The following is a 99,875-nucleotide window of genomic DNA, read 5'->3' on the forward strand; positions in this document are numbered from 1 at the left end:
GCTGAACGTACCTATGACCGTGCTACTGTTTGTACAGTTATCTACACTTACCTTTTCTGAAGCCCCAATTACTCCCACCACACTACCGACCAGAGCATTACGATTGCTGATATAGCTCTTTGCTACCGTAACATTCTTTATACTACCATCTTTGATTGCTCCGAACAGACCCACACCTCTTAAATGTGCTGCTCCGCTCCTCACGCCCATAGATAGCGCGTTATGATACATGCCGCTGATGGTGTGGTTGTCGCCATCAAAGGTTCCGGCAAATGCCTTTGCATATGTGTCTGTTAACGTATAACCATCTGCTTGGCCGATGGGCATCCAGCTGTTTAAGCCGGTGGTATTATCGTTCCAGCTTTCCCAGTCTGTTGTGTCATTGAGCACAATATCCGCCGTTAGCTTATAGTGGGCACATTGTAGATAGGCATAGGTTTGAGCATCTTGGTCTAGCGCTACCTTACGAATACCTTGGCCATAGGAAGGCGAATCCTTATCAATGAACACATATTGGTTGATAACAGCCGATAAGAAACGCAGCTGCTTCGCCGTGGCAATTTGATAAGGGTCATCTTGTGTACCGGTGCCGCCATCAAAAAATACTTCGGAGGTCACATCCCAGCTTCTAGCAGTGCCCCCAGATGTACCTGTAAGCGAGAGACTACCCGATGCTAGCTCCTTACTAAATGCCATGGATGTTCTTGTCCCAGTTCCACTTGTCGCACTGCCACTGCCACCACTTATGGTAATTGTACCTGTCCCTCTCACACCAATGCCACAGCTTTCTTGCGCATTACCGCTCTGGACTGTTAGGTTACCACCTTTAATAGTAATTGTACCGATTGTACTGCCAACTCCCTGAACTGCAATGCCATAGCTAGTACTTTTTGCATTGCCACCAGTTACTGTGATCGTACCACTATTAATGATAAGGTTCTCTGCGTGAATGCCATAGCTAGCGCCGTTACTTGCATTACCAGTAGTTGCCGTGATCGTACCACTATTAATGGTAAGGTTCTTTGCGTAAATGCCAAAGCTAGCGCCATTACTTGCATTGCCAGCAGTTGCCGTGATCGTACCACTATTAATGGTAAGGTTCTCTGCGTGAATGCCAAAGCTATAGCCATCACTTGCCATACCACCAGTAGTGTTAAGTGTACCTGTACCCTCTATACTCATCAAACCCCCTCTACAGGTAATGCCCCTGCTATAGTAGTTTCTACCGTCTGTACGTCCACTGATTACTGTGTTTGTTGTTCCATCCAAAAGTTTGATTGTTGCATCCGGTGGTAGTATGATTCCATAGCTTTCAACTGAACTATCCTGCCCAGTAATGTTTGCCCCCGAAAGAACGAGGGTATTAGCACTATAGCCATCTGCAGCGGTTTTATACCACGCCCAACCTTCAGCGCTGTCGGTGACATTGGTTGTGGTGAAGTTCACGTTTATCAGTTGGCCAGTCGTCGTCGCGCTCTCATAGCTACCGTTTGTACTTGTCAAGTCCAGCGTAGTCTTCCTTTCGATTGGTATAGGGTCGCTACCCCCTGGGGATGCAAATGCACGTACCGGCAACATGGACAGCATCGGGCCAGTCGTCGTCGCGCTCTCATTGCAACCGTTTGCACTTGTCAAGTCCAGCGTAGTCTTCCTTTCAATCGGTATGGGGTCGCTATCCCCTGGGGATGCAAATGCACCTACCGGCAACATGGACAGCACCATACATACCGTGAGCAAAATACTAAAAAGTCTTTTTTTCATATTCTTCCTCCTATTTTGTTATTTTTTTGGGCCAGTAACACACTCCCACCTCTAGGCAGCGCGGCTTATCTAAGTGAAAGTCAGCATATTTACAAAACCAACATTGCTTAAGCCCGTGTAATGTATCACCTCTTGGCTCATAGGCTGGGCAGACCTGCTTTGGCCAGACATTGCCATCAGCGTTGGGCGCTGTGAGGAATGCCTCCTCACGCCTGTATGCTTCCATATTCAAGATCTCCTTTATGGAATAAATTTTCGTTATATTACGTCAAAAGAATAGCATAAAAAAAGTGTAAAAAGACAAATTACACTTAATGTTGTCATTTTTACACTTAATGTTATCGTTTTTCTTATAAAATCATTCGCACTCTAAACATTTCACTCTCAATTTTGAAAATCAGCTCGCCTTCATACTTTTTAGTAAAGGCAATCACGCTTTTGGTGCCCATGCCGTGACCCTCCTCACAGGTTACAGGATAACCCTCTTTGTCAAGCATGGTATCCTCAGTGCAGGGATTTTCAAGTTCCAAAATCAGCCGTCCAACATTGTAGCAAATAAAGCGGAGGGATTTCTCCCTGCCTTGCGGTAGCTTACTACACCCCATAATGGCATTTTCCATTAGATTGGACACCACCACGGAGAGTTCTGCTCCATCTACCGTCAACTCAGCCGGAATATCCAGTTCAATATGGGTTTTTATACCTGCACCTTCTGCCATGGTGGCATAATGGCCCACCGCCGCGTTGACCATAGGATTTTCACAGTAAACACGACTAACTTTCGGTTCAACCTGTACTTGGCCTTGGAGCAGTGCTATTGCTTCAGCAGTGTTATTCTGAGACAGTAGCTCTAAAAGCATATTGTTAAAGTGCCGTCTATCGTGGGTAGCACGGCTGTTTTGCTGTGAAACCTCCTCCATGAGTTTAAGCCTTTGACTCATACTATTTGCCGCTAAGTGAAGATATTCCTGCTCGGCTTGGATTTTACGGTTTTCCTCATACATGTCATACTTTTCTGTGATGGTTTTTAGTGAGTGGATAATGGCAATATATATTGTAATACCAAGCACAATTAACACTATTAAAGAAATATCATTTTGGCTGAGCCTTTCTACAATATCCCCGCCAAAGAAGTAGCCTAAAAAACTGATTAGCAATACCAAAATGGGGAGCATATAGATGTACCAATAGTCCAGCACACGACGATAAAGCTCAGATACCCACTTGTAAAATACAATGATTACCACTGAAAATAGTACCAGTCGTAAAAAAGCGTTGCCATAGTAGGGATCGGGGAAGATATCTGAAAGTATATAGCTTAAGAATACCACAGCAACATAGATGTTTAGCATGGTGATATAACTAAAGCACCACTGCATAATTTTATCGGTGAACAATGGCTTGAGGGCGATGCCGATGATAATAAGCATAACAAGGTCAAGGTGGAACACGGCGGTGTAGTTGTTGGCCCTATAAAAGTAGGCGTTGCCACTGATGTTGAAAAGCAAAATGAATGCCGTTGTAATGATGTAGATCCATTTGCTTTTGTACTTAGGGATTGCCATGGTGCAAAGGAGTAGCACCAGCATAACATCGGTAATAACCCCACGGAGCAGGTCAGGAAAAATTTCACTCATTTTTGTCTCTCCTTTGCCATAAGGTAGTCGGTGTAGCTATCACGTACTGCTATGTATTGCTTTGCAGAAATCGGTACAATTTTACCACCACGTAGGGTAAAGCTGTCCTTGGCAAACTCTTCTATGTATCGCATATTGACTACAAATGCCTTATGACATGTCAGGAAATAAGGTTTTTCCAAAAGCGGTTTTATATAATCGGCAAAGCTTTCCCGAATGGTGCGACTTACAAGTTCCTCCCCACCCGTTAGGATGTACAGAGCAACGTGATTTTTGTATTCACAAAAAAGAATATCCGACGGCTTCAGTACACGAATGCTATCGGCTGTTTTGACGGCAAGGGTCTGTTCCTCCGATAGATCTATTTTAGAGATTGCAAGGGTTAAGGTGTCAAAAAGCTGATGCTTATCCACCGGCTTTATGAGATAGTTGATAGGGTTTACACTGTAGGCTTGCAAGGCATACTGGGGCTCGGTTGTGATATAGATGATTTGCGCTTCGCGGTCAAAACAGCGAATTTCCTTGCCCAGCTCTAGGCCATTTACCATGGGCATCACAATGTCCAATAGGTAAAGGTGAAAACAATCTGCCTGCAGCTGATGCAATAGGTCGTCTGGGTGAGTGTACTGCTTTACCTCTGCTGACAAACCGTATGCAGTAAGGTATTCGGTTATATAGCTTTGCATCATCGTAAGCTCTTTTGGCTGGTCATCACAAATAGCTATTTTAAGCATAGGGTCACCTTCTTCACAAATATCTAAATATTGATAATATTATTATATCATGTAGCCTGTTTAGAGTCTATTGTTGCTTCTACGTCTCGTGTGATTTGAGTAAGGGACTATTAAACTAAGCAAGGCTCTGAGAATTCATCTTCCCAGAGCCTTGCTTTTGACGTATTCCGTTTGCGTTTCTTATTTCACTACAAGGTTAACAATACGCCCTTTGACATAAATCTCTTTCACGATTATTTTACCTTCTAATTTAGCAGCGACTAGCTCTTTCGCTTTTGCAATTACCTCTGCCTCTGGGGCTTCTGGGGAAACTGTCATTCTGCCTGTAATTTTACCTGTGATTTGAATAGCTATTTCAATTTCATCTTCTTTCATTTTTTCTTCATCATAAGTCGGCCATGTATTAGCAAAAACACTCCCTTTTTCCCCTACTGCTTCCCAAAGCTCTTCACTGATGTGAGGTGTAAATGGAGCAAGCAGTACAATAAGAGTTTTGATGGTTTCACTATCTAGCCCTCCTTCTTTCTTCTGAAGGTCAGCCAGCTTGTTGGTATATTCCATAAAGCCACTTACTACTGTATTGAGATTAAAACCTTCCATACGAATAGTAATATCTCTTATTAACTTATGGCGAAGTCTCTCCATTTCTCTTGTTTCTGCTACAGGTTTGTTTTCATCCACTAAGCGCCATACTTTATTGAGGAAACGGTTAACACCTTCAATTCCTCTATCATCCCATTCCGAATCTAATTCTGGTGGTCCAATGAAAAGTTCATACATGCGAAGCGAATCACAGCCATATTTTTCAACAAGCTCATCAGGAGAAATCACATTCCCCTTTGATTTACTCATCTTAGCACCGTTTTTAGTCACCATTCCTTGATTAAAGAGACGTGTAAAAGGTTCTTCAAAATCAACTACACCGATATCATATAAAAATTTAGTGTAGAAACGTGCATAAAGTAGGTGAAGAACAGCATGTTCAATCCCTCCTACATACATGTCCACAGGTAGCCATTTTTTCATATCTTCTTTACTAACAAGCTCTTTGTCATTGTGTGGATTTGGATAGCGTAAGAAGTACCAAGAAGAGCCTGCCCATTGTGGCATGGTATTGGTTTCTCTCTTGGCTGGTCCACCACATTTAGGACAAGTGGTGTTCACCCATTCATCGATTGCTGCAAGTGGTGATTCACCTGTACCTGTTGGTTCATAACTCTCTACTTCTGGAAGACGAATAGGAAGCTCTTCTTCCTTAACACCTACGATGCCACAGCATTTGCAGTGGACCACTGGTATAGGCTCTCCCCAGTAACGTTGACGTGAAAATACCCAGTCACGAAGCTTATAATTAGTAGTTTTTTTACCAATATTTTTTGTTTCTAGGAATTCAGGAATGGCTTTTTTGGCTTCTTCTGAAGACATACCATTAAAATCACCAGAGTTAATCATAAGACCAGGTTCTGTATAAGCTTCTGTAAGTTCTTCTTCTTTACCTGTCTTAGAAATAACTTGAATAATAGGTAAGTCAAATTTCTTTGCAAAAGCAAAGTCTCTCTCATCATGAGCAGGTACACACATAATCGCACCTGTACCATAATCAGCAAGAACATAGTCTGAAATCCATACTGGGATTTTTACTCCATTAAGTGGATTAATGGCATAGCAACCTAAAAATACACCCGTTTTATCTTTATCTGCCATACGGTCTACAGAAGACTTTGTTGAGGCATCAAAGACATACTTTTCTACTTCTGCTCTTTGCTCCTTGGTTACAAGGTTTAATACCGCCTTGTGTTCAGGTGCTAACACCATGAAGCTTGCACCATAAAGCGTATCTGGACGTGTAGTAAAGACTTTCACCTTTTCATCACTGCCTTCAATCTCAAAGTCAATTTCTGCACCGTAGCTTTTACCAATCCAGTCTGCTTGCATTTTTTTTACTTTTTCTGGCCAATTCAAATTCTCAAGGTCATTTAAAAGTCTTTCTGCATAGTTGGTGATTTTAAGCATCCATTGACGAAGGTTTTTCTTAGTAACAGTTGATCCACAACGTTCACAGCAACCTTCCTTCACTTCTTCATTAGCAAGTCCTGTTTTACAAGATGGACACCAATTAATAGGCATTTCCTTTTCATAGGCTAAGCCATTTTCAAACATTTTAAGAAAAATCCATTGTGTCCATTTATAAAACTCTGGATCTGTTGTGTTGACTTCTTTATCCCAATCATAGATGGCACTAATATCATGTAATTGACGTTTAAAATTTGCTACATTTTCTGCTGTTGCAATGGCAGGATGAACTTTCTTTTGAATGGCATAGTTTTCTGCTGGAAGACCAAAGGCATCCCATCCCATTGGATGAAGCACATAATGTCCTCCCAAGATTTTATAACGACTCCACACATCAGAAAGCACATATCCTCTCCAATGTCCTACATGAAGCCCGTTTCCTGATGGATAAGGGAACATATCTAAACAATAATAAGGCTTTCTATCAGGTGTTTCTACATTAATAGGTGCCTTTTCCCAGTTTGCTCTCCATTTCTGCTCAATTTGCTTATGATCGTATTTCATACTTGTCTCCTCCTTTAAAATAAAACAAAAACCTTCCGCTCTTAATCATCATTAAGAGACGAAAGGTTGTATTTCCGCGTTACCACTCTCATTTGCATCCTCTAAGGCTGCACACTTCACTCTTCTATAACGGGAAGACCCGCTGCCACCTACTTTTATTTCAGTACAGAACTTAACGATGAGTTCATAAAATTTGCTTTACTATTTCACACCATCCAATAGCTCTCTGAAAAAGCGCCTCTTACTACTATTTCGTTTCATTGTCTTTAGCTTTTTTCATTTAAAAGTGTTTTCTTACACTATTTTCATAGCAAATTCTATCACATAAAATATTTAAAATCAACGCTATTTCTCTTGTTTTTCCGGCAAAACCTCTTCTTTTTTGTTTTTCTTTAACACTTTATTTTTAGTATGTCTATTCAAGCGGATAGTGAAAAAGGCAATAACGGCCACAAAGGGTACAAAAACAACTAAAAAAGGAATGCAAGCAACTACTGCCAATATAAAATTCTTTGCTAAATCAATGACATTTTCAACTGAACGATTAAAGGTTTTTACTAATCGATCTCCAAAAGTAATCACCGGCTTTACCTCTTGCACCTTTTGTACCTCCTGAATATGAATATTAATCGTACTCATATCCACTAGTTGATCATATTTCTGAAGGGTTCCCTCTGCTTTTTCAAGCTCATAGGTAACCTCTCCTAGCTCCTTCTCTATCTCAAAAAGCTCCTCTAAAGAACCTGATTGCTCGAGTAAACTTAAAAGCCTTTCATGGCGAGTCTTAAGACTTTTAAGACGAATTTCTGTATCTACATATTGGTTGGTAATATCCTCACTATTGGTACTGGTTCGCGTAACGCTCCCATACTCTTGTGGACTATTTAAAAAACTATCAAAATGCTTTTGAGGTATACGTACCTCTAAGTAGGCAGAGCGCATATTTTGATACTCCTCGTAGTAATTACCTCCTTCTACATTGGAGTTTTGAATATAGCCTTCTAAACTTTGGATTTTTTTTCCTAAAGCCTCTACACAAGCTTTAAACTCTTTTGTTTGAATTTCCATTTCTCCTGTCTTAATCATCTTACGATTGTAAGCCATATTCGTATCAATAACAGGATTCCCCTCACTTAGCTCTGCTTCTTCTATAGCTGTATCTGCCACTTGGCTTTCACTCTTCGTCTCTGAAGTAGCCGTCTCATATCGATTACTTTTAGATGATGCACTACACCCCGTACTTAAAATGATTAAACTCAGTATCCATACTCCAATTTGACCCTTTTTAAATTTCATCTACCTTCCTCCTACCTCATTTATAACTCATTATAAACTATTTTATACTCACTTAGACGTATTAATTGATTATTAGTTCCAATTTTTTGTATTATTCATTTATTCTTCCCTTTACTAGCCTTTTATAAAAAAAAGGCGATTACTCTTTACCACGCAGTAATCGCTTTATATCCAATGATTTCCTTTACTACTCGTTGTGTTTTAAACTCCTTACCTATTTAAAAAATAAATAGCCAAATTTAAATACCCTGCAAAAGTTACCCATAACAAATAAGGAATTTGAAGCCAAGCAGCTAATGGACTCACCTCATAAAATGCACGAATCATAAAAATGATAAGAATCCATAATATAACTAACACTCCAAAGGCCAATAAATATTCCCAAAATTAAAGAACACAATGGACCACAAAAAATTAAATAAGAGCTGAAACCCATAAATACTAAGTGCTTTTTCTTTAGTCCTCTGAGGCGCCTCGGCTTCATATACCAAATATGCTGATATCCCCATCAAACTATACAAGATCGTCCAAACAATAGGAAAAACAAGACCTGGTGGTGCTAAAGGCGGCTTCTTAAGTGCCTCAAAAACCTCCATGCTATTTTGGGTTAAAAAACCTGCAAAAAAACCAATCCCCAAACTAATTACTAAGCTAATTATCAAACTTTTCCAATTTATTTTCATCCTACATTCCCCCTAATGTATTCTATGCAGCCTGTCTCCCCTAAATACCTCTCCACTGAATACTCATTACCTTTTCATCATCCCTCTAGTAGTGGAATTCTAATGAGGCTTCACCAGACTTATTCCTCTAACCCTCCTTTTTCCAAGCAGTGTATCCATTTCATCCATCACCTGAGTGTAGGGATTTTTAGCATCCCCTTTCATAAGAATGTACTCTACTTGTTTTAATTGCTTCCCATATTGCTTCAAAAAGGTACGCATGGGTGTAGCCAAGGTACCTGCCCATACTGGCATACATAAAACTACATGGTCATATTGACTCAAATCTTTCTCAATAGGTGCTATAGGCGTTTCTAACTTTCTAACTGCTTGATAACCTGATTTAATAAAACCTAGAATCCCTTTACGCTTTACCAAATCTTGAATCTCTATTAAGTCACATACTTCTTCCTTAGCGTAATCCTCTGCTGCTTTTTTTACGTTACCATCTTTTGAATAGTATACAATTACCTTCATATAAATTTACCTCCTATTATATTCATAATTTATTATATATACACACTAATCAGTATTGTCAATATAATTTTATTTATATGTCTCAATGATTTTACAAAAAAAGGCAGAGACTTATTGTCTCTACCTTTTTACTAAATAACCTTTTATTTATTGAACTTGTTTATGACATGCTACATAATGCTTGTTTCCTGTTACATCTATAATTTCTGGACATTGTTTGTCACACGCCTCTAACTTACCTACATAGCAACGCGTACTGAAACGACAGCCTTGTGGCGGGTTAATAGGGCTAGGTACATCTCCTTTTAAAAGAATACGTTCCTTATTTCTCTTAAGTTTAGGATCTATAACAGGTGTAGAAGAAAGTAATGCTTTCGTATAGGGATGCAAAGGATGATCATATAACTCATGCTTTTCTGCAAGCTCTTGAAGCTTTCCTAAATACATTACCCCTACTCGGTCACTAATATGTTTTACCACGTTAAGCCCATGCGCAATAAATAAGTAGGTTAGACCAAACTCTTCTTTCAAATCTACAAGAAGATTAAGTACTTGTGCTTGAATCGATACGTCCAGTGCAGAAACAGGCTCATCACACACGATAAGCTTAGGTTCTACCGCTAAGGCCCTTGCTATTCCTACTCTTTGACGCTGCCCTCCTGAAAATTCATGAGGATAGCGATTACGTTGATGACTTGCAAGTCCTACACAGTTTAAAAGATAGAGCACCCGCTTTTCAATTTCATGAGCTGGCAAAAGCTTATTAATATGGATAGGTTCTGCGATAATATCTCCTATTGTCATACGTGGATTAAGGGAGGCATAAGGATCTTGAAAAACGAGTTGAATATCCTTACAGTAAGCTCGTCTTTCTTTTTGGCTTAGCTTACCTAAATCCACTCCATTATAAATAATCTCCCCACTTGTAGGTGCATAAACATTGGCTAACATCTTACCAATAGTTGTTTTGCCACAACCACTCTCACCTACAAGACCAAAGGCTTCTTGTTTATAAATTTTAAAAGAAACATCATCTACTGCTTTTAAAACCTTGGTAGGTTTCCCAAAGAAATTTTTCTCAACTGTAAAATGTTTCGAAAGGTGATTAATCTCTAATAATACTTCATTATTTACTGCCATTAATGAATCACCTCCAAATCATTTGTGTAAAGATGGCATCTTACTTTTCTACCATCCTTTTCTCTTATAGCTGGCTCTTGTTCTTTACAAATGGACATGCACTTTTCACAACGGTCAGAAAAAGCACAGCCTGCTGGCATATTCATAGGGTTAGGTACCATTCCTTTTATCATATAAAGTTTTTCTTTATCTTCATCTGCTCTAGGAATAGAAGCTAGTAGGCCCATCGTATAAGGGTGCAGTGGTTTTTCAAAAAGCTCTTCTACCTTGGCTTCTTCTACTACCTTACCACAATACATAACGACTACTCGGTCTGCCGCTTCTGCTACAACTCCTAAATCATGAGTGATAAGAAGGACTGCCATGCCTAGCTTCTCACGTAGGCGATAAATAATATCTAGTATTTGTGCTTGAATCGTTACATCAAGAGCTGTCGTTGGTTCATCTGCAATAAGGAGCTCTGGATTACAGGCTAGAGCCATAGCAATCATAACACGCTGCCTCATCCCACCAGACATTTGATGGGGGTAATCCTTTACACGTTGACTTGGTGAGGGAATCCCTACAAGTTCTAGCATCTCTACTGCTCTTTGCATCGCCTCTTGTTTAGAAAGTTTCATATGCAAAATAATACTTTCAGTAAGCTGATCCCCGATGCGAAGAACAGGATTAAGAGAGGTCATAGGTTCTTGAAAAATCATAGAAATTTGATTGCCACGTATGGCACGCATTTCACTTGCAGATTTATCTAGTAAATTTTCTCCTTTAAAGAGAATCTCTCCTTCTGTTACCTTTGCATTTCTCGCTAAAAGTCCCATGATAGAAAGAGAGGTTACACTTTTACCTGAACCACTTTCTCCTACAATAGCAAGGATTTCTCCTTTTTCACATTGAAAGCTTACATCATTAACAGCTTTTACCATTCCTTTTTTCATTTTAAATTCAGTTTTTACATTCTTTACTTCCAATAACATCGACTCACCTCTTTTCACATCAACTTCTTGCTTTAGGGTCAAAGGCATCTCGAAGGCCATCCCCTAATAAATTAAAGGCCATAACCGTAAGTGTAATAGCAATACCTGGAAAAATAAGCATATAAGGTGCTTCAAAAATAAATACTCTTGCACGTCCTAACATGTCACCCCATTCTGCATAAGGAGGCTGTACACCTAACCCTAAAAATCCAAGAGCAGCTGTCTCTAACACTGCTGTTGAAATCCCCAAAGTCGCACGTACAATAATCGGAGAAAGTACATTGGGTAAAATATGTTTAAAAATAATTTTGGTATCACTATTTCCAATCACCTTGGCAGCCTGTACATACTCACTATCTTTAATGGCCATAATACTACCTCGTACAATACGTGCATACTCTGGAGTCGTTACAAGACCAATGGCAATAACTGCTTTATCAATCCCTCTTCCTAAAGCTGCCATAAAAGTAATCGCTAAAAGGATATTAGGAATGGACATCATAATATCCATGAGTCGCATAATAAAAGTGTCTATTTTTCCACCTTTATAACCTGCTATTGCACCTAGCACTGTTCCTATACAAAGTGCAAAGCTTACTGCAGTGAGACCTACTACTAAAGAAACTCTTGTTCCGTCAATAACACGAGAAAAAATATCTCTTCCTTGTTCATCAGTTCCAAACCAATGAGCTACTGAAGGAGGTTGTTTGTTAACAGATAAATCTGCATAGTTCGGATCATAGGGCATAAGCCACTTACCAAAAAGTGCAATAAAGATAAGAAAACCAATAATGACCATCCCTACCACTGCTGCTTTATTTTGAATAAGTGCTGACCACATTTGCTTTATTTCGGATTCTGGTTTCTCTAATTTCCCTTGTTTGTTTTCATTCATTTGTGCTTCACTCATAGTTTCCCCTCCTTCTTAAGAATATTTAATACGTGGATCAAGAAAAGCATAGATAATATCTACTACAAGATTCATCATAACAAAAATAAAAGCAACTAATAATACAACTCCCTGTACAATAGGGAAGTCTGACTTCATAATAGCTTCTACTGTATATTTACCGATACCTGGCCATGCAAAAACCGTTTCAGTTAGTACAGCACCGCCCATTAAAGAGCCTAACTGTATCCCAATAACGGTTACAATAGGAATAAGTGCATTTGAAAGGGCATGTTTACGAATAACTTTTCTTTCTACGATTCCTTTTGCCCTTGCTGTACGTATGTAATCTTGCGAAAGAGTTTCCAACATAGTACTACGTGTCATTCGAGCAATAATAGCCATTGAATACATCGCTAAAGCAATAGATGGCAATACTAAATGCCTAACAGCCGAGCTAAAAGATTCCATATTGCCTTTGATGAGACTATCTATAAGGTAAAAACCTGTTACATTTTCAGGTCTTAATAAGGTTTCAATTCTACCTTGTGCAGGTAACCACCCTAATGTTCCTGAGAAGAAAATAATAAGTAAAATACCTAACCAAAAGATAGGCATCGATACCCCTACTAAAGAAAGTACCATGCTCATATTATCTATCCATGAGTTCTTTTTAACTGCCGAAAGAACTCCCAAACTCATTCCAAACACTGACGCAATAATAATGGCACAAAAAGCTAACTCTAAAGTAGCTGGAAAACGTGAGAAAATTTCTTTGGCTACTGGCTTTTTACTATAATAAGACGTTCCAAAATCTCCTTTAAATACGCCTTTCATATACTCCACATACTGAGTAACTACAGGCTGATCTAAACCATTGGCAGCTCGCCACTCTACCATTTTCTCCTCAGTCGCATGTTGCCCAAGTACGATACCCGCTGGGTCTGGAGAGAATACACGCATAATGGCAAAAATGATAATAGAAACACCTAATAATACAGGAATCAATAAGAGTAACCGCTTAATAATATATTTGATCATTCTTGTTTGCTCTCCTTTCAAAATCATTTTTTAGTTTTATATTAGTAGGACCATTTAAATAGAACAAAGGGCTGTGACAAAAGCTCCATTACTTTTTATCACAGCTCCTTTTCCCTATTTCAATTATTTCGTTATCTTATTTATACATTTCTCTAAAGAAAATGTTACCTGTTGGGTGGTAAGAGTAGTTTTGTACAGCTGGTGAGTAAGCTGAAAGGCTATTAGCATGGCTGATAGGTACCCATACACCAAGTTCTGCTATATATTGTTCTGCTTTAGTGTAAAGTGCGTCTCTTTCAGGACCTTTTTCTGTACTCGTTCCTTCTGTAATCATCTCTTTAAGTGTTTCATCATTTAAACGTGCTACGTTCATAGCTGCGTTTTGATCACATAAAAGATTTAAGAAATTATCTGGGTCACCATTATCTCCGATCCAACCATAGAAGCATACATCATAGTCACCTGCTATTACTTTATCTTTGTAAGTTGTCCAGTCATAATCTTCGATAACTACTTCCACTCCTACTTTACTCCAGTAAGATTGAATAGATTCAGCTAATGCTTTATTTCTTGCATTATAAGGTCTTGGGTTGTTATACACAATCATCTTAATAGGTTGATTAAAGCCAGCTGCTGCAAGCTCTGACTTAGCTGCTTCTGCATCATAAGCAATTTGTTTAATTTCTTCACTAAAACCTGGCATAAAGGAAGGTAAAATAGAAGTTGCAAGCTCTGCATAATCACCATAAAGTGCTTTTACAAGCTCTGGTACATTAATTGCTTTTGTAAGAGCTGTACGAACAGCTACATTATCAAAAGGTGCACGTGTCGTGTTATAAGCCATATAGTTGATATTCATGCCAGCTACATTATAAAGTTTATTACCATCTGCTTCAATTTGAGCCACACCTGTTGAATCAATACCATCAATCATATCTACATCGCCATTTTTAAGGGCTACGATACGTGCTGAGTTATCTGGGATAAATTTAAAAACAATATTTTTTGTTTTCGCTGGCTCTCTCCAGTACTCATCATTTCTTGTTAAAACGATATCCTCAGATGGATTCCATTCTACAAATTTATAAGGACCTGTTCCTACTGGACTTTCATTCACATTCCCGCCACTTGCTTCAAGAGCTGCTGGACTTACTATAGGTGCTGCAAGGCTCATTGCAAGATTGGCAAGAAATGCTGTATTTTTCTTTGTTAAGTTAATTTTCACACTGTATGTATCTACTACTTCTACATCTTTTACATCTGCAAAAACAAAGCTTGCATAAGGCATATCTTCTTGACGAAGTGGTGGTAATTGTCTATCAATGTTTATTTTTACTGCCTCTGCATTAAAGTCTGTACCATCGTGGAATTTAACACCCTCACGAAGCTTAAAGGTATAGCTTAAGCCATCTTCTGAAACTTCCCAGCTTTCTGCAAGACAAGGTTCAAGTTCTGTTGAATCTTTTGCATAAGCTAAAAGTCCTTCATAGATATTAACGATAACTTTTGAAGACTCACCATCATCTACAAATGCGGGGTCAAGTCCACGAGGTTCAGAACCTTGTCCAAAAACAAGGACATCACTTCCTGTTTGAGCTGTTGCTGTATCGGCGCTTTGTGCTTGATTCGTTGAATCTCCTTTTTGAGTTGTTGCTTTATTACCACCACAGCCTACTAGCATAGTAAGTGCAAGTAATGGTGCTACAACAAGTGCTAATTTCTTTTTCATATCTCCATCTCCTTTTTTATTCCTTATTCATTTCTAGCATTCTTATTAAGTCTACTCATTTAAATAATCGCATAAATCCTTGTATTATGTTTCCTTTTAACTGTAACTTATGTTATTAGTTTTTTGCTTATCCTTTTATAAAATGCCAAAAAATGACGGGAATAAGGCATTTAAATTCAATGCTACTTAAAATTTCTTAATCATTATAAGTGGCTATGAATTTTTATACTTTATTTAAGTCATTATACACACTTGTAACCTTGCTTGTCAACTGATTAACATAAATAATTCAATAAATATTAATATTATATTTTTATGTTAATTTTGATGTTTTATTTTGCAAATCCTTCAAATTTCAAATACTATCGTTAACACCTATTACTTATTATCTCTTATAAATTAAGGAAATAAAGAAGCATCCTCTTTCCATTAAAGGATGCTTCTTTATTTCCTCTTTCTATCTTTATTTAGCAAGTATTTCTACTCCTGTTTCTGTTACAAGCACTGTACATTCCCATTGAGCTGATAAACTATCATCTTCTGTATAAACTGTCCAACCATCTTCCTCATCGAAATAAACTTCATAGTCACCTTCATTAATCATAGGCTCTACCGTAAATACCATCCCTGGAACAAGTACCATACCTGTCCCTCTTTCACCTACATGTGGCACAAAAGGTTCTTCATGAAAAGCTTTACCAATACCATGTCCACCTAAATCCGTCACCACTGAATAGCCATTTTTTAAAGCATGCTCTTCTACAACTGCACCAATATCTCCTAAAAATCCCCAAGGTTTAATAGCAGCAATGCCCATTTCCATACACTCTTTAGCTACTTCTACAAGCTTCTTTGCCCGCTCACTTACCTCACCAATCATAAAAGTTCTAGAAGCATCTGCAAAATAACCATCTACAATGGTAGTCACATCTACATTGACAATGTCACCTTCTGCTAAAATAATATCTTCTGAAGGAATACCATGGCAAACCACATTATTAATAGATACACATGTGCTTTTAGGATAACCATTATAATGAAGAGGAGCAGGGATGCCACCCTGTTCAATCGTATAATGGTGAACTAACTGATTAACTTCTTCTGTACTCATTCCCGCCTTAATTCGGCTAGCAACAAGATCAAGAGCACCTTCATTTACAATGGCACTCCTTTTTATACCTGCTATATCAACCTCTGTTTTTATAAGATGTCGTTCTGGTACTTCATAACCTTGATGCTCGAGTGCCTTTAATTTCTCATCAAAGGCAAGATGACATTTTTTATATTTAAGACCGCTACCACACCAGCATTTTTCGTTACGATTATCTGACATTTATTTCATCCTTTCTATTTACAAACCTTATGTTTACTTTCTTCTATCATCAGTTTACGCTGATAATTGGCAACTAACTTCTTTGCCCACCTTCTAGGTATACATACAAATAAGCGCTGTATCACACTAGGAAAAATAACCTTCTTTCCTCTCACTAACCCTCGATATGCTTTTTTTGCTACTTCTTCAGCAGACATAGCAATACCTGCATCCTGCCGCCCTGCTCTTCGAGCAAATTCTGTCTTAGTGGCTCCAGGACAAAGGGCTGCTACCTCTATATGATAAGGAGCAAGTTCCATTTGCAAAGCTTCTGTAAAAGATAAAACATAAGCTTTTGCTGCATAATAACTAGCTATATAAGCTCCTGGATGATAAGCGCCTGTGGAAGCTACATTAAGGATTTTACCCCCACCTTGCTTTTTCATCTCCCTGGCAAAAAGCTTAGTTATTTGGGTTAGGCTAACTATATTAAGCTCCAAAAGCTCACGTTCTTTTTCTTCTGACTGTTCCAAAAACTCCCCAACATAGCCAGCACCTGCGTTGTTAATCAGAATTCTTACTCTTCCTTCTAATGCTGTTACCTTTTTAAACAGCCTATAGGGTGCCAGTTTCTCACTTAAGTCCTCTACTATAACATGTACCTCTATGTTTTCGGTTTCTAACTGTTTTTTAAGCTGTACTAATTGCTCTTCTCGTCTAGCTACTACAATCAAAGAATAACCATTAGAGGCAAATTCTTTAGCTAGTTCATAACCTATTCCACTAGATGCACCTGTAATTAAAACATATTCCTTCATCTTAGTATATCCCTTTTCTACTTTTGTTAATTCTTTTACCTATGCTTTTCCCAAATCGTTTTCTCTGTTCATCCTTTATCTTCTTCTCTCACAAAAATCTCCTATTTACTTATCCTTAGTATCCTATTCATGCTACTTTATTTCCTTTTAAGCATACTCCTTACCTCTAAGAGCGTCAATCTTTCTTCTTTTATTTCTTGACATATACTTTTGATTTTGTTATATATATTATATAACAAATAGTTCATATATAACTCGAAAGGAGCATCATTATGCTTATTGAACTTGATTTCAGTAGTCAAAAGCCTATTTATGAACAACTTTATGAGCAAATTATTTTTGCCCTCGCTAGAGGGAGCCTTAAGCCCGGTGAAGCTTTGCCTGCAGTAAGAACATTAGCAGAAGAAATTGGTATTAATTTACATACTGTTAACAAAGCTTATACCCTTTTAAAAGATGAAGGTTATGTCAGTATGGATCGTCGAAAAGGAACACTTATTAATAAGTTTCCTATTCATACTCTTCATCCACCTAGCCTACTCTTAAAGGAACCTCTCGAACTACTTGTGGCAAAATCCCGTCTCATGGGGATGAAGCAAGAAGACTTCTTAACACTTTGTCAAACTATTTATTCTGATTATAAGGAGGATTAACCATGACAGAATCTACATTTATTTTTATTATTTTACTTTTTGTATTCACCCTATGCTTTCTAACCTTTACTTTTTCACAAAAGTTTTCTAGACCTCATCAATGTTTTGGGGTTACTTTAAATGAAAACTATCAAAAAAATCCTTCTATTCTCAATATCACTCGTCAGTTCTTTAGGTATTCTACGTTTATTTTTATCTTCTCTCTTTTGCTTGCTTTGATAGGTTATGCCTTATTAAGCGAGGATACTTTCGGGCTAGCGATTCCTTTTCTAATCATTTTAACAATGATTGGTTACTTTGCAGTCTATATAATAACTCACAATAAAGTAAAAGCTTTCAAAAAAAACTTGAAAGAAAAACCTATCGTTCCTACTAAAATGGTAGTAGATACTACTTTTATACAAGAAAAATTACGCCTTAAAAACATTTTTAAAATTCTTTTTAGTGCGCCCTTACTTTTCAACCTATCAATAAGCCTCTATACCTTCTATCGTTATCCTTCTGTACCTGACCTAATTCCTATGCATTGGAATTTCATGGGGCAAATTGATGCTTGGACCCCAAAATCTTTTTTCACTTTGCTTATGCCTAGCATTTTCTCTGTCTTCCTAGTGATTATGCTCCTTTTTACAGTTACCAGTCTCTTTAATGCACGCGGAAAGCTTAATCCCAAAAAGCTTGAAGGAAGCAAAAAAGAACTACTCATCTATTTAAAATGTCAGGCTTTTAGTATTTATTTACTTACATTATCGATTTCCTTAATGTTTGCCAGCATCGCTTTTGCTACCTTTACTGCCTCAGCTATGAGCAAACCTATAATGCTTATCTTTGGTGCTCTCCTCTTAGCAGGAGTTCTCTTAATGCTCTATGGTACCTTTAAATACAATCGTAAACGTTCACCTAAAACGAGTGAAGAAGAAGACTTTAGCTATGCTCCTGAAGATGATGATAACTACTGGGTATGGGGTTCCTTTTATAATAATCCTAACGATCCTTCTCTCTTTGTGGAAAAAAGATATGGTGTAGGGTGGACTGTTAATATCGGAAACAAAAAAGGTAAATGGTTACTTGCCTTTCTTACCCTTTTTGTTCTCCTCTCCTTAAGTCTACCTCTTATATTATAGCAACTTTTTACTCACTATCTATTTATAGTACCTATAAGCAAAATCACTTTAAATAGCATCCTTATGTTATAAATATGCAACCAAAAAGACACCCCAAGCTATCACAATGTTGAGGTGTCTTTTCTCTTTCTTTTTATCTCTTCTCTTAAGCCATATCTTTGCGAGCTGCTATTACCTTTTGCTGCACATCTATAGGCGCTTCTTCATAACGTTCAAAATAATAATCAACGTCCCCTTTTCCTTGTGTCATAGAACGTACATCTGTTGCATAGGTATAAAGCTCTGCCATAGGTACCTCTGCTATGATGACTTGTTTTTTTCCTTTTAACTCCATACCAACCATACGTCCACGGCGCTTTTTCATATCTCCCATAATATCCCCTGTATATTCGTCTGGTACCGTAATTTCCACATGGGCAATTGGCTCTAATAACGTAGGTTGTGCTTTAGTTAAACCTTCTTTAAAAGCAATCGTAGTTGCCATTTTAAAAGCCATTTCCGATGAATCTACAGGGTGATAGGAACCATCTACTAAAATAGCTTTTACCCCTACAACAGGATAGCCTGCTAATACACCTCGCATCACACATTCTTCCAAGCCTTTTTCTACTGCTGGGAAGTACTGTTTTGGAACCGATCCACCAAATATTTTTTCCTCAAAAATATAAGGCATTTCTAAATCACCAGATGGCTCAAATTCCATCTGCACATCCCCATACTGCCCATGACCACCTGATTGCTTTTTGTGTTTACCACGTACATTTACCTTTGACTTAATGGTTTCACGATAACGTGTCGTTGGATTTTCCAAATAAACATCTACTTTAAATTTAGTCTTTAGCATGCTTACGATGATTTCTAGCTGTTGTTTGCCTATGCCATAAATAACTGTCTCCCGCGTTTCTTTATCATATTCTATATAAAATGTCTTATCCTCTGCCATAAGCTTAGCTAGGGAGGTAGACATCTTTTCTTCATCCCCTTTACCACTTGGAAAAATAGCCATCTTTACAAAAGGTTTAGGATAAACTATTTTTTCATAACTTATTGGAAAAGCTTTATCTGCTAAGGTATCGGAAGTTTGTGCCGTTTTAAGCTTTGCTACTGCTCCAATATCCCCTGCATAGAGCTTTTCTACTTCTTTTTGCTCTTTACCTGAGAGCACATAAAGATGACTTAGCTTTTCTGCTTCATTGGTACGGCTATTAATAAGGATATCATCTGTTCGCACAATACCGCTTCTCACTTTAAAAAGTGAAAACTTCCCGATAAATGGATCCACAATTGTTTTAAATATAAAAAGTGAGGGTTGCTTCGTACTATTACAAACAACTTCTATAGGCTCTTCGTTCATTCCTAAAACACCTAACGCTTTATTTCCCTCGTCAGGGGAAGGAAATAGATCAAGAATTGTATCCATAAGCACAGAGATGCCTGTACTATATAGGGAGCTACCACATAAAACAGGTACTATTTGTTTTTCCATAACTCCTTTTCTATAAGCTTCTTGGATCTCTTCTGGTGTCATTTCTTCCTCTGCAAAATATTTTTCCATTAGTATTTCATCGCTCTCTGCTACTGCTTCTAATATCATTGTTCGAACAGGTGCAATTTTTTCTTTTAAGCAATCTGGAATAGGGCAAGTAACAACCTTTGTCCCATCAAATCTCCTTCCCATCATCTTTAACACATGGACATACCCTACAAATTTACCTTCTTCATACCAAGGTACTTGAACTGGGGCTATACTACTTCCAAATTTTGCTTTACACTCTGTTAGGATAGCTTCCATGTCTACATTTTCTGCATCCATTTCTGTTACAAAAATCATTTTAGGAATATTAGCTTCTGTAGCATATTCCCATGCTTTTTCAGTACCTACTTCAAGACCTGCTGAGCCTTTCATGACAATAAGAGCACTATCTGCTACACTAAGAGCCTCTTTAATGCCACCTACAAGATCATAGTAACCAGGGGTGTCTAAAATGTTAATCTTATGCTCCTTCCATTCAATAGGTACAAGAGAAGTACGGATAGAAATTTTGCGTTTCACTTCTTCTGGGTCAAAATCACTTACGGTATTACCAGCTTCTACCCTGCCAAGCCTACTGGTCATACCTGCTGTATAAAGCATTGCTTCTGCTAAAGTAGTCTTTCCTGCCCCACCATGTCCCAGTAGGGCAATGTTCCGAATGCATTTGGTTTCATAACCTTTCATATAAACTACCTCCTCCAGATATTAAATTGCTAATCCCTTATATTATTATTTCTACACTATTTATAATAATTCCTTTTTTTATATAAAAATAATATATATTTTATATAATTTTAGTAATAAATTTTTCTGATAATTTTATTTAACAAAAAAAGATATTACCTACCAAGGTAATATCCTTTTAACTTCCTTATTATGCAACTATTCTAGTTATTTCTTGCGTTAAATCTTCTAATGTAAGCTTTATATCTACTTTTTTTGCAAATTCATAAAGTTCCTTTACTTTATCCTCTTCTAATTCTTTTACTTTTTTATCTTCTAAGTAATGAATCATGTAATTTGTAATAAGCACTTCAAAATTCCTCATGAAAATACCAATCAAGTAATCATTTAGGAAAAGCATCTGCATAATAGTTGAATCAATATCTAGTCTCATATATTCGAGTACTGCTTCATTAATAATACGTGAAATAACAGCTTCTAAAGAACCTTCTTTTTCTTGCCATAATTTACTTAGTATTTGCTCTTCATTTATATCTTTCAATTCATTTTTAGTTACTAATGGTAAATAAAGCTCTGTCAATTTTTTCACATCAATCCCCCCTACACTTACCCTATACTCTATTTTTTTTCCATTTTTCTCTTTATACACTGCTTTTTTATCTTCATTGGTAGATGATTTTATTATAGCATCTTTAAATAAGGTTATCATTATTTTTAAGTGCCAAATATCTCTTCTCTTTTAAATGTATTTTGCCTATAAAAAAAGAGAAACTACTTGTTTTCACAAGGTTTCTCTCTGTTTTTAACAAAATAAATTTAATTTTTTAGAAAGGATTAATAGAGTGGATATTTCGCAAGCAATGCGCTTACTTTCCCTTTGCATATCTCTTGATTTCCCTCAAAGTCCTTTAGAGTTAAGAAAATGATTTCTGCAATCTCGTCCATATCTATTTCTTTCATTCCTCTTGTTGTAACAGCTGGTGTGCCAAGTCTTACACCACTTGTCACAAATGGAGAGGCTGGATCAAAAGGAATGGTGTTTTTATTACAAGTAATACCAATCTCATCAAGCATATGCTCTGCTTCTTTACCTGTTACATTCATATTCCTTACATCTAAGCTCATAACATGGTTATCCGTACCACCTGAAACAATACGAAGGCCTCTGTTTGTTAAAGCAGCTGAAAGAGCCTGTGCATTTTTAATAATTTGCTCTTGATAAGCTTTAAACTCTTGACTCAAAGCTTCTTTAAAGCTTACTGCTTTTGCTGCAATTACATGCATAAGTGGTCCCCCTTGAATACCAGGGAAAATAGCCTTATCAATGATTTGAGCATATTCCTTGCTACAAAGAATCATACCACCTCTAGGACCTCTTAAGGTTTTATGAGTGGTCGTTGTCACAAAGTGTGCATAAGGCACTGGATTTGGATGAAGACCTGCTGCTACTAGACCAGCAATATGTGCCATATCTACCATAAGATAAGCTCCTACTTCATCTGCAATCTCTCTGAATTTCTTAAAGTCAATAATACGAGAGTAATTGCTTGCTCCTGCAATAATCATTTTAGGTTTTGCTTCTTTTGCCATTTCTCTTACTTTTTCATAATCAATACATTCTGTTTCAGCTGCTACCTCGTAAGAAACGATTTGATAATGTTTACCAGAAATATTTACTGGGCTACCATGAGTTAAATGCCCACCATGGCTTAAGTTCATACCCATTACGGTGTCTCCTGGTTTAAGTACTGCAAAGAAAACAGCTTGATTGGCTTGTGAACCTGAGTTAGGTTGTACATTGGCATGTTCCGCACCAAAAAGCTCCTTTGCTCTTTCTCTTGCTAAATCTTCAACCTTATCTACAACTTCGCAACCACCATAGTAACGTTTACCTGGGTATCCTTCTGCATATTTGTTCGTAAGCGGACTACCCATTGCTGCCATAACTGCTTCTGAAACAAAATTCTCAGATGCAATAAGTTCGATTTTATTTCTCTGTCTATTGGTTTCCTCTACAATTAGCTCTGCAATTTCTGGGTCTACATTCTTCACTTGCTCTAATGAATACATGATTTACCTCCCTTAGGATAGTTGTCAAATAACGAATCCTTCTTTTTAAAATGACTTTATAATATCATTCAAGAGAAGAACTTTATTTCTTTTAATATATCTTATTTCTTCTTATTTGTACACTACTTCATGAACATTATTTAAAATTACAAAAAAATTGTTCGTTATTTATTGAGATAGGCTTCATAACCTCTTCTAAGTGCTTCCTTATTCATTGCAACAGTGTGTGGAGGGACGGTTTTCTCAATAATATCTTTCCATTCTTCTAGACTATCCCCAATATATGCTGCATATGCACCAATCATAATCATATTAACTACTTTTACATTTCCAATTTCTTCTGCAATAGCTAAAGCATCAATGAGACATGTTTGCTCACAAGCTGCTTGAAGTTGTTCTAAGATAGCATCTGGATAAGTAGCTGCACCCATTACAACTGGCATAGGGTCAATACGCTGTGTATTTGCAATAACAACCCCATCTTTTTTAAGAAAAGGCATATAGCGTAGGGCTTCCAGCTTCTCAAAAGCAAAGATAATGTCTGCTTCACCAAGTTCTACAAGTGGTGAATATACCTTATCTCCATATTTTACTTGCATTACTACACTGCCTCCACGTTGTGCCATGCCATGTACTTCTGACATCTTCACATCATAATTTTTGCTCATTGCATAGTTACCAATGATACGTCCTGTTAAAAGGGTTCCTTGTCCACCTACACCTACAATCAGTATATTCTTTGTCATTTTATTTCCCCCCTCTATTAATAGCACCTTTGTGGCAAGTTGATGCGCAAAGCCCACAGCCTGCACAGAGGGCACGATTAATACTTGCATGTTTTTCACCTTTTTGAATAGCTGGGCAGCCCAATTTTAAACATAAACCACAATTGATACATTTCTCTTCTTCAATTTCAAAAACATCCCACTTTTCTTTGATGATGAGCTTACAAGGTGCTTGTGTAATGATAACGGATGGTTCTTCTTTTACTGTTTCTTCTTTTAAAGCCTTTTCTACAGCCTTCATATCATAAGCGTTAACAGCTACCACATTTGGAATACCTATTGCCTTACAAAGTGCTACTAAATCCACAGTATAAGTTGGTTCTCCTTTTAGTGTTTTGCCTGTGGTTGGATTGTGTTGATGACCTGTCATACCCGTAATGGAGTTATCTGCAATAATAAGGGTGGACATGCCTTTGTTATAAACCACATCAATAAGCCCTGTAATACCTGAGTGTATAAAGGTAGAATCACCAATAATTCCTACTACCTTTTTAGCAAATTCCTTGCCTCTTGCCTTTTCCATACCATGAGCCATACCTACACTGGCACCCATACAGACACAAGCGTCAATAGCATGATGAGGTGGCATAGAACCCAGCGTGTAACACCCAATATCTCCCATAACCGTTAAACCTAATTTCTTAATAACTGTATAGACGCCACGATGTGGACAACCTGGGCAAAGTACAGGTGGTCTACCTGGAAGAGGTTGAGGACTTCTTGCTTCTGGTACCTCTAAGCCAAAAGCTACTTTAATTTGGCGAACAGTAATTTCACCTTGTCTACCAAAAATTTCCTTACCTTTTGCCACTATTCCTAAAGCTTTTACCTGCTCCTCAATAACTGGTTCTAACTCTTCTACTATGTATACTTCTTTAAATCGACTAGCGAACTCTTTAATTGCTTCAAGTGGCAGTGGATTCACCATAGCTAATTTCATAATATTGGCTTTCACACCAGCTTCTTTTACATATTGATAGCTAATTCCACTGGTAATAATCCCTATCTCACTATCGTTTTCTTCTACTTTATAAAGACCTAATACTTTACTATCCTCAGCTAATTGGTTCATGCGCTTTTCTACAACGATATGACGAGGCTTTGCATTCCCCGGTGTCATAACGTATTTAGGAATATCTTTTTTATACTCTTTTAAAGCTATTTGTTCTTTCTCTGCAAGTTCTACTACACCTTGTGAGTGAGAAACACGTGTTGTTAGTCTTAAAATCACAGGTGTATCATATTTTTCACTGATTTCCATACCAAGCTTTACATATTCCTTACATTCTTGGCTATCTGAAGGCTCTAAAACAGGTACATTGGCAGCACGTGCAATCATACGTGTATCCTGTTCATTTTGTGAACTATGCATCCCTGGATCATCTGCCACAAAAGCAACAAGTCCAGCATTTACTCCTGTATAAGCTACTGTAAAAAGTGGGTCTGCTGCAACATTTAATCCAACATGTTTCATAGCTACAACACTTCTAGCTCCACCAAAAGAGCTACCAATAGCGACTTCCATGGCCACCTTTTCATTCGGAGCCCACTCAGCATATATATCATCATATTTAGCAATTAACTCTGTAATTTCAGTACTAGGCGTACCTGGATAAGCAGTTGCTACAGTTACTCCTGCCTCATAGACACCTCTAGCAATCGCTTCATTTCCCAGCATTAACTTTTTCATTACAATCCACCCTCTCTATCTCTTAATTCCAGTATTTTTGCAACTTATTATCATCATAACATCATTATTCTTTTATTTTCAAGCTTTTATCTATAATTTTAAATTGAATCGCTATTTTTTTATTTCTTCCTAGCTTTACACCCTAAATAAGAGAGAGTATACTTAAAAATATTATTGAGTAAAAGGAGTTATTATGGAGCCATTATCTTGTCATGAGCAACTTCTTAATTTCGCTGTAAAAGCAGGCGAATTAATGTTAAAAAGTGGAGCTGAAATTTATCGTGTAGAAGATACAATTACACGCCTTTTAAAGGCAAGTCATTTTGAGTCAGTAGATACCTTTGTCATCCCTACAGGTATTATGGTGACCATTGAAGACACCTCCTTTTCCATGTGTACTAAAATAGCACGTGTTAAAAATCGTGTTACCCGTCTAGATAGAGTTGAACTTATTAATCAGCTTTCCAGGGATTACGTATTAGGGCTCATCTCCTTTGAAGAAGCCTCTAGTCGTCTTCAATCCATCGAGCAGGCAAAAACCTACTCGTCTTTAACAGTTAATTTATGGATTGGTATAAGCTGTGCCTTTTTTTCTATTATGTTTAAGGGTAATAGTATTGACTTCTTTATTTCTTTTTGTATTGGACTTGTGGTGGGTTCTATGCATGCTCGTCTTATGCAAAAAGAAATTGTCAACTATTTTGTGCTGTTTATCTGTTCACTCTTTATTGGTGTGAGTGTCATATGTGCTCACTTCCTCTTAGGTAACCGTATGAATATGGAATCCATTGTGATTGGTTGTATTATGCCCCTTTTACCTGGAGTTGCATTTACCAATGCTGTACGTGATGCCATTGGTGATGAACTCTTATCGGGCATCTCTAGGGCTACAGAAGCACTGCTTATAGCTGTATCTTTAGCTGCTGGAGTAGGTATTGCTCTTAGTTTTGGTTTTTGGATTGGAGGCATCTTATGATCAATCATTTTATACTCAGTTTAATCAGTGCCTTTATTTCAACTATTGGCTTTTCTATTGTCTTTCATATTCAAAAAAAACATCTTTTAATTTGCGGTATTGTGGGCGCAGCAGGTTGGGCTGTTTATCTCATTGGTGAAGAGGTACATCTTTCCCCTGTAATCTCCACCTTTCTTGCTAGCCTCTTAGTAACACAGATTTCCTATTTTCTAGCTCGTACACGTAAAACACCTGTTACTGTTTTTTTAATTGCCGGTATTATTCCTCTTGTTCCTGGGTTAGGTCTTTACCGCACTATGTACTCACTCCTCACATCAGACTATTCAAAAGCTATAGAATACGCTATTCTCACTTTTGAGTTGGCAGGCGTTATTGCTGGTGCAATTGTCATCATTTCACTCCTTCCACTTATTTGGCGGCCTAAAAAATCTAGATAAATACACTAAAAAGAGGTTATTGAAACAGAAGACGTATATGCCTTCTATTTCAATAACCTCTTTTTAGAGCTTTTTACAACTAGCGCTTTTCTCCTTGGAAAAAGACAGCCACTGTACCTGGTCCTGCATGAGTGCCAACAACTGGTCCAATACAGTTCACAACAACGTCTTTTACACCTACTTCCTCTAAGAGTTGTTTTTTTAGCTCTTCAATGTCTTCCTCACAATCTCCATGACTTATGAAGACAACTTGTGCTTGTGGATTCACAATGTTTTTCTTAACTCGATCCAGTAGCTCTCTGAGGGACTTTTTTCGTCCCTTCACCTTTGAAACAGGTATGAGACGTCCTTCCACATCTACCTGCAAAATAGGTTTAATACTTAGGAGACTGCCCAGTGTAGCTGCTGTTTTAGAAACACGTCCTCCTCTATAAAGGTGGTTGAGATCTTCTACCGTAAACCAATGATTTATCTTAAGCTTGTTTGTTTCTATCCAATTAACAACAAATTCTTTATCTTTACCTTGCTTAATAAACTCACAAGCATAGTAAACAAGTAACCCTTGTCCAAGGGAGGCAGACTTGCTATCAATAATAGTAATATCAAAGTCTAGATTTTGTTGTTGAATTTCTTTAAGAGCTAAGCGTGCACTGTTTACACTTCCACTTAAAGCGGATGAAAAACCAATATAAATAATGCTTGTCTCAGTATCCGCATACCTTTTGAAATTCTCTTCATAGGTGTACTCATTCACTTGAGAAGTCGTTGGCATTTCTCCACTTCTCACTGCATTATAAAAATCCTTATAGGTTAAAGATCTCCCTAAATCATCTTCTCTATTCTCTCCTTGTAAATTAACTGTAAGAGGCAACACAATGATGTTGTTTTCTTTTACGTAACTATAAGGTAAATCACAGCATGAATCTGTCATCAATACTATTTTCACATTTCTTCCCCCTTAGTTCATAGTCTATTCCTTCTTTATATTATAATAAATATTTCCACTTTTTTATAGGCATTCTTTTTATTTTCTTCACATTTTATTTGAAATAACTTGTTATGCTTAGAGAAGATATATTTTTTATGAGAAGCAAACCTTTTATGCCTTGCTTCTTTATCGACTCACACTTAAGGGAGGATTTATGAAAAACAAGCTCTTTGCCTTATTAGGCGCACTACTTATTGTAGGGGTATTTGCTTATGTGCAACTACCTGTTTTAAAACCTGATTTTACTTCCTTGTATATGACAGTTATTTTATTCCTTGGACTTTTTGGGTGCTTTTGTATGGACCGCAGTGCATTATGGATGCTTTCTAAAACCTCTAAGGTATGTTTTGGTCTTGCTGGTATTTTGTTTGTCTATGTTTTAGTCATTCCACCCATTACTTCTATTCCTTTTTTACATGCAAATAGCTATAGAAATCTTATTGGAGAGGTTACTGAAAGTAACTTTTCAGAGGATGTTAGCCCTGTTAGCGTAGAGGATATTCGCCTTGTTGATGAGCAAACAGCTATTCGCTTAGGTGATAAAAAGCTAGGTGAAATCCCTGCCCTTGGAAGTATCTCTAAATTAGGTGAATTTCATATTCAGAAAATAAAAGATGATCTTTACTGGGTTGCTCCTCTTGTTCATCGGGATATTATTAAATGGGTAACAAATCTCAGTGGAACCACTGGTTATATTATGGTTTCTGCAACGAATCCCCAAGATGTACAATTCGTTCAAGAATTAGATGGTAAACCTGTGAAAATCGTTTACCAGCCTGACGCTTATTTGCACCAAGATTTAGCTCGTCACATGTATACCCATGGTTTTGCTAATGTTGGTCTTACAGATTTCACTTTAGAAATCAATGATGAAGGTCGGCCTTATTGGGTGGTTACCTTATACGAGCACAAAGTAGGCTATAGTGGTAGTGATGCCATTGGTGTAGCTACTGTAGATGCCCAAACTGGTGAAGTTGCAAGTTATACCCCTGAAAATGCACCTGAATGGGTAGACCGTATTCAACCTGAAAGTTTTATTGGAAAACAAATCAATGATTGGGGACTTTATATTAATGGCTTCCTTAACTCTCAAATTGCCGAAGAAGGTGTTCTTTTAGCTACTCCTGGCATGTCCCTTGTCTATGGTGAAGACGGTTCCTCTTACTGGTACACAGGTATTACTTCTTCTGGCGCAGATGAATCTACTATTGGTTTTATGCTTGTTAATACCCGTACGAAAGAAGCTAAACTTTATAAACAGCCTGGAGCAACGGAAACAGCTACTATGCGCTCAGCTGAAGGAAAGGTACAAGAAAAAGGCTACAATGCTACCTTCCCTGTGATGTATAACATTTTAGGTACACCAACCTATGTGATGTCTCTTAAAGACAATGCAGGACTTATTAAAATGATTTCTTTTGTTTCTGTAGAAGATTATAGCTTGGTTGGCATTGGTGAAACGAAGCAAGCAGCCCTTAGAAGTTACAAGGAAGCTCTTAAGGCTAAGGGAAATGATATTTCTATTGCCGGTCAAGGTTCATCTACTCAGACAGTAGAAGGCTTAATCACCCGAATCAACCAAGATGTACAAAGCGGCAATACCTATTATTACTTTATGGTTGATAAGCTTCCTCATATTATCTTTAATGGTTCTTCTTCTCTTTCTAACGAACTTCCTGTTAGCCAAGTAGGAGACCCTATTAAAATTAGCTATGATAGCTACGATGATATAACTATTGATTTAATTAGCTTTGACAATTTAAATATTATAGCTGACTAGACTCCTTATATTGTTATCTCTACCTCTTCTTATAGAAAAATAGTATTGCATTTGTCCTTTGTTTTTGTTATGATGATTTCGTATTTATATAAAGGGAATGAAGTGCTCCCTTGGGAAACCAAAACCGCTTATTAAGCTAATGACTTCTGTACATTCTTTGTTACAGGACTCATTGGCTTTTTTATGTTTATTATCTATTGAGGAGGCATTTTCATGTTAACTAGTTTAGCTCTTATCTTTTTACTTGGTCTTATTTTAGGAAGTATTTTCTCTAAATTAAAACTCCCTAGCCTTTTAGGCATGTTATTTACAGGTATTCTATTAGGCCCTTATGTGCTTAATAGATTAGATACTTCCATCCTATCTATTTCAGCTGATTTGAGACAACTAGCCTTAGTCATTATTTTAACTCGGGCAGGTTTAGCTCTTAATACCCATGACTTAAAAAAAGTGGGACGTCCTGCTATCCTCATGTGTTTTATTCCTGCAGTTTTTGAAATAATAGGCATCCTACTTCTTGCTCCCCCATTATTAGGAATCTCTTTACTTGATGCTGCCATCATGGGAACTGTTGTTGCTGCTGTCTCGCCAGCAGTCATTGTCCCCCGTATGTTAAAACTAATGGAAGAAGGGTACGGTGCTAAGAATAGTATACCCCAACTGATTATGGCCGGTGCCTCCGTGGATGATATTTTTGTGATTGTATTATTTACCTCTTTCACTGCTTTGGCTGCAGGTGGAAGTTTCACACTGGCAACAATCCTTCAAATTCCCATTTCTATTATTTTAGGGATCGTCGTAGGTATTCTCTCAGGACTCGGATTAGTGATACTATTTAAAAACTTTCATATGAGAGACTCCGCTAAAACACTCATCTTATTAAGTATTGCTTTCTTACTCATTGCTCTTGAAAAAGCACTTAAAGGAACCATTCCATTATCCGGATTATTGGCAGTTATGAGTATGGGGGCAACGCTTTTCCAAAAATATACTCCTCTTGCCAAACGTTTATCTAGTAAATTTTCTAAACTATGGGTAGGTGCTGAAATCTTACTCTTTGTGTTAGTTGGAGCAACCGTTGATCTGAAATATGCTGCCTCAGCAGGCATTATCGCTCTTTTTATTATATTAGGAGCTCTCCTCTTTAGGATGTTAGGCGTATTTCTCTGTCTCTTAAAAACAAATTTATCTTTAAAGGAAAGGATATTTTGTATGATTGCCTACTGTCCAAAAGCAACTGTTCAAGCAGCCATCGGTTCTATCCCCCTTGCTATGGGACTCGGTTGTGGTCAGATTGTTTTAACCGTGGCTGTCCTTTCTATCCTTATAACAGCACCTTTAGGCGCTTTAGGTATAGATATAAGTTATAAACACTTCTTAGAACACTAATATTACTTACACTTCCCCTATCTATTTTTTCAAATAACTAAATTTCAGTTTGTTGAGGTGTTTTACACATTAGACTACTAAAAAGAAAGGGATAGGGGTGTTCTCAGGGCCCGCAAGTAAGGGAGCTCTTCACCAGCTTCTCGGTCCTCGGATGGGTAAAATCTAAGTTCAGTCCAATAGGCTAACGGTCCTACCTATCACAAGAAAGGCACTTGTGATAACGTCCCTAAAAGCAGCCTATAGGACTTCTCTAAGATTTTACATCCATCCTGTGGAGGAAGCTTGCGAAGAGCTCCCTTACTTGCTAGCCAATGTTTTATCCTGTTCCTATTTTTTTATCTTTCTTATTCTTCTACTACAGTGATCATACTATAGTATGATATTCCATACCCTCAACATTTTAGAGGACTCTTACTAGTAAAACAAAGGTATTGACTTATCCATCATGTCTTTAGAAGGAATATGAAAAATTTAAACTTTCGTGATACAGTGCAGAGCAAGAAAGAAGGCTTTTCGCAGGTTTCCTCCACAGACTTTCGCAAAGTCTTGGTGAAGGCCTGTAGGCTGCTTTTAGGGACGTTATCGCAAGTGTTCTTCTTGCGATAGGTAGGACCGTTAGTCTACAGGACTGAGCCTAGAGTTTGCCAAGGCGAGGACCCAGAAATCGGAGAAAAGCCTTCTTTCTTGCGGCCGCGCCGACACCCCTTCTTTTTCTTGACTTCTAGGACGCCAAGAGTACTTCAACAAACTAAAATTTAAAAAATCTAAAGAGACTACTATCTCACACATTTTAATGTGCTTGATAATAGTCTCTTTCTATTTACCTAAGAACTAGAGCCCTTTTTCATCTCTTATTTGTTACAGCTACATCCTTTTGAACAGCTACATGGATTACAACTGCATCCTTTTTTGCAATGTTCTTCTTTTTCACCTAATGTCTTTGCGTCTGTTCCTACTTCTAAAGGCTGGATACTTGGTTCTAAAAGATCACCACATACGAAGTCTAAGCAACTATTTTCTTCACTTTCCTGAATAGGAGCAAGTTTTGGTGGTACAGTAAGTCCTGCATGTTGGAATTTGTATTGGATAAAGTAAATAACCTTAAAGTATAAAGTTAAGCCAATAGCAAAGCAACTATCTCCATAACCTACTACTTTTGCAAGTGCTTGAACAGAAATCCCTTGTTGTACAGTATTATTAGCATTAAAGCGTGTAAAAGCTTTCATATCTTGGCAGCCACATACACCATGTTGATTCGCTACAAAACCGATGAAATTAATAGTAGGTACTAACTTGTTGCATCCCATTGGATTCTCAGGTGCATAAGAAATACCATAAGGTGTATAGAGATCAAGAGATACACAAGATGGATTAGTACATGGATCAAAGCCTTCATCATGTTCGCTTCCTAAATAACGAACTGTCATCATTCCTTGGCTAACTACTTTGCAGTAGCTATCGATTAAGGTAACCGCAAAGGTTACTTCGATATCTTTTAAAGTTACTCTACTTAAGTTAGGATTGTTTTTTGCAGGTTTAATTTCAGAAAATCTACATCCACATGGATCTACAAAGTTAAAGTCAATGTCTACTACTTGAAGTTGAATTTTATCAGCATCTTCAAAATCTTTTTTGCATAAGCCAGAAAATAGAATATTTGTCTTTTTGTCACAGTCGCAAGAACCTACTTCTGTAAGCTCGTCAAGGCATACTGTACGGCAAAGGTTAAGACCACTTTCATCAAATACAACGGGAGCCATCATCGTTAGGAGTTTAGGTTCTCCAATAGGTGGGCACATAGCAACTTGTTGAAGAGGACTTTCTTTATTTTCAGCAGGATGACAAATGTCACAAATTCCTGCATTAGGTTTCGCAAAAAACTTCACGTCGTTATTACAACAACATTTATTCATAATTTAAAACCTCCTGTATGATTCTTAAAATAGGTGTGAATCATAATTTGTCGTTTCCAATACTATAATATGGAAATTAAGGTGCTTTGGTTACATTTATGTATAAATTAATTTTGGCTTCAATATATTTATATTGAAGCCTTTTTTCACCTTTTATAAATCATTTCTCTAACCAAGGAGGTTCCCTATGTCTTTTTTACTTCATTCGAATCATACATTTCTTTTAGTGAACCAAAATAACAAATACGGTCTTTTTTGTCAGCTTTTTACTGCTAGTGGTATCACGCGTCCACTTTCCTTACAGCCTTCAGCAACCAACTATTATCATGCTACTTTAGATGCTACTGGAAATCCACATATTGTTAATCTTCCTACCTCTTCTCGACTTACTTATTTTTGCTATGAAAATAATCATTTTACCAAAAAAAATATCCTTGAACTGTCACCTGATGATATGACTTTATCTTGGCCTCTTATTCATTATATGGATGGACAAATACACCTTTTTTACCTAACTTATAAAGTTGCTACCAGAACCTATGCCTTTGTTCACTCCCTTTTAGGTAGTCTTGCAACTGAAACTCTCTTTGAGAGCACCATTGTACCACAAGCTTTTAAAAGCACGATCGTAGCCGGCAAAATTTATATTTTTTATACACTTTTTCAAGAGGCTTATTGCATGCGTTGTATTGAGTTTACTCCTTCTACGTTGGAACAATATACCCTTCTAACCACTTCAATGCCTCTTATTGATTATAGCTTTTGTATCCATGAAGATACGATTCATTTGTGCTACGTTACACAAAATGTCTCTCAGTATACCCTATTCTATGCACAACCTCTTAAAAATCAAATAACTTCCATTGGTACCTATACTTCCTTACCCCTTCCTACTCTTTTTTGGTACTATCATCATCTTTGGTTAAATACGCTAGTTGATCATAAACTCTTTGTTCAGCTTTCTATCGATGGTGGTCAAAGCTTTAGTTTAGCTGTTCCTTCTAGTTTGCAAGGAGCTACTACCCGTCATACTTTTATTTCTAGTGAAGTGCATACCCTTGCCATCCATGAAGTTTATGCTTCCACTCAAAATGCTATTCGAATCAGTATACTTGCTGCATTAGATGTAGAACATATTCACTTTGATATTGAATTGCCTGTAGAACTAGAACTTTTATTAGAAGGATTACGCTTATCTAATGCTTCTCATGCACATGCTAGTACCTTAGCAGCAGAGAACATAGAGCTTAAAGCAAAACTTGCTTCCCTTGAAGCCAAGTATGCTGCTCTTCCTACTTCTCCATCCCTTACTTTACCTCAGAGAAAGCCTCTTTCTATTCAAGCAGCAGCTAATGCCTTTATGGAAGAGAGCCCTCAATGGGACGTTCCCCCTCTTATATAACTTTGTCTTATGTTTTTCACACGAAATGCCCCTTTACTTAAAAGGGGCATTTTTTAAATACTATTTATTTTTTCCCCTCCTAGGAGACGATAATAGTGAGGTACTTGATTTCCCTTACATAATGAACAACGTTTTTTGGCATAGCAACCACATTTGGGTCCTCCAGAGCTGTGATGCATCCTTTTCCATATCTCTTCTATAGACTCGCTTAATACATTACCATAGCTTTCGTAAATAAAATCGCAGGCTCTAAAATTCCCTTCATAGTCAATATAACTGTGCTGCACCCCTGCTCCACAGCCATATTGCTGAGCGGACTCTACATAGGAAAATACAGAAGTTTTAGGATATTCTTTATGTGCATTAAACAAGATATGTAGCTCAATTAATTGTTTTTGTTCTTCCTCTGTAAGAATAGCTTCCTGCTGACTTTCTAAACTTCCACACGGAATAGGTTCTACTATACGTAATTCATGGATACCTTGCTTCTTTAAAAACTTAGCAAGCTCATGTATTTCACCTGTTTCTAATAACTCCCTTGTACAAACCACTTGTCCCATCGTATAAAGCTGTGCCTTTCTTGCATTTTCAATAGCTTCTAATGCAATCTGATAGGCTCCTTTATACCCCCTTTTAGCATCATGTTTTTCTGGTATGATGCTATCTATACTAATAGCTACTCCAAATAACCCTGCTTGCTTAAGACTTATGGCTCTTTCCTTTGTTAAACCATACCCATTTGAAAAAAGCAAAGTCATACTTCGTTCATCTATAGCACTTAAAATGACTTCTAAATCTTGTCTAATAAGTGGTTCTCCTCCTGTAAAACCAATAATTCCTACTCCTAGATTTTGTAAATCTTTTACAATTCGAATAACATCTGAGGTCTTTAAATCTTCCTGTTTTTGTCCCATCATCTCACTTGCACTGCAATGCCAGCACTGATACATACATCGTTTAGTGACTGCAACATAGGTTGAAATAGGTGCTAATCTCATTCCCTTTACGTGGTTTGTATAAAATTCTTTTCCTTCTCCAGGTACATTTTTAGCAATAGAGAAAAACGCTTCACTATTAACAGGTGGTAAAAATGCATTAATCATATACTTGCCATCATGCTTAACAATACGCTCATGCTTAATGACATTTAATGAACAACGTATCAAATAGCTTAAGCGATAATCCCTGTTTTCTTTAAAACGTTGATGAAGATAAAAAAAGTTTTTTATAGCTCCTTTACTAAAAAACATAGGCATTGTTTTTACAATTTGTCTTAAATACATATTTCCCTCCTTATTTTTTTAAAATGGCCCATACGAAACGGTGAGTAACTGAATGTATCCTTTTCTTCATTAAACTGGCTTCTAAGCTCTTTTTTATTTCTTGATTTTGTAAATCAAGCATACAATCAAAGCCTGCTAGAGCTCCTGTATGTGTCACCCATTCTATAAGCTTTTCTTCATTTCTAAAATGAAACACTCTTTTTCCTTCCTCTGCTCTTAACACTTGAAATCTTGCTTTTTTAAACCATTTTAGAAAAACTAGCTTATTATTAGGATTAGGCAAGTTAAACATAATGCGTTGTATCGTCTCTGGATGTTTTAAAAGAAGACTTGGATAAATCTTTCGTATTTCAGGTAAAGTCTTTTTTGTATTGACTAGCACTCCAAAAATCCCCCCTGGCTTTAAGATTCGGTAAACCTCTTTTATAATTTGACGAGGTGGTTGATATTTAATAGCCCAACAACAAATGACTCCATCTAAACTCTCATCGGGTTGCTCCTTTAAAAAACCTAGCATATCCTTTTGAATAAAGCTTGCAGTTCTCATTTGCTTCTTTTTTGCTTCTTCCAACATCCCCTTTGAAATATCTACTAAGTAAAACTGAGCTTGCGTATAAACCCTTGCTAACACCTCACTATTATAACCTGTCCCACATGCTAAATCTAATAAACCTTTAGTATCAGTGGGCAATGCCTCTATAAAAGCGTTTAAAACCTCATCATTATAGACATGCATCTCCTTCAAAAATGTGTTTTCATAACAGTCACTTACAAAAGTATACGCCTTACCTATATCCTCTGCCCTTACTACTTTCCTTTGTATTCCCAGAAGGAATATTTTTTTAATAAGTTCTATTAACTTCATCCTTCCCCCTCTTTTCTCCTTTATAAAGCATTTCTGCTCCATAACTTAACTGTAATTCTTCCTCTCTAAAATAAGGTGTGCAAAGTAGCTGCAAGCTTTCCGGTGTAAAGAAATGACATCTCTCAAAGCATAATCTCTCAAAACAGTAGATTGTTTTTGCCTTTAATGTTCTACTATTAAATTCCCAAATTAGAATTTTACCCTTCTCTTTTAAATACCTATGGCTTAACTTTATGACTTCATCTACTCTCCTCATATGGTGAAGTGCATCTCTTATAATGATGTAATCAAAATACTCTTCCTGAAGCTCATCCTCTAGTTCCTCTAATACTTTTGCATAGATTCTTATATGTTTGTTTTTTTCCCTTGCTTTTTGTACCATTTGCAAAGAAGGGTCTATAAGCGTTACCTCTGCTCCCTTCAGCTGTAGTAAATTGGCTAGCGTTCCCGTTCCTCCTCCTATATCTAATATCTTTTTACCTTCTACATTGCCTAAGCTTTTTAATATTTCGTCATTTTTATCTAAGTTAAATTTTTTCATAAAGCCATCATACAGACCCGCATAATATTTGAATAAATAAGCCATTCGCATCTCCTATAAAAAAAGTCAGCAATTTCCCCAAGATTTTTTCTTGTTTACATTTGCTGACTTACTTTCGTATTTATAACTCCCTGATTTTAGTGATGTAAGGTAACATATTTTGATACTTTTTCTTTTTTTCATGCTTATAAATATAAAAGCATCCACCCACCATTCCAACCAAACCAGTTAAAATCATGATAAGCTCTTGCCAAGTATCTCCTAAGCCTTTAGCTAATAAGTACCCTATTCCCACTCCTCCTAAAAGCCCTACCAAAGGAATCCCATATAAAATATAGGTTGCCTTTAAAAAAGTAGTTGGATTCAGTTCTAAATCGACTTCATCGCCTTCTTCTGCCTTGCAGGCATTAACACATTTTAGGATACAGTTTTTACTTCCATGTACCATATCACAGGCATGGCAATCTCCACACATTTCTTGTCTTTCAATCACGACAATAGCATAATCACCTTCAATACTTTTCACTCTTCCATAGGGCATAACTAACCTCCTTATTCATCTTGATCCTCTAAATGCTGTTTAAATAAACTTCTAATAACAAAAACAACCCCTACTATAATAAGTATAATACACATACCTTGCAAAGCCATGTTCTTAACCAGAGGGCTTAAAGTCATAGCTATACTATAGACTCCAGAACCACCAAACACCAAAGCAGGGATGAGTGGCCAACTTTGTCTTTCTAAAATTAAAATAAGCAGAAAGGCAAGGGCTGTAAAAAGGAAGAGCGCACCTATTGATAAACTAAATCCTCTTATATACATGGGGTCTCTAAAAAAGAAATACAGTCCCCATAAAGTAAACAAAGAACCCATGATAGATAAAACTGACTTTTTCTTTGCTAAATAAGCTCCTAAAAGCATGCTACCTGGAATAAAGAAAAAACGTGCTAAATAAGTAGACGCACCTATCATACGTCCCACAATAAGCATTCCTCCATTAGCAGCAAAAAAGATACCTAATAAAAGAAGTATTAAATCACGACGTTTTATATAAATAATTAAAAATACAAATGCAAGAACAACATTTACAATTTCACTTAAATAAGCTGTTGGGAGCATCCCATTAAGCTGTAATAAGGCTACTGCACCTATAAGGATACATATTAATCCTATATATAATAAGGTATTTTTTTTATATGACATTTTAATCCTCCTCTATCTCTCTTCGATTCACCTCAATGTCACCTGATTGGGTTCGGAGCGTTAGCTTAGCTTTTGGATTCGTTCCAAAAGTTGCTTCTCCACTTTTACTTACCTGCTCCTTATTATTCAAACGCATATTTCCTTCCAAGTCCCCCGAGACAGTATACGCTTCAATTTGACCTTCGAAATCTGCTGCTAACCTTACCTCTATCTCTCCCGATTCTGTACTCAAATCTGCTTTGCCCATAAGCTCCTCGTAGGTAACGTATATGTCACCTGAACTAGACCACATTTCTCCAGCACCCTTTAATTTTCTTATTTCTATATCTCCTGAAGCTGTTTCCAAAGAACCTTCTCCCTCTAGCTTCCTAATATAAATATCCCCTGAAGAAGTTTTTACTTTATAATCTAACGCTTTTACTTCCCCCATTTCAACTGTTCCTGATTGGGTGATACATTCTAATTTTTTTATCTCATAGGTAGCATTTAAAGAAATATCTCCTGAAGAAGTCTTTACTTTTAAATTACCATCATAACTTCTAGGAAGTGCTATTTCTATATGATAATTAATAGGAAGGAAGTTAAAGCCTCCCCACTTTTGCCCTTCATCCCCTCCTTGAATAATTACCCTACCATTAGATTCTTTCATACTAAAAAGATAATGCTCATCAACTTTTTTATTATTAAACTGAATGATTTCTAAGTACTCCTTGTCACTTGGCACTAAAAGAATATCCGCTTGTTCAAAGTTTATCTCAATATCCTCAATAGCATGAAGTATTTGTTGTTCTCTTTTATTTTCTATTCGTGTCTTATTAAGTTTCCCTTTCCAACTCAAATCATTTCCATGCCACTTAAAAAGAATACTCTCTTTTTGCAAATGATTTTTTCCTATAAAAGTTAAGGCTATAATAAGAATAACTAATACAACAATCAAAAGAATTAGTTCGATCATTTGAATAATCCTAACCTTTTTCATTACTCTATTCCTTCCTATTTGACAAACTAAAGATTAAATGGATAATTTGTTGAAGCACTGCACCTATGATAAAAATAATCCACGAAAAAGCCCAAATACCAAATATGAAGCTTACTAGTAAATAAATAACTGTCACTAGTGTCCACATAATGGAGTTAATGGACTGATAAAGTTCTTTTTTATATTTACTGTTTTGATTCCATTCTTTAAACTCCTCTACTAAAGTATCCTCTTCCTTTTTATAGCTAGGTTGTGCCATAAAATGATAAATAAGAAGGCAAGTAGGGATTGTTATTGTAAAAAGAAATAATACGATTGAAAGTATATCATCTAACCTTAAAAGCTCTGTACATACTATCAGTACAATCACACTAAAAATATAAAGTCCTACTGAAGCTGAGACTACAAGTGCAGTTTTCTTTCGACTTATTAGTTCCTTCTCCTGATCGAAAGGACTACTGTGCTTAAGTCCTCTAATAAGTTCATCTATATCTCCTATTCCTGCAATAACGCTATTATATGCTTCTTCTGATGTACGTCCATTTGCTACTAGGTCATTGTACTTTTCTGTCAAATTACTTATAAGCTCCTCTTTTAATTCAGATGCCTTTTTTGTCTGTGGCGCCTCTTCAAAAAGAGCTTCTACTCTATCTCTTAATTTGTCATCCATACTATTTCCTCCCTTATCCCTCTTTTTACTTAGATCAATTTATCAATTAACCTCTTTGCCTCTTCCCAATCTCTTTTATTGTCTTCATAGGCTTTACGCCCTTGAGGTGTAATTGTATAATACCGTCTTCTTGCTCCTGTTGTTTCATCCCCCCAATAAGATAGAATATAACCGGATTGCTCTAAACGCCTAAACGCACTATACAAGGTTGCTTCTTTTAATTCATATTGATTATCGGTCTTGTCTTGTATGGATTTATTAATTTCATAACCATAGCTATCTTTTGTCATTAGGTGAGCCAATATAATCGTCTCTGTATGTCCTCGTATTAAATCAGATGTTATAGACATAACTCCCCTCTCTTTCCTTTGTATAATACTTAGTTATATACTATCACCAGATACCTCATGTGATGAAGTATTATACGCCTATAATAATAAAATATACCTCACCTGTCAAGGTATATTTTATAACGCTTTTCAAATACTTCCTTATTAATAATATCAATATCTCTAAGGTTATCCTTTATAACAATCAAATAATCTCCTGGCTTACCATAGATATAGCGCTGTCTATCCCACCAGGTAAAGAGTTTTGCACCTTTTGTAAGTGCTTTCGCAAAAACATAGCTCTCTCCCTTTGTTCTACACTTATAAGTATGTTCTTTTAAAGGGAATGTTACTTTGCCCTGCTTATTACGTGCATTAGGAAAATAACTAAAATCCAAATCTAAGTCTTCATCTAACCTTACATAGTTTTCTTCAAACTTTTCTTTAGTAATAGGGCGAATCTCACCTCTTAATCCAATGAGCATATAAAGATTAGGTGTGATCTCTAAATCAATATCGCCTTCTATAGTTCGAACACAAACTGTTGTATTGAGTGGAAAAACTTCACACAAAGGTACCATCCCTGTGCAAACAGGCTCCCCTTTATAAGTTTTAAAAGTACTTACATCTATAATTGTATCCATAGCATCAATTACTTCAAAGGATTTATAATAGTTAGTAAGACGTCTTAAGAAAAATTCATCTGCATTAAGATGGGCATTTTTTTCATTAAACTCCTTATTGTTAATAAAGCCACCTGCTTTATCCAAGTTCCCCCCACCAGAGCCCATTTCATCACATAAATAATTAGCTAGTTCATTGGCCATTACTTCTTTCACACAGCTTCTTACAGAAAACTTAATACCATGGATTGTCTGATTATACACTAAACATACATTAACGCTATCTACTTGAATAGCTAAATCACTTATAAAACCAAGTATATTAGGATCACACTCTTGCGCCTTAACTACTACAAACTTATTAGCAACATTATAAGAATGTCGAATAAGAGCCATACCTGCAATTTCTAGCTCTGATAGCGTTAAAACAGCATTTTTTAGCTGGCGAATAAGTGCTTCATCTACTCGAAGTTCATCTCGCATATCCTTATCAAAAGGGTGCCTTACTTCTGAAAAACCTGCACTGTCTGTAAATAATCCATAATAAAGTGCTGTCGCTACCGTATACCATTTATTAATATCTATTCCTTCTTCTACAAACATTTGCCATACTACTGTACATGTACTTGCAAGCCCTTGCCTAATTTCTTTTGCATCAAATTCTCTACTTTCCTCTTCATGATGATCAATTACAACAACATAAGGTGCTTCAAACCGTGTTACATTTCCCGCTCCATATTGACAATCCACAGTTATAAGTAATTCTTTAATCTCCAGATTTTGAACATGTTCAAGTGGAATATCTAACTTTTCCACCATAAGACAGACATTAGGTTTTGTTATCTTTAAATGTCCTCCATATACAAGCCTTACCCTTTTCCCCTGTTCTTCAAAATATTTATATAAAGCATAGCCTGCCCCTATAGTATCAGGATCTGGATTGTCATGGCACTGAATGACAATATCTTGATATTTAGTGAGTTGTGATAACTTCATTTTAATCCTCTCCGTTATATATTTTTTATTTATAACCTACTCGCCCTTAACTTTTAACTTCCTTTCTATTATACACTACTTATATCCACTAAATCTCTTGTTTTAACAGATTTATACTTGTTTTTATATTTATATAACTTATTTAATTTGCTCATTATTCATTTTAATATTTACTTTTATCTTCTTAATTGATTATAATAAATAAGTAAATTTTTCACTTTTACACAAAAACTAATCATTTGCCAGTGAGGAGATTAATTATGTCTAACCCCTTTGATTTACTTAACTTACAAGATATTTTAGACGCTAGAGAACGTATTAAAGATACATGTATTTACACCAAGCTTATTCGTAGTCGTGACCTAAGTAAAGAATTTAAAAATGAAATTTATTTAAAACCTGAGAATTTACAGTTAACAGGTGCCTTTAAATTAAGAGGTGCCTTCAATAAAATTAGCAAGCTTTCACAAGAGGAGAAAAACCATGGACTCATTGCCTCCTCTGCTGGAAATCATGCGCAAGGCGTAGCCTTCTCCGGACAAGCACTTGGTATTCCTGTTACTATTGTCATGCCTAAGACTACACCTCTTATCAAGGTACAAGCTACTAAAAATCTAGGTGCTAATGTGGTACTTGCAGGCGATGTTTATGACGAAGCCTATGACGAAGCGCGTCGTTTGGAAAAAGAAAAGGGTTATACCTTCATCCATCCTTTTGATGATTTGGATGTGATGGCTGGACAAGGTACTATTGCTCTTGAAATTCTAGAAGAGCTCCCTCATACAGATATTATCCTTGTCCCTATAGGTGGTGGTGGTCTTATCAGTGGAATTGCTGTTGCTGCTAAAGCAATAAACCCTACTATTCAAATTATCGGTGTTGAGTCTACAGGTGCCCAAGCGATGAAGCTTTCCTTAGATTCTGGAAATATTGTTAGTCTTCCTTCTGTGGATACTATTGCAGATGGTGCTGCTGTAAGGACACCTGGTACCTTAACCTTTGATATTATTCATCACCTTGTAGACGGTATTATTACCTTAAGTGACCATGATTTAATTGAAGCTATCTTCCTTTTAGTTGAAAAACATAAGCTCGTAGCAGAGGCTACAGGAGCTCTTTCAGTAGCTGCCCTTAAAAAGCTCAATGCACAAAACAAAAAAGTGGTTTCTGTTATAAGTGGTGGTAATATTGATGTACTCACCATGTCGTCCCTTCTTAATCATGGACTTTATTCAAGAGGGCGTCTTTTCTGCTTCTCTGTTAAACTTAAAGACACTCCAGGTCAACTCTTTAAAATAGCAGAAATACTAGCTAAAGTAGGTGCCAATGTGGTTAAGCTTGACCATAATCAATTTAAAGCTTTAGATCGTTTAAAACATGTAGCGCTTGAAGTAACTGTAGAAACCAATGGTCATGAACATATCCAAGAAGTGATTCACACTTTAGAAAATGAAGGTTATGTGATTGAAGTTATTTACTAAAAATAACAAAGAGCCCTTAGATCTCTTCCTTTTTACGAAGAAATCTAAGGGCTCTCTTAACACTCTATATCCTTATTTTATTGCTGCTTCATTACCTCATTAAGCGCGAATAACTTCTACTTTATAGCCATCTGGATCTGTTACAAAATAATAGCGTGGCGTTTCTCCAGGTAACCCTTTTAAATCAGTTACTTCATACCCTAATGCTTTAAGCTCTGCATGAGAAGCCTCTAAATCATCTACAGATACAGCAATATGACTAAAACCATTTCCTATTTCATAAGGCTTTTCTGGATGATAGTTATACGTAAGCTCTAATTCATAACTCGCTTTGTCATCAGATAAATAGACAAGGGTAAACGCATGTTCTTTAAAATCCTTACGCCTTGTTTCTTTAAGACCCAATACCTCCCTATAAAACTGAATAGATTTTTCTAAATCCATAACACGTAGACAAGTATGCAACATTCTATAATTCATCTTTTTAATCCTTTCTCTATATGCGCTTACTTCAAGCACTTCATATATTCTTTTGCTTACTAGCAAATACCTTCTTATTTTACTCTAAATCAATCAAAAGTACTACTGGACAGTGATCTGAACCGAGTATATGAGAGTGAATCTCTGCTCCTTTTAATTTCTTCTCTAAGCGTTTAGAAACAAGGAAGTAGTCAATACGCCACCCTGCATTATTGGCCCTAGCTTTAAAACGATAGGACCACCAACTATAGGCTCCTTCTTGGTCTGGGAAAAAATAGCGAAAGGTATCAATAAAGCCTGCTTCTAGTAACTTCCCAAACTGCTCTCTTTCTTCTTTGCTATAACCTGCATTTTGCTCATTATTCTTTGGATTTTTCAAATCAATAGGCTGATGTGCCACATTAAGATCTCCACAAACGATAACAGGCTTTTTTTCATCTAGCCGCTGTAAATAAGCCCTAAAATCCTCTTCCCATTCCATACGATAAGATAAACGGGCAAGTTCGCTTTGTGAATTAGGAGTATAGACAGTTACTATATAAAATTCTTCAAATTCTAATGTAATCATACGCCCTTCTGTATCATGATGTGGGATCCCTAATCCATATTGCACCTTAAGAGGTTCTTTTTTGCTAAAAATAGCTGTCCCAGAGTAACCCTTTTTCTCAGCATAATTAAAATATTGAAAATAGCCGGGAAGCTCTAGTTCAAGCTGACCTGCTTGTAGTTTGATTTCTTGTAAGCAAACAAAATCTGCATCACTTTCTCTAAAATAATCTAAAAAGCCCTTGGTGATGCATGCACGTAAGCCATTAACATTCCAAGATATACATTTCATACTTTTTTCCTTTCCTTTTAAATACTTTATTTACAAACATCTATCCATTTACCACCTGTCAGGTTTTCTAATTCAGAAATGGTTATTTCTACTGCTGTATGATTACCACCAGCTGCAGGATAGACACTTTCATATTCCTTTAAACTCTCATCTAAATAGATGGCTATATCCTTTGGAAGCCCAAAGGGACAAACACCCCCTACTGGGTGCCCTGTCTTTTCAAAAGTTTCATCAAAACTCATCATTTTAGCCTTTGTTCCAAAGACTGCTTTATATTTACTATTATCAATTTTAGCTGTTCCTCTTGCCACAATAACTAAGCTTTCATCTTTCCCATTGAAAGCAAGTGTTTTTGCAATCCTTGCTTCTTCTACTCCTAGGGCTTTTGCCGCTAAAGGCACAGTAGCACTACTTTCACCTAAAAAAATAATATCTTTTTTTACTTCTCTTTCTTTAAAATAATTTTCAACCTCATGTACACCCATTTTCTTATCCTCTTTCTCCTTCATGCCCCTGTATACTCCGCAAGAAACATTTGTCTTTCCTCTTGAAGCTGTGCAATGTTCCATTCAATAGTATTCCTTTTTTGACATAGCTTATCTATAATCCTTTTAATGTGATGAATACTCTCTAAAACCTTTTTACTATCACTGTCAATTTTATTGCGTACTCTTAAATCTGTAAAGATATTATCAAACCAAAAATCAATCGTTCTAGTACTATTATCTATTCCAAACTCTCCCTGCAAATTAATATCCTTTACATCTTCTAATTCTCTTATAAAGCTTTGAAGCTGAACTTGTAAACGGTTAATTTCTATTTGAGCACTATCTATTTTGTCATATTTCACCATATGAGATAGAAGCCCTCCATTGGTAAAAGCATCGTAAGTTGCCCAGTTTCTAGCACTACCTAATAGCCCTTCTGCCGTTTCTCCTGTATGTTGCGCCCTGTATCCTGCTGAGATGGCTTCATTTATCTCAAAAAGTTGAGACCTTAACTCTTCTTCTTTTAATTCAAAATTTTTATAGATTAAGTAGGCCTCTGAATTTTTATTTAATAGTAATTTGGTTTCTCTCTTCTTTAGTTCTTCTTGATACTCTTTTTCATATGTCTTTAAAAGGGCAATACGCTCTTGTAATTTTATTTTGTCTTTTTTTAACTCCTGTACACGTTGTACTCTTTTATCATATTCCCATTTAGCCTCTAGCATTTCTTGCTGCTCTTTTTCTAGTTTATCCTCATATTTATTGATAAACTTAAAAAGTAAAGTGCTAAAACTTTCTTTTTGAAGGCTTTTTACATCTTCTGTTTCCTTTTCAAGCTTATGTAAAAAGGCATGCTCCTCCTCCTTGGCCTCTCTTAACTCCTGACTTAAGCGTCCTAAGCGTTCTTGCAAACGATCTAGGCTACTTACTAATTCCCTTATTTCACTTAATTTTTTATTTTCCATTTATTTCCCTCCCATTCTCATGTAGATGTGAATTATTTATGTAAAGGACGATATGGAATCGTCCCCTACATAAATAATTTGAGGAGCTCCTTAAAGCTGTTTATTTTATAATCGTAGGTTTTCACTTCTCCAAAACCATAGCTTGCATATACAAAAGGAATACCTGCTTCTTTAGCACTTTCCTGATCCTTAAGTGTATCCCCTATATATACAGGTGCCTTTAGATGATTGCGTGCGATTACTTTTTTGATATTCTCAGCCTTAGTAAGCCCTGTACTCTCTGCATCTTGAATATCTATAAAGTAGTGTCTTAGCTTATGATAGTCTAAAAAGCTCTCAATATACCCACACTGACAGTTACTTACAATACATAGCTTATAGCTTTTAGCAAGTTGACTTAAAGTTTCTTCTAAATCATCGTAAAGCACACCTCCATGTTCCTTCATATAATGGCATTCTTCTTTACTACATATCCTCATAAGCTCTTGACGTTTCTCCTCATCCACGTCTTTAAAAAATTGACGAGCAATCTCAGGAAGCTGTGTTCCCATTACCGCCATTACTCTCTCTCTTGTTAACTCTAATTGTACTTCTGGAAATTTCTTGATCGCTGCATTCCATGCTACCACTATACCATCAACTGAGTCCCATAGCGTACCATCCAAATCAAATATCAAGCTATCTATCTTCATTTTTATCTCCTAGCTTCTCTATTTCTTTTAGTCTATAGTATTTCCCATTAAGTTCTTCTAAAAACCTTTATTCTATTTCTTTTATCTTATTATACATAAAAACCAGAAGAATAACTATTCTTCTGGCTTCAGATTTATAAAGTTAACTTATTTTTTATCTACTCCACATCTTGAAGAGCATCATAACCTTCTTCTCCAGTTCGCACCTTAATAACATTTTCTACATCATAAACAAAAATCTTACCATCTCCTATATGACCCGTATAAAGTATACGCTTTGCCTCTTCCACAACGGTACTTACTGGAATCTTACAAACCACTATATCTACTTGAATTTTAGGAAGTAAATTAATTTCTAAAGGCACACCACGATAATATTCTGTAGCTCCCTTTTGCATACCACAACCTAATACATGATTAACTGTCATCCCTGTAATACCAATAGTATTCATAGCTGCTTTTAAAGCTTCAAATTGACTTTCCTTAGTAATAATCCTAATTTGTGTCATTTTTACATCTGAGCCTACTTCACGTGGTTTTAAACGTTCTACTGGTACAGCCTTCTCTATACTTACTTTACTTGATTCTATAGTCGCTGCTACTTCTCCTACCACCCTATTACTCATTGTGTAGAAATCTGCATAAGCACTTACTAGACCATGCTCTGGTAAATCTAGACCACTGATTTCCTCTTCCCGTGTAACACGTAACCCAACTGTATTCTTCAAAATCATAAAAACAAGTGTCATTGTAATAGCTACCCATAAAAAGACTGCTACAACACCTAATACTTGAATACCTAGAAAGCTTGCACCATATCCATAAAAGAGCCCCTGTGAAGTAGAGAAAAGTCCTGTTAAAATAGTTCCTGTTGCACCACATAGTCCATGTACGCCAATTGCACCAACAGGGTCATCTATCTTTAAAACCTTATCAATAAATTCAATACCAAAAACCACAACGAAACCTGCACATATACCAATAAAGAATGCCCCTATAGGATCTACTACATCACAGCCTGCTGTAATCGCTACAAGACCTGCTAGAGAGCCATTTAAAGTCATAGATACATCGGGTTTTTTATAACGTACCCAAGTAATAATCATAGTCGTTACAGTTGCCACTGCTGCTGCTAAGTTAGTGGTTGTAAAAATAGACCCCATTGCAACAAGTACATCATCTCCCTCTGCACAGACCGTAGAACCTCCATTAAACCCAAACCAACAGAACCAAAGGATAAAAACTCCTAATGCACCAAGAGTAATGCTATGACCTGGTATGGCTTTAGCTGTACCATCCTTAGAGTATTTACCAATTCGTGGACCTAGTATCTTAGCTCCAACAAGTGCTGCCACACCTCCTACCATATGAACAGCGGTAGAGCCTGCAAAATCATGGAAGCCTAACTGTGAAAGCCAGCCTCCTCCCCAAATCCAATGGCCAGATATAGGATAAATAACTGCACTAATGATTGCACTGTAAATACAGTATGAAATAAACTTTGTTCGTTCTGCCATAGCTCCAGATACTATGGTTGCTGCTGTGGCACAAAAAACAGTTTGAAATATAAAAAATACATATTTAGGAATACCTGCTGGCAAAATAGATGCATAATCTCCTGTGCTAAACAAGTCAATGCCTCCTACTAGTGCACTACTTCCTGCAAACATTAACCCAAAACCAAATAGCCAATAAATAGGTGTCCCAATGGCAAAATCCATTAAATTTTTCATAATAATATTTCCTGCATTTTTTGCTCTTGTAAATCCCGTCTCAACCATAGCAAATCCTGCTTGCATAAAAAATACCAATGCTGCTGCTACTAATACCCAAATTACACTTACTGATGAATACATACTCATTCCTCCTCATATAAAATCAATTTTCTCTTTTACTCCTCTACTGCCCCCTCTTTAGTCATAAATTAAGTACACTCTAGCTTTTCAAAACAAAAAAGGCGCTATAGACTGTTCGTCTATAGCGCCTTTGCTATTTATCCACATTATAACATCCTTATCTTAAAAGTGTTATAATTTTTTAGCTATTTACTATTTATAAACTTTATAACTTATATTTATCTCATTTATACTGCTTTCATTTCTTTAAGGTATTATTTCTATAATCTTACTATTCTCTAGGCTGAGTAGCAATGACCCTACACTTTAGTCCTGTTGCCTCTAAATCTTCAAACCACATGGTTAACATTTTACAAGGTTTATTGGTGTCTATCTCTCCTAAATGCTGCAGGTTCTCTATAACATAAACTCCTTGCTTCTCACAACGCCTATCTGCTTCTATATGCTCTTTCCCCTTACGAAGGTCTGGTGCGTCAAGTCCTATAAAGGCAATTCCTTCCTGTATTAATTCATCTATTAATTCCCATGAAAAATTTACTCCTTCTTTAAAATAATTGTTGCTTCCATAGGGAAAACGCTCAATAAGCCCTGTTCGAAAAAGTACAAAATCTCCTGGTTTAATATAATCTATATCAATATCTTCACTGGTAATTTCACGATTTCTTATAGTACTTACATCAAATAGAATTCCTCTCCTTTGCATATATTCAAGAGGGATCTGTTTCATTTCATAAACATCCATATGGGTACCTACATGTCCCATTACACTTTCTTTTTTCGGCTGTAACTCTGCCCACTTGTAAATTTTATTTATCTTTTTTACTTGCAATGTTAAATCAATATATTTCATATCCTTGCCCTTATCTTTAATGGTTTAGTCTATTATTTACCTTTATCTACTACTCTTTCCATTATATGCTTTTATGATTCCCTTCACAATACCCCCTTCTTTATACTGTTTTTTCTTCAATTTTTCACACTATCTTCACAAATAATAGATTATAAATTGAAGTTCATCTAAAAAAATGGTATAATTTATACAAATAAATTTTGTCTATTTACAAGTTTATTGTTTATCCTAACTGATTACATCAAACAGTATTCTCACTAAGGAGGTTTTTATGGTAAAGCAAGCTGTCTTTGCGCCCCATTACGATTTTTTTATCGAAAAAACTCAAAAAAGAAACGTTTACAATATGGACTTTTTTCATATGCATAAAAAATATGAAATTTATTATCTCTTAGAAGGTTCTCGGAAATATTTTATTGATGACTCCATCTATCTGGTAAATGCAGGTAATTTGGTGCTAATAGACGCCGATGCTGTTCATAAAACAGCTAATATAGGAGATGCGCCCCACAGTCGTATCGTTCTCAATTTTAGTAAAAGTTTTATAGAGGATTTTTCAACCCAGCTTAAGGAGCTTCATTTAACTTCTATCTTCGAAACCAAATTTACAGTCCTTCCTCTTTCCTTTAAATATAAACTTATTATAGAAAATATTTTAAATCGATTAGTAGAAGTAGGATCTGAAAACCCTGAAAACAACAAAGTTCTATTAGCACTTCTTTTATCAGAGCTCTTAATGATGATTAAAGAATATATTACTGAATTAGAACAAAAGGAGTACCAATCCCATCAAATTGTTAACAATAAAGTAGATAAAATCTTAAAGTATATTAGTCAGCATTATAGTGAAGAGCTTACACTCACCTCTATCGCTGAGAAGTTTTATATTAGCCCCTTTTACCTTAGTAAAATCTTTAAAAAATCAACCAACTTGTCTATTGTAGAGTATATCAATAGTTTACGTATCAGACAAGCAAAAGAACTACTTGAACACTCCTCCTTTAAAATTGCTGATATTGCAGAAAAGGTTGGTTTCTCAAGTAGCTCTCATTTCAGTAGAACCTTTAAGCTTGTAACAGGCTTATCACCTCAACAATACAAAAAATATTATTCTACTAAATAATCCTCTATAGCTTCTAGCTCTAGGGGATTTCCTATTTGGTTAGTTATGGTTACATTTTCTAGTTTTAGCTTACACACATTTTTAAAATGGAAGCCTGCCCTAAGGGTTTTTTCTTGGAAGCTTAGCATCTCTGGATAATCTGCTTGGGCATCCTCCTTAAAATCTATAGATACATTTTTAAACCATAGACTTTTTATCTTTTCTTCTGGGAGGCCATAGATAAAGCCTGCACATACCTCCGTATCCCTACACACAATATTTTTAAATGTCAATTCACCAATATACGGTGTGCGTTCATCCTTTGGCAAAGGTGCCTTATCCCAAACATAAGGCGTTTTCCCATCTGGGTCACAAAAATAAAAAGCATTAATGGTAAAAGGCGTTAAAACCCCTTCCATCTTAATATTCTCTACATGAATCTGATCAATGATAGCTGTGCTGCCTCGTCCACGCCTTGTTTTTACTCGGACTCCTCTATCTGTATTTCTAAACAAACAGCGTTCCACATGAACGTCCTTAACGCCACCAGACATTTCACTTCCCACAACTACTGCACCATGTCCAAATTCCATAAGACAGTTTCTAATAATAATACGCTCACTAGGTATGAGCTTTTCTCTTGGCATACTATATTTACCTGATTTAATGGCAATGCAGTCATCACCTAAAGAAAAACGAACACCTATTATCTCTACATTCTTACAGGATTCAGGATCAATACCATCTGTATTCGGTGAGTCTTTAGGATTTTCTATGATTAAATTAATAAAACGGATATTTTGGCAACGTATGGGATGAACTGTCCATGAAGGTGAGTTTTGAATTTTAACACCTTCAATGACTATATCCTTACAATCTACTAAGTTGATTGTTCGAGGACGCCATGCAGTACGTTTCACTTTTGCATCAATCCACCAATCCCCTTGATTACCATTTCCATCAATCATGCCTTCTCCCACTATCTTTGTGTTCTGTATACCAATCCCTGTAATCAGGCTAGCATAGGCAGCATCTGGTGTCCCTTCCCAAAAAGAAAGATAATAATCCTCTCCATCCGTGGTGTTTTTTAAAACCCCTGGTAAAATAGGGTATTTTTCTCTTTTTTCTTCACCTAAAAGGACAGCACCTTCTTCTAATTCTAAAGTCATATCACTTTTAAGAAAGAGAGGGGTTGATTTATAAATACCCTTAGGGAGTACAACTCTCGCGCCTTTAGGTGCAGCCATAATAGCTGCTTGAAGCGCTACTGTATCTAAATGCTTTCCGTCTCCTATTGCTCCAAAATCTTTTACATTTAAAACAGCTGTTTCTTCTTCTGTATAAAAAACTTCACAACATTCCTCTGTCCTGTCCTCACTTACCCATTTAACTTCTACCGCACTAGCCGGTAGAAGCTTATGAATAGTAAAGCAATTAGTCTTTACTTGCTCTTTTAGTACACCATTTACATAGAGTAGGTAATTCTTCTCAGGATAGTAGCATCCTGTACCTTCTAGTTCTAGAGTAAGACTAGTAGCTGTTTTATGTATCAGTTTAAAAGACATCTATTAGCCTCCTAACCTTTGATACCACTTGTAGATATTCCCTCAATAAAGTATCTTTGAGCAGAGAAAAATACAACAATCGATGGAAGTAATCCAACAAGTGACATAGCAATAATCTTATTCCAGTCAAAGGCTCCTCCTGTTGCATCCATAGACATTTTAAGAGCAATAGTTAATGGATATTTTTCTACAGAAGAAATAAAGATCAATGGTCCCATAAAGTCATTCATTGTCCACATAAAAGTAAAGAGTGCACATGAAATAATAGCTGGTTTTAATACAGGCATTAAAATAAAGATCAATGTTTGAAGAGAGTTACAACCATCAATTTTAGCTGACTCATCTAGGTCTTTCGGTATTCCTCTAAAGAATTGGATGAGCATAAATACAAAGAATACATCTGTTGCAAATAAAGAAGGAAGCACAAGAGGTGCATAAGTATCTAGCATTCCAAAGGTTTTCCACATCATGTAACTTGGAATCCTAAGAATAATGTTTGGTAATAAAAGTGTTGCAATAACCAGAGAAAAGAAAAGCTTTTTACCTGGAAAATTAAAACGTGCAAAACCATAAGCTGTAAGAGTAACAGAAATAACTACGAAAATAACTTTTGGAATAACAATTTTAAAAGTATTTAAGAAGTAGTGACCCATTGTATATTCTGTACCTGTTTTCCATCCTTGTATATAAGGTGTAAAGTCAAATTCCTTTGGCATAAACCAAACAGATGAAAAAATATCGGCATTGCTTTTGAAAGAAGCACCAATAAGCCAAAGAATAGGGTAAAGCATAATAATTGCAACGAGAATAAGAACCCCGTAAAGTAGTGTCATTTTGGTTGCTTTTTTAAGTTGTCTTTTGCGTTGTCTTGCATATTCTGCCTGCTGAAGTGCTTGTTCACTCACTATTCTTCACCTCCATTATCATTGTAGAATACCCAATATTTAGAGCTTCTAAAGGTTATCATTGTAAAGGCCATAATGATAATAAATAAAATCCATGACATGGCACTTGCATAACCCATGTTGTAGTATTTAAATGTGTTATCATAAATAAGCATTGGTAAAAGGTATGTACCTTTCATTGGCCCACCATTTGTTACAAGGTATGGTGCATTGAATTCTTGGAAGGCGTGTACAAGTTGCATAACGAAATTAAAGAAAAGTACAGGTGTAATCATTGGAAGTGTAATGGTAAAGAAATTACGCAATTTACTTGAACCATCTACTTCTGCTGCTTCATAAAGCTCGCCTGGAACTTCTTTAAGGGCTGCTAAGAAAATAACCATTGTTGAACCGAATTCCCATACACGTAGTAAAATAATAGTAAACATTGCCGGATTTGCTTGGCCAAACCAACTTATGGGGTTCATATGAAGTACGCCAAGTACTTGGTTTACAAGACCATCTGTAGAGAATATAAATTTCCATAAAATGGCAATAGCTACGTTTGATCCAAGAATAGAAGGAATATAGTAGGCTGTTCTAAAGAAATTGATTCCTTTTAAATTCATATTTAATATAAAGGCAATAAATAATGAGAAAGCAAGTTTAAGGGGTACCTCAAATATAACGTATTTTGCCGTTACTGTTAAAGCCTTTATAAATTCTTTATCTTTAAATAACTCTTTAAAATTTTGAAGCCCCACCCATGTTGGTGCACTAAGTAGGTCATACTCTGTAAAACTTAAATAAAATGAAGCAACAATCGGATAAAGTGTAAACACTAGAAATCCAATAAGCCACGGTGCAATGTAAAGAAGTCCTATGTAGCGATCTTTTGAGAAAGATGCCTTTCGTGTCTTTTTCATTGTATCTCCCTTCTAGTTACTTATGGGGCTAAACGCTTAGCCCCATAAATAGCAAGTTATTATTTTGTAAGTGATGCTAATTGTTTCGTTAAATCTGCATGCATTTGAGCTGCAATTTCATCAGTTGTTCCTAAATTATAAGAAACTTGTTCAATAGCTGCTGCATATATTTCTTTCATTTTTGCATTTTCCATGAATGGACTGATAAGAGTTGGGTTACTGCTTTCAATTTGTTTTGTTCCTTCAAAAGCAATACCATCTAATTGACCAGCTGCTTGAAGGGCTTCTTTAGCTGCCTTACTTGATGGAATACCTCTAGAGGTTCCTAAAATAACTGCTGCTTCTGGATCATTTAATAAGAATTCTAAAAGCATTGCTGCTTCTTTTGGATGCTTTGTATCTTTATTGATTGCAAACATAAGTGAAGGCTTCATAAACCAGCCTGTCATTTTTGCATCTGCAAGCATAGGTAGCTCACCAAGTACAAGTTCTTGACCTTTTTCTTTTAAAACGGCTTCATATTTACCAATTGAACTACTCCATTCCAGTACACCTGCTACTTTACCATCAATCCAGCTTGGTGTTTGATAAAGAGCTGTGTTTCCTGCTTCATTAGCTCTTGCCTCAACGCTTCTTACAACTCCCTTGTTTTCTAATTCCTTATAGAAGTCTAAACCTTCTTTGATGTCTTCAACGGTAAAGCCAAGTGTTCCATCCTCATTAATGAAATTTCTTCCTGTTTTTTGTTGCATATAAACAGTTGCTAAATACCAAGTTGTAAATCCACTTCCATTGTCAAGGTCAAATGGATAGTAACCTTCTTCTGAGAATTTCTCAGCTGAAGCTAATAAATCCTCCCAAGTTTTTGGTATTTCTGCACCGAACTTATCAAAGGTTGTTTTATTATAATAAGCACTTCTTCCTGTTGTAGATACTGGGATAGCATTTAAAATCCCTTCTCTTCTACCAAAAGCAAGCTCTGTATCTCCGTAGTTTTCAAGTGAAAGTGTATCCGATAAAGATTCAAGGTCATAGAAACCTTTACCATCCTTTGATAAGCGACTTAACCAGTCATAGTTAATTTGAATGACATCTGTTGCTGTACCACCCGCCATTTGTGTGTTAATTTTTTCGGCGTGACCATCCCAGCCACCATACTCTGACTTTACAGTAATGTTAGGATGTAGCTCTTCGAACTTTTTAATAGCTTCTAAAGTAGCTGTGTGACGGTCATCTCCGCCCCACCAAGAAATTCTAAGCTCTACCTTATCACCAGTAGAACTTCCTTCAGTTGTTCCTTCTACTGGTTTTTGTGTTGTAGCATCATTTTTGCCTCCACACCCTACCATAGAAGTTGCTAATAGACATGTTGCAAGTGACATTGCTAATGCTTTTTTCATGATATATCCTCCTAGATATGTAAAATAATTGTATTACTGTTTTTAGCACTTTTACACTTAGCCTTACTTTTTAGTTAAAACTTATACAATACATTTTTTAGCAAAAAAGTAAATTTTTAAGTGATTTAAGTTGTTCACTATAGATAATATCTAATTTTCATATGAATTACCATACTAATATTTGCTATCTTTACCTATATTTCTACATATTTTGTTATAATCTCATCAAACTAGGCTGTTAAATTTGCTAATTCTAGTGTTTTAGCGCTATAATCTTTATATAGAACTCTCTAAAAAACTACATGAATTTTGAAACGATTGGAGGTAAAACAATGATTGTTGCCCAAGATGGTTCTGGTGATTTTCTTTCACTTCAAGCCGCTCTCAATAGCCTTTCTAAAGAAAATACCACACCTATTCATATTTTTATTAGGCCAGGCATTTACAAAGAAAAAATACATATTGAAATTCCTTTTTTAACACTGATAGGTGAAAATCCTGAAACCACTATCCTTACTTATGACGATTATGCCTTAAAGACCTTTCCCAACGGAACAACATATGGGACCTTTAACTCCTACAGCTTTTTCGTAGGAACTCATGACTTTACTGCTTACAATCTCACTATTCAAAACACAGCAGGCCCTGGCAAAAAAGTAGGACAAGCTCTAGCTGTTTATGCTGATGGAGACCGTATTCATTTTAAAAATTGCAGGCTCCTTGCCAATCAGGATACACTTTTTTTAGGTCCTTTGCCTCCCGCCCCTATTGAAGCAGGTTCCTTTAGAGGTCCTCGTGAACAGGCTCCTCGCATAAATGGAAGACATTATTATGAAAGCTGCTTTATCCGAGGAGATATCGACTTTATTTTTGGATCAGCTACAGCCTTCTTTAAGGATTGTGAAATTTTTTCCAACAATCTTCATCAAGAAATTAACGGTTACATTACAGCTGCTTCTACTCCTGAAGCACAAAAGTACGGTTTTATTTTTGAAACTTGCAACCTTACAAGTAACTGTCCTAAAGCATCCGTTTACCTCGGTAGACCTTGGCGTCATTATGCAAAAACAGTTTTTATTGACTGTCAAATGGGAGACCATATTATAAAAGAGGGCTGGCACGATTGGGATAAGACAGATAGTCACAGCACTACTTTCTTTGGTGAAATAGGTACACGTACTTCAGCTCCTATTCAGCGTGTAAGTTGGTCTCACTCTTTGTGCGCATCTGATAAGTCTTCCTTTTCTCGTGAAGCTGTTCTTAAAGGGACAGATAACTGGCAGCCTTGGCTAACTTAGTCTAAAAACAAAGGTACCTTCCCAACATTTTAAATGTTAGAAAGGTACCTTTGCTTTTAGAAACTTTACCTATTCCATTATTGCAACTCATAGCAATCCCTTGTTTTAAATTATCTTTTTGTTTTTTTACTTATAATTATATGTCTCTACTTCTTCCACTAGAAAAGGATTTCCTAGCTGCTTAGCTACGCTTACCTGCTCAAGTGAAAGCTTTATAATGTTTCTAAATACAAACCCTGTCCTAGCTATTTTTTCTTGAAAGCTCAGCATTTCAGGATAATCTGGCACTGCATCCTCTTTAAATGTAACAGATATGTTTTTAAAGGTGAGAGATTGAATCTTTTCTTCTGGTAAGCCATAGATGAATCCTGCACAAACTTGCACATTGATACACTCAATATTTTCAAAGGAAAGCTTTCCTATAACAGGTGTACGCTCATCTCTAGGTAATTTCTCTTTACTCCAAACATATTCTGTCTTACCATCTGAATCACAAAAATAAAAAGCATTGATGGTAAAGGGTGTTAGTACACCATCCATCTTTATATTCTTAACAACTATATCATCAATAATAGCTGTACTCCCTCTTCCTCGTCTCGTTTTTATTCGAATACCCCTATCTGTATTTTTAAATAGACAGCGTTCTACCTTTACTTGCTTCACTCCTCCTGACATTTCACTACCTATAACTACGGCTCCATGTCCAAACTCCATAAAGCAATTACGAATAGTAATTTTTTTACTAGCTAATCTTCTTTCAGGGGGTAAGGTATATTTACCTGATTTTATAGCTACACAATCATCACCCAGGGAAAATCTTACACCAACTATTTCAATATCTGAGCTTGATTCTGGATTAATTCCATCTGTATTAGGTGAATCCTTAGGGTTTATAAGAGAAAGATTAATGAACTGCATATCTTTACATCTTATAGGATGTATCGTCCAAGAAGGCGAATTCTGAATGGTTATGCCCTCAATCGTTACTGCTGTGCAATCTACCAAGTAAATGGTTCGTGGTCGCCATGCCCCCCTTTTGACCTTAGCATCTACCCACCAATCACTATTTTGTGCATTCCCATCTATTATACCTTTCCCAATAATTTTTACGTCCTGTATACAAATACCTGTAACCAAGCTTGCATAACAAGCAACAGGTTCTCCCTCCCAAAAACCAAGATAGTAATCCTCTTTTTCTTTCTCAACGACGCCTGGTAAAATACTATAGGCTTCCCTTCTTGTATCTCCTAGTAAAATTGCTCCTTCCTCTAACTCAAGGGTTATATGACTTTTAAGGAAAATAGGTGTGCTTTTATAAACACCAGGAGGTAGTACGATCCGTGCACCTAATGGTGCTGCAGCAATAGCTGCTTGTATTGCTTGTGTATCTAAATGTTCTCCATCACCTATTGCTCCAAAATCACGCACATTAAGCACTGCTGTTTCATAAGTTGTTTCAATCTGTTGTACCCATTCCTTATGTTCTGTTTCAGACGTAAGTCGAATGGTATACAGCGTATGGGGCCTAAGGCCACTTATTGTCACTATATTTTTATCTACTTTTTTGATAAAGTGTTCGTTGACATAAAGTAAATAAGCTGGCTCCGCAAAATAGCAGGCTTTATTTTGTAATTCAAGTGTAATAGTGGTGGAGGTTTTATGAATGACTTGACAATTTAAAATTGCAATCTCCTCCTAACCTTTGATACCACTCGTTGATATCCCTTCTATAAAATATTTTTGTGCTGAGAAGAATACCACGATAGATGGTAATAGCCCAACTAAAGACATAGCTATAATTTTATTCCAGTCAAATGCTCCACCTGTAGCATCCATAGACATTTTAAGTGCAATGGTTAATGGATACTTTTCTACGGATGAAATAAAGATTAATGGTCCCATAAAGTCATTCATTGTCCACATAAATGTAAAAAGTGCACATGAAATAATGGCTGGCTTTAATACAGGCATTAAAATAAAAATAAGTGTTTGTAAAGAATTACAACCATCAATCTTAGCAGACTCATCTAAATCTTTAGGAATTCCTCTAAAAAACTGAATAAGCATAAATACAAAAAAGACGTCTACTCCAAATAAAGAAGGGAGCACCAGTGGTGCATACGTATCCAGCATGCCAAAGGTTTTCCACATCATATAGCTTGGAATTCTAAGAATAATATTAGGTAATAGTAGGGTACCGATTAAGATTGAAAACCAAAACTTCTTGCCTGGGAAGTCAAAACGTGCAAATCCATAAGCAGTAATGGTTACCGAAATAACTACAAAAACAACCTTAGGTACTACAATTTTAAATGTATTCATAAAATAGTGCCCCATCGTATACTCTGTACCTGTTTTCCAGCCCTGTACGTAAGGTGCAAAATCAAATTCCTTTGGCATAAACCAAATCGATGAGAAAATATCAGCATTACTTTTAAAAGATGCTCCCACTAACCAAATAATAGGATAAAGCATAATAATGGCAACAAAAATGAGTATGCCATAAAGCAGCATTAACTTGGTTGTCTTTTTCATTTGCCTTTTACGTTGTCTTTCATATTCTGCTTGCTCTAAAGTAGTGTGTGACATTATTCCTCACCTCCATTATCATTATAGAATACCCAGTACTTAGAACTTTTGAAGGTAATAGCTGTAAAAATCATAATAATCACAAAAAGCACCCATGACATGGCACTTGCATAACCCATCTCGTAAAATTTAAAAGTATTGTCATAAATAAGCATAGGAAGTAAATAAGTTCCTTTCATAGGTCCACCATTTGTTACGAGATAAGGTGCATTAAACTCTTGGAATGCATGGATTAGCTGCATAACAAAGTTAAAGAAAAAGACGGGGGTAATCATTGGCATAGTAATTGTGCAGAAGTTAAGAAACTTATTAGAACCATCTACCTCTGCTGCTTCATAGAGCTCTGCCGGTACTTCCTTAAGAGCTGCTAAGAATATAACCATAGTTGACCCAAACTCCCATACACGTAGTAAAACAATAGTAAACATAGCAGGTGTAGCTTGCCCAAACCAACTGATAGGTGCAATATTTATAACCTTTAATACCTGATTGACAAGACCATCTGTGGAAAATATGAACTTCCATAAAATCGCAATAGCCACATTGGAACCTAAAATAGAAGGAATATAATAGGCTGTTCGAAAGAAGTTAATTCCCTTTAAATTCATATTTAATATAAAGGCAACAAATAATGAAAAGGCTAATTTGAGAGGAACCTCAAAAATAACATATTGAGCTGTAACTGTTAAAGCCTTTATAAACTCTTTATCTTTAAATAATTCCTTAAAATTCTGAAGTCCCACCCAAGTAGGTGCACTCATTAAGTCATATTCTGTAAAACTTAAGAAAAATGAAGCAAGTATAGGATAAAGTGTAAACACTAAAAATCCAAATATCCATGGTGCCACATAAACTAATCCAATATAGCGATCCTTTGCAAATGAAGCTTTGGCTGTGGTTTTCATTCGGTCTCCTTTCTTTTTATTAAAGGGGCAGGTGAACCTGCCCCTTTAATAAACTCTGTTATTTTGTTAAGTTTGCTAATTCAGCAGTCATTTTATCATACATTTCTTGAGCAATTTCAGCTGTTGTACCTTGACCATAAGAAGTTTTTTGAGTTGCTTCAATGTAAATTTCTTTCATTTTAGCATTTTCCATATAAGGACTTACAAGAGCTGGTTTACACTCTGCAATTTGTTTGAAACCATCATAAGCAATACCTTCAAGCTTACCTGCATCCGCTAAAGCTTTAGCTGCAGCTTTACTTGATGGAATACCACGAGATGTACCAAGAATACTAGCTGCTTCTGGATCATTTAATAAGAAATCTAATAATTTAGCTGTTTGCTCTGGGTATTTAGTATCTTTATTAATAGCAAATAATAAAGAAGGTTTTTGATACCAACCTGTTGATTTAGCATCTGAAAGCATTGGAAGATCGCCTAATACAAGCTCTTGTCCTTTTTCCTTTAATACTGCTTCAAATTTACCAATTGAACTACTCCATTCCAGTACACCTGCTACTTTACCATCAATCCAGCTTGGTGTTTGGTAAAGAGGTGTTGTACCTGCCTCATTTGTTCTTGTTTCAAGGTTTCGGATTACTTTAGCTTCTTCTAAAGATTTATAAAAATCCAATCCTAACTGAATATCTTCTACACCAAAACCGAGTGTTCCATCTTCATTGATGAAGTTTTTACCTGTTTTTTGTTGAACATAAACAGTTGCTAAGTACCAAGCTGTAAATCCACTACCATCATCAAGGTCAAATGGATATAAACCTTTAGCTGCAAATTTTTCACCTGCTGCAATAAATTCTTCCCATGTTTTTGGAAGAGCCACACCCACTTGGTCAAATACAGTTTTATTATAGTACAGGCTTCTACCTGTTGTAGATACAGGAATAGCATTTAGAATACCATTACTTCTACCAAAAGCTAAATCACTTTCTGTATAATTATCAAGTGCAAGCACATCTTTTAAAGACTCAAGGTCATAAAAACCTTTACCATCCTTTGACAAACGACTAATCCAGTCATAGTTAACCTGAATAAGGTCTGCACAGGTACCACCTGCTAATTGAGTCGTAATTTTTTCTGCATGGCCATCCCAACCACCATACTCTGCTTTAACAGTTATATTTGGATTAAGTTCTTCAAATTTCTTAATAGCATCTAATGTAGCTGTATGCCTGTCATCGCCTCCCCACCAAGAAATACGAATTTCAACTTTTTCTTCTGCTTTAGGCTCTTCTTTTTTAACTTCTTCTTTTTTAGTTTCTGGTGCTGATGAGGCAGCTGGTGTTTCTTCTTTCTTTGTTCCCCCACAACCTACCATAGAGGTTGCTAATAGACATGTTGCAAGTGACATTGCCAACGCTTTTTTCATAGTAATATCCTCCCAAATTTTTAAATTATTGTTTTAAAACTTAACTCTAAAACTCTTCTTACTCTCTCTTGAAAGTAGTTAAAAGTATTTTGTAGTTAAATATTATATAATTTCAGAATAAAATACCATACCAAAATTTGTTCATCTTTGTAGTTCTTTACATATATTGCACTAATCTAATTATTTTTATATCTATATTCAACAATTTAAACTTTAACATTTTCCTTATTTTATGCAAATAACACATAAATTTAACATATCTTGTTTTAATATTTTATTTTATACAAATATTGTTTTAATTTTATATTTAAAGAGCTCTAAAAATAAGTCCTTTTTATACTTATTTTTAGAGCTCTTTAAATTATTTATTGATGAGTTGTAAAATAAAACTTTTATCTAGGTGTGCTTCTTCAGGTTTGATTTCCTCTCTTAATAGAGCAATGTCTGGTTTATTGATCTTAAGCCATGCCATAATCTTCTCATAGTTTACTACTCCCTCTGCAAGAGGTGGCACTTCTAATTGTCCGTTTGCATTTAAACGGATACTTTTGATATGCATGGCACAAATTTTGTCACCAAAGCATTTAAAGCATCTTTCCCAAAGAGTATCTTGCTTTTCTATATTTTCTACCGTTAAGAGATTAACAGGGTCAAAAATAATTTTTAGTCTTTTTGAAGGAATTTCTTCAAGTAAACGCTGTGTTAACTCCGGTGTATTTAAAGTATGATAAGCTACAGGTTCAATTCCTATATCCACACCTAACGATTCAGCCTTTGTAACCATTTGTTTAACAGAATCCACTAAAAGATTAAAAGCGACCTCTCTCTCTTCTTCTGTACCATTGAAGTGAGTCGTTTCTGTTCCTATACAGCCTGCTTTTAATGGTTTTACCATTTCTAGTGCTCTTAGAAATTTTTCAACCTCCTCTGCACGAGCTTTATCATCTATTAGCGCTGGATTAATGTAGCATCCTAATACAGCAACCTCTAGTTGTGCTTTTTCACAGGCTTTGTGAATCTCCAAAACCTGTTCATCACTCACCTCTAAATAACTGGTGATTCCTTGAATAGCTTTAGGGAGTGCCAATTGTATAGCCTTAAAACCATCTTTGCTAATACGACTTGTTAATTCTTCTACTGTAAGCTTTCCATAATCATGCGCTCTTAATCCAATTTTCATCTATTCCACTTCCTTTACTACTTTTTCCTCTTTATTCTTATACACTATTTTTCTACCATAAAATTTTCCTTAATCAGTTAAGGAGATAGCCACTTCATAAGCATAGCCATCTCCTTAAAAGACATTGTTATTTTTATTATCTTAAATCAGTTGTTGCGATATGATCCATATCATCAAAAGTTTGATTTTCACCAACCATTCCCCAGATAAAAGTATAGTTTTTACTTCCTACACCACTATGAATAGACCAACTTGGAGAAATGACTGCCTCTTCATTTCGCATAACGATATGTCTTGTCTCTTGTGGTTGCCCCATCATATGGAAAACCACATCCTCCTGTGACATATCAAAGTATAAATATACTTCCATCCTTCTTTCATGGGTATGTGAAGGCATTGTATTCCATAAGCTACCACTTTCAAGAGCTGTAAGTCCCATTACTAATTGACAGCTCTGACAAACTGCTGGATGTACATATTGGTAGATAGTTCTTACGTTAGCATTTTCTGGTGAACCAAGATGTCTTGGATTCGCATCCTTTTGTGTAATCTTGTGAAGTGGATAAACATGATGAGCCGGTGCACTATTGATGTAGAATTTAGCTGGCACAGCTGGATCAATACTTTCAAAAATAACTTCTTTCGTTTCTTTTCCAATGTAAAGTCCATCTCTTGCATCCATCTCTACTTTTTGACCATCTACAGTGATAATCCCTTTACCACCGATATTGATAACACCCATTTCTCTTCTTTCTAAGAAGTAATCACTTCCTAATTCTTTGCTTCCTGCAATAGCAAGAGCTCCTTGTGTAGGTACTGCTGCACCTACAATAATACGATCCACATGGCTATAGAGCATTTTGATTTCCCCTGGTACAAACAAATCCTGAATAAGGAAATTTTCTCTTAATTCCTCTGTTGTCATTTTTTTAGCTTCATTAGGTCCTATACTGTATCTTACTTCCATTTTCAACTTCCTTTCTTTGAGACAATAAATATTTATGCTTACATTATAAGGTATTTCACTCTTAATTACATGACGTATCTTGTCTTGTTTATGTCTATTTTGCTTCTATCTATCCCTTTTCTTACCTAGAAGCACTTTCTTTATCTCTTTTTTCTTTGTAGATTATAAATTGAATTTTTGAAAGCTCTTACATTTTCTTTTTATTTTATATCTATGATTTATTAGTTATTTCTTTTAAACAATAAGCTTACATTGACTTTTATTTGGTATAAATTTATAATAGAAAATGAAAGCGCTTACAACTAAGGAGGTGCGTTATTCTGACTATTTATGACATCGCCAAGCAAGCAGGTGTTTCCATTGCAACTGTTTCTAGAGTGCTTAATGGTAGTTCCAATGTCAGTGCCAAAACCAAAGAAAAGGTTCTGGCTATCATGAAACGTGAAGACTATACACCTAATATCTTTGCTAGAGGCTTAGGACTTAACTCCATTAAAATGATTGGACTTTTGTGTACGGATGTATCTGATATTTTCTATGCTAAAGCTGTATCTGTTATAGAAAATGCCCTAAAACCCCTTGGCTTTAATTCTATGCTTTGCTGTACAGGCAATAATTTAGAAGACAAGAAAAAGTACATGGATTTATTACTTGCCAATCGTGTAGATGCCCTGATCCTCATTGGTTCTACTTTTAAAGAGAAGACAGACAACTCACATATTGCTAAGGTAGCTGCTCAAATTCCTACTGTTGTGATTAATGCTCTTATTGATTTGCCTACTACGTATTGTGTGGTTTGTGATCAGTTTCAAGCAATGTATGATAATGTTCACATATTACATAAGCATGGTCATGACCGCATTCTCTATCTTTACGATGTAGATACTTACAGCAGTAATCAAAAATTAGAAGGCTATAAAGCTGCTCACCATGACTTAGGTCTACCTCTTCACACTGAGCTTATTCTTAAGGTAAATCATAATAAAAAAGATATCTTGGACACTCTTGATTCTCTTTTTAAAAAAGGAATTACTTTTTCAGCTGTTTTAGCAACAGATGACTATATGGCAATCTGTAGTATGCATAGTCTCATTGCTAGAGGCTATTCTATTCCTAAAGATATACCTGTTATTGGTTTTAATAATTCCATGCTCTGTGAATGTAGTATACCAACGTTAACAAGTGTAGATAATATGGTAGAATCACTTTGTATCACTGCGGTGAATTTATTAACAGATATCTTCCAAGGCAAAAATGTAACGCACAAAATAACGCTTTCTGCTCAATTAATCGAAAGAGATTCTTTTCAATCTTAACCAATATTCTAAGGAGGCTTTATCAATGAAAAATTTTATGGATCAAGATTTTTTATTAAGTAATGACACAGCAAAAACTTTATATCATGATTACGCAAGTAAAATGCCAATCATCGATTACCACTGCCACATCAATCCAAAAGAAATCGCTGAGAACAAAGAATTCAAAAACATTACAGAAGTATGGCTTGGTGGGGATCATTACAAATGGCGCGCAATGCGCTCGAATGCAACAGATGAAAAGTTCGTAACAGGTGATGCGACAGACAGAGAAAAGTTCCAAAAATGGGCTGAGACACTTACAAAAGCTATTGGTAACCCTCTTTTTCACTGGACTCATCTAGAACTTCAAAAATATTTTGACTATCATGGTGTTTTAAATGGTGATACAGCTGAAGAAGTTTGGAATCTTTGTAATGAAAAATTAACTTCTGGCTCTATGCATGTAAGAGACATCATCGAAGCTTCTAACGTCAAATTAATCTGCACAACAGATGATCCTATTGATTCACTTGAATACCATCTTGCGATTAAAAATGATCCAACTTGTAAAGTAAAAGTACTTCCAGCTTGGAGACCCGATAAAGCAGTTAACATTGATAAAGGTGGCTTTGTAGACTATATTGCAGCTCTTAGCAAAGCAAGCAGCCTCCCTATTAGCAATCTAAAAGAACTTTTTGCAGCTATCGACAATCGTTTAGACTTCTTCCATGAAATGGGATGTAAAGCAGCTGACCACGGTCTTGACTATGTTCCATACAACTCAGCTACTTTAGAAGAAGTAGAGGCCATCTTCCAAAAAGCATTAAAGGGTGATGAAGTTTCTTTCGATGAGGCAGAAAAATACAAAACAGCCCTCCTACTTTTCTGTGGTGAAGGCTACGCAAAACGTGGTTGGGTAATGCAACTCCACTATGGTGCAATCCGTAATAACAATGGCGCTATGTTCGAAAAATTAGGCCCAGATACAGGCTTTGATAGTATCAACACAAGAAGCTGTGCAGAAGGTACTGCTGCATTCCTTAATGCTCTTGAAAGCAAAGGTCAATTACCAAAAACTATCATTTATTCATTAAATCCTAATGATAACGCAGCCATTGGTACCATCTTAGGTTGTTTCCAAGGTACAGAAGCTACTGGTAAACTTCAACAAGGTTCTGCTTGGTGGTTCAATGATACTAAACAAGGTATGATTGACCAAATGGTAAGCCTTGCTAATCTTTCTCTTCTTGGCAACTTTGTAGGTATGCTTACAGATTCAAGAAGCTTCTTATCTTATACACGTCATGACTACTTCAGACGTATCCTTTGTAACTTAATTGGTACATGGGTAGAAAATGGGGAATATCCAAATGACATCCCAACACTTGGTCAAATGGTTCAAGATATTTCTTATAACAACACTGTAAACTATTTTGGCTTTACTGTATAAGCTTCTTTTAGAAAAAGGCTGTATCGCTCTCTATGCTATCCAGCCTTTTTCTATTTAGTCTCTTTATTTTCTTCTTTAAGAATAGCTTCTAAAATAAGGCAAGCATTCTTTACATAGTCTGCACACATGTCATAATGGCTGCCTGATTTACCTTCCAATAACTCCTTACAAACAGTAGTACCATATACTTTTTTAAAGCGTTCAGAAAACTCTTTCACTAAACGAAAAGTCGTAAGTCTTGCCTCGCTGTCTTCTGCTCTTGTCCTTCCATGAATAAGACTAATCACCATGTAAGCTCCTGTTACAACTCCACATTCACCCTGCATGCCACCCATACCACCACCAAAAGCTTGTGACACCTTGAGTGCTGTTTCATAATCCATCCCTAAATCTTTTGCATAGGTTGCAAAAACCGCTTGTGAACATGAAAACCCATCCTCAAAACATTTTAATGCTTGTTCTACTTTACTCATCCTTTTTCTCCTTTTACCTATTTTAAAGCTGTTTCTTACAAGTATACATTATTATTATAAATTTTTGAACACTATTTATCTAGTCAATAGATAGGATCATTAGTCTGCCTGAAATACTTATATGTCCTATAAAAATAAAGGCGTTAGATACCTTATGAAAAATCCTTTAAGGTTCTAACGCCTTTTGCTCTATTTTTTATGCTTCATCATTTGTTTCCTTAATGATTAGCTCTAGCTCTTCTAATTGTTTTGCATCTACAGCGCCTGGTGCCTCAGTCATAAGACAGCTTGCATCCTTTACTTTAGGGAAGGCAATAACATCTCTAATGCTATCTGCTTTACACATCAGCATAATCATACGATCAAGACCAAAAGCTAAACCGCCATGTGGTGGTACACCGTATTTAAAGGCATTGAGTAAGAACCCAAAACGCTCTTCTGCTTCTTCATTGGTAAAACCAAGAAGGTTAAACATACGCTTTTGTACATCCCTTTGATAAATACGGATACTTCCGCCGCCTAACTCACACCCATTTAAAGCAAGGTCATAAGCTTTTGCTCTTACTGCTCCTGGGTTCGTTTCCATCAGCTCTAAGTCTTCATTCATTGGCATAGTGAAGGGGTGGTGCATGGCTACATAACGTCCTGCTTCTTCATCATACTCGAGAAGTGGGAACTCTGTAATCCATACAAAACGGAATTCATCTTGATTAATAAGCTCAAGCTTTCTAGCTACTTCAAGTCTTAGTGCGCCAAGTGCTCCGAATACAACGGATGGTTTATCAGCTACAACTAAGATAAGGTCATCTTTATCTGCCCCCATTTTTTCTTTGATAGCCCCTAGTGTTTCCTCAGATAAAAATTTTGCAAATGAAGATTTTTCTTCGCCATCGGTTTTGATTTGATGCCAAGCTACACCTTTTGCCCCAAAGTCTTGCCCATATTTTACTAAGGCATCAATCTGTTTACGACCTAAGTCACCCATACCTTTTGCATTAATAGCTCTTACTGTTCCGCCGTTGGCAATGACATTTTCAAATACTGCAAAGCCGCAGCCTTTTACGATTTCAGTAAGATCTTTTAGCTCTACCCCAAAACGGAGGTCTGGTTTATCTGACCCAAAACGGTCCATTGCTTCTTTATAAGTCATCCTTTGGATAGGAAGGGCTACCTCTACATCTAATGCGTCTTTAAATACACGTTGAATGAGTCTTTCGTTAATACACATCACATCTTCTGGCTCTACAAAAGAAAGCTCCATATCGATTTGTGTAAACTCTGGCTGACGGTCTGCACGAAGATCTTCGTCACGGAAGCATTTTGCAATTTGGAAATAACGGTCATAACCTGCTACCATTAACAATTGCTTAAAAAGCTGTGGTGATTGTGGAAGGGCATAGAAATGACCTGGATGAACACGAGAAGGTACTAAATAGTCACGTGCACCTTCTGGCGTAGATTTCTGCATAATAGGTGTTTCAATTTCTAAGAAACCTTCCTCTTCAAGGAAACGTCTTACACTTTGTGCAACCTTGCTACGAAGGATGAGATTATTTTGCATATCGGGTCTACGTAGATCAAGATAACGGTATTTCAAACGAAGTTCTTCCTTGGTATCACTCTTTTCTACGATTTCAAAAGGTGTCGTTTCCGCCTCTGAAAGGATACGCAGTTCCTTTACATCGATTTCAATATCACCTGTTTGCATCGTTTTATTGGCATCTGCCCCGCGCGATAAGACAATCCCTCTTGCAGCAACCACATATTCGCTTCTTAACTTTTTAGCTTTTTCAAAAACTTCTTCATCGGTGTGTTCACCAAAAGAAAGTTGTAGAAGACCTGAACGGTCACGAAGTAATATAAATAAGAGTTGACCTTTATCTCTTCTTCTTTGTACCCAACCTGTTACAACCACTTCTTCACCTACATTAGCGGCAGAAAGCTCTGTACAGTAATGGGTTCTTTTTAAACCTTGCATTGACTCTGACATGTTGATTCCCTCCATTTTGTCTTTACTTATTCTTCATTTATTCTACCGGGCTCAGCTGAGTAAGATTGCTTACTACTTCTACAAATTGACTCATTGGAATAGTGACAATCTCACCTGTTTCCATATTTTTAAGCCCTAGCTCTTTGTTTTCTAGTTCACTCTCACCAATAACTGCTGAGTAACGTGCTGCAATTTTATTGGCATATTTCATCTGTGCTTTAATACTTCTTTGAAGATGATCACTCTCTGCACTAACACCTACCTGACGAAGCTGATTAACAAGCTTGAAAGCTTCTAACATGGCTTCATCTCCGCGATAACCAATAAAGATGTCACGTGTAGCCTCACTAATAGCTTCTTTATTCTCAGAGTCACGTACCATAATCAGCCTTTCCATACCTGCGCCAAAGCCAACAGCGGGTACCGATTTACCCCCTATTTCTTCCACTAGCTTGTCGTAACGTCCACCCCCACACACAGTACCTTGAGCACCTATGTCATTGGAAATAAACTCAAATACCGTTTTTGTGTAATAATCCAGTCCTCTTACAATGCCTGAGTCAATGATAAAAGGAATATCCATAGCTGTTAATAGTTTTTGAAGTTCTTCAAAGTGTGCTCTGCATCCTTCCCCTAAAGCACTTAAGGTGGTAGGTGCATCTTGAAGATGCTCTTGACATGCAGGATTTTTACAATCTAACACACGAAGGGGATTTTTATCCATGCGCTCCTTACAAAGTTCACATAAATGCTCTTCTTTTGTGTGTAAAAAGGCTTTTAACTTTTCATTATATGCCTTACGACATTCCGGCCCACCTAAAGAGTTAATGTGTAGTTCTACCTTTTTAATCCCTAAACGCTTAAGAAGTGTATGTCCAATAGAGATGATTTCTGCATCTGCTGTAGGAGAGTCTGTCCCAAACATTTCTACGCCAAATTGGTGGAACTGTCTTTGACGTCCTGCCTGAGGTCTCTCATAGCGGAAGGTAGGGGAAATATAGTAAAGCTTAGTAGGCTGCGTATCTGCATACATGCTGTGTTCTAGAAAGGCCCTTACTACTGCTGCCGTACTTTCTGGTTTAAGAGTAATACGGTTCTCTCCTTTATCTACAAATGAATACATTTCCTTGTTAACGATATCTGTTGTTTCTCCTACACCTCTTGCAAAAAGATCTGTAAACTCAAACATAGGGGTACGGATTTGATTAAATCCAAAATCTTCACAAAGCCTTCTAATGATAGCCTCTGCATCCAACCATTTTCTCATTTCGTCGCCAAATATATCTTTGGTTCCTTTTAATGCACGAATTTCCATAACGTCTCCTTTCATTCTTTAACCTAGCTTGCACCAAATAAAAAACGCCCCTGACATAATGTCAGGGACGATAAAACCGTGTTGCCACCCTGTTTCAAAAGCAATTTAATTGCCTTTGCACTCCTTGAGCCGATAACGTGGCTTAAGCGTTGCTTCCTACTCTTAAGTTCAAAAGCTCTCTCCGAGATGTCTTCTAATCTTGTATGGGCTCTCAGCTAGTCCCCACTCTCTGTTGGTTAAGATTATACTTCTTCTCTTCATTGATTTATCATATTTCACTAAACTTTATTTTATCAAAGTTTAAGCATTAGTCAAGCCCTTATAAAAGAGTAGTTTATCCAAGGCACTTACTAGCTCATTAACTTGTGGTTTACTAATTTGTTTATCTGCTCCTACTTTCTCACCTTTATGGTGTAAATCATCCGTAATAAGAGAAGAGAAGATAACAACTGGTAAAGTTCTAAGAACATCATCTTCTTTGATTTGACGCGTTACAGTATGACCATCTAAAATAGGCATTTCAATATCCGTAATCAGCAAATCTACTCCCTGCCTAAAACTCTCACCATATTCTTCTTTTATTTTAAAAATTGCCTCTAATACTTCTTTCCCATTATTAAAAGTCTTAACCTGTGTGTAACCTGCAGCTGAAAGAACCTCCCTTAAAAGTTCACCAATAGTACGAGAATCTTCTGCTATGTAGATTTTTTTGTTGCCTCTTTCTTCACGCATTTCCATTTTATCTTTTATCTTGACATATACATTTTCTGATGCTGAAATGTCAGCTACTATTTTTTCAAAATCAAGCATAAGTAGGATACCTGTCTCTGTTAAGATATTACCTACTGCTAAAGAAGATTTGAGTAACGAATCAGGTTCTGTAATATCTGACCATTTAATACGACGGATACCAATGATATTATCTACCGCAAACATGACTTGCTGTTTATTAAATTCACATACAAGTGCCATCTTACGTTGGGTTATATCTGTTGCTTTTTTATCCAAGACATAGCTTAAATCCACAACGGTCATTACCTGATCCCTTACATTTGTAATACCTAACACACTTTTATTGGTAGAAGTTGTACTTCTTATTCCTACTAGATTAATAATTTCTTTTGTTTTAAGGACATTTATACAGTATTTATTACCATTAACTTCAAATACGATAATCTCTAACTCACCATTACCTACATCTAATAAAATTGAGCTTGCCATATTATCACTCCCTTTATTATCCACTTAGTTGATATGCTCTTTGACTTTTCGAACTATTAAAAAACTATTGTTAACTCATTTTACTTCATTTATTACAAGAATTCAACTCTCTCGTCCAACAATTCATAATAAAAACCATCTTAAAGTCTTTTATCCTTAAGATGGTTTTTATAACTCTAAAAGCTAATTAATAAGCCCCACTATCTCCTAATTTTTCACCTTGTATAATGGCAATACTTTTGCTCGTTCCAAGTCGTGTAGCACCAGCTTCTATCAATAATTTGGCATCCTCACTACTTCCAATGCCTCCAGCTGCTTTTATTTCTATGCGATTGCCTACTATCTTTTTCATAAGCTGAATATTTTCAAGTGTTGCGCCAGCTGTTCCGAAACCAGTGGAAGTTTTTACAAAGTCTGCACCTGCTTGCACTACGATTTCTGTCACTTCCTCAATTTCCTCCGGTGTTAAATAACAGGTTTCAATAATGACCTTAACAAGCGCTTTAGGGTCTACTGATTTCGTTGCTCTTACCACTTCTTCTATGTCAAATTTAACGTAATCGTACTTTTTATCTTTTAAGGCACCTATGTTAATCACCATATCCACATCTGTTGCCCCATTTAAAACAGCTTCTTTTGCCTCAAAAGCTTTAGCAGCAGGTGTTTCATTTCCTAATGGAAAACCTACAACTGTAGTAATCCCCACATCGGTTCCTGATAAAAGATGTGCTGACATAGCTACATAACAAGTAGGAACACATACTGTTTTGAAGTTATGTGTGATAGCTTCTTCACAAAGCTGCTTAATATCTGCTTCAGTTGCCGTTGCTTTTAAACAAGTATGATCGATCATTTGTGCGATATTCATGAGGTTAATCCTTCTTTCTTCACTATTTATTTATGTTTTATTTTAGCATATTTTCTTATTTAAATACAGTATTAACCACGTCTTTTCCTATTATTCTTATCTATCTGTTTTGCTTTGAACACTTACCATTTCCCTATTTCCCATTTCTTTCCTTCCCTTTTGTTTAAAAGAGGCTCCCCATCAACCTCATAAACCTATTCCATGGACGACTTTATTTTTTTGTTCGTATATTTTGCATATAATAAGGTGCTTATCCATATATATGTAATAGGACATCTTATTAAAAAGGAGGGTAAATATGTCTAGTCCTAAATTTATGGTGTTTAAACTAAAAGATCTTCGCATTCCTTTCATCATCTTCTTAGTTGCAATTGCACTTCTAATCTTCTTCCTTGTAAGAAATAAGGGTGCTGCGCAAACCTTTGCTCCATCTGATACGTATCAAGATGCCGGTACATAGCAGGCATTCAGTTATCTGATGCTGAGATGGATTTAGTTGTAGAAATCAAGGATAATGCTATTACTTCTGTTGCTTTAGAAGGTTTAGATGATAAAACATCTCTACTTTATACAGACTTAGTAAAAAGCATTGACGAGGTAAACGCTTTTGTAACAGCGACTCAATCTTTAGAATTTCCAGCTAATGCTCAGGTATCTCCTGCAACCAACATGCTTATGGATGCTGTTAAAGTTGCACTTGCAGATGATAAGAACACCCAGATTACCTCTACCTATGAAAGCTTAACACTGCCTAACACTGAAACATCTCTTAATGTTCCTATGGATACCTTAAATCCTAACGCCAACAAACAAGATGCTAATTCAGTCGATGCACCTGCTGAACTACAAGGTGAGCAAGCGGCAGATACAAATGCACATACATCTATTATGGAAGAACAAGTAATCGAACAGTAATCCAAAGGATCTGCTACATAAACAGCCTATGCTATAGTTTTTATAGCTAGGCTGTTTAGAGGGTAGGTCTTCTTTTTTTGAATGAACTCTTTTATAATGATGTATGCTATACTAATATGTATCTATTACTATCTTTACTAAGAGGAGTGGCACTATGTTAACAAATTGGGTTTTGAAAAAAACTTTAAAAGGTGAAGTAGATTATAAGGCACCTGAGGTGAGAAATAAGGTAGGTTATTTATCTGGCCTAGTAGGCATTTTTATTAACGTATTTCTTTTTATCTTAAAATTTATCATTGGTCTCATTTGTTCCTCTGTGGCTATACTTGCTGATGCTTTTAACAACTTATCGGATGCAGCCTCTTCCATCATCACGATTATTGGCTTCAAACTATCCAGCAAACCTGCTGATAAAGAACATCCTTATGGTCATGGACGTATTGAGTATATTTCTGCTCTTGTGATCGTGTCCTTAGTTCTTGTAGTAGGTTTTCAGTTTATTAAAACTTCTATAAGTCGCATTATCAGTCCAGCGCCTGTTACTTTTGCTTGGCTTCCCTTTGTCCTTCTCCTGCTGTCCATTTTCTTTAAATGGTGGCTAAGCCATTTTAATAGGGTGCTAGGAAATAAAATTAATTCCCAGTCTTTAAAGGCAACAGCTACAGATGCCATGGGCGACGTCTTTACCACCTCCGTTGTGGTCATTTCTTTTTTGGCTTCTCGCTTTACACGTTTCCCTATTGACGGCTATGTAGGGACTTTTGTAGCCTTAGCCATTTTATATGCTGGTTTTAATCTTATTAAAGAAACCCTTAATCCTCTTATTGGTGAAGCCCCTGACGAGGAACTTGTTCATGCTTTAACAGAAGGTGTATTAGCCTATGACCACATAACGGGTGTTCATGACCTTATTGTTCATAATTATGGTCCTGGGCGTATTATGGCTTCTCTTCATGCAGAGATTCCTGCTGACATCCCTCTTATGACTATTCACGATATCATTGATACTGCTGAACGTGAGTTAAGTGAAAAATTACGTCTTCACTTAGTTATCCATATGGACCCTATTTGTGTTACCTCTGAAGAAGTTGCTAAAGTGCGCAGTGAAGTAGATAAAATCATTAGGTATAATCCTCTCATTCAGTCTATGCATGATTTTCGTTTTGTGGGAGAGGGCGAAAAGAAAAATTTGCTTTTTGATATTGTGGTAGATGCCTATCATCTTGATAAAGTGCTTTCTGCTCATGACTTAAAACAAAGCATCATTGATGCTATTCAGGAAGAACATCCAGACTATAATTGTATCATTACAATTGATAAGTGTTACTTGCATGAACCTAAATAAAAGTCCTACCATTAATTAGTAGGACTTCTTTTTTGATAAAATTTCTGTTAAGGCACTTCCACTACTTGTGTGGGAACGTACTATTTCTGCTTGACTTTTTTCTGCTTCTGCTACTGCATAACGTACCATTTTATGTGAGACCGTATTCGTAAATAAGATAATTAAATCAGGACTTCCGATTTGTTCTCTTAACTTAGTCGTCATCTGAGTAAATACTTTTGCTTTACACTTATGAGCTTTGCATATCTTTTTATATTCACAAACCATACGGTCATGGCCTCCAATAATAACAACACTCATATTTTTTCCTCCTATACTGCAAATTGTTTATTCCATTTAAATTTATGTCTTCTATCATTTACTTTTCTCCAAGGTTAGTTTTAACTAACCCATAGCTATACTCTCTCTTCTCTTATATCTATTAAGAACCTTACGTGTACTTAGCTTCTTATCTTTACTAGTCTTTCTGATTCAACTACTTTTACTCTCAATCCTTTTAATGGGCTGTGTAATAGGATAACCCCACACCTTTAATCCTGCCTTTATGATTTCTTTCCATTTAGCTTCTGATAAATAATAGACCGTATCATCTTCTAAAATAATGTGATAAGCATCTTCTGGTCTTTCTTGCCCCACTTCACTCATTTTATACATGTTCTTTCTGTCAATCGCTTCAATCTCCTCAAGCATATTAACTAGGCGGTAAACTGTGGCAATCCCTATTTGCTCGTCTATACAACTTGCTTTATAGTAAATATCCTTACAAGATACACATTCATTTTTCAAAATAATATCAATAAGTAGTTGGCGTTGTTTAGTAAGTCTAAATCCTTTATCCCGTAACTTTTCATAAATAAATCCTTTTCGCCAATTAAGCTCCTCTTGCTTTTTATTTAACATGACAATGTCCACTACAGTTCTTACAGGCATCTCCACACTGAATGGATTTCCCTTGTTTCTTATCCTTTATAAGACTCTTTATAATACTTCCTACAAGTATCAGTAAAATACTACCAACAATAAAAGTACCCATATACTTCCTCCTTCTTCTTATCAGAGAGAGGACGACTAAAGGTCGCCCTACACTAATAATGACATCCTACTTTATTTAAGTTCCATCGTCTTTTTACGTTCTAAGTAACTACCTTCTTTATAAGGCTTTACTAAAAGATAGATAAATAAAAATGTAATAAGTAACGCAGCAAGGGTTCCTATTGTGAAGGTGCCTTGTGTCAATAACATACCCCATTGGTAAACACATAATGATACAAGGTAAGCAAAGACTGTTTGATAACCAATCGCAAACCAAAACCATTTTGTATTGTTCATTTCTCTTTTAATAGCTCCTATGGCTGCAAAGCAAGGTGCACATAATAAATTGAAAACTAAGAAAGAATACCCTGCTAAACCTGACATACTACTTGCAAGTGTGCCCCATATTTCTGACCCATCCTCTGCCACCTCTGCAAAACCATATAAGATCCCAAAGGTTCCTACTACATTTTCTTTCGCTACAAGACCTGTAATCGCCGCTACTGCTGACTGCCAATCCCCCCAACCAAGAGGAATGAAAAGCCAACTGATGCTACTACCTAATAAAGCTAAAACACTGTTTCCAAGCTCCATATCTTCTAACATTCTGAACTGTCCATCTACAAAGCCAAAATAGCTCATAAACCAAATCACTATACTCGAAACTAAAATAATCGTCCCTGCTTTTTTAATAAAAGACCAACCACGTTCCCACATACTACGAAGTAAATTTTCTACTGTAGGCATATGATAGGAAGGTAACTCCATAACAAAAGGTGCTGGATCACCTGCAAACATTTGAGTCTTTTTGAGGATGATACCTGAACAAATGATAGCCATAATACCTACAAAATAAGCACTTGGTGCAACCCACCATGCACCATCAAATAAAGCGCCTGCAATGAGTGCAATGATAGGTAATTTAGCACCACAAGGCACAAAAGTTGTTGTCATAATGGTCATCTTTCTATCACGGTCACTTTCTATAGTCCTAGATGCCATAATTCCTGGTACCCCACAACCACTACCAATAAGCATAGGAATAAAGGATTTACCAGAAAGACCAAACTTACGGAAGAGTCGATCCATAATAAAAGCGACACGTGCCATATAACCACAAGCTTCTAAAAAAGCAAGGAATAAGAAAAGAATAAGCATTTGAGGTACAAATCCAAGCACTGCTCCTACTCCTCCAACAATTCCATCTAGTATTAAGCCTTGTAGCCAAGCTGCACATCCTATAGCACTTAGGCCTGCTTCTACTAACACTGGAATGCCTGGTACTGTTAGGCCAAACAAACTCCATCCTTCTCCAAATACACCCTCATTTGCCCAATCAGTTGCCCAAGTCCCAACGGTTGTAACCGATACATAATAAACAAGGAACATAATGAGGGCAAAGATAGGCAGCGCCAGATAGCGATTAGTAAGGACCTTATCTAGCTTATCAGAAACTGTTAATTTCCCCTGTCCTTTCTTTTTATAACAACTACCAATGATTGAAGAAATATAGCTATAGCGCTCATTGGTAATAATACTTTCTGTATCATCCTCCATATCTTCTTCTAATTTTTTAATCTCCTCAGATAGATCCGGTACTTTTTTCATCTGAGCTGCAATCTTTTCATCTCTTTCTAATAACTTAATAGCAAAAAAACGACGTTCTTTTAAAGGAATTTCTCCTTCTATTTTCTTCTCAATAGCTTTTAAAACATTTTCTACTCTTAAGTCAAACTCATGTTTAAAGCTTCCTATTTTTTTACTTTTTGCAAGTCCTACAGCCTTTTCAGCTACTTCCTTAATTCCTAATCCCTTAAGTGCAGAAATACCAATTACTTCACATCCTAGCTTTTGACTAAGTTGCTTGATATGTAGCTCATCCCCTGTTTTCTCTAATACGTCTAACATATTAACAGCCATAATAACGGGTATACCTAATTCCATAAGCTGAGTAGATAAATAAAGGTTTCTTTCAATATTGGTTCCATCTACAATATTTAAAATAGCATCCGGCTTTTCTTCTAGTAAATAATTTCTAGCCACTACCTCTTCAAGTGTATAAGGAGATAAAGAATAAATACCTGGAAGGTCTACAATGGTTACATCTTTATGCCCCTTTAATTTACCTTCTTTTTTTTCTACCGTTACCCCTGGCCAGTTCCCTACAAACTGATTCGAACCTGTTAAGGCATTAAATAACGTAGTCTTTCCACAATTTGGATTACCTGCTAATGCAATTTTTATTGACATAGCTCTTGCTCCCTTCATTTTTACCTTCTATTATTTAATCTTCCAAAATAAGTTAGATTCAACTAACCCCCTTGCAAAAATTTTATTCCACTTCTATCATTTCAGCATCCGCCTTACGGATAGATAACTCATAACCCCTTACAGTAATTTCAACAGGATCTCCGAGAGGTGCTACCTTTCTTACAAAAATATTTACACCCTTTGTAATTCCCATATCCATAATTCTTCTTTTCACGGGACCTTCCCCTGTTATTTTTTTAACTGTAACCTCTTCACCACATGCTATTTGCCTTAAAGTTTTCACGCTATCACCCTTTCTTTTTCTCCTTTAAAAGCTCACAAGTATTTTGCTTGCCATTTCTTTATTAATTGCTATACGCGATTCCTTTATATTTACAATCAGGTTTCCATTTATTTCAGATATAACAGTAACCTTACCACCTGTTACAAAACCCAAACTCTCTAAAAATTTTTTTGTCTCCTCTTTTCCCCCTACCTTTTTAATAACTTGACATTCTCCTGCTTTTAATAGTGTGAGAGGCATATTTTCATCTTCTTTCTTTATCATTTTAATAAGATTTTTGATAATCATTCTCATAAGTTAGTATAATCTAACTGAGTTTTATTTGCAATAACTTTATTGATAATTTTTATCAATAACTAATTTTTTATTCTTTTTCTACTCATAAAAGTAAGTTATTTGCTAACTTTTTAAGGATATGCTATACTAACTAAAAATTCTAAGGTTAGATACGACTTACTAATGAGGTATTTTATGTATAAAAATGAATCTGCTGAAAACTATTTAGAAACTATTTTAATATTGAGTAGACTCTTTCCTGTTGTCCGCTCCATTGATATTGCTAATGAATTAAATTTCAAAAAATCCAGTGTCAGTGTCGCAATGAAAAATCTACGTGAAAAAAACTATATTACAGTTACTGAAGAAGGTTTTATTTATTTAACAGAAACAGGTAAAGCCATTGCTGAAATGATTGATGAACGTCATACGCTGCTTTCCTCTTGGTTAAAGAAGTTAGGGGTAAGCCCAGAAATAGCTGACCAAGATGCTTGTAAGCTTGAGCATGTACTTAGTACAGAAAGCTACGAAGCACTCAAAAAACATATTCAACACTAAAAACCCTCTTAGGGTAGAACGCTCTTTTTACGTTCTACCTAAGAGTTTTTAGTCTCTTTATCCTTTTATAAGCTCTTTTAGGATTGCTTAATACATACGGGTATACCACTAACCACCAGGTAGACTTCCCTAGCACTTTTAGCAAACTGCTGATTGACTCTGCCTATAATATCTGTATAAATACGTGTCAAACGATTATCAGCAACCGGACTTAATCCTATTTCATTGGTTACTGCAACAAAATAGAGAGAAGTCTTTTCGATTTCTTCAATAAGCTTAGCAACCTGCTCCTTAATGTGCTTTTCTAATTGATCAATGTCTTCTTGAGAGCATGTGTCATAATCAATGTTTTCTTTAAACATGAGATTATTCACCATCAAAGTCACGCAATCTAGTATAACGGTTTCATGCTTTTTCCCAATCTCCCCAATCTGCTTATAAATATCTTCATAAACTTCGTAGGTTGTCCAGTGATTAGGACGGCTTTGCTGATGCTTTTTTACACGTTCCCTAAAATCATCATCAAAGGGGACGCTAGTAGCAATATACGCCGTACTATTATTTTGTTCTTTGCAAAGCTGCTCGGCATAGGTGCTTTTACCTGAACGAGCTCCTCCTGTTACTAACACGATTTTGCTCATTTTTTTCTCCTTTACCTCTAACTTACCTAACTCCATCACTTCTTTTATATGAGACTGAACATGGCGGTAGCCTTCTTTATCATGAGGCTTTAAGCAATTGATACAACTTTTAATACCATTTTTTAGATAGACAAAGTTACCCCCACATTTATTTTTGAGTCCATAAAGAGGGCAATAACAAAAAAGACAATTAAATTCCTCTGGATAAGGAGTAGGATGACATGGGAAATGTTCACATTCCCTATTTTGTACAAATTCATAACAAGGCATAGCATCATCTCTTTCTTACTTGTTATAAGCTACCTTCAGTGCTTCATAATTAGCCTTTAAAGTAACATCTAAGTCTTCTTTTGTATGTGCGGTGGAAAGAAAGAGTGCTTCAAATTGCGCAGGTCCCATTAAGATACCTCTTTCTAGCATTGCTTTGTAGTATTTATTAAATTTCTCTAAATCACAATCCTTCACATCTTCATAGCTTTCTATTTTACCAGAAGTAAAGAAAAGACAAACAAGCGAACCTACTTGAGTTACCGTAAGCTCTAAATCAAGAGCTTTAAGATTATTACGGATTCCTTGTGCAAGATAACTTGCCTTTTGCTCTAATTCCTTGTAGATACCTGGGTTGTTTTTAAGCTTTTCCAAGGTCTTTTTCCCTACATACATGGCAAGGGGGTTACCTGATAGCGTACCTGCTTGATAAACTGGCCCACAAGGTGAAACTATTTCCATAATGTCTTTTCTGCCACCATAGGCACCTACTGGTAGTCCCCCTCCAATAATTTTACCAAAGCAAGCCATATCTGGAACAACACCAAAATATTCAGGTGAGCTTCCATATCCAAGCCTAAAACCTGTAATCACTTCATCAAAGATAAGGAGGCTATTGTATGCTTTTGTCACTTCTCTTAAATACTCTAAAAATTCCTTTTTACCTGGTACAAGCCCCATATTTCCTGAAACTGTTTCCACAATCACACAGGCAATATCCTCTCCGTGTTCTTCAAATAAAGCTTTTACAGCTTCTTGATTGTTGTATTCACAAACAAGGGTGTGCTTTACTACATCTGCTGGCACACCTGGGCTAGTGGGCACACCAAAAGTTAGGGTACCTGAACCCGATTTCACTAAAAGAGCATCACTGTGTCCATGATAGCACCCTTCAAATTTAACGATTTTATTTTTACCCGTGTAACCTCTCGCTACACGTAGGGCGCTCATAGTGGCTTCTGTTCCTGAGCTGACCATACGTACTTCATCAATCCCCTCATAAGCTTCTACGATAAGCTTTGCCATCTCTACTTCAATAGCTGTAGGTGCACCATAACTGGTTCCTTTGAGGAGCTGTTCTTGTATACCTTCTAAAATATCAGGGCTGCCATGACCAAATAGTAAAGGTCCCCACGAACAGATATAATCAATATACGTATTTCCATCTACATCGGTTATTTTACTGCCTTCACCCTTTTCAATAAAAATAGGTTCCATCCCTACTGCCTTAAAAGCTCTTACAGGACTATTCACACCACCCGGTATATATTTTACTGCTTCTTCATAAAGTGCCTTAGACTTTGTATGTTGCATCTTTTCTTCCCTTCTTTTCTCTTTTTAGTTCACTTACTCTTTATCTTTACTTTTTAATAAGCTATCTTGTACTATTGTGTCTACTAAAGCATTCAGAGTATGCTCAGCTGCTTCTTTATAAACCTTTAAACCATAGCTTTGTATGGTTTTGGAAGTAATAGGACCTATAGAAATAAGCTTGGTATCTTTGAGTTTATCAAGATTTTCCTGCCCCATAAGTTCTACAAAATACTGGCAAGTAGACGAACTGGTGAAGGTGATATAGTCCACTTCTCCCTTCTCTAAAGCAGCTTGATAGGACTCTGATAAACCTTCTGGCTTAAGAGTTGTATAAAGCTTTATCTCTGTTACATGAGCATGCTTTTTAAGTGCCTCGCTTAAATAGTCTCTAGCTATTTGAGACTGTGGTAAAAGAATCCGATCCTCTGGCTTTAAGTGCTCTTTAAGGCTCTCATAAAGAGACTCAGCAATCGCTTTGGGCGGGATCCCATCTGCTCTTATTCCTTGCATTTTCAGTGCATCGGCTGTTCCTTGACCTACAGCCCAAATTTGCATATTACTAAGACTTCTTGCATCTTTACCTCTTTGGTGCAGTGTTTCAAAGAAATATTTTACGCCATTAGGACTTGTAAATACAAGATAAGTATAGCTGTCTAGCTCTTCCCAAATGGGGCTTGTATCTTCCTCATTTTTTTGAATAGTAATCGTAGGACACTCTAAAACGCTTGCCCCTTGGTCTTGTAGCTTCATTACAAGATGGCTACTTTGCTCTCTAGAGCGTGTCACCATAATAGTTTTACCAAAAAGCGGTCTTTCTTCAAAAAAATTTAGCTTTTCTCTTAAATGGACCACTTCTCCTACTACAATTAACGTAGGTGGCTTCACCTCTTCTTCAAGTGCCTTTTCATAAATATCTTTTAAGTTCCCTACCACAACACATTGTCTAGGACGTGTTGCCCAGCTCACCAGTGCCACTGGTGTTGTTTCTTTTTTGCCTGCTGCTAAAAGCTTTTCCGTAATGGTTTTTAAGTTGCTTACTCCCATTAAAAAGACAAGCGTACCACGTAGCTTTGCTAAAGCCTCAAAAGGAATCTCTTCCTCTGCTCCATCTCTTAAATGACCTGTAATGACATGAAAAGAGGAAGCATAATCACGATGCGTAATAGGGATCCCCGCATAACAAAGTCCACCTATAGCAGAAGTAATGCCTGGAACGGTTTCAAAGCTTAAACCTTGCTCTAAAAGGTACTCTGCCTCTTCTCCCCCTCTTCCAAATACATAAGGGTCTCCCCCCTTTAAGCGGGTTACCCATTTACCTTCTTTGGCTTTTTCTACAATGAGGGCATTAATCTCGTCTTGTGGTAGCGTGTGATGACTGCCCGCTTTACCGACATAGATGATTTCACAACCTGCTTTAGCTTCCTTTAAGTAGTCTTCATTTGCTAAACGGTCATAGACGATCACGTCTGCCTTTTGAATGCACTCTAAGCCTCTTAATGTCATAAGCTTATAATCACCAGGGCCTGCTCCTACTAAATAAACCTTCCCCTCCATTTGCTTCCTCCTTTTTATCCTTTTTATATTTTTAAACTCTTTTACCCTTCACGCCTAAAAAGAGTTTCTACTGCTTCCAAATATTGCTTACGTTTTTCATCATTTTCTAGCTGCTTAAGCTTTTTAGCTGGCATTCTTACAAATTTATTAAGGGCTGCTCCCAACATCTTTTCAATAACCTTTTTATCCTCTTCTGATAAATGTGTCTTTTTATAAATGACCTCTAAGGTATCTTGCTCTATCGATTTTTTAGTTTCATCTAAAAGCTTTAATGCACTATCCATATCGGAATGCTCTAACCAATTCATTAGCACTTCTATTTTTTCTTCTATAAGTATCTCTGCTTCTTTCGCAAGAGCTTGCCTTCTTTGATTATTGGTTTCACAGACATTTTTCAAACTATCAATATCAAACAAACTAACATGAGGCATCTCACCTATACGTGGGTCGATATCTCTTGGAAGTGCAATGTCAATACAGCAGAGCGGTTTTACAAGAGTAGGAAGCTTTTCTTTTCTCAAAATAATATGAGGAGAAGCTGTCGCACAAATCACCCCGTCCACCTCTGGCAACAGGTTATAGCGGTCTTCATAAGCAATAATTTCTATCTCTTCATAGCTTTTTTCAAGAGCCTTCGCCTTACCATGGGTACGATTGGATAAATAAATTTTCCCTACGTGTTCCTCATGTAAATAGCTAAGCACCAATTGACTCATCTTACCTGCTCCTATAACAAGCAACTTCCTATCTTCTAAATCACCTAATTGCTGTTTTAAAAACTTCGTTGCTACATAACTAATAGAGAGGGGATGCTCCGAGATTTTTAGCTGATGCTTGATACTTTTAGCCGTTGTGATAGCTTCTCTAAAAATTTTATTAAGTAGCTTTCCACTTCCTTTTTCTTCTCTAGCTAGCTCCCATGCCTCTTTTACTTGTCCTAATATTTGGTCTTCTCCTAATACCAATGAATCGAGACCTATGGCTACCTCATATAGGTGCTTAAGAACATCTTTTCCTTTGTAAATACTTAGGTAATCCTCTGCTTCCCCTACTCCCATTCGTTTTTTATAGAAGTTCTTAAAAAAGGTGACTCCTGTTTGAAGCTCACTCCCCCAAATATAGATTTCACTTCGATTACAGGTTGAAAGGATGACTATTTCTTCTATCCCCTGCTCCTTCGCTTTATGGAAAAGCTCCTTTTTTTGGGATTGTGTAAAAGAAACACTCTCTCTTATTTCGATAGGACATAAATGATTCACACCTACCATCCCAATATTCATAGTCTTCGCCTACTTTCTAACCAAGATTGCTCCTATTTACTAAGATGGTAGAGAAATAGGAGATTTTTTCTTTTAGATGTATATCACTTAAATCCGTATAAACAGTCTCTCCCTCTTGAGAAGAATTACTTACTAAAATAGCTGACTTTAATAAATCATATTTTTCTAACATGCTTACAATGGACTCAAGGTGACGGTATACCTTCATAAGTACCAAGTTACTATAACTTTTCATCGCTTCTTCAATGATCTCTTTCTCCGCTGTACAAGGTAAGATGATAAGAGGCTCCTTGTCCATAACCAATGGGAAATTTTGACTGGATGCAATATTTGAAAAAGAAGAGATGCCAGGTATTGTCTCAATAGCTACCTGATCTTTTAACTTATTCATAATATACACATAAGTACTATAGATCATAGGGTCACCTAGTGTAATAAAACCTACATTTTTACCTTGTTTAACATCTTCAATAATTTCATCAGCTACCCTTTGCCACTCCCTATCCTTCTCCTCCACATTAAAGGTCATAGGGAAATGACGCTCTTTAATCAAAAGCTCTTCTTTTAAATGGGGTTTAGCAATGGAAAAAGCTAAGCTTCCTCCCTCCTTTTGTGCCTCTGGAGTGTATAAAACATCAAGCTGATGAAATACCTCTACTGCCTTTAAAGTAAGTAAGGAAGGGTCTCCGGGTCCCGTTCCAATACCATAAAATTTTGCCATATTGATTCCTCCTTAAGCCTTTAAGCTTTCTTTAGCATGCTCTACAAATAATTCTCTTATAAAAGCATTCTCTCCTAAACCTTTTAAAAGTACTTCTACCTGGATGTTCGCTTTAAGAAGCTGATTCACCCATGAATCCTCTTCTTCTCCTGCCATATCATTTTCTGCATGATCGCCTGCAACTAGCATAAAAGGTAGGAGATAAACAAAACGAATACTTTTTGCCTTTAAATCTTCTAAAACATGCTCAAAGGTAGGATATCCTTCTACCGTTCCCATATAGACAGGAATGCCTTGCTTTCTAAAAGCATGTTCGAGTGCACAATAAGCACTAAAGCAAGGATGGGTTGTGCCATGTCCCATAAATACAATGGCTTCATCTTCCTTTAAAGAGGGTAGTTCCTTTGCTACACTCTGCACGGTTTTCTCATAATCTTCAATCGTTGTAAGAAGTGGTCTACCAATGGAAAGGGACTTAAAGCTTTCCTTGAAGGGTTCAATAGAAGCTTTCATCTTATCATATTCATCACCACAAATAATATGTAAAGATTGGATAACTACTTCTTCATAGCCTAAAGCTTTAATACGTTCTAGTGCTTCAAAAGGTGTATCGATGATAAGGTTATCACGCCTTTTAAGCTTTTCAATAATCATATAAGACGTATAGGCTCTAAAAAAATCATAGCCTGGAAAAGCTACACTTAAGTCTTTTTCACAGGCTTCAATAGTCTTTTCACGGGTTTCTTTATAGGTTGTTCCAAAGCTTATAACAAGTAAGGCTTTTTTCATGGTTTTCTTCCTTTCTCTTTAGCGTTTCTTTTTAGTTTAACGGGTGTCGTTTCACTTTGCTTGTAGTTCTATTTGATTATTTGGTCTTTATTTTATATCTCACATTTCTTGCTAGAGACTCTCTATAAGTTCATCAAGATGATGAAAAACACATCTATAATTGAAACAGGGTCTTTTAATCACTACGATGGGAATGTCTAAGGCTTTAGCTGCCTCAACCTTTTCTATAAATCCACCTTCCTTGCCACTTTCCTTTGTTAAAACCACATCTGATAAAGTGGCTGAAAAAAAAGCACGGTTCATGTCCTCACTAAAAGGTCCTTTCATCGCAATAAGGTGGTCTGCCTGAAAGCCTAATGCTTCACACTCGCCAAGTACCTGACTCGTTGGCAATACCCTAGCAAACAGCATTTTATGTCCTAGCCTCTCCTTAAAAAATGCCAAATGCTTACTACCTGTCGCAAGAAAAATTCTTTCTCCTAGGCTTGCTACTAGCTCACAGGCCTCCTCAAGTGAGGAAACAACATGTAGCTTAGAGTAGCTCATCTCTTCTAAAAGCGAAGGACGCTCATAACGTTTATAGGTCACGTTAAGGGCCTGTGTTACTTTTTGAGCAATTTGGGATACCTCTATGGCATAAGGATGGGTGGCATCGATCACTGTCTCAATGTGATTTTCAAGAAGAAAGCTTTTCATTTCATGTTCATTCATCTTACCTAGCTGTACCTGATCTGTATAAGGCAGGCAAAGTTCTTTCCCATAAGCTGAGGTCACTGAAACCAAATAGGCTTGTTGCCGCTTATTAAGCCGTTCACAAATTTGTAAGCTATCTGAAGTCCCTCCTAGAACTAAAATCATACACTGTAACCCCTTGGTGTAATCATATAACCATCTGCTGTGTAAGTGGATTTATTTCCAATAATGACCATAGTGGTCATGTCCACCTGCTCATAATTCATCTCACCGTATTTCATAATGCACTTTTCTTCCTCTGCTCTTCCGATGTTTTTAATAATCCCCACTGGGGTATTGGGATTTTTATACGGTGCCATGATTTCGAAGGCCTTCTCTAAATGTCCACTTCTGCCTTTACTACGTGGGTTATAAAGGCAAATCACAAAATCTGCTTCAGCTGCTAAACGTAATCTTTTCTCAATGACTTCCCAAGGTGTTAATAAATCACTTAGACTAATATGACAAAAATCATGCATAATCGGTGCACCGAGTATACTGGCTCCACCAATACTGGCTGTTACCCCTGGAATCACCTTAACGGGTAAATCTAAGCCCTCTTTTGTTACAAGCTCTAAAATAAGTCCCGCCATTCCGTAAATCCCACTGTCTCCACTACTTACTACCGCTACACGTTTGCCTGTTTTGGCGATTTCAATGGCTTCTTTACACCGCTCTACTTCTTGGCGCATCCCATTTCTCACAATTTGTTTGTCCTGTAGCATCTCTTTAATAAGGTCAATATACGTTTTATACCCAATAATCACCTCAGCTTTTTCAATAGCCTCAATAGCTTCTAACGTCATTGTCGCCTTAGAACCTGGTCCGATTCCTATAATTTCAATCATTTTTTATCCTCCCGACAGCAAAGGTAATCCCTTCATATTTTTGTTTCTCTATAAGTAAGTGCCCACTTAAAAGATAGGCAACTGGCTCGGCTACAGCGTATACACCTACTTGTTTTTTTACAAACTCGGATTTCTCAAACTGCTCTTCTACCTCTTTAATAGCTTCCTTGGAAAAGGTAATAAAGGGAAGGGCTAAATCCTCAGCAAGCGTCCTAATTGCCTGTTCATCCTTTTTAATATCTATACTTCCTATTTGGTAAAAAGCTTCTTTAGACAAATCCTCTTTAACTAAAAAGGCTTCAAAGACTTCACGCATATGCAAAGGCTGTGTATCTTTACGGCAACCTACCCCTAAAACAAGATTTTTAGGAGTGAGCTTGAGCACCTTTGACCTTTCTCTTATAGGAAGTTCATCCTGTATTCCTACTTTTTTATACGTTATATAAATCAATTTTTTATACTCTTTTAAAGTCTCTTCACTTAAAAAGGCTTCTAAGGAATGGAATAAAGTAAAACCTTCTGCTTCCTTTAGCTTTTCTAAGTTGACTTGAAGGTCACTATAGAGAGCAACCTTCTCTCCTGCTACTAAAAGTGCATTCACTTCTTTTAGCTGTCTTCTAATAGGTGTTAAAGGCACACCTAATCTTTGAGCTAATAAATCCAGAGCTCCCTTTTGATTGACATCTGTTGCAGTTGTAATAACAGGATTTGCTCCTAAATAGTCACTCACCTCTAAAGTAAGGGCATTGGCGCCACCTACATGCCCGCTTAAAAGGCTAATCACGTTGTGTCCCTTTTCATCTATTACTAAAATGGCTGGATCTAAAAGCTTATCTTGTACATAAGGCGCAATGGAACGTACCACAATACCCGTTGCCATAATAAAGATCAGTGCTTCATAACGTGTAAAAAGCTCTCCTACTACCTCACCTAATCTGCCTTCAATAGGAAAAATAGCTTCTGCCTTCTCCTCATCTTTAAAAGAGGTATAAGCCTCTAGATGCTTAGTCTCATTTAAAAGTTTAGAAGCGATATAAAGGTGAGGCATGGTAAAACAACCGCTTAACCTTAAAGCTAGGCTAAAGCCTTGAGGGGTGAGTGCTAAAAGAGCTATTTTTTTAGCCTCGGTACTCATGACTAAAGTCCTTGTCGTAAAGCTTGGAATAGTTATAGGTATCTCCTAAAAATTCACCTACTAAAATAAGAGCTGTTTTAGTAATCCCATCTTCTTTTACTTTTTGAACAATATCTTTAAGTGTTCCTTTTAGGATTTTTTCATCTGGCCAAGTCGCTTTATACACAATAGCAATCGGCGTAGTCTCTCTATAGCCCCCTTCTATTAGTTCTGTTACTACCTTTTCAATCATTTGAACAGATAAAAAGATGACCATAGAGGTTTGATGCTGTGCATAGCTTCTTATAGACTCTTTACTGGGTACAGGTGTTCTCCCTTCTGCCCTTGTAATAATCACACTTTGTGATACCTCTGGCACTGTATATTCAGCACCTAATGCCGAAGCTGCCCCTAAGAAGGAACTGACACCTGGTGTGCAGTCATATTGAAGTCCTAACTTACCTAATTCCTCAGCCTGTTCACGAATAGACCCATAAATGGAAAAATCACCTGTTTGCAATCTAACGACCTTTTTATTTTCTCTTAAACCTCTTTCCATTACCTCTATGATTTGCCCTAAATCCATAGAAGCACTATCATGGATCTCACACTCTGGCTTGCAGTAAGTAAGAAGCTCTGGATTTACCAAAGAACCAGCATAAATCACAATATCTGCTGTTTGCAAATGACGATACCCTTTTAGAGTAATTAATTCTTTATCTCCTGGTCCTGCTCCTACAAAATGTACTTTATTCATAACAACCTTCCTCCTTTTGACCCGATAAGATGTAGATAGGATTAAAGGGCTTAAAGTATTCCCCTTGTCCTAATTTCTCAAGCTTGCATACACTTAGCAGGGTGGCTTCAACGTTTTTAAAACCTATCTGCTTTAAAATTCCTAACGCCTCATAAAAATTTTCAATGAGTAAAAAATTAGTTACCAGGTGTCCTCCTGGGGTTAAAAGCTCATAGCTCCATTTCATAATTTCCTCTAGCTTACCACTACTTCCACCCACAAAAATAGCATCTACTGTTCCCCTGAAGGGCATGGGCGCTGTTCCTTCAATCAGGTTATAGTTAGATAATTTAAACTTATCCACATTTTTCTTAATCACTTCAATAGCTTTTGGGTTTTGTTCCACAGCCCATACTGTAAGCTGGTGATAAGTGTGTGCCGCTTCAATCCCTACTGTACCTGTTCCTGCTCCAATATCTAAAAAGCTCTTTTTATTTTTAAGCTCGAGCTTATTAAGGCTAATGGCTCTTACTTCTTCCTTAGTAATCGGCACTTGTCCCGTTATAAATGCACTATTTTTCATCTAGTATCACCACCACATTGCGCTTAAAAATACGCTCTTTTTCTATTTCCTCCGGTTTAAGGCAGCTAATCACTTCATCTCCATAAGAAAGGTTTTCACCAATCCACAAAGTCTTTTTTAAGCTGCGCTTTAAAATTTCCTGTGCAATTTCATAAGGACCTATGTGCTGATCCGTCACTAATGCAACTTTTTCAAAACTAAGAAGCTGGTCAAAGTGAGGCACCTTGCCATGGGTACTGGTGATATAAAGGTCATTCATATCCATTTGCAATCTCGAAAAGAAATATTGGATACTACTAATCCCTGAAACAATATGTAAATACTCTTTAGGAAGCTGCTCACTTAAATACTTACCAATCCCATAGATCAAAGGGTCTCCACTGGCTAAAACCACCACTTCTTTTTCAAGGTTTCCTTTTAAGAAGAGCGTCAGCTCCTCTAGCTTTCGATCTAATGCTCTTTTCAGTCCTTTACACTGAGGAGGTACTGCTTCTAAATGCCTAGTCGCCCCAATGATAAGATCTGCTTTTTCTAATAACTGGTTCCCAAGTTCGGTGATATAACCCCCTTCTCCTGGCCCCATACCGATTACATGTATCATTTGAATTCCTCCATTAACTGGTTAAAGCCACTAGATACTCCAAGTCTTTCACCTTGTAAGGAAAAGAGTAGTACTTCTAAGGTTACTTCTTCCTCTTGTAAATGCATCAAACATCTTTCCTTACATCTATTGGCTAAATGATAAAAGAGCTCACTATAGCCTGCTTCCTTTATAAACTCTATGGCTTCTTCTGTCGTTGCACAATGATAAACTTTTTTAAAAAGCTCGTAAGGCGCTCCCATAAGAGCTAAGTGGGTTGTAAGGATCTCTGCTCTTGCATCGGCTACCTTGCTATGGGTATGAAAGATTCCACCTGCTACTTTGATAAACTTTCCTAAATGACCAAGCATCAGTATTTTTTCATATCCTAACCTTTTAGCTTCTAAAAGCATATAGCCTACAAAGTTACTGGTTCTTACTACATACTGTGGATTTAAACCTAATACCTCTAAGGCAAAGCGTTCCCCATGATTGCCTCCTACCAGCACAATTTTTTTAAGGCCTACCGCCTTTTTCATTTCTAGCTCTAAAGAGAGAGACCTTTTCCAGCCCTCCTCTGACATAGGCTCCACAATGCCACTTGTGCCAATAATCGAAATACCTCCTATAATGCCTAGTCGAGGGTTAAAGGTTTTTTTGGCAATGCTTTCTCCTTCTGGCACTTCAATAGTAACTTCCATGCCTCTTTTGCCGATTACCGAGCGGACTTCTCTTTGAATCATTTCACGTGGTACCTTATTGATGGCTGCCTCACCTACACCCACACCTAAGCCTGGCTTTGTAATAATGCCCACACCTTTTCCACCTTTAATGCAAATGGCTTCTCCCTCTCTCATTTGTACACTGGCATAAATAAGTGTACCATGGGTAGCATCTTTATCATCTCCACCATCTTTACGAATGGCACAACTGGCCCTATCCCCCTCTAGCTGGGCATCTTCTACCTTTAAGGTAAGAGGAATGCCTTTAGGTGTATCAATAGAGATAGTAGAAATAAGCTCCTTTGTAAGAAGGATGGTGGCAGCTGCTTTAGCAGCTGCTGTGGCACAAGAACCGGTGGTATAACCCCTTCTATAAGGCTTGCCGTCTATATAAACATACTCGTCCATTTTAAAGTGCATACAGGATGGCATTGACAATAGCTGCAGCTAAATTACTGCCTCCTTTTCTCCCTTGAGCTGTGATAGATGGGATAGTGGTAAGTGCCAGCTCTCCCTTAGATTCTGCGGCTCCTACAAAGCCTACTGGAACACCTACGACGGCTGCAGGTGCAAGTTTGCCTTCTGCTGTAAGCTCCATGATTTTATAAAGAGCTGTGGGCGCATTACCAATCACAAAGATTTTTTCTCCCTCTTCAGCTGCTGCTACTTCTACAGCTGCCATCGAACGGGTCATGCCTTTTTCTTTTGCTAGCTTTACCACTCTTTCGTCACTGATATAGCATTTTGCTTCACAGCCTAACGCTTTAAGCTTTGTTTTATTGATTCCACTTAATGCCATTGTTGTATCTGTATAGAGTGTCGCTCCTTTTTTAAGAGCTTCTGTAATGGCTTCAATCACACCTTCTTTTATTTCAAGAATGTCCAGATACTCAAAATCAGCGGTGGTGTGAATGGCTCTTTTGATAATCTTTTCCTCTATCTCATTTTTAAACTGATAGTTGGGACGAATCTGGCGAATAATCTCTTCAATCATGATAAAACTATTTTCTTCAATTAAATTGGGATTTTGAATGTACTCCATGTGTACTCCTTCCGTCTTAAAGAGTTCTTCTCTTTTCTATGACATGTATAAAATTTTCTAAAGCTCTGAGCTGGGTATAAAAATGAAGATGGAGATAGGTTGCTAATGTATTTCCTTTACAAAAACCACCTTGCCACTCCTTAGTGACTTGCTTTTTTTGTCTTTTTCGCATAGTATAGGCACCTTTTACTGATGTCTCAAATTCCGAGTGATGAAACTCATGACCTCTTAACACCTCACCTTTATCAGAAAGTAAGGTTGGCACCTTGGCTTGTGCTTCACAATATCCAAAGCGTTTTAACCCTTCTGTCATGTAGCTTTTTCCTTCAAGGATACCTACCATAGCATAGCTTTTTGCTTCTTGAGCTTGTAAGCTTTCACCCAAATACATCAGTCCACCACACTCTGCATAAATAGGAATACCTTTATCATGAGCGGCTTTTAGCTCTTGGCGAAGTGAAGTATTGGCTTCTAATTCTGCACCAAACATCTCTGGGAAACCTCCACCAATATAGTAAGCATCACACTTTGGAAGCTTTTTATCCCTAATAGGACTGAAATAAATAAGCTCAAAACCACAATCTTTTAGTAGCTCAAGGTTATCTTCGTAATAAAAGTTAAAGGCCTCATCATAGGCAATCCCTAGCTTACGCCCCTTTACCCTTGGCAAATCTGGCTGAAATGCCGAGCCAACCTCTTCTCCCTCACACAGCTCTACTAAACGATCTAGGTCGATAAAACGCTCTGCCGCCTCTGCCATTTTGTCAAATTTTTCTTCTAAATAAACCATTTCTTGACTTGGGATTAAACCTAAATGTCTCGAGCCTAAGGTAAGCTCTTCATTGGGAGGAAAATACCCTAAGGTTTCAACCCCTGTATAGTGGTAAATGGCTTCCTTAATTAACTGGTAATGGGACTGGGTTTTTACATGATTTACAATCACCCCTTGAATACTCACTTCAGGATCTAGCATCTTATATCCCATGACCATGGCTGCTGCTGAAGCTGCCATACCTTTGCCATCAATCACTAGTATAACTGGAAGCTTCAGCAGCTTTGCCACATAAGATGAGGAACAACTATTAATGTCTATTCCATAGCCATCATAAAGTCCCATTACACCTTCTACTATTCCTATTTCCTTTTCCTTCATCGCTCGGTTAAAAAGGTAAATAAGCTTTTCATCTTCTAGCATATAGGCATCCAGGTTACGTGAACTCTGTCCTGTAATCTTGGTATGATAGGCGGTATCGATGTAATCCGGTCCTACCTTAAAAGGCTGTACTTTAAGCCCTCTCTTTTTTAAAGCTCCCATAATGCCTAGTGTTAAAGTCGTTTTGCCTACTCCACTTGAAGTACCGGCAATGAGAAACTTTTTCATAGATGTGTACTCCCTTCTAGTTCTTCTTTGAGGAAACGTACAAGTATATCATTTTCTTCTGGTGTCTTGATTGCTACCCTGATAAAGTGTGGATCAAGTCCCTTGAAGTTAGAGGCATCTCGAATAAGTAGGTTATGTTTAACAAGAAGCTTCTCTTTAAAGCAAGCTGCTGTTTCCTCTTGTATTCTTAATAGTATAAAGTTGGTTGCTGTGGGATAAACCTTTAAGCCTTGAATCTGACTGAGCTGCCCCAGTATACGTCTCCGTTCCACTTGGTAATAGGCCTTACTTCTTGCTTGATAGGCCTTTTGCTGAAAAATAACTTTGGCAATAGCCTCTGCAAAACTATTAATGCTCCAGGGTTCTTTATAGCTGTACATTCGCTCCATTAAGGCTTTATTGCTGGTTAAGGCATAGCCTAAGCGTAGCCCCGGCATACCAAAAAATTTCGTTGCTGCTTTAATAATGATAAGCTGCTTGGAGGTAGCTATTTTCTTTACTAAACTTACCCGTTCTTCCTCTTCTACAAACTCCATAAAGGTTTCATCTACAATAAGTAGCTTACCCCTTTCTTCTAAGAGTGAAAGAAGTGCCTGAAGGTCTTCTACTCGCCCTGTTGGATTATTGGGATTACATAAGAAAAGAAAATCAAAGTCTTCTAAATGGGCTTTTATTTCCTCTAAATTAAAAGCAAAGTCCGCTTCCTTGTCCCAGTAAAGATCATAAACTTCTAAACCACTTAATCTCGCACTTCGCTCATACTCGGAAAAGGTTGGATTTAAAATCCCTAACCTCCCTTTTAAGCTTTTCATAAGGAGATAAATCACCTCTGTGGCACCATTTCCAGGGATGACCTGAGTAGGCTCTACCTGACAATACTGTGCAAGCTGCTCCCTCAGTTCACTATAGCAGCTATCTGGGTAGTGCCTACTTTGCTTAAGGCCTTCCAGCACAGCCTCCTCTAGTTTTTCTGGTAGATAAGGGTTAATGTTGGCGCTAAAATCCAGTAAAGCTGTAGGGTCTTTGCCATAGCGTCTTGCCATTTGCATGCCATCTGCTCCATGTCCTAAATGTTTCATCTATCCACCTCCTATGACCTATTTTTACATCTTATTTCACTACTAATAAATACATACACATAAAAAGAATAAAACTTAATCCAGAAGTCGTATAAAGAATGGCATTGGTTTTTAAAATATCCTCTTTATTTATTTTCCTTAAAGCATCCCCAATAGTTGGTTTATACACTTCTTCCCCAAAATAAGTATGCGTTCCTCCTAACTGAATCCCTAAGGCACCCGCTACAGCACCTTCTGGGTAAGCACAGTTAGGACTTTTGTGGTTCTTACGGTCTCTAATAGCAATGGAAAGAGCTTGCCTTCCCTTTAATCTTAAAAGTCCACAAGCCATACTCATTAATAATGCAGTTAAACGAGCTGGAATAAAGTTCGCTGCATCATCGATCCTAGCTGATACCATCCCTAAATCCTTATATTTTTCATTTTTATACCCTACCATAGAATCCAGTGTATTCACTGCCTTATAAGCCAGTGCTAAAGGTGCACCTCCTATAAAGGCATAAAAAAGAGGAGCAATCACACCATCTACCGTGTTTTCTGCTACTGTTTCCACAGTGGCTTTAATAACTTCTTCTTCACTCAGAGACTGCGTATCTCTTCCTACTATATAAGAAAGCTGCACCCGTGCCTCTTCTAAACTCTTTGTGTTTAATACCTGATAAATTTTATAGGCTTCCTGCCCTAAACATTTGGTAGCAAGGGTTGTATAAATTAGATAGGTAGACACTATGCCATATAGGATAGGATGGACGCGGCTTATCTGAATGAGTCCATAAGAGGTGATAAAGGTTGTGCCTACAACGACTAGCCACAAAACACCTCCCCCTATTTGCAGGCCCTTACTTGAGGTGACTCTCCTCCTAATAAGGGTTTCTACCTTACGAACCAGCTTACCAATAAGGCGCACGGGATGGGGAAAATTATAAGGGTCTCCTAGTATAAGGTCTAATACATACCCTAACACGAAAGACAGTATACTCATATTTCCTCTCCCCTCAAGATTTTATAGATCGCTTCCATGTCTACATTTTTTCTCACTACCTCTGCAAGCTTCTTATATTCTTGCTCTTTATAATCTTTAAAGGAGATGCCTTCCTCCTTGTTTTCTGTGAGCCCTTTTTGACGTCTAAGACCATTTAAAAGACCCCTTGTAAAACCAACTTCATCGAAAACACCATGGAGGTAAGTTCCCATTACTGTCCCTTCTTTATTAACAGCACCTTCCTCGTAGCAAACCTCCTTGCCTAGCTTTTTCTGAATCTCAAAAAGAGGACTTACTTCTTTTCCGAAATGCGTTACACCCATATGGATTTCATAACCCACTACCTTTTTATCTTTTAAGCCTTCACCTAAGTCGCCTACTACTGTCTTCACCTGTCCTTCTACCTGGGTCGTTACCTTTTCCTCTTCAAAATAAGTGCTAATATCTAAAAGACCAAGTCCATCTATCTCACTTATCCCCATTTCCACACCTTTTGGATCATAAAGCTTCTTGCCAAGGAGCTGATATCCCCCGCAAATCCCAAAAATCAGTTTCCCCTTTTGACTATATGCCTTAATCGCTTCTCCTAAACCACTTTCTTTAAGGTAGAGTAAATCCCCAATGGTGTTTTTCGTACCTGGTAAGATAAGAAGATCAGGATCACCTATCATTTGCCCTCTGGTCACATAACGCAGACTCACATCCTCTTGTATTTCAAGTACATTAAAGTCTGTAAAGTTGGACATGTGAGGCAGACAAATCACTTCCACACTCAGTGCTTTTTTACTCTTATCCTTTTGGCTATTTAAACGCCCAGCTAAACTATCCTCATCTTCAATATCTACACGACTATAGGGAATGACGCCTAATACAGGGATTTGAATAAGCTCTTCTAACATCTTAAGCCCTGGTTCTAATATTTTCACATCTCCACGGAATTTGTTAATGAGAACTCCTTTTACTCTTTTACGTTCCTCTTCTGTAAGGAGCATCATTGTTCCTACGATAGAAGCAAAAACACCTCCCCGGTCGATATCACCAATTAAAACAACCGGTGCATCTACTAGCTCTGCTAACCCCATGTTGACAATATCTTTATCTCTTAAATTAATTTCTGCTGGACTTCCTGCACCTTCAATGACAACTGCATCATTTTCAGCTTGTATCTCCTCAAAAACTTTTTGAATCATTTCTGCTAATTGGGGCTTAAACTCATGGTACTCTACTGCTGTCATATCCTTATAAACTTTCCCATTAATAATCACCTGAGACTGTTTATCTGCATGGGGCTTAAGAAGAATGGGATTCATCTTCACACTGGGCACCTTACCTGCTGCTTCTGCTTGTACCACTTGAGCTCTCCCCATTTCTAATCCTTCTTCTGTAATATAAGAATTAAGTGCCATATTTTGTGATTTAAAAGGGATCACTTCTAAACCATCCTCTTTAAAAATCCGGCAAAAAGCTGCTACTAAAAAGCTCTTTCCTACATTCGATGCTGTTCCTTGAAACATAATTGATTGTCCCATTGTTCCTCCTCATGTTTTGACTTTACTTCAATAAAAGGGTCATTTTAAAATTTTCAAAATAAAAAAACCCCTAGAAAGGGGCTTATAGATGGACGCTTTAAATGGTTTCTCTATTACCTCCTTTCCCACCGAAAGGGTAATTCCTCAAATAAGGCAGGTCTCCTGGCTCATGAATCTTTCCTTTTACTCCCCTTCCCATACTTATTCGTACAGTGGTTTTTTGAGTAAAAAGTCCTCATTTACAGTAGCGGGGGCTGCAGCAATTCGCATTTCCCTATTAAGCTTTCTAAGCACCTTATTTTTTTATTATTTTATTAGAGTCTTACTTCTCTATTATTATACACATTTTCTAAAAGATACACAACGTTTCTTGTTTTAAACTCTCTTTTACATATATTTAATTTAGATTTTACAAACTCATATTATTATAAAATTAATTTTGAATAATAAATATTTTACTTATAAAGGAGAAACCATGTTTCCATTCGTTTTCCGTCATCGTCATTCTCAAAAGCTTCTTCCTTTTAAAAAGCGTCCCCATGCCACCCGCCCTTCTGAAACTAAACGCTTTGGCCTAATGAGTCGAATCATTTTGTTAAGCTTTCTCATTTCCATTGGTCCTTTGTGTCTACTTGCTTCTACCCTCTTTTATCAGACGGCTACAACTTTAAAGGAAGAAATTCAACAAACTGCCTTACAATTTAATGATTCCCTTCTTAATGAATATGAGTCTATTTTAAAAGCTCAGTCTCAGCTCCTAGCGCTTTTAAGTCAAGATAGCTTCTTTAGTTATTATCAAACTAGCCTTATAGCCAAAGAGGGCATGGAGCAAAAATTAAAAATGTTAGCTGAGAATAGTCCATTTATCATTGGGCTACAAGTACGCCTTGAAAATTCCAACTTAATGCTAGGCTATTCTAAAGATAACGTTGTTAAATTTACGAAAGCAGATATTGAAGGTAATTATCTCTATACCTTAGAACAAAAGAAAAAAGAACCCATACTCTCTCAGCCTTATCAAGATGATTTAACGAAGCGCCTTATGATCACCTTAGGCTGTCCTATTTTAGATAAGCAGCAAAATTTTTTAGGAGCCATCCATATGGATATTGATATGGCAGCTTTCTCTAGTTACCTCTACAGTACAGCTACAGAAGCCATACATCATCCCTATGTAGAAGTCATGATGTATCTTGATAAAGGGATCATTATTAATTCTACTAATAAAAACTATATCAACGGTAAGGTCGCTCTTTTATCAGGTGGCGATCAAATTTTAAATCATAAGGCTTCTCATTTTACAGCTCTATTCGATTATGAAGAATACACTTTTTATCGAGGAAAACGTCACTCTAGCTTCAATACGATTTCTTATGTAAAAACCTCTTATCTCAAAGACCGCCTTCAAGAAGCCATGCTACCACTCCTTGTTCGTATAGGTCTCATCCTTACGCTTGCTTTACTTATTGGCTTATTCTATGCCTCACGCTTCTTGCGTCCTATACAACTTATTTTAAAAGCACTTAAAGAGGTGACAGCCAATAACCTAACTACCTCCATTGCTGTACATACCATTAAAACAAAAGATTTATTTGAGATTGCCACTGCTGTTAACGAACTCGTAAATACCTTAAAGCTTTCTGTTAAAAGTCTTCAGCATACTTCTAAGGAACTCGTAGAAGACGCTGGGTCTATGCAGCACCTTATTGCTACTTGTAATGCCTATGGTGATCAAAATCTCTCCCTAGCTTGTGGCATTGCTAAAAGTGCCCAGTCACAAATGGATTCTGTCAAACATAGCCTTCACTCTTCTTCTCTTTTAGAAGATAAACTCGTAAAAGTCACACACATTAAAGAAATTATTGCTGCTAACAGCAACGAGGTTAGCCTTATTATTGCTAAAGGGATCCATCGTATTGACGGCCTTCACCACTGGATCACTCAAAGCACACATAATTTCCATACGCTTAAGGACCGTGTAAAACACATTGAAGAAAAGTCTAGACGTATTCAAGACATCCTCTCTACGCTTCAGCAGCTTACACGCCAAACCAATCTTCTTGCCTTTAATGCCTCCATAGAAGCAGCTAGAGCTGGTGAGCACGGAAAAGGCTTTGCCGTAGTCGCTGAAGAAGTACGTCATTTAGCACATACATGCTCTAGCTTTGCCGTAGAAATTGAAGCTTTAGTAAAGGAAAACATGCTTTCCATCCAAACTTTAGCAGAGGATGTGAGTGTTTTTATAAAGGATCAAACGCAAACAGAAGCTAGCCTGTGTCGCACACAAGAATACTTTAACGAAATCCAATCAGCTAGCGCCTCTACAGAAGCCTCTGCCCAAACTATTGCTGCGTTGCTTCAAGAAGTAGTCACTGCTAAAGATTATGTACTTCATGCTATACAAGATGTCTTTTCACTGGCTCAGGAAACAACTGCTTCTACGCAAGAGGTTCAGGCCCATGCAACTTCTCAGGTGGCTACCTTGCAAGAACTACTAGCCACTTCTGAAGCACTTAAAAGTCTTTCTACCACTCTCGATGAGATTACGCATCAATATGTCTTATAGCTTTATTTACTACATATAGCTTTTCCCTACGTAAAAAAGAAGCCCCTTTTTTCTAATAATGAACCGACCCCCAAAAGTTAGACCTGAAAATCTAACAATTGGAGGTCGTTTTTTTATGGCAAAATATGATTATGAATTCAAGAAAAAAATTGTAAATGCATACATGAATGGCGAAGGAGGAAAACGGTTTTTAGCAAATAAGTATGG

General features: G+C 36.8%; 92 protein-coding genes, 1 pseudogene, 2 riboswitches and 2 other annotated features (1 of these 97 only partly in view). Of the genes and pseudogenes, 17 read left to right on the forward strand and 76 right to left on the reverse strand.

Annotated features, from left to right (window positions below):
- From CS063_RS07810 to CS063_RS07880, 14 genes and pseudogenes are all read right to left on the reverse strand, one after another.
- Positions 1-1,761 carry the beginning of a carboxypeptidase regulatory-like domain-containing protein gene (locus CS063_RS07810; protein ID WP_099449141.1) on the reverse strand. The gene continues 5,649 nt to the left of window position 1, outside the view, so 1,761 of the gene's 7,410 nt are visible here — the first part of the coding sequence; its start codon is at positions 1,759-1,761; its stop codon lies beyond the left edge, outside the window.
- Positions 1,762-2,111: 350 nt separating this feature from the next.
- Positions 2,112-3,398, reverse strand: a complete 1,287-nt coding sequence (locus CS063_RS07820; RefSeq protein WP_099449143.1) for a GHKL domain-containing protein — start codon at positions 3,396-3,398, stop codon at positions 2,112-2,114.
- Positions 3,395-4,132: a LytR/AlgR family response regulator transcription factor gene (locus tag CS063_RS07825; protein WP_099449144.1), complete on the reverse strand. Its 738-nt coding sequence runs from the start codon at positions 4,130-4,132 to the stop codon at positions 3,395-3,397. The genes CS063_RS07820 and CS063_RS07825 overlap by 4 nt, the downstream gene beginning before the upstream one ends.
- 180 nt (positions 4,133-4,312) lie before the next feature.
- Positions 4,313-6,709 carry a leucine--tRNA ligase gene (leuS, locus tag CS063_RS07830; RefSeq protein ID WP_099449145.1) on the reverse strand — a complete coding sequence of 799 codons (2,397 nt, stop codon included), beginning with the start codon at positions 6,707-6,709 and terminating at the stop codon, positions 4,313-4,315.
- 51 nt (positions 6,710-6,760) lie between these two features.
- Positions 6,761-6,979: a binding site (T-box leader), on the reverse strand.
- Positions 6,980-7,054: 75 nt separating this feature from the next.
- Positions 7,055-8,005, reverse strand: coding sequence for a DUF4349 domain-containing protein (locus CS063_RS07835; RefSeq protein WP_099449146.1), 951 nt, complete (start codon positions 8,003-8,005; stop codon positions 7,055-7,057).
- A gap of 210 nt (positions 8,006-8,215) precedes the next feature.
- Positions 8,216-8,688, reverse strand: a pseudogene (locus CS063_RS07840) (TspO/MBR family protein).
- 99 nt (positions 8,689-8,787) lie between these two features.
- The gene (locus tag CS063_RS07845) at positions 8,788-9,204 is read right to left on the reverse strand and encodes a flavodoxin family protein (protein WP_099449147.1); all 417 of its coding nucleotides are present in this window, start codon (positions 9,202-9,204) and stop codon (positions 8,788-8,790) included.
- 147 nt (positions 9,205-9,351) lie between these two features.
- A complete protein-coding gene (locus CS063_RS07850) occupies positions 9,352-10,344 on the reverse strand; it encodes an ABC transporter ATP-binding protein (RefSeq protein ID WP_099449148.1) in 993 nt (330 codons plus the stop codon).
- On the reverse strand, positions 10,344-11,318 hold the full coding sequence (locus CS063_RS07855) for an ABC transporter ATP-binding protein (protein ID WP_099449226.1): 975 nt from the start codon (positions 11,316-11,318) through the stop codon (positions 10,344-10,346). The genes CS063_RS07850 and CS063_RS07855 overlap by 1 nt, the downstream gene beginning before the upstream one ends.
- A 19-nt stretch (positions 11,319-11,337) precedes the next feature.
- Positions 11,338-12,228: an ABC transporter permease gene (locus CS063_RS07860; protein WP_099449149.1), complete on the reverse strand. Its 891-nt coding sequence runs from the start codon at positions 12,226-12,228 to the stop codon at positions 11,338-11,340.
- A gap of 15 nt (positions 12,229-12,243) precedes the next feature.
- Entirely contained in the window at positions 12,244-13,248 is a 1,005-nt protein-coding gene (locus CS063_RS07865) for an ABC transporter permease (protein ID WP_099449150.1), read from the reverse strand.
- 136 nt (positions 13,249-13,384) lie between these two features.
- On the reverse strand, positions 13,385-14,977 hold the full coding sequence (locus CS063_RS07870; protein ID WP_099449151.1) for an ABC transporter substrate-binding protein: 1,593 nt from the start codon (positions 14,975-14,977) through the stop codon (positions 13,385-13,387).
- A gap of 463 nt (positions 14,978-15,440) precedes the next feature.
- Positions 15,441-16,310, reverse strand: a complete 870-nt coding sequence (locus CS063_RS07875; RefSeq protein ID WP_099449152.1) for a methionyl aminopeptidase — start codon at positions 16,308-16,310, stop codon at positions 15,441-15,443.
- A gap of 14 nt (positions 16,311-16,324) precedes the next feature.
- Positions 16,325-17,107: an SDR family NAD(P)-dependent oxidoreductase gene (locus CS063_RS07880; protein WP_099449153.1), complete on the reverse strand. Its 783-nt coding sequence runs from the start codon at positions 17,105-17,107 to the stop codon at positions 16,325-16,327.
- 272 nt (positions 17,108-17,379) lie between these two features.
- Here CS063_RS07880 and CS063_RS07885 point away from each other — a divergent pair, with 272 nt between their 5' ends.
- Both CS063_RS07885 and CS063_RS07890 read left to right on the forward strand, forming a co-directional pair.
- Complete coding sequence (locus CS063_RS07885; protein ID WP_099449154.1) at positions 17,380-17,760, forward strand: GntR family transcriptional regulator; 381 nt, start codon at positions 17,380-17,382, stop codon at positions 17,758-17,760.
- Positions 17,761-17,762: 2 nt separating this feature from the next.
- Positions 17,763-18,884: a DUF1648 domain-containing protein gene (locus CS063_RS07890; protein ID WP_099449155.1), complete on the forward strand. Its 1,122-nt coding sequence runs from the start codon at positions 17,763-17,765 to the stop codon at positions 18,882-18,884.
- 145 nt (positions 18,885-19,029) lie between these two features.
- On the opposite strand, the gene fusA is transcribed toward CS063_RS07890, so the two are convergent.
- From fusA to iorA, 5 genes are all read right to left on the reverse strand, one after another.
- The gene (gene fusA, locus CS063_RS07895) at positions 19,030-21,102 is read right to left on the reverse strand and encodes an elongation factor G (RefSeq protein ID WP_099449156.1); all 2,073 of its coding nucleotides are present in this window, start codon (positions 21,100-21,102) and stop codon (positions 19,030-19,032) included.
- A gap of 190 nt (positions 21,103-21,292) precedes the next feature.
- Positions 21,293-21,691 (reverse strand): hypothetical protein, encoded by a 399-nt coding sequence (locus tag CS063_RS07900; protein WP_180270728.1) that lies wholly within the window; start codon positions 21,689-21,691, stop codon positions 21,293-21,295.
- Between the two features lie 245 nt (positions 21,692-21,936).
- Positions 21,937-23,172: a serine hydroxymethyltransferase gene (locus CS063_RS07905; RefSeq protein ID WP_099449158.1), complete on the reverse strand. Its 1,236-nt coding sequence runs from the start codon at positions 23,170-23,172 to the stop codon at positions 21,937-21,939.
- Between the two features lie 164 nt (positions 23,173-23,336).
- Complete coding sequence (locus tag CS063_RS07910) at positions 23,337-23,918, reverse strand: indolepyruvate oxidoreductase subunit beta (protein WP_099449159.1); 582 nt, start codon at positions 23,916-23,918, stop codon at positions 23,337-23,339.
- 1 nt (position 23,919) lies between these two features.
- Positions 23,920-25,647 carry an indolepyruvate ferredoxin oxidoreductase subunit alpha gene (iorA, locus tag CS063_RS07915; RefSeq protein WP_099449160.1) on the reverse strand — a complete coding sequence of 576 codons (1,728 nt, stop codon included), beginning with the start codon at positions 25,645-25,647 and terminating at the stop codon, positions 23,920-23,922.
- 193 nt (positions 25,648-25,840) lie between these two features.
- Here iorA and CS063_RS07920 point away from each other — a divergent pair, with 193 nt between their 5' ends.
- Positions 25,841-26,623 carry a threonine/serine exporter family protein gene (locus CS063_RS07920; RefSeq protein ID WP_099449161.1) on the forward strand — a complete coding sequence of 261 codons (783 nt, stop codon included), beginning with the start codon at positions 25,841-25,843 and terminating at the stop codon, positions 26,621-26,623.
- The gene (locus tag CS063_RS07925) at positions 26,620-27,060 is read left to right on the forward strand and encodes a threonine/serine exporter family protein (protein ID WP_099449162.1); all 441 of its coding nucleotides are present in this window, start codon (positions 26,620-26,622) and stop codon (positions 27,058-27,060) included. Before CS063_RS07920 ends, CS063_RS07925 begins: the two co-directional genes overlap by 4 nt.
- A gap of 79 nt (positions 27,061-27,139) precedes the next feature.
- Here CS063_RS07925 and CS063_RS07930 read toward each other — a convergent pair whose 3' ends face one another.
- On the reverse strand, positions 27,140-28,006 hold the full coding sequence (locus CS063_RS07930) for a DegV family protein (protein WP_099449163.1): 867 nt from the start codon (positions 28,004-28,006) through the stop codon (positions 27,140-27,142).
- 196 nt (positions 28,007-28,202) lie between these two features.
- Here CS063_RS07930 and CS063_RS07935 point away from each other — a divergent pair, with 196 nt between their 5' ends.
- Complete coding sequence (locus tag CS063_RS07935; protein WP_099449164.1) at positions 28,203-29,828, forward strand: hypothetical protein; 1,626 nt, start codon at positions 28,203-28,205, stop codon at positions 29,826-29,828.
- 84 nt (positions 29,829-29,912) lie between these two features.
- A riboswitch (Fluoride riboswitch) is annotated at positions 29,913-29,984 on the forward strand.
- A 57-nt stretch (positions 29,985-30,041) separates the two neighbouring features.
- Positions 30,042-31,217: a cation:proton antiporter gene (locus CS063_RS07940; RefSeq protein WP_099449165.1), complete on the forward strand. Its 1,176-nt coding sequence runs from the start codon at positions 30,042-30,044 to the stop codon at positions 31,215-31,217.
- An 851-nt stretch (positions 31,218-32,068) separates the two neighbouring features.
- Here CS063_RS07940 and CS063_RS07945 read toward each other — a convergent pair.
- Positions 32,069-33,130 carry a hypothetical protein gene (locus tag CS063_RS07945; RefSeq protein WP_099449166.1) on the reverse strand — a complete coding sequence of 354 codons (1,062 nt, stop codon included), beginning with the start codon at positions 33,128-33,130 and terminating at the stop codon, positions 32,069-32,071.
- Positions 33,131-33,317: 187 nt separating this feature from the next.
- On the opposite strand from CS063_RS07945, the gene CS063_RS07950 reads away from it, so the two are divergent.
- Complete coding sequence (locus tag CS063_RS07950; protein WP_099449167.1) at positions 33,318-34,532, forward strand: hypothetical protein; 1,215 nt, start codon at positions 33,318-33,320, stop codon at positions 34,530-34,532.
- Positions 34,533-34,585: 53 nt separating this feature from the next.
- On the opposite strand, the gene CS063_RS07955 is transcribed toward CS063_RS07950, so the two are convergent.
- From CS063_RS07955 to CS063_RS07995, 9 genes are all read right to left on the reverse strand, one after another.
- Complete coding sequence (locus CS063_RS07955) at positions 34,586-35,815, reverse strand: radical SAM protein (protein WP_308415458.1); 1,230 nt, start codon at positions 35,813-35,815, stop codon at positions 34,586-34,588.
- Positions 35,816-35,825: 10 nt separating this feature from the next.
- Positions 35,826-36,680, reverse strand: coding sequence for a class I SAM-dependent methyltransferase (locus tag CS063_RS07960; RefSeq protein ID WP_180270729.1), 855 nt, complete (start codon positions 36,678-36,680; stop codon positions 35,826-35,828).
- Positions 36,658-37,266, reverse strand: a complete 609-nt coding sequence (locus tag CS063_RS07965) for a class I SAM-dependent methyltransferase (RefSeq protein WP_180270730.1) — start codon at positions 37,264-37,266, stop codon at positions 36,658-36,660. The genes CS063_RS07960 and CS063_RS07965 overlap by 23 nt, the downstream gene beginning before the upstream one ends.
- A gap of 76 nt (positions 37,267-37,342) precedes the next feature.
- Positions 37,343-37,762, reverse strand: a complete 420-nt coding sequence (locus CS063_RS07970; protein WP_099449170.1) for a SoxR reducing system RseC family protein — start codon at positions 37,760-37,762, stop codon at positions 37,343-37,345.
- A gap of 11 nt (positions 37,763-37,773) precedes the next feature.
- Complete coding sequence (locus tag CS063_RS07975; protein WP_099449171.1) at positions 37,774-38,427, reverse strand: hypothetical protein; 654 nt, start codon at positions 38,425-38,427, stop codon at positions 37,774-37,776.
- 1 nt (position 38,428) lies between these two features.
- Positions 38,429-39,406 carry a DUF4097 family beta strand repeat-containing protein gene (locus tag CS063_RS07980; RefSeq protein ID WP_099449172.1) on the reverse strand — a complete coding sequence of 326 codons (978 nt, stop codon included), beginning with the start codon at positions 39,404-39,406 and terminating at the stop codon, positions 38,429-38,431.
- 4 nt (positions 39,407-39,410) lie between these two features.
- Complete coding sequence (locus tag CS063_RS07985; RefSeq protein ID WP_099449173.1) at positions 39,411-40,076, reverse strand: permease prefix domain 1-containing protein; 666 nt, start codon at positions 40,074-40,076, stop codon at positions 39,411-39,413.
- A gap of 29 nt (positions 40,077-40,105) precedes the next feature.
- Positions 40,106-40,426, reverse strand: coding sequence for a PadR family transcriptional regulator (locus CS063_RS07990; protein ID WP_099449174.1), 321 nt, complete (start codon positions 40,424-40,426; stop codon positions 40,106-40,108).
- A 98-nt stretch (positions 40,427-40,524) separates the two neighbouring features.
- A complete protein-coding gene (locus CS063_RS07995) occupies positions 40,525-42,024 on the reverse strand; it encodes a DHH family phosphoesterase (protein WP_099449175.1) in 1,500 nt (499 codons plus the stop codon).
- 260 nt (positions 42,025-42,284) lie between these two features.
- Between CS063_RS07995 and ilvA the strand changes: the two genes are divergently transcribed.
- Positions 42,285-43,505, forward strand: coding sequence for a threonine ammonia-lyase (gene ilvA, locus CS063_RS08000; RefSeq protein WP_099449176.1), 1,221 nt, complete (start codon positions 42,285-42,287; stop codon positions 43,503-43,505).
- A gap of 99 nt (positions 43,506-43,604) precedes the next feature.
- Here the strand turns inward: ilvA and gloA are convergent, their stop codons facing one another.
- From gloA to CS063_RS08035, 7 genes are all read right to left on the reverse strand, one after another.
- Complete coding sequence (gene gloA, locus CS063_RS08005) at positions 43,605-43,985, reverse strand: lactoylglutathione lyase (RefSeq protein WP_099449228.1); 381 nt, start codon at positions 43,983-43,985, stop codon at positions 43,605-43,607.
- A gap of 79 nt (positions 43,986-44,064) precedes the next feature.
- Positions 44,065-44,823 carry an exodeoxyribonuclease III gene (locus CS063_RS08010; RefSeq protein ID WP_099449177.1) on the reverse strand — a complete coding sequence of 253 codons (759 nt, stop codon included), beginning with the start codon at positions 44,821-44,823 and terminating at the stop codon, positions 44,065-44,067.
- Positions 44,824-44,849: 26 nt separating this feature from the next.
- Positions 44,850-45,332, reverse strand: coding sequence for a YbaK/EbsC family protein (locus CS063_RS08015; RefSeq protein ID WP_308415459.1), 483 nt, complete (start codon positions 45,330-45,332; stop codon positions 44,850-44,852).
- Positions 45,329-46,276: a hypothetical protein gene (locus CS063_RS08020; RefSeq protein ID WP_099449178.1), complete on the reverse strand. Its 948-nt coding sequence runs from the start codon at positions 46,274-46,276 to the stop codon at positions 45,329-45,331. Before CS063_RS08020 ends, CS063_RS08015 begins: the two co-directional genes overlap by 4 nt.
- Positions 46,277-46,341: 65 nt before the next feature.
- Complete coding sequence (locus tag CS063_RS08025) at positions 46,342-46,968, reverse strand: HAD family hydrolase (RefSeq protein ID WP_099449179.1); 627 nt, start codon at positions 46,966-46,968, stop codon at positions 46,342-46,344.
- A 158-nt stretch (positions 46,969-47,126) separates the two neighbouring features.
- A complete protein-coding gene (locus CS063_RS08030) occupies positions 47,127-48,830 on the reverse strand; it encodes an ammonium transporter (protein ID WP_180270731.1) in 1,704 nt (567 codons plus the stop codon).
- A 265-nt stretch (positions 48,831-49,095) separates the two neighbouring features.
- On the reverse strand, positions 49,096-49,674 hold the full coding sequence (locus CS063_RS08035; protein WP_099449181.1) for a cyclase family protein: 579 nt from the start codon (positions 49,672-49,674) through the stop codon (positions 49,096-49,098).
- Between the two features lie 271 nt (positions 49,675-49,945).
- Here CS063_RS08035 and CS063_RS08040 point away from each other — a divergent pair, with 271 nt between their 5' ends.
- Entirely contained in the window at positions 49,946-50,797 is an 852-nt protein-coding gene (locus CS063_RS08040) for an AraC family transcriptional regulator (RefSeq protein WP_099449182.1), read from the forward strand.
- Here the strand turns inward: CS063_RS08040 and CS063_RS08045 are convergent.
- From CS063_RS08045 to CS063_RS08060, 4 genes are all read right to left on the reverse strand, one after another.
- Positions 50,782-52,341: a glycoside hydrolase family 28 protein gene (locus CS063_RS08045; protein WP_099449183.1), complete on the reverse strand. Its 1,560-nt coding sequence runs from the start codon at positions 52,339-52,341 to the stop codon at positions 50,782-50,784. The genes CS063_RS08040 and CS063_RS08045 overlap by 16 nt on opposite strands.
- A gap of 11 nt (positions 52,342-52,352) precedes the next feature.
- Positions 52,353-53,174 carry a carbohydrate ABC transporter permease gene (locus tag CS063_RS08050; RefSeq protein ID WP_099449230.1) on the reverse strand — a complete coding sequence of 274 codons (822 nt, stop codon included), beginning with the start codon at positions 53,172-53,174 and terminating at the stop codon, positions 52,353-52,355.
- Positions 53,175-53,245: 71 nt separating this feature from the next.
- Positions 53,246-54,151, reverse strand: coding sequence for a carbohydrate ABC transporter permease (locus CS063_RS08055; RefSeq protein ID WP_099449184.1), 906 nt, complete (start codon positions 54,149-54,151; stop codon positions 53,246-53,248).
- A gap of 59 nt (positions 54,152-54,210) precedes the next feature.
- The gene (locus CS063_RS08060; RefSeq protein ID WP_099449185.1) at positions 54,211-55,551 is read right to left on the reverse strand and encodes an ABC transporter substrate-binding protein; all 1,341 of its coding nucleotides are present in this window, start codon (positions 55,549-55,551) and stop codon (positions 54,211-54,213) included.
- 332 nt (positions 55,552-55,883) lie between these two features.
- Between CS063_RS08060 and CS063_RS08065 the strand changes: the two genes are divergently transcribed.
- A complete protein-coding gene (locus CS063_RS08065) occupies positions 55,884-56,849 on the forward strand; it encodes a pectinesterase family protein (RefSeq protein ID WP_099449186.1) in 966 nt (321 codons plus the stop codon).
- A 126-nt stretch (positions 56,850-56,975) separates the two neighbouring features.
- Here CS063_RS08065 and CS063_RS08070 read toward each other — a convergent pair whose 3' ends face one another.
- The 6 genes from CS063_RS08070 to kduI all read right to left on the reverse strand — a co-directional run bounded on the left by CS063_RS08070 (position 56,976) and on the right by kduI (position 63,913).
- Positions 56,976-58,394: a glycoside hydrolase family 28 protein gene (locus tag CS063_RS08070; protein WP_308415460.1), complete on the reverse strand. Its 1,419-nt coding sequence runs from the start codon at positions 58,392-58,394 to the stop codon at positions 56,976-56,978.
- 150 nt (positions 58,395-58,544) lie between these two features.
- Entirely contained in the window at positions 58,545-59,438 is an 894-nt protein-coding gene (locus CS063_RS08075) for a carbohydrate ABC transporter permease (RefSeq protein ID WP_099449188.1), read from the reverse strand.
- Entirely contained in the window at positions 59,438-60,343 is a 906-nt protein-coding gene (locus tag CS063_RS08080) for a carbohydrate ABC transporter permease (protein WP_099449189.1), read from the reverse strand. The genes CS063_RS08075 and CS063_RS08080 overlap by 1 nt, the downstream gene beginning before the upstream one ends.
- 58 nt (positions 60,344-60,401) lie before the next feature.
- Entirely contained in the window at positions 60,402-61,766 is a 1,365-nt protein-coding gene (locus CS063_RS08085; protein ID WP_099449190.1) for an ABC transporter substrate-binding protein, read from the reverse strand.
- Positions 61,767-62,127: 361 nt separating this feature from the next.
- Positions 62,128-62,946: a sugar phosphate isomerase/epimerase family protein gene (locus tag CS063_RS08090; RefSeq protein WP_099449191.1), complete on the reverse strand. Its 819-nt coding sequence runs from the start codon at positions 62,944-62,946 to the stop codon at positions 62,128-62,130.
- Positions 62,947-63,082: 136 nt separating this feature from the next.
- Positions 63,083-63,913 (reverse strand): 5-dehydro-4-deoxy-D-glucuronate isomerase, encoded by an 831-nt coding sequence (kduI, locus tag CS063_RS08095; RefSeq protein ID WP_099449192.1) that lies wholly within the window; start codon positions 63,911-63,913, stop codon positions 63,083-63,085.
- 335 nt (positions 63,914-64,248) lie between these two features.
- Here kduI and CS063_RS08100 point away from each other — a divergent pair, with 335 nt between their 5' ends.
- Positions 64,249-65,229 carry a LacI family DNA-binding transcriptional regulator gene (locus tag CS063_RS08100; protein ID WP_308415465.1) on the forward strand — a complete coding sequence of 327 codons (981 nt, stop codon included), beginning with the start codon at positions 64,249-64,251 and terminating at the stop codon, positions 65,227-65,229.
- Positions 65,230-65,254: 25 nt separating this feature from the next.
- Positions 65,255-66,661: a glucuronate isomerase gene (gene uxaC, locus CS063_RS08105; protein ID WP_099449194.1), complete on the forward strand. Its 1,407-nt coding sequence runs from the start codon at positions 65,255-65,257 to the stop codon at positions 66,659-66,661.
- Positions 66,662-66,711: 50 nt separating this feature from the next.
- Here the strand turns inward: uxaC and CS063_RS08110 are convergent, their stop codons facing one another.
- The 5 genes from CS063_RS08110 to deoC all read right to left on the reverse strand — a co-directional run bounded on the left by CS063_RS08110 (position 66,712) and on the right by deoC (position 72,528).
- Positions 66,712-67,134, reverse strand: coding sequence for a C-GCAxxG-C-C family protein (locus tag CS063_RS08110; protein WP_099449195.1), 423 nt, complete (start codon positions 67,132-67,134; stop codon positions 66,712-66,714).
- 196 nt (positions 67,135-67,330) lie between these two features.
- A complete protein-coding gene (aspS, locus tag CS063_RS08115; RefSeq protein WP_099449196.1) occupies positions 67,331-69,124 on the reverse strand; it encodes an aspartate--tRNA ligase in 1,794 nt (597 codons plus the stop codon).
- A gap of 37 nt (positions 69,125-69,161) precedes the next feature.
- Positions 69,162-70,439 (reverse strand): histidine--tRNA ligase, encoded by a 1,278-nt coding sequence (hisS, locus tag CS063_RS08120; RefSeq protein WP_099449197.1) that lies wholly within the window; start codon positions 70,437-70,439, stop codon positions 69,162-69,164.
- 60 nt (positions 70,440-70,499) lie between these two features.
- Positions 70,500-70,709: a binding site (T-box leader), on the reverse strand.
- Between the two features lie 30 nt (positions 70,710-70,739).
- Positions 70,740-71,660 (reverse strand): chemotaxis protein CheV, encoded by a 921-nt coding sequence (locus tag CS063_RS08125; RefSeq protein ID WP_099449198.1) that lies wholly within the window; start codon positions 71,658-71,660, stop codon positions 70,740-70,742.
- A gap of 187 nt (positions 71,661-71,847) precedes the next feature.
- Positions 71,848-72,528 carry a deoxyribose-phosphate aldolase gene (gene deoC, locus CS063_RS08130; RefSeq protein ID WP_099449199.1) on the reverse strand — a complete coding sequence of 227 codons (681 nt, stop codon included), beginning with the start codon at positions 72,526-72,528 and terminating at the stop codon, positions 71,848-71,850.
- A 298-nt stretch (positions 72,529-72,826) separates the two neighbouring features.
- On the opposite strand from deoC, the gene CS063_RS17625 reads away from it, so the two are divergent.
- The 3 genes from CS063_RS17625 to CS063_RS08140 all read left to right on the forward strand — a co-directional run bounded on the left by CS063_RS17625 (position 72,827) and on the right by CS063_RS08140 (position 74,788).
- Positions 72,827-72,988 carry a hypothetical protein gene (locus tag CS063_RS17625; RefSeq protein ID WP_180270732.1) on the forward strand — a complete coding sequence of 54 codons (162 nt, stop codon included), beginning with the start codon at positions 72,827-72,829 and terminating at the stop codon, positions 72,986-72,988.
- 26 nt (positions 72,989-73,014) lie between these two features.
- Positions 73,015-73,443, forward strand: coding sequence for a hypothetical protein (locus tag CS063_RS08135; RefSeq protein ID WP_099449200.1), 429 nt, complete (start codon positions 73,015-73,017; stop codon positions 73,441-73,443).
- 154 nt (positions 73,444-73,597) lie between these two features.
- Positions 73,598-74,788 (forward strand): cation diffusion facilitator family transporter, encoded by a 1,191-nt coding sequence (locus tag CS063_RS08140; RefSeq protein ID WP_099449201.1) that lies wholly within the window; start codon positions 73,598-73,600, stop codon positions 74,786-74,788.
- Between the two features lie 15 nt (positions 74,789-74,803).
- On the opposite strand, the gene CS063_RS08145 is transcribed toward CS063_RS08140, so the two are convergent.
- The 6 genes from CS063_RS08145 to CS063_RS08170 all read right to left on the reverse strand — a co-directional run bounded on the left by CS063_RS08145 (position 74,804) and on the right by CS063_RS08170 (position 78,614).
- Entirely contained in the window at positions 74,804-75,088 is a 285-nt protein-coding gene (locus CS063_RS08145; RefSeq protein ID WP_099449202.1) for a DUF2325 domain-containing protein, read from the reverse strand.
- Between the two features lie 171 nt (positions 75,089-75,259).
- On the reverse strand, positions 75,260-75,688 hold the full coding sequence (locus tag CS063_RS08150; RefSeq protein ID WP_308415461.1) for a transcriptional repressor: 429 nt from the start codon (positions 75,686-75,688) through the stop codon (positions 75,260-75,262).
- A complete protein-coding gene (locus tag CS063_RS08155; RefSeq protein ID WP_099449204.1) occupies positions 75,678-75,821 on the reverse strand; it encodes a FeoB-associated Cys-rich membrane protein in 144 nt (47 codons plus the stop codon). Before CS063_RS08155 ends, CS063_RS08150 begins: the two co-directional genes overlap by 11 nt.
- 71 nt (positions 75,822-75,892) lie before the next feature.
- The gene (feoB, locus tag CS063_RS08160) at positions 75,893-78,070 is read right to left on the reverse strand and encodes a ferrous iron transport protein B (protein ID WP_099449231.1); all 2,178 of its coding nucleotides are present in this window, start codon (positions 78,068-78,070) and stop codon (positions 75,893-75,895) included.
- Between the two features lie 82 nt (positions 78,071-78,152).
- Positions 78,153-78,374 carry a FeoA family protein gene (locus tag CS063_RS08165; protein WP_099449205.1) on the reverse strand — a complete coding sequence of 74 codons (222 nt, stop codon included), beginning with the start codon at positions 78,372-78,374 and terminating at the stop codon, positions 78,153-78,155.
- Positions 78,375-78,398: 24 nt separating this feature from the next.
- Complete coding sequence (locus CS063_RS08170; RefSeq protein WP_099449232.1) at positions 78,399-78,614, reverse strand: FeoA family protein; 216 nt, start codon at positions 78,612-78,614, stop codon at positions 78,399-78,401.
- A gap of 231 nt (positions 78,615-78,845) precedes the next feature.
- Here CS063_RS08170 and CS063_RS08175 point away from each other — a divergent pair, with 231 nt between their 5' ends.
- Positions 78,846-79,208, forward strand: coding sequence for a metal-dependent transcriptional regulator (locus CS063_RS08175; protein ID WP_099449206.1), 363 nt, complete (start codon positions 78,846-78,848; stop codon positions 79,206-79,208).
- Between the two features lie 77 nt (positions 79,209-79,285).
- Here the strand turns inward: CS063_RS08175 and cobU are convergent, their stop codons facing one another.
- From cobU to CS063_RS08260, 18 genes are all read right to left on the reverse strand, one after another.
- Entirely contained in the window at positions 79,286-80,119 is an 834-nt protein-coding gene (gene cobU, locus CS063_RS08180) for a bifunctional adenosylcobinamide kinase/adenosylcobinamide-phosphate guanylyltransferase (RefSeq protein WP_099449207.1), read from the reverse strand.
- Between the two features lie 15 nt (positions 80,120-80,134).
- Positions 80,135-81,430: a glutamate-1-semialdehyde 2,1-aminomutase gene (gene hemL, locus CS063_RS08185; RefSeq protein WP_099449208.1), complete on the reverse strand. Its 1,296-nt coding sequence runs from the start codon at positions 81,428-81,430 to the stop codon at positions 80,135-80,137.
- Between the two features lie 33 nt (positions 81,431-81,463).
- Positions 81,464-82,984: a uroporphyrinogen-III C-methyltransferase gene (gene cobA, locus CS063_RS08190; protein ID WP_099449209.1), complete on the reverse strand. Its 1,521-nt coding sequence runs from the start codon at positions 82,982-82,984 to the stop codon at positions 81,464-81,466.
- Positions 82,985-83,025: 41 nt separating this feature from the next.
- Positions 83,026-84,264, reverse strand: a complete 1,239-nt coding sequence (gene hemA / locus CS063_RS08195) for a glutamyl-tRNA reductase (protein WP_099449210.1) — start codon at positions 84,262-84,264, stop codon at positions 83,026-83,028.
- A gap of 16 nt (positions 84,265-84,280) precedes the next feature.
- Positions 84,281-84,985 carry a cobalt-factor II C(20)-methyltransferase gene (locus CS063_RS17850; protein WP_308415462.1) on the reverse strand — a complete coding sequence of 235 codons (705 nt, stop codon included), beginning with the start codon at positions 84,983-84,985 and terminating at the stop codon, positions 84,281-84,283.
- 12 nt (positions 84,986-84,997) lie between these two features.
- Complete coding sequence (locus CS063_RS17855) at positions 84,998-85,774, reverse strand: sirohydrochlorin cobaltochelatase (RefSeq protein WP_308415463.1); 777 nt, start codon at positions 85,772-85,774, stop codon at positions 84,998-85,000.
- 111 nt (positions 85,775-85,885) lie between these two features.
- The gene (cobK, locus tag CS063_RS08205) at positions 85,886-86,632 is read right to left on the reverse strand and encodes a precorrin-6A reductase (protein ID WP_099449211.1); all 747 of its coding nucleotides are present in this window, start codon (positions 86,630-86,632) and stop codon (positions 85,886-85,888) included.
- A complete protein-coding gene (gene cobJ, locus CS063_RS08210) occupies positions 86,629-87,354 on the reverse strand; it encodes a precorrin-3B C(17)-methyltransferase (RefSeq protein ID WP_099449212.1) in 726 nt (241 codons plus the stop codon). The genes cobK and cobJ overlap by 4 nt, the downstream gene beginning before the upstream one ends.
- Positions 87,347-88,489, reverse strand: coding sequence for a cobalt-precorrin 5A hydrolase (gene cbiG / locus CS063_RS08215; protein ID WP_099449213.1), 1,143 nt, complete (start codon positions 88,487-88,489; stop codon positions 87,347-87,349). The genes cobJ and cbiG overlap by 8 nt, the downstream gene beginning before the upstream one ends.
- Positions 88,473-89,225, reverse strand: a complete 753-nt coding sequence (locus tag CS063_RS08220; protein ID WP_099449214.1) for a cobalt-precorrin-4 methyltransferase — start codon at positions 89,223-89,225, stop codon at positions 88,473-88,475. Before CS063_RS08220 ends, cbiG begins: the two co-directional genes overlap by 17 nt.
- Positions 89,218-89,787 (reverse strand): decarboxylating cobalt-precorrin-6B (C(15))-methyltransferase, encoded by a 570-nt coding sequence (locus CS063_RS08225; protein WP_099449215.1) that lies wholly within the window; start codon positions 89,785-89,787, stop codon positions 89,218-89,220. Before CS063_RS08225 ends, CS063_RS08220 begins: the two co-directional genes overlap by 8 nt.
- Positions 89,777-90,388 carry a cobalt-precorrin-7 (C(5))-methyltransferase gene (locus CS063_RS08230; protein ID WP_099449216.1) on the reverse strand — a complete coding sequence of 204 codons (612 nt, stop codon included), beginning with the start codon at positions 90,386-90,388 and terminating at the stop codon, positions 89,777-89,779. Before CS063_RS08230 ends, CS063_RS08225 begins: the two co-directional genes overlap by 11 nt.
- On the reverse strand, positions 90,385-91,497 hold the full coding sequence (gene cbiD / locus CS063_RS08235; RefSeq protein WP_099449233.1) for a cobalt-precorrin-5B (C(1))-methyltransferase CbiD: 1,113 nt from the start codon (positions 91,495-91,497) through the stop codon (positions 90,385-90,387). Before cbiD ends, CS063_RS08230 begins: the two co-directional genes overlap by 4 nt.
- Position 91,498: 1 nt before the next feature.
- Positions 91,499-92,131 carry a cobalt-precorrin-8 methylmutase gene (locus CS063_RS08240; RefSeq protein ID WP_099449217.1) on the reverse strand — a complete coding sequence of 211 codons (633 nt, stop codon included), beginning with the start codon at positions 92,129-92,131 and terminating at the stop codon, positions 91,499-91,501.
- A gap of 16 nt (positions 92,132-92,147) precedes the next feature.
- A complete protein-coding gene (locus CS063_RS08245) occupies positions 92,148-93,512 on the reverse strand; it encodes a cobyrinate a,c-diamide synthase (protein ID WP_099449218.1) in 1,365 nt (454 codons plus the stop codon).
- Positions 93,509-94,591: a threonine-phosphate decarboxylase CobD gene (gene cobD, locus CS063_RS08250; RefSeq protein ID WP_099449219.1), complete on the reverse strand. Its 1,083-nt coding sequence runs from the start codon at positions 94,589-94,591 to the stop codon at positions 93,509-93,511. The genes CS063_RS08245 and cobD overlap by 4 nt, the downstream gene beginning before the upstream one ends.
- A 31-nt stretch (positions 94,592-94,622) precedes the next feature.
- A complete protein-coding gene (cbiB, locus tag CS063_RS08255; protein ID WP_099449220.1) occupies positions 94,623-95,573 on the reverse strand; it encodes an adenosylcobinamide-phosphate synthase CbiB in 951 nt (316 codons plus the stop codon).
- Complete coding sequence (locus CS063_RS08260) at positions 95,570-97,102, reverse strand: cobyric acid synthase (RefSeq protein WP_099449221.1); 1,533 nt, start codon at positions 97,100-97,102, stop codon at positions 95,570-95,572. The genes cbiB and CS063_RS08260 overlap by 4 nt, the downstream gene beginning before the upstream one ends.
- Before the next feature lie 135 nt (positions 97,103-97,237).
- Positions 97,238-97,415: riboswitch (cobalamin riboswitch) on the reverse strand.
- A gap of 162 nt (positions 97,416-97,577) precedes the next feature.
- Here CS063_RS08260 and CS063_RS08265 point away from each other — a divergent pair.
- Positions 97,578-99,668 carry a methyl-accepting chemotaxis protein gene (locus CS063_RS08265; RefSeq protein WP_099449222.1) on the forward strand — a complete coding sequence of 697 codons (2,091 nt, stop codon included), beginning with the start codon at positions 97,578-97,580 and terminating at the stop codon, positions 99,666-99,668.
- Positions 99,669-99,875: the final 207 nt, after the last annotated feature.

This window comes from Sporanaerobium hydrogeniformans, from assembly GCF_002735925.1.
In the GTDB taxonomy this organism is placed as follows: domain Bacteria; phylum Bacillota; class Clostridia; order Lachnospirales; family Cellulosilyticaceae; genus Sporanaerobium; species Sporanaerobium hydrogeniformans.

Coding starts and splice junctions, on each gene's coding strand:
- CS063_RS07820 (WP_099449143.1), bottom strand. CDS start 3,398: ATGAGTGAAATTTTTCCTGACCTGCTCCGTGGGGTTATTACCGATGTT.
- CS063_RS07825 (WP_099449144.1), bottom strand. CDS start 4,132: ATGCTTAAAATAGCTATTTGTGATGACCAGCCAAAAGAGCTTACGATG.
- leuS (WP_099449145.1), bottom strand. CDS start 6,709: ATGAAATACGATCATAAGCAAATTGAGCAGAAATGGAGAGCAAACTGG.
- CS063_RS07835 (WP_099449146.1), bottom strand. CDS start 8,005: ATGAAATTTAAAAAGGGTCAAATTGGAGTATGGATACTGAGTTTAATC.
- CS063_RS07845 (WP_099449147.1), bottom strand. CDS start 9,204: ATGAAGGTAATTGTATACTATTCAAAAGATGGTAACGTAAAAAAAGCA.
- CS063_RS07850 (WP_099449148.1), bottom strand. CDS start 10,344: ATGGCAGTAAATAATGAAGTATTATTAGAGATTAATCACCTTTCGAAA.
- CS063_RS07855 (WP_099449226.1), bottom strand. CDS start 11,318: ATGTTATTGGAAGTAAAGAATGTAAAAACTGAATTTAAAATGAAAAAA.
- CS063_RS07860 (WP_099449149.1), bottom strand. CDS start 12,228: ATGAGTGAAGCACAAATGAATGAAAACAAACAAGGGAAATTAGAGAAA.
- CS063_RS07865 (WP_099449150.1), bottom strand. CDS start 13,248: ATGATCAAATATATTATTAAGCGGTTACTCTTATTGATTCCTGTATTA.
- CS063_RS07870 (WP_099449151.1), bottom strand. CDS start 14,977: ATGAAAAAGAAATTAGCACTTGTTGTAGCACCATTACTTGCACTTACT.
- CS063_RS07875 (WP_099449152.1), bottom strand. CDS start 16,310: ATGTCAGATAATCGTAACGAAAAATGCTGGTGTGGTAGCGGTCTTAAA.
- CS063_RS07880 (WP_099449153.1), bottom strand. CDS start 17,107: ATGAAGGAATATGTTTTAATTACAGGTGCATCTAGTGGAATAGGTTAT.
- CS063_RS07885 (WP_099449154.1), top strand. CDS start 17,380: ATGCTTATTGAACTTGATTTCAGTAGTCAAAAGCCTATTTATGAACAA.
- CS063_RS07890 (WP_099449155.1), top strand. CDS start 17,763: ATGACAGAATCTACATTTATTTTTATTATTTTACTTTTTGTATTCACC.
- fusA (WP_099449156.1), bottom strand. CDS start 21,102: ATGAAAGGTTATGAAACCAAATGCATTCGGAACATTGCCCTACTGGGA.
- CS063_RS07905 (WP_099449158.1), bottom strand. CDS start 23,172: ATGTATTCATTAGAGCAAGTGAAGAATGTAGACCCAGAAATTGCAGAG.
- CS063_RS07910 (WP_099449159.1), bottom strand. CDS start 23,918: ATGACAAAGAATATACTGATTGTAGGTGTAGGTGGACAAGGAACCCTT.
- iorA (WP_099449160.1), bottom strand. CDS start 25,647: ATGAAAAAGTTAATGCTGGGAAATGAAGCGATTGCTAGAGGTGTCTAT.
- CS063_RS07920 (WP_099449161.1), top strand. CDS start 25,841: ATGGAGCCATTATCTTGTCATGAGCAACTTCTTAATTTCGCTGTAAAA.
- CS063_RS07925 (WP_099449162.1), top strand. CDS start 26,620: ATGATCAATCATTTTATACTCAGTTTAATCAGTGCCTTTATTTCAACT.
- CS063_RS07935 (WP_099449164.1), top strand. CDS start 28,203: ATGAAAAACAAGCTCTTTGCCTTATTAGGCGCACTACTTATTGTAGGG.
- CS063_RS07940 (WP_099449165.1), top strand. CDS start 30,042: ATGTTAACTAGTTTAGCTCTTATCTTTTTACTTGGTCTTATTTTAGGA.
- CS063_RS07945 (WP_099449166.1), bottom strand. CDS start 33,130: ATGAATAAATGTTGTTGTAATAACGACGTGAAGTTTTTTGCGAAACCT.
- CS063_RS07950 (WP_099449167.1), top strand. CDS start 33,318: ATGTCTTTTTTACTTCATTCGAATCATACATTTCTTTTAGTGAACCAA.
- CS063_RS07955 (WP_308415458.1), bottom strand. CDS start 35,815: ATGTATTTAAGACAAATTGTAAAAACAATGCCTATGTTTTTTAGTAAA.
- CS063_RS07960 (WP_180270729.1), bottom strand. CDS start 36,680: ATGAAGTTAATAGAACTTATTAAAAAAATATTCCTTCTGGGAATACAA.
- CS063_RS07965 (WP_180270730.1), bottom strand. CDS start 37,266: ATGGCTTATTTATTCAAATATTATGCGGGTCTGTATGATGGCTTTATG.
- CS063_RS07970 (WP_099449170.1), bottom strand. CDS start 37,762: ATGCCCTATGGAAGAGTGAAAAGTATTGAAGGTGATTATGCTATTGTC.
- CS063_RS07975 (WP_099449171.1), bottom strand. CDS start 38,427: ATGTCATATAAAAAAAATACCTTATTATATATAGGATTAATATGTATC.
- CS063_RS07980 (WP_099449172.1), bottom strand. CDS start 39,406: ATGAAAAAGGTTAGGATTATTCAAATGATCGAACTAATTCTTTTGATT.
- CS063_RS07985 (WP_099449173.1), bottom strand. CDS start 40,076: ATGGATGACAAATTAAGAGATAGAGTAGAAGCTCTTTTTGAAGAGGCG.
- CS063_RS07990 (WP_099449174.1), bottom strand. CDS start 40,426: ATGTCTATAACATCTGATTTAATACGAGGACATACAGAGACGATTATA.
- CS063_RS07995 (WP_099449175.1), bottom strand. CDS start 42,024: ATGAAGTTATCACAACTCACTAAATATCAAGATATTGTCATTCAGTGC.
- ilvA (WP_099449176.1), top strand. CDS start 42,285: ATGTCTAACCCCTTTGATTTACTTAACTTACAAGATATTTTAGACGCT.
- gloA (WP_099449228.1), bottom strand. CDS start 43,985: ATGAATTATAGAATGTTGCATACTTGTCTACGTGTTATGGATTTAGAA.
- CS063_RS08010 (WP_099449177.1), bottom strand. CDS start 44,823: ATGAAATGTATATCTTGGAATGTTAATGGCTTACGTGCATGCATCACC.
- CS063_RS08015 (WP_308415459.1), bottom strand. CDS start 45,332: ATGAAGGAGAAAGAGGATAAGAAAATGGGTGTACATGAGGTTGAAAAT.
- CS063_RS08020 (WP_099449178.1), bottom strand. CDS start 46,276: ATGGAAAATAAAAAATTAAGTGAAATAAGGGAATTAGTAAGTAGCCTA.
- CS063_RS08025 (WP_099449179.1), bottom strand. CDS start 46,968: ATGAAGATAGATAGCTTGATATTTGATTTGGATGGTACGCTATGGGAC.
- CS063_RS08030 (WP_180270731.1), bottom strand. CDS start 48,830: ATGAGTATGTATTCATCAGTAAGTGTAATTTGGGTATTAGTAGCAGCA.
- CS063_RS08035 (WP_099449181.1), bottom strand. CDS start 49,674: ATGAAATATATTGATTTAACATTGCAAGTAAAAAAGATAAATAAAATT.
- CS063_RS08040 (WP_099449182.1), top strand. CDS start 49,946: ATGGTAAAGCAAGCTGTCTTTGCGCCCCATTACGATTTTTTTATCGAA.
- CS063_RS08045 (WP_099449183.1), bottom strand. CDS start 52,341: ATGTCTTTTAAACTGATACATAAAACAGCTACTAGTCTTACTCTAGAA.
- CS063_RS08050 (WP_099449230.1), bottom strand. CDS start 53,174: ATGACACTACTTTACGGGGTTCTTATTCTCGTTGCAATTATTATGCTT.
- CS063_RS08055 (WP_099449184.1), bottom strand. CDS start 54,151: ATGAAAAAGACACGAAAGGCATCTTTCTCAAAAGATCGCTACATAGGA.
- CS063_RS08060 (WP_099449185.1), bottom strand. CDS start 55,551: ATGAAAAAAGCATTAGCAATGTCACTTGCAACATGTCTATTAGCAACT.
- CS063_RS08065 (WP_099449186.1), top strand. CDS start 55,884: ATGATTGTTGCCCAAGATGGTTCTGGTGATTTTCTTTCACTTCAAGCC.
- CS063_RS08075 (WP_099449188.1), bottom strand. CDS start 59,438: ATGTCACACACTACTTTAGAGCAAGCAGAATATGAAAGACAACGTAAA.
- CS063_RS08080 (WP_099449189.1), bottom strand. CDS start 60,343: ATGAAAACCACAGCCAAAGCTTCATTTGCAAAGGATCGCTATATTGGA.
- CS063_RS08085 (WP_099449190.1), bottom strand. CDS start 61,766: ATGAAAAAAGCGTTGGCAATGTCACTTGCAACATGTCTATTAGCAACC.
- CS063_RS08090 (WP_099449191.1), bottom strand. CDS start 62,946: ATGAAAATTGGATTAAGAGCGCATGATTATGGAAAGCTTACAGTAGAA.
- kduI (WP_099449192.1), bottom strand. CDS start 63,913: ATGGAAGTAAGATACAGTATAGGACCTAATGAAGCTAAAAAAATGACA.
- uxaC (WP_099449194.1), top strand. CDS start 65,255: ATGAAAAATTTTATGGATCAAGATTTTTTATTAAGTAATGACACAGCA.
- CS063_RS08110 (WP_099449195.1), bottom strand. CDS start 67,134: ATGAGTAAAGTAGAACAAGCATTAAAATGTTTTGAGGATGGGTTTTCA.
- aspS (WP_099449196.1), bottom strand. CDS start 69,124: ATGTCAGAGTCAATGCAAGGTTTAAAAAGAACCCATTACTGTACAGAG.
- hisS (WP_099449197.1), bottom strand. CDS start 70,439: ATGGAAATTCGTGCATTAAAAGGAACCAAAGATATATTTGGCGACGAA.
- CS063_RS08125 (WP_099449198.1), bottom strand. CDS start 71,660: ATGGCAAGCTCAATTTTATTAGATGTAGGTAATGGTGAGTTAGAGATT.
- deoC (WP_099449199.1), bottom strand. CDS start 72,528: ATGAATATCGCACAAATGATCGATCATACTTGTTTAAAAGCAACGGCA.
- CS063_RS17625 (WP_180270732.1), top strand. CDS start 72,827: ATGTCTAGTCCTAAATTTATGGTGTTTAAACTAAAAGATCTTCGCATT.
- CS063_RS08135 (WP_099449200.1), top strand. CDS start 73,015: ATGGATTTAGTTGTAGAAATCAAGGATAATGCTATTACTTCTGTTGCT.
- CS063_RS08140 (WP_099449201.1), top strand. CDS start 73,598: ATGTTAACAAATTGGGTTTTGAAAAAAACTTTAAAAGGTGAAGTAGAT.
- CS063_RS08145 (WP_099449202.1), bottom strand. CDS start 75,088: ATGAGTGTTGTTATTATTGGAGGCCATGACCGTATGGTTTGTGAATAT.
- CS063_RS08150 (WP_308415461.1), bottom strand. CDS start 75,688: ATGTTAAATAAAAAGCAAGAGGAGCTTAATTGGCGAAAAGGATTTATT.
- CS063_RS08155 (WP_099449204.1), bottom strand. CDS start 75,821: ATGGGTACTTTTATTGTTGGTAGTATTTTACTGATACTTGTAGGAAGT.
- feoB (WP_099449231.1), bottom strand. CDS start 78,070: ATGTCAATAAAAATTGCATTAGCAGGTAATCCAAATTGTGGAAAGACT.
- CS063_RS08170 (WP_099449232.1), bottom strand. CDS start 78,614: ATGCCTCTCACACTATTAAAAGCAGGAGAATGTCAAGTTATTAAAAAG.
- CS063_RS08175 (WP_099449206.1), top strand. CDS start 78,846: ATGTATAAAAATGAATCTGCTGAAAACTATTTAGAAACTATTTTAATA.
- cobU (WP_099449207.1), bottom strand. CDS start 80,119: ATGCCTTGTTATGAATTTGTACAAAATAGGGAATGTGAACATTTCCCA.
- hemL (WP_099449208.1), bottom strand. CDS start 81,430: ATGCAACATACAAAGTCTAAGGCACTTTATGAAGAAGCAGTAAAATAT.
- cobA (WP_099449209.1), bottom strand. CDS start 82,984: ATGGAGGGGAAGGTTTATTTAGTAGGAGCAGGCCCTGGTGATTATAAG.
- hemA (WP_099449210.1), bottom strand. CDS start 84,264: ATGAATATTGGGATGGTAGGTGTGAATCATTTATGTCCTATCGAAATA.
- CS063_RS17850 (WP_308415462.1), bottom strand. CDS start 84,985: ATGGCAAAATTTTATGGTATTGGAACGGGACCCGGAGACCCTTCCTTA.
- CS063_RS17855 (WP_308415463.1), bottom strand. CDS start 85,774: ATGAAAAAAGCCTTACTTGTTATAAGCTTTGGAACAACCTATAAAGAA.
- cobK (WP_099449211.1), bottom strand. CDS start 86,632: ATGATTTTAGTTCTAGGAGGGACTTCAGATAGCTTACAAATTTGTGAA.
- cobJ (WP_099449212.1), bottom strand. CDS start 87,354: ATGATTGAAATTATAGGAATCGGACCAGGTTCTAAGGCGACAATGACG.
- cbiG (WP_099449213.1), bottom strand. CDS start 88,489: ATGAGTACCGAGGCTAAAAAAATAGCTCTTTTAGCACTCACCCCTCAA.
- CS063_RS08220 (WP_099449214.1), bottom strand. CDS start 89,225: ATGAATAAAGTACATTTTGTAGGAGCAGGACCAGGAGATAAAGAATTA.
- CS063_RS08225 (WP_099449215.1), bottom strand. CDS start 89,787: ATGAAAAATAGTGCATTTATAACGGGACAAGTGCCGATTACTAAGGAA.
- CS063_RS08230 (WP_099449216.1), bottom strand. CDS start 90,388: ATGATACATGTAATCGGTATGGGGCCAGGAGAAGGGGGTTATATCACC.
- cbiD (WP_099449233.1), bottom strand. CDS start 91,497: ATGGACGAGTATGTTTATATAGACGGCAAGCCTTATAGAAGGGGTTAT.
- CS063_RS08240 (WP_099449217.1), bottom strand. CDS start 92,131: ATGGAGTACATTCAAAATCCCAATTTAATTGAAGAAAATAGTTTTATC.
- CS063_RS08245 (WP_099449218.1), bottom strand. CDS start 93,512: ATGAAAAAGTTTCTCATTGCCGGTACTTCAAGTGGAGTAGGCAAAACG.
- cobD (WP_099449219.1), bottom strand. CDS start 94,591: ATGAAACATTTAGGACATGGAGCAGATGGCATGCAAATGGCAAGACGC.
- cbiB (WP_099449220.1), bottom strand. CDS start 95,573: ATGAGTATACTGTCTTTCGTGTTAGGGTATGTATTAGACCTTATACTA.
- CS063_RS08260 (WP_099449221.1), bottom strand. CDS start 97,102: ATGGGACAATCAATTATGTTTCAAGGAACAGCATCGAATGTAGGAAAG.
- CS063_RS08265 (WP_099449222.1), top strand. CDS start 97,578: ATGTTTCCATTCGTTTTCCGTCATCGTCATTCTCAAAAGCTTCTTCCT.